The 114,659-nt window shown below is 72.7% G+C and carries 92 protein-coding genes and 4 pseudogenes (1 of these 96 cut by a window edge); 51 read left to right on the top strand and 45 right to left on the bottom strand.

The features are described 5' to 3' along the window. Positions 1–289: 289 nt before the first annotated feature. A complete protein-coding gene (locus tag CP982_RS00725; protein ID WP_170316306.1) occupies positions 290–910 on the bottom strand; it encodes a WD40 repeat domain-containing protein in 621 nt (206 codons plus the stop codon). A 480-nt stretch (positions 911–1,390) separates the two neighbouring features. After that, the gene (locus CP982_RS00720) at positions 1,391–1,774 is read right to left on the bottom strand and encodes a hypothetical protein (RefSeq protein ID WP_150508656.1); all 384 of its coding nucleotides are present in this window, start codon (positions 1,772–1,774) and stop codon (positions 1,391–1,393) included. Positions 1,775–2,382: 608 nt separating this feature from the next. Between CP982_RS00720 and CP982_RS43175 the strand changes: the two are divergent. After that, a pseudogene (locus tag CP982_RS43175) lies at positions 2,383–2,526 on the top strand (DUF3291 domain-containing protein); the annotation flags it as partial. A gap of 60 nt (positions 2,527–2,586) precedes the next feature. Beyond that, positions 2,587–3,035, top strand: a pseudogene (locus CP982_RS42320) (DDE-type integrase/transposase/recombinase); the annotation flags it as partial. 201 nt (positions 3,036–3,236) lie between these two features. Here CP982_RS42320 and CP982_RS00710 read toward each other — a convergent pair. The 3 genes from CP982_RS00710 to eno form a co-directional block, all read right to left on the bottom strand. After that, positions 3,237–3,614 (bottom strand): fic family toxin-antitoxin system, toxin component, encoded by a 378-nt coding sequence (locus CP982_RS00710; RefSeq protein ID WP_150508654.1) that lies wholly within the window; start codon positions 3,612–3,614, stop codon positions 3,237–3,239. Further along, the gene (locus tag CP982_RS00705) at positions 3,614–3,853 is read right to left on the bottom strand and encodes a hypothetical protein (RefSeq protein ID WP_144000743.1); all 240 of its coding nucleotides are present in this window, start codon (positions 3,851–3,853) and stop codon (positions 3,614–3,616) included. The genes CP982_RS00710 and CP982_RS00705 overlap by 1 nt, the downstream gene beginning before the upstream one ends. Positions 3,854–3,983: 130 nt before the next feature. Further along, on the bottom strand, positions 3,984–5,300 hold the full coding sequence (gene eno, locus CP982_RS00700) for a phosphopyruvate hydratase (RefSeq protein WP_150508653.1): 1,317 nt from the start codon (positions 5,298–5,300) through the stop codon (positions 3,984–3,986). A 178-nt stretch (positions 5,301–5,478) separates the two neighbouring features. On the opposite strand from eno, the gene CP982_RS00695 reads away from it, so the two are divergent. From CP982_RS00695 to CP982_RS00685, 3 genes are all read left to right on the top strand, one after another. Next, positions 5,479–5,901: a MarR family winged helix-turn-helix transcriptional regulator gene (locus CP982_RS00695; protein WP_144000741.1), complete on the top strand. Its 423-nt coding sequence runs from the start codon at positions 5,479–5,481 to the stop codon at positions 5,899–5,901. A gap of 99 nt (positions 5,902–6,000) precedes the next feature. Next, on the top strand, positions 6,001–6,909 hold the full coding sequence (locus CP982_RS43170) for an MFS transporter (RefSeq protein WP_229879682.1): 909 nt from the start codon (positions 6,001–6,003) through the stop codon (positions 6,907–6,909). A 390-nt stretch (positions 6,910–7,299) separates the two neighbouring features. Then, entirely contained in the window at positions 7,300–8,283 is a 984-nt protein-coding gene (locus tag CP982_RS00685; RefSeq protein ID WP_150508652.1) for a hypothetical protein, read from the top strand. Positions 8,284–8,305: 22 nt separating this feature from the next. On the opposite strand, the gene CP982_RS00680 is transcribed toward CP982_RS00685, so the two are convergent. After that, complete coding sequence (locus CP982_RS00680) at positions 8,306–9,712, bottom strand: MFS transporter (protein WP_229879684.1); 1,407 nt, start codon at positions 9,710–9,712, stop codon at positions 8,306–8,308. Positions 9,713–9,866: 154 nt separating this feature from the next. Between CP982_RS00680 and CP982_RS00675 the strand changes: the two genes are divergently transcribed. Beyond that, positions 9,867–10,745, top strand: coding sequence for a helix-turn-helix transcriptional regulator (locus CP982_RS00675; RefSeq protein ID WP_150508651.1), 879 nt, complete (start codon positions 9,867–9,869; stop codon positions 10,743–10,745). A 10-nt stretch (positions 10,746–10,755) separates the two neighbouring features. Here CP982_RS00675 and CP982_RS00670 read toward each other — a convergent pair whose 3' ends face one another. Then, entirely contained in the window at positions 10,756–11,916 is a 1,161-nt protein-coding gene (locus CP982_RS00670; RefSeq protein WP_150508650.1) for an amidohydrolase family protein, read from the bottom strand. Between the two features lie 254 nt (positions 11,917–12,170). Between CP982_RS00670 and CP982_RS00665 the strand changes: the two genes are divergently transcribed. Then, positions 12,171–13,112, top strand: a complete 942-nt coding sequence (locus CP982_RS00665; protein ID WP_150508649.1) for a sigma-70 family RNA polymerase sigma factor — start codon at positions 12,171–12,173, stop codon at positions 13,110–13,112. Positions 13,113–13,159: 47 nt separating this feature from the next. Here the strand turns inward: CP982_RS00665 and CP982_RS00660 are convergent, their stop codons facing one another. Together CP982_RS00660 and CP982_RS00655 are read right to left on the bottom strand one after the other, a co-directional pair. Continuing rightward, positions 13,160–14,143 (bottom strand): helix-turn-helix transcriptional regulator, encoded by a 984-nt coding sequence (locus CP982_RS00660; protein WP_150508648.1) that lies wholly within the window; start codon positions 14,141–14,143, stop codon positions 13,160–13,162. Positions 14,144–14,240: 97 nt separating this feature from the next. Continuing rightward, positions 14,241–15,167, bottom strand: a complete 927-nt coding sequence (locus CP982_RS00655) for an NADP-dependent oxidoreductase (protein WP_150508647.1) — start codon at positions 15,165–15,167, stop codon at positions 14,241–14,243. Positions 15,168–15,256: 89 nt separating this feature from the next. Between CP982_RS00655 and CP982_RS00650 the strand changes: the two genes are divergently transcribed. Continuing rightward, positions 15,257–15,646, top strand: a complete 390-nt coding sequence (locus tag CP982_RS00650) for a winged helix-turn-helix transcriptional regulator (RefSeq protein ID WP_150508646.1) — start codon at positions 15,257–15,259, stop codon at positions 15,644–15,646. Positions 15,647–15,689: 43 nt separating this feature from the next. Here the strand turns inward: CP982_RS00650 and CP982_RS00645 are convergent, their stop codons facing one another. Then, entirely contained in the window at positions 15,690–16,817 is a 1,128-nt protein-coding gene (locus tag CP982_RS00645; protein ID WP_221515792.1) for an FAD-dependent monooxygenase, read from the bottom strand. 286 nt (positions 16,818–17,103) lie between these two features. Here CP982_RS00645 and CP982_RS00640 point away from each other — a divergent pair, with 286 nt between their 5' ends. Beyond that, a complete protein-coding gene (locus CP982_RS00640) occupies positions 17,104–18,525 on the top strand; it encodes a DEAD/DEAH box helicase (RefSeq protein WP_150508645.1) in 1,422 nt (473 codons plus the stop codon). A gap of 36 nt (positions 18,526–18,561) precedes the next feature. Here the strand turns inward: CP982_RS00640 and CP982_RS00635 are convergent, their stop codons facing one another. From CP982_RS00635 to CP982_RS00625, 3 genes are all read right to left on the bottom strand, one after another. Further along, positions 18,562–19,116 carry an EF-hand domain-containing protein gene (locus CP982_RS00635; RefSeq protein ID WP_150508644.1) on the bottom strand — a complete coding sequence of 185 codons (555 nt, stop codon included), beginning with the start codon at positions 19,114–19,116 and terminating at the stop codon, positions 18,562–18,564. 163 nt (positions 19,117–19,279) lie between these two features. Beyond that, on the bottom strand, positions 19,280–19,897 hold the full coding sequence (locus CP982_RS00630; protein WP_184925728.1) for a hypothetical protein: 618 nt from the start codon (positions 19,895–19,897) through the stop codon (positions 19,280–19,282). A 181-nt stretch (positions 19,898–20,078) separates the two neighbouring features. After that, positions 20,079–20,756 (bottom strand): DUF6629 family protein, encoded by a 678-nt coding sequence (locus CP982_RS00625; protein ID WP_150508643.1) that lies wholly within the window; start codon positions 20,754–20,756, stop codon positions 20,079–20,081. A 148-nt stretch (positions 20,757–20,904) separates the two neighbouring features. Between CP982_RS00625 and CP982_RS00620 the strand changes: the two genes are divergently transcribed. After that, positions 20,905–21,492, top strand: coding sequence for a DUF2975 domain-containing protein (locus CP982_RS00620; RefSeq protein WP_221515793.1), 588 nt, complete (start codon positions 20,905–20,907; stop codon positions 21,490–21,492). Next, positions 21,492–21,725 (top strand): helix-turn-helix domain-containing protein, encoded by a 234-nt coding sequence (locus tag CP982_RS00615; protein WP_150508642.1) that lies wholly within the window; start codon positions 21,492–21,494, stop codon positions 21,723–21,725. Before CP982_RS00620 ends, CP982_RS00615 begins: the two co-directional genes overlap by 1 nt. Positions 21,726–21,844: 119 nt before the next feature. On the opposite strand, the gene CP982_RS00610 is transcribed toward CP982_RS00615, so the two are convergent. Continuing rightward, positions 21,845–22,282 carry a hypothetical protein gene (locus CP982_RS00610; RefSeq protein ID WP_150508641.1) on the bottom strand — a complete coding sequence of 146 codons (438 nt, stop codon included), beginning with the start codon at positions 22,280–22,282 and terminating at the stop codon, positions 21,845–21,847. 1,107 nt (positions 22,283–23,389) lie between these two features. Here CP982_RS00610 and CP982_RS00605 point away from each other — a divergent pair. Continuing rightward, on the top strand, positions 23,390–24,505 hold the full coding sequence (locus tag CP982_RS00605) for a serine hydrolase domain-containing protein (protein ID WP_184925731.1): 1,116 nt from the start codon (positions 23,390–23,392) through the stop codon (positions 24,503–24,505). A 64-nt stretch (positions 24,506–24,569) separates the two neighbouring features. On the opposite strand, the gene CP982_RS00600 is transcribed toward CP982_RS00605, so the two are convergent. Continuing rightward, complete coding sequence (locus CP982_RS00600; protein WP_150508640.1) at positions 24,570–25,523, bottom strand: LysR family transcriptional regulator; 954 nt, start codon at positions 25,521–25,523, stop codon at positions 24,570–24,572. An 89-nt stretch (positions 25,524–25,612) separates the two neighbouring features. Here CP982_RS00600 and CP982_RS00595 point away from each other — a divergent pair, with 89 nt between their 5' ends. The 9 genes from CP982_RS00595 (at position 25,613) to CP982_RS00555 (ending at position 35,298) form a co-directional block, all read left to right on the top strand. After that, positions 25,613–26,533 (top strand): zinc-binding dehydrogenase, encoded by a 921-nt coding sequence (locus CP982_RS00595; protein ID WP_150508639.1) that lies wholly within the window; start codon positions 25,613–25,615, stop codon positions 26,531–26,533. Next, positions 26,530–27,510, top strand: a complete 981-nt coding sequence (locus tag CP982_RS00590) for an alpha/beta hydrolase family protein (RefSeq protein ID WP_150508638.1) — start codon at positions 26,530–26,532, stop codon at positions 27,508–27,510. Before CP982_RS00595 ends, CP982_RS00590 begins: the two co-directional genes overlap by 4 nt. 564 nt (positions 27,511–28,074) lie before the next feature. Further along, positions 28,075–28,905, top strand: a complete 831-nt coding sequence (locus tag CP982_RS00585) for a hypothetical protein (protein WP_150508637.1) — start codon at positions 28,075–28,077, stop codon at positions 28,903–28,905. A 261-nt stretch (positions 28,906–29,166) separates the two neighbouring features. After that, positions 29,167–29,415 carry a hypothetical protein gene (locus CP982_RS00580; RefSeq protein ID WP_170316292.1) on the top strand — a complete coding sequence of 83 codons (249 nt, stop codon included), beginning with the start codon at positions 29,167–29,169 and terminating at the stop codon, positions 29,413–29,415. 511 nt (positions 29,416–29,926) lie between these two features. Beyond that, the gene (locus CP982_RS00575; RefSeq protein WP_150508635.1) at positions 29,927–31,300 is read left to right on the top strand and encodes an aminotransferase family protein; all 1,374 of its coding nucleotides are present in this window, start codon (positions 29,927–29,929) and stop codon (positions 31,298–31,300) included. Between the two features lie 105 nt (positions 31,301–31,405). Beyond that, a complete protein-coding gene (locus CP982_RS00570) occupies positions 31,406–32,050 on the top strand; it encodes a nitroreductase family protein (protein WP_150508634.1) in 645 nt (214 codons plus the stop codon). 12 nt (positions 32,051–32,062) lie between these two features. Next, positions 32,063–33,070, top strand: coding sequence for an aldo/keto reductase (locus tag CP982_RS00565; RefSeq protein WP_150508633.1), 1,008 nt, complete (start codon positions 32,063–32,065; stop codon positions 33,068–33,070). A 51-nt stretch (positions 33,071–33,121) separates the two neighbouring features. Further along, positions 33,122–34,261: an acyl-CoA dehydrogenase family protein gene (locus CP982_RS00560; protein ID WP_150508632.1), complete on the top strand. Its 1,140-nt coding sequence runs from the start codon at positions 33,122–33,124 to the stop codon at positions 34,259–34,261. Between the two features lie 77 nt (positions 34,262–34,338). Continuing rightward, entirely contained in the window at positions 34,339–35,298 is a 960-nt protein-coding gene (locus CP982_RS00555; RefSeq protein ID WP_150508631.1) for a 3-oxoacyl-ACP synthase III family protein, read from the top strand. Between the two features lie 58 nt (positions 35,299–35,356). On the opposite strand, the gene cs1 is transcribed toward CP982_RS00555, so the two are convergent. The 4 genes from cs1 to CP982_RS00535 all read right to left on the bottom strand — a co-directional run bounded on the left by cs1 (position 35,357) and on the right by CP982_RS00535 (position 40,628). Continuing rightward, the gene (gene cs1 / locus CP982_RS00550) at positions 35,357–36,331 is read right to left on the bottom strand and encodes a clavaminate synthase Cs1 (RefSeq protein WP_150508630.1); all 975 of its coding nucleotides are present in this window, start codon (positions 36,329–36,331) and stop codon (positions 35,357–35,359) included. Further along, positions 36,328–37,278, bottom strand: a complete 951-nt coding sequence (gene speB / locus CP982_RS00545; protein WP_150508629.1) for an agmatinase — start codon at positions 37,276–37,278, stop codon at positions 36,328–36,330. Before speB ends, cs1 begins: the two co-directional genes overlap by 4 nt. Positions 37,279–37,373: 95 nt before the next feature. Beyond that, complete coding sequence (locus CP982_RS00540) at positions 37,374–38,909, bottom strand: asparagine synthase-related protein (RefSeq protein WP_150508628.1); 1,536 nt, start codon at positions 38,907–38,909, stop codon at positions 37,374–37,376. Positions 38,910–38,912: 3 nt separating this feature from the next. Next, positions 38,913–40,628, bottom strand: a complete 1,716-nt coding sequence (locus tag CP982_RS00535; protein ID WP_150508627.1) for a thiamine pyrophosphate-binding protein — start codon at positions 40,626–40,628, stop codon at positions 38,913–38,915. A gap of 815 nt (positions 40,629–41,443) precedes the next feature. Between CP982_RS00535 and CP982_RS00530 the strand changes: the two genes are divergently transcribed. The 3 genes from CP982_RS00530 to CP982_RS00520 all read left to right on the top strand — a co-directional run bounded on the left by CP982_RS00530 (position 41,444) and on the right by CP982_RS00520 (position 45,519). Then, positions 41,444–43,588 (top strand): ATP-binding protein, encoded by a 2,145-nt coding sequence (locus CP982_RS00530; protein WP_150508626.1) that lies wholly within the window; start codon positions 41,444–41,446, stop codon positions 43,586–43,588. Positions 43,589–43,779: 191 nt separating this feature from the next. Then, positions 43,780–44,943: a bifunctional glutamate N-acetyltransferase/amino-acid acetyltransferase ArgJ gene (gene argJ / locus CP982_RS00525; protein WP_150508625.1), complete on the top strand. Its 1,164-nt coding sequence runs from the start codon at positions 43,780–43,782 to the stop codon at positions 44,941–44,943. A gap of 84 nt (positions 44,944–45,027) precedes the next feature. Beyond that, complete coding sequence (locus CP982_RS00520) at positions 45,028–45,519, top strand: flavin reductase family protein (RefSeq protein WP_229879687.1); 492 nt, start codon at positions 45,028–45,030, stop codon at positions 45,517–45,519. A gap of 268 nt (positions 45,520–45,787) precedes the next feature. On the opposite strand, the gene CP982_RS00510 is transcribed toward CP982_RS00520, so the two are convergent. Beyond that, positions 45,788–46,414 carry an HAD family hydrolase gene (locus tag CP982_RS00510; protein ID WP_229879688.1) on the bottom strand — a complete coding sequence of 209 codons (627 nt, stop codon included), beginning with the start codon at positions 46,412–46,414 and terminating at the stop codon, positions 45,788–45,790. A 179-nt stretch (positions 46,415–46,593) separates the two neighbouring features. On the opposite strand from CP982_RS00510, the gene CP982_RS00505 reads away from it, so the two are divergent. Then, a complete protein-coding gene (locus CP982_RS00505) occupies positions 46,594–46,950 on the top strand; it encodes a DoxX family protein (protein WP_150508622.1) in 357 nt (118 codons plus the stop codon). Positions 46,951–47,034: 84 nt separating this feature from the next. Here the strand turns inward: CP982_RS00505 and CP982_RS00500 are convergent, their stop codons facing one another. Further along, positions 47,035–47,616: a hypothetical protein gene (locus CP982_RS00500; RefSeq protein WP_229879690.1), complete on the bottom strand. Its 582-nt coding sequence runs from the start codon at positions 47,614–47,616 to the stop codon at positions 47,035–47,037. 428 nt (positions 47,617–48,044) lie between these two features. On the opposite strand from CP982_RS00500, the gene CP982_RS00495 reads away from it, so the two are divergent. Beyond that, positions 48,045–48,785 (top strand): GAF and ANTAR domain-containing protein, encoded by a 741-nt coding sequence (locus CP982_RS00495; protein WP_150508621.1) that lies wholly within the window; start codon positions 48,045–48,047, stop codon positions 48,783–48,785. A 583-nt stretch (positions 48,786–49,368) separates the two neighbouring features. Here CP982_RS00495 and CP982_RS42315 read toward each other — a convergent pair. Then, positions 49,369–49,659 (bottom strand): hypothetical protein, encoded by a 291-nt coding sequence (locus CP982_RS42315; RefSeq protein ID WP_229879691.1) that lies wholly within the window; start codon positions 49,657–49,659, stop codon positions 49,369–49,371. A gap of 308 nt (positions 49,660–49,967) precedes the next feature. After that, a complete protein-coding gene (locus CP982_RS00485; RefSeq protein ID WP_150508620.1) occupies positions 49,968–52,832 on the bottom strand; it encodes an AfsR/SARP family transcriptional regulator in 2,865 nt (954 codons plus the stop codon). 192 nt (positions 52,833–53,024) lie between these two features. On the opposite strand from CP982_RS00485, the gene CP982_RS00480 reads away from it, so the two are divergent. From CP982_RS00480 to CP982_RS00465, 3 genes are all read left to right on the top strand, one after another. Then, the gene (locus tag CP982_RS00480) at positions 53,025–53,819 is read left to right on the top strand and encodes a DeoR/GlpR family DNA-binding transcription regulator (RefSeq protein ID WP_150508619.1); all 795 of its coding nucleotides are present in this window, start codon (positions 53,025–53,027) and stop codon (positions 53,817–53,819) included. Positions 53,820–54,741: 922 nt separating this feature from the next. Then, complete coding sequence (locus tag CP982_RS00470; protein ID WP_150508618.1) at positions 54,742–55,539, top strand: hypothetical protein; 798 nt, start codon at positions 54,742–54,744, stop codon at positions 55,537–55,539. 830 nt (positions 55,540–56,369) lie between these two features. Beyond that, a complete protein-coding gene (locus CP982_RS00465) occupies positions 56,370–58,127 on the top strand; it encodes an acyl-CoA dehydrogenase (RefSeq protein ID WP_229879695.1) in 1,758 nt (585 codons plus the stop codon). 642 nt (positions 58,128–58,769) lie between these two features. On the opposite strand, the gene CP982_RS00460 is transcribed toward CP982_RS00465, so the two are convergent. Continuing rightward, on the bottom strand, positions 58,770–59,438 hold the full coding sequence (locus CP982_RS00460; RefSeq protein WP_170316305.1) for a GNAT family N-acetyltransferase: 669 nt from the start codon (positions 59,436–59,438) through the stop codon (positions 58,770–58,772). Positions 59,439–59,927: 489 nt separating this feature from the next. Between CP982_RS00460 and CP982_RS42920 the strand changes: the two genes are divergently transcribed. Further along, positions 59,928–60,059: a hypothetical protein gene (locus CP982_RS42920; protein WP_280528589.1), complete on the top strand. Its 132-nt coding sequence runs from the start codon at positions 59,928–59,930 to the stop codon at positions 60,057–60,059. 319 nt (positions 60,060–60,378) lie between these two features. Here CP982_RS42920 and CP982_RS42915 read toward each other — a convergent pair. Both CP982_RS42915 and CP982_RS43165 read right to left on the bottom strand, forming a co-directional pair. After that, positions 60,379–60,693, bottom strand: a pseudogene (locus CP982_RS42915) (ScbA/BarX family gamma-butyrolactone biosynthesis protein); the annotation flags it as partial. Between the two features lie 61 nt (positions 60,694–60,754). Next, positions 60,755–61,051 (bottom strand): annotated as a pseudogene (locus CP982_RS43165) (AfsA-related hotdog domain-containing protein); the annotation flags it as partial. Between the two features lie 3,085 nt (positions 61,052–64,136). On the opposite strand from CP982_RS43165, the gene CP982_RS00445 reads away from it, so the two are divergent. The 4 genes from CP982_RS00445 to CP982_RS00430 all read left to right on the top strand — a co-directional run bounded on the left by CP982_RS00445 (position 64,137) and on the right by CP982_RS00430 (position 70,603). Beyond that, complete coding sequence (locus CP982_RS00445) at positions 64,137–64,670, top strand: GNAT family N-acetyltransferase (protein ID WP_150508614.1); 534 nt, start codon at positions 64,137–64,139, stop codon at positions 64,668–64,670. Positions 64,671–66,487: 1,817 nt separating this feature from the next. Then, entirely contained in the window at positions 66,488–67,105 is a 618-nt protein-coding gene (locus CP982_RS00440; RefSeq protein ID WP_150508613.1) for a ScbR family autoregulator-binding transcription factor, read from the top strand. 1,595 nt (positions 67,106–68,700) lie between these two features. Continuing rightward, the gene (locus CP982_RS00435) at positions 68,701–69,429 is read left to right on the top strand and encodes an NAD(P)H-binding protein (protein ID WP_245004343.1); all 729 of its coding nucleotides are present in this window, start codon (positions 68,701–68,703) and stop codon (positions 69,427–69,429) included. A 439-nt stretch (positions 69,430–69,868) separates the two neighbouring features. Next, entirely contained in the window at positions 69,869–70,603 is a 735-nt protein-coding gene (locus CP982_RS00430) for an SDR family NAD(P)-dependent oxidoreductase (RefSeq protein ID WP_150508612.1), read from the top strand. 56 nt (positions 70,604–70,659) lie between these two features. On the opposite strand, the gene CP982_RS00425 is transcribed toward CP982_RS00430, so the two are convergent. Beyond that, entirely contained in the window at positions 70,660–71,847 is a 1,188-nt protein-coding gene (locus CP982_RS00425; protein WP_150508611.1) for an IS701 family transposase, read from the bottom strand. Between the two features lie 955 nt (positions 71,848–72,802). On the opposite strand from CP982_RS00425, the gene CP982_RS00420 reads away from it, so the two are divergent. The 4 genes from CP982_RS00420 (at position 72,803) to CP982_RS00405 (ending at position 77,080) form a co-directional block, all read left to right on the top strand. Then, a complete protein-coding gene (locus tag CP982_RS00420) occupies positions 72,803–73,405 on the top strand; it encodes a TetR/AcrR family transcriptional regulator (protein ID WP_229879765.1) in 603 nt (200 codons plus the stop codon). Positions 73,406–73,707: 302 nt separating this feature from the next. Further along, positions 73,708–75,126 carry an MFS transporter gene (locus tag CP982_RS00415; protein ID WP_150508608.1) on the top strand — a complete coding sequence of 473 codons (1,419 nt, stop codon included), beginning with the start codon at positions 73,708–73,710 and terminating at the stop codon, positions 75,124–75,126. After that, positions 75,123–76,364, top strand: coding sequence for an acyltransferase family protein (locus tag CP982_RS00410; RefSeq protein ID WP_245004342.1), 1,242 nt, complete (start codon positions 75,123–75,125; stop codon positions 76,362–76,364). Before CP982_RS00415 ends, CP982_RS00410 begins: the two co-directional genes overlap by 4 nt. Then, positions 76,361–77,080 (top strand): DsbA family oxidoreductase, encoded by a 720-nt coding sequence (locus CP982_RS00405; RefSeq protein WP_150508607.1) that lies wholly within the window; start codon positions 76,361–76,363, stop codon positions 77,078–77,080. Before CP982_RS00410 ends, CP982_RS00405 begins: the two co-directional genes overlap by 4 nt. Positions 77,081–77,257: 177 nt before the next feature. Here CP982_RS00405 and CP982_RS00400 read toward each other — a convergent pair whose 3' ends face one another. The 8 genes from CP982_RS00400 to CP982_RS00370 all read right to left on the bottom strand — a co-directional run bounded on the left by CP982_RS00400 (position 77,258) and on the right by CP982_RS00370 (position 85,928). Beyond that, positions 77,258–79,756: a sugar phosphate nucleotidyltransferase gene (locus CP982_RS00400; protein WP_150508606.1), complete on the bottom strand. Its 2,499-nt coding sequence runs from the start codon at positions 79,754–79,756 to the stop codon at positions 77,258–77,260. A 119-nt stretch (positions 79,757–79,875) separates the two neighbouring features. Next, on the bottom strand, positions 79,876–80,220 hold the full coding sequence (locus tag CP982_RS00395; RefSeq protein WP_150508604.1) for an STAS domain-containing protein: 345 nt from the start codon (positions 80,218–80,220) through the stop codon (positions 79,876–79,878). 135 nt (positions 80,221–80,355) lie between these two features. Continuing rightward, positions 80,356–82,188 carry an AGE family epimerase/isomerase gene (locus CP982_RS00390; RefSeq protein WP_150508603.1) on the bottom strand — a complete coding sequence of 611 codons (1,833 nt, stop codon included), beginning with the start codon at positions 82,186–82,188 and terminating at the stop codon, positions 80,356–80,358. After that, positions 82,185–82,796 (bottom strand): DJ-1/PfpI family protein, encoded by a 612-nt coding sequence (locus CP982_RS00385; RefSeq protein WP_150508602.1) that lies wholly within the window; start codon positions 82,794–82,796, stop codon positions 82,185–82,187. The genes CP982_RS00390 and CP982_RS00385 overlap by 4 nt, the downstream gene beginning before the upstream one ends. A 68-nt stretch (positions 82,797–82,864) precedes the next feature. Further along, complete coding sequence (locus CP982_RS00380) at positions 82,865–83,320, bottom strand: nuclear transport factor 2 family protein (protein WP_150508601.1); 456 nt, start codon at positions 83,318–83,320, stop codon at positions 82,865–82,867. A 101-nt stretch (positions 83,321–83,421) separates the two neighbouring features. Next, positions 83,422–83,961, bottom strand: coding sequence for a thiamine pyrophosphate-dependent enzyme (locus CP982_RS42295; RefSeq protein ID WP_245004341.1), 540 nt, complete (start codon positions 83,959–83,961; stop codon positions 83,422–83,424). Next, positions 83,961–85,052, bottom strand: coding sequence for a thiamine pyrophosphate-binding protein (locus tag CP982_RS00375; protein ID WP_245004340.1), 1,092 nt, complete (start codon positions 85,050–85,052; stop codon positions 83,961–83,963). The genes CP982_RS42295 and CP982_RS00375 overlap by 1 nt, the downstream gene beginning before the upstream one ends. 48 nt (positions 85,053–85,100) lie before the next feature. After that, positions 85,101–85,928: a type 1 glutamine amidotransferase domain-containing protein gene (locus tag CP982_RS00370; protein WP_150508600.1), complete on the bottom strand. Its 828-nt coding sequence runs from the start codon at positions 85,926–85,928 to the stop codon at positions 85,101–85,103. Between the two features lie 722 nt (positions 85,929–86,650). Between CP982_RS00370 and CP982_RS00365 the strand changes: the two genes are divergently transcribed. The 4 genes from CP982_RS00365 to CP982_RS00345 all read left to right on the top strand — a co-directional run bounded on the left by CP982_RS00365 (position 86,651) and on the right by CP982_RS00345 (position 91,187). After that, entirely contained in the window at positions 86,651–87,925 is a 1,275-nt protein-coding gene (locus tag CP982_RS00365; RefSeq protein ID WP_150508599.1) for an acyltransferase family protein, read from the top strand. Positions 87,926–88,292: 367 nt separating this feature from the next. Next, the gene (treS, locus tag CP982_RS00355; RefSeq protein ID WP_150515227.1) at positions 88,293–89,996 is read left to right on the top strand and encodes a maltose alpha-D-glucosyltransferase; all 1,704 of its coding nucleotides are present in this window, start codon (positions 88,293–88,295) and stop codon (positions 89,994–89,996) included. Next, positions 89,993–90,361 carry a hypothetical protein gene (locus CP982_RS00350; protein WP_150508597.1) on the top strand — a complete coding sequence of 123 codons (369 nt, stop codon included), beginning with the start codon at positions 89,993–89,995 and terminating at the stop codon, positions 90,359–90,361. Before treS ends, CP982_RS00350 begins: the two co-directional genes overlap by 4 nt. 217 nt (positions 90,362–90,578) lie before the next feature. Then, positions 90,579–91,187, top strand: coding sequence for a DsbA family oxidoreductase (locus CP982_RS00345; RefSeq protein WP_150508596.1), 609 nt, complete (start codon positions 90,579–90,581; stop codon positions 91,185–91,187). A gap of 15 nt (positions 91,188–91,202) precedes the next feature. Here the strand turns inward: CP982_RS00345 and CP982_RS00340 are convergent, their stop codons facing one another. Further along, positions 91,203–91,676, bottom strand: coding sequence for a MarR family winged helix-turn-helix transcriptional regulator (locus tag CP982_RS00340; protein ID WP_229879780.1), 474 nt, complete (start codon positions 91,674–91,676; stop codon positions 91,203–91,205). 194 nt (positions 91,677–91,870) lie between these two features. Here CP982_RS00340 and galU point away from each other — a divergent pair, with 194 nt between their 5' ends. From galU to CP982_RS00295, 9 genes are all read left to right on the top strand, one after another. Next, on the top strand, positions 91,871–92,785 hold the full coding sequence (gene galU / locus CP982_RS00335) for a UTP--glucose-1-phosphate uridylyltransferase GalU (protein WP_150508595.1): 915 nt from the start codon (positions 91,871–91,873) through the stop codon (positions 92,783–92,785). Positions 92,786–93,091: 306 nt separating this feature from the next. Next, complete coding sequence (locus CP982_RS00330; protein WP_150508594.1) at positions 93,092–94,210, top strand: ParB/RepB/Spo0J family partition protein; 1,119 nt, start codon at positions 93,092–93,094, stop codon at positions 94,208–94,210. 229 nt (positions 94,211–94,439) lie between these two features. Then, positions 94,440–95,177: a sigma-70 family RNA polymerase sigma factor gene (locus CP982_RS00325; RefSeq protein WP_150508593.1), complete on the top strand. Its 738-nt coding sequence runs from the start codon at positions 94,440–94,442 to the stop codon at positions 95,175–95,177. After that, complete coding sequence (locus tag CP982_RS00320; protein WP_150508592.1) at positions 95,178–96,431, top strand: MFS transporter; 1,254 nt, start codon at positions 95,178–95,180, stop codon at positions 96,429–96,431. Positions 96,432–96,566: 135 nt separating this feature from the next. Then, the gene (locus tag CP982_RS00315) at positions 96,567–98,249 is read left to right on the top strand and encodes an FAD-binding oxidoreductase (protein WP_150508591.1); all 1,683 of its coding nucleotides are present in this window, start codon (positions 96,567–96,569) and stop codon (positions 98,247–98,249) included. 236 nt (positions 98,250–98,485) lie between these two features. Continuing rightward, complete coding sequence (locus CP982_RS00310; RefSeq protein ID WP_150515225.1) at positions 98,486–99,865, top strand: phosphomannomutase/phosphoglucomutase; 1,380 nt, start codon at positions 98,486–98,488, stop codon at positions 99,863–99,865. A 396-nt stretch (positions 99,866–100,261) separates the two neighbouring features. Next, positions 100,262–101,458, top strand: coding sequence for a non-hydrolyzing UDP-N-acetylglucosamine 2-epimerase (gene wecB, locus CP982_RS00305; RefSeq protein WP_150508590.1), 1,197 nt, complete (start codon positions 100,262–100,264; stop codon positions 101,456–101,458). 53 nt (positions 101,459–101,511) lie between these two features. Then, positions 101,512–102,276: a hypothetical protein gene (locus tag CP982_RS00300; protein WP_150508589.1), complete on the top strand. Its 765-nt coding sequence runs from the start codon at positions 101,512–101,514 to the stop codon at positions 102,274–102,276. Between the two features lie 63 nt (positions 102,277–102,339). Further along, positions 102,340–103,593, top strand: a complete 1,254-nt coding sequence (locus tag CP982_RS00295; RefSeq protein ID WP_150508588.1) for an FG-GAP repeat domain-containing protein — start codon at positions 102,340–102,342, stop codon at positions 103,591–103,593. 366 nt (positions 103,594–103,959) lie between these two features. On the opposite strand, the gene CP982_RS00290 is transcribed toward CP982_RS00295, so the two are convergent. The 9 genes from CP982_RS00290 to pabB all read right to left on the bottom strand — a co-directional run. Then, complete coding sequence (locus tag CP982_RS00290) at positions 103,960–104,937, bottom strand: MsnO8 family LLM class oxidoreductase (RefSeq protein WP_150508587.1); 978 nt, start codon at positions 104,935–104,937, stop codon at positions 103,960–103,962. Continuing rightward, complete coding sequence (locus CP982_RS00285; RefSeq protein ID WP_150508586.1) at positions 104,937–105,473, bottom strand: hypothetical protein; 537 nt, start codon at positions 105,471–105,473, stop codon at positions 104,937–104,939. The genes CP982_RS00290 and CP982_RS00285 overlap by 1 nt, the downstream gene beginning before the upstream one ends. Positions 105,474–105,873: 400 nt before the next feature. Beyond that, on the bottom strand, positions 105,874–106,449 hold the full coding sequence (locus tag CP982_RS00280) for a MarR family winged helix-turn-helix transcriptional regulator (protein ID WP_150508585.1): 576 nt from the start codon (positions 106,447–106,449) through the stop codon (positions 105,874–105,876). Between the two features lie 97 nt (positions 106,450–106,546). Then, entirely contained in the window at positions 106,547–108,550 is a 2,004-nt protein-coding gene (locus tag CP982_RS00275) for an FAD/NAD(P)-binding protein (protein ID WP_150508584.1), read from the bottom strand. Positions 108,551–108,608: 58 nt separating this feature from the next. Beyond that, positions 108,609–109,439, bottom strand: a complete 831-nt coding sequence (locus CP982_RS00270) for an aminotransferase class IV (protein ID WP_229879726.1) — start codon at positions 109,437–109,439, stop codon at positions 108,609–108,611. Positions 109,440–109,445: 6 nt separating this feature from the next. Beyond that, positions 109,446–110,675, bottom strand: a complete 1,230-nt coding sequence (locus CP982_RS00265; protein WP_150508583.1) for an FAD-dependent oxidoreductase — start codon at positions 110,673–110,675, stop codon at positions 109,446–109,448. A 69-nt stretch (positions 110,676–110,744) separates the two neighbouring features. Beyond that, a complete protein-coding gene (locus CP982_RS00260) occupies positions 110,745–112,343 on the bottom strand; it encodes a class I adenylate-forming enzyme family protein (protein ID WP_150508582.1) in 1,599 nt (532 codons plus the stop codon). A 44-nt stretch (positions 112,344–112,387) separates the two neighbouring features. Then, a complete protein-coding gene (locus CP982_RS00255; protein WP_150508581.1) occupies positions 112,388–113,869 on the bottom strand; it encodes an AMP-binding protein in 1,482 nt (493 codons plus the stop codon). A 139-nt stretch (positions 113,870–114,008) separates the two neighbouring features. Continuing rightward, on the bottom strand, positions 114,009–114,659 hold the end of the coding sequence (gene pabB, locus CP982_RS00250; protein ID WP_150508580.1) for an aminodeoxychorismate synthase component I. The gene runs 1,572 nt beyond the window's last position; the window shows 651 of its 2,223 coding nt (coding positions 1,573–2,223); the start codon falls outside the window, past its right edge; it ends in the stop codon at positions 114,009–114,011.

Raw genomic sequence — 114,659 nt, 5'->3', positions numbered from 1 at the left:
TTGTAGGGTGAACGGGAGGCACCGGCCCGGGTCAGCTGATCGGGGAATCCCACAGTCCCTGGCCAGGGAACACTGCGACCCCTTGTGCGATCAAGAGCCTGCTGTGCGATCTTCCCACGCTCGCCCCCGCTGCCCGGCCCCCGCTCACCACCGCGCCCGTCATCGACTCCACCCATGATCACCGTCACCCACGTGCTGCTCTTGGACGTGCTGCTTCCCTGCCCCAGCTTCGCAAACGGGTCCGACCGTACACACCCTGAGATGGTCCCGCGGGCCCTGTCGGGGAGTCTCAGGGGTGCAACGTGTAGACGCAGAGGCCAGCCGTCGTGCCGACGGCTATGAGGCGCTCATCAGGGCTGTAGGCACAGGACAGCACACTGCCGTCCGTGCGCATCATGGTCACGGCCTCGCCGGTGGCCGGGTCATAGATCCGCACCGTCCTGTCGTCGCTGCCGATGGCCAGTTGGGTGCCGTCGGGGCTGAAGGCCAGCGTGCGCACCCGGCCGGAGTCGCACGTGAGGGTGCGCAGTGGCTCGCCGGTGCGTGCATTCCAGATCCGCGCTACTCCGCCTTGGCCGCCGGTGGCCAGCCGGGTGCTGTCCGGGCTGAACGCCACCGCACGCACCAAGCTGTCCATTTCTCCGAGACAATGGAGTATCCGGCCGGTGGCCGGATCCCGGAGGAACGCATCGATATAGTCGTCGCCACCCGTGGCCAGCAGAGTGCCGTCGGGGCTATATGCCACCGCGTGCACTCCTTCGGGCCCCCCGCCAAGGGGACCGTAGTCCCTTTCGTATTCGGTGCCGGGGAAGGTGCGGAGTATCTCGCCGGTAACAGGGTCCCAGATCCATACCTCGTCGGAGTCGATGGTGGCGAGGGCCAGGCAGGTGCCGTCCGGGCTGAACGCCACCGTTCCCATATGACTGCGGGGACCTGTGAGCGTGCGGAGCAGGCCGGGGTGGGGCAGGGCGGGAGACGGCCAGTGGTTCGTGAGGGCGGGGGTGCCGGGCGGAAGGGGGGGTGGTGGGCCAGTGCGGGGCGTTGATGCGGCTGCGCAGAATCGCGTCGAGGGCGTGCGGCTCAGTAGGAGTGAGCAGGTGTGCGGCCTGGGCAAGCTGGCTGGCCAGGTGGAAGACAGGGGTGCCGATGCGGTTGAGGTCGCTCTCGGGCGCGGTGGGTCCGCGTTGGTGCAGTCGGGCCCGCACCCACCAGAAGCTCTCTGCGAGATGGCGTGCCTGGGACGCCACGTCCGCAGAGCCGGTCTATGCCCAGCCGGTCGGTGCTTGTCCAGCGGTGCTGTGCCGACGTCGGCCTAAGGGGCACTCAGATGCCGGGCCCGGCTCGGTCCAGGCACCAGCACCCCCAACAGACAACCTCGGGGAGCGCCGATCTACCGCTTGTGGGCCGTGCCCGGCACGTGGCAGCCGTAGGCGCCGACGTAACCGTTGCCCATCCCCGCACTCGCGCACTCCGTCTGCAGGTTCTTGACGGTGTACGACTGGGTCTGCCCGCCCCCGGTGAACACGGTCGTTGTCGCCGTGTCGACGGTGAAGTGGTAGGGAGCGCCGTTGTCGACGAAGTCGCAGCCGGCTGCCGGCGCCCTCAGGTTGGGGAAGAGGTATCCCTGCCCGGTCGGCAGGAGGGCGAAGGATGTCGACGTGGAGCAATGGGTCGTGGTGGCCGCCTGCGCGGGCGGCGCTGTGGTGACGACCACGCTCGTGGCGGCAGCCAGGACGGCGCCCGTTGCCAGGACGTGGCGCGATCGATGCCTCATGTGTCCTCCCACCTCTTTCACCACTGGGGCCGTACGGGACGCGGTGGTGGCCGCACGGCCGACGGGCGTTCAGTCTTGCGGTGGCCGGTCTGTCGTGCACAGCCCGGAACCGGCCCGGCCGTATGCGCGCCCTGGTACACCTCGAAGGGTCCCTGCGGTCCGCTGTTCTTCGGGCCACCGCCCGAGCAGATGGGCGGCAGGGTACCCCCGCAGCTGTCCGACCACGTGGCTGCTGTCGCTGTCACGCCGAGACCGGCCAGGTGGACCTGCGCCCCGACTTCCCAGTCTTCGCCGCTCAGCAGTGCCTGCTCAGCGCCCGCACTGTCGCTGCGGTGCACAGGGCGGTCGGTGCCGACGTCGTGCGCGCCGTCCGGGTCTTGGCCATCGGCGCCGTCCCGGTCTCCCTGTACGGCGCGCAGCCGCTGGCTGGCCGCCGCGCCGGAGGCTCCGCAGATGCTGGTGACGACCCGTGAGTCTCGCGGCGGACGTGCCCTGCGCAGTGATCGCCCCTGTGTCGTCGTCGAGGTGGCGGTGCGCCGGGGAGGCGCCAGCGCACGACTTGGGTCTGATGGGCCCGGGTGCGTGCTTGGTTGCTACACCATCGGGTCATGACCGAGACGTGTCCCCAGTTGGCTTTGCTGAACGTCGCCTATCTGCGAGCCCCGCTGACCGATCCGGTGATAGGGGAGTTCGTCGCGCTGCTGAACCCGGTCAACCAACATGCCGGTGGAAGCGACGGGTTCGTGTGGCCCTCTACAGGCTGCGCATGGCCGGTGACGACCGGATCCTGGGCACCCTGTCGGTGTGGGAGTCGGTGGCGGCCGCGGAGGCGTTTGTCCTTGATGAGCGTCGCTCGTTGGACGGATACGGGCACGGTGCACCGGGTCCTGGTCCGCAACGGTCTGGTGAACCGCCAGGTCCAGGTCCATCGTCGCGTCTACGAGCGATGGCAGCGCGAAGCTCCCATGCAGTTGTGGCAGACCGACCTGATGGGTGGGGTGTTTCTCGCTGACGGGCGCGAGTACAAGCCCGTCACCGGGACCGACGACGACTCCCGCTTCATCGTGATCGCCTCGGTGCTGGTGCAGCCCACCGGCCGGGCTGTGTGCCAGGCGTTCATCGAAGCGATGCGGCGGTTCGGGGCCCCTCGGAGGTACTGACCGACAACGGCAAGCAGTTCACCGGCCGTTACGCCAAGCCCCTGCCGGTGGAGGTCATGTTCGAACGGGTCCGCCGCGAGAGCGGCATCAACCAGCGCCTGTTCATGAGGGCGGCTGCGATGGAGTAGCGAACGTGGTGGCCGGCTATGGCCGCTGCGATGCCCAGCGCGATGAAGCAGGTGGGACTCGAGGTGCAGGCTCCCCTGACCAGCGAGTATCCCTTGGCGATCCAGACGTAGGTGGCGAGGGCGCCGATTCGCTGCGCGGCGCCGCCGGATGTGCGAGGCCCGGTGCCGGGTGGGTCAAGTGGTGGTGGGCCAGGTCCGCAGCAGTGCGGCGATGTGGCCTGCGGTGCAGGTGGGGTCGAGGAGCAGGTCCTTGAGGGCGATGGCGTGGTCGCGGGTGGGCTTGACGGTGATCCCGGCCGCTTCGAGGTACATGACGCCCGTGGCGGCGGCGACCGCGAGATTGGAGCGCTCCAGCCAGCGGCACCGGCCCAGGGTGTGGACCAGGGCTGCGGCCTTGGCGTAAGGACCGTCGTAGACGGGCTGTTCGAACAGCTCGGCCCGGTGGCGGGCGACCGCCGCGAGGGGAACGCCGTAGTCGTCGGGTGCCGGGTCGTTGGCCCCGGCGACCTCGGTGACGTGCAGGATCCAGGAGACGTCGATGTGCAGCTCCATCAGGCCGCGTGCGCTCCCCGGGATGCCTGCTGGGCCTGCTCGGCCTCGTCGAAGACCGCCTGGTGGTCGGCCAGGAATCCGGCGGCGGCGCCCACCGCGCGTGCGCGCAGGCCGCTCGCGTCCTCCTGCACCAGCCTCGCCAGATAGTCCCCGACGCTCAAACCCAGGTCAGCGGCACGCTGCTTCGCCAGGTCCGCGACGTCCTGGTCCACGCGCGCGCCCAGTTGTGTCTTCGCCATACCCGGCATGGTAACAGCTGTTACCAGGGTGTCGAGGGGGTGGTCGCCAGGCGGCCCCGTCCAGGACGTCGCCTGCGTGCGGGCCACGATCGTGACCGGGGCCCGCACGATGTCTACCTACGCCGGCTCGTCACGCGCGCCGCAGCGCGTCGCGGCCCGCGTAGCGCGCGGAGTCACCCAACTCCTCTTCGATCCGGATGAGTTGGTTGTACTTCGCCGTGCGGTCGGAGCGGGAGAGGGAGCCGGTCTTGATCTGGCCGCAGCCGGTGGCCACCGCCAGGTCGGCGATGGTGGTGTCCTCCGTCTCGCCCGAGCGGTGCGACATGACGGCCGTCCAGCCCGCGCTGTGGGCCGTGGCCACGGTGGCAAGGGCCTCGGTCAGGGTCCCGATCTGGTTGACCTTGACCAGGACCGAGTTGCCGACGCCGGTGCGGATGCCCTCGCGCAGCAGCGTCTCGTTCGTGCAGAACACGTCGTCGCCGGTGAGCTGGCAGCGGTCACCGACACGGGCGGTCAGCTCGCGCCAGCCGTCCAGGTCGTCCTCCGCCATCGGGTCCTCGATGGAGACGATCGGGTACGCGTCGATGAGCTTGGCCAGGTAGTCGGCGTTCTCGGAGGGGGTGCGGCGCACTCCCTCGCCCGCGTAGTCGTACACCCCGTCCCGGAAGAACTCCGACGACGCCGGGTCCATGATCAGGCCGATGTCCGTGCCGGGGCGGTAGCCGGTGCGCTCGATGGCGGTCATCACGAAGTCGAGCGCCTCCTCGGCGGTCCGCAGCGCGGGCGCGAAGCCGCCCTCGTCGCCGACCCCGGTGGAGTGCCCCGCGGCCAGCAGGTCGCGGCGCAGGGTGTGGAAGACCTCGCTGCCCATGCGGACGGCTTCGGCGAAGGTGTCCGCGCCCACGGGCGCGATCATGAACTCTTGGAAGTCCAGCGGATTGTCGGCGTGGGCGCCGCCGTTGACGATGTTCATCATCGGCAGCGGCAGGAGGTGGGCGTCGGTGCCGCCGAGGTAGCGGTAGAGGGGCTGGCGGTGGGCCGCCGCGGCGGCCTTGGCGGCGGCGAGCGAGACGCCGAGGACCGCGTTGGCGCCGAGCCGGGACTTCGTGGCGGTGCCGTCGAGGGTGACGAGGGCGGCGTCGAGGCCCGCCTGGTCCGCCGCGTCCCGGCCGCGCACGGCCGCCGCGATCTCCCCGTTGACGTGGGCCACCGCGCGGTCGACGCCCTTGCCGTGCCATCGCGCGGCATCTCCGTCGCGCAGCTCCACGGCCTCCCGGGCGCCGGTGGAGGCACCAGAGGGGACGGCCGCGCGACCCAGGGACCCGTCCGTAAGGACGACGTCGACCTCGACCGTGGGGTTGCCCCGGCTGTCGATGATCCGGCGGGCGGTGACGGTCTCGATGGCGGCGTCGGTGTTCTTGGCGGGTTCGACTGCCTGTGCGGACATGGGAGGTCCTTCCCGTTGTCGTGTGTGCCGTGCCCCTGGCTGCGACAACGCTGGCGCTGAGCCCGACGAAGCAAAACCATACAGCAATGCTGCGCAGTTTTGCTGTTCAGGTTTGCTGTTCAGCATTGCTGTGCAGGTCAGGTGCGCAGCTTTGCTGACCAACGGGGTAAAGTGCCCTATGCCCACCCCGGAAGCCGCCGCCATCGCCGTCGAACTGCGTACCGCGATGGGCAAGCTCACGCGCCGCGTCAAGGACGAGGACCGCATCCCGCTGGGCCAGGCCGCCGTGCTCGGCGCGCTCGACCGCAACGGCGCCATGACCACCAGCGACCTCGCCGCCGATCAGCGCGTGCGCCCCCAGTCGATGGCCCGCGCGGTGGGGCTGCTCATGGAGCAGAACCTGATCACGCGCCGGGCGCACCCCACGGACGGCCGCAAGTCACTGGTCGAGCTGTCGGACGCGGGCCGAACCGCACTCGAAGCGGAGCGCGGCCGCAGGGCCGGCTGGCTCGCACAGGCCATCGAGGCCGAACTCACAGAGGAGGAGCGGGCCCTGCTGGCTCGCAGCACCACTCTGCTGGAGCGGCTCGCGGGGCGCTGACTTCCGCCCCGCCTTGCTGTGACGCCCGGCGCACTGGGTGCCGTACGGTCAGCAAATTCGACCAATGCCGGTGCGTGCCACCGCTGTTAGCCTGCGTCCATGGTCAACGGGAGACCACCCGGCCGGACATCTCGCATCGCCGGGAACAACCGGCCGGAGCGGGTACTGATCCTGGCCAGCTTCGTGAACCGTGTCAGCAATGGACTCTTCAACGCGGCGTCGGTGCTCTACTGCACGCTGGTCGTGGACCTTCCGGCAGCGCAGGTGGGCGCCGCTCTCACCGTCGCCGGGGCGATCGGTCTGCTCGTGGGGATTCCGGGAGGCCATCTTGCTGATCGGCGTGGGCGGCGTACGGTCATGGTGCTCGCTCTGGCGGTGCAAGCAGCGGCGATGTCCGCTCTTGCGCTGGTCGAGACCTGGGGCGCCCTCGCGGTCGTCGCCACCGTCGGTCAACTCGCCGCAGCCGTCGGCGGCGCGGCCTGGGGTGCCCTTGTGGCCCGGGTCGGTACCGACCATCCGGCGCTGTTCCGGGCAAAGCTCCGTACTTACGTCAATCTTGGCGTCGTCCTGGGAACCGTGGGTGCCGGGTTCGCGGTGACGGCGCATACGCGTACCGCCTACGTCGTGCTGATTCTCGGCAAACGCGGCCAGCTTTGCGCTGTGTGCCCTCCTCCGGCTCTTGCTCCCCGACTACAAGGCATGGGCGCCGCCTTCGCCGCAACGCCGCTGGACAGCCCTCGCCGACCGACCGTTCGTGACCTTCACCGTCCTCTACGGCGCGATGGGACTTGCAGTACCCGGCGGTATCCCTGCTTCTGCCGATATGGATCTCAGCACACACGGACGCGCCGCGCTGGACCGTCGCCGCGGTATTCGCGGTCAATGCCGGATTCTGCGTCCTCTTGCAGACCAGAATCGGATCCCGCGTCGAAACCCCTCGCGACGGCGGCACAGCGTTCCGCAGGGCAGGACTGCTCTTCCTCCTCAGCTGCCCGATGCTGGCCCTGACGGCGTACGTTCCCGTGTGGGCCGCCGCTGCCCTCCTGATCGTGGCGATCTTCGTCCACAGTCTCGGGGAGATGTGGGAGTCCTCTGCCGGTTTCGCCCTTGGCTTCGGTCTGGCACCGGACCATGCACAAGGCCAGTACCAGGGGCTCCTCGGGCTGGGCTTCGCAGGGAGCCGCAGCCGCGGGACCCAGCGGAGCGCCGGACGGGACGCATGCGTCGCCGCAAGGTGACGGGTGGCCCGGGACCTGTGACCCGCCCGTACAGCAGCCAATCGTGCCTGGTTTTGAGACTGCCCTGTGGAACGGCGTGTTCCGTGGCGTGCAGAGGGAACGAACTGGCTCCGAGTTGCCGCATGGGGCAGGGGGAGGCTTGGAGACTGATCTTGCGTCTGTGGCCGTCGGCGTGCTGGCCGCGGCGTTGACCGGAACCGCTACGAACGTCGGACAGGAAGCCGCGGCCGCCGTGGTGCGGACCGTGCGGGAGCGGCTGGACACGACGTCCCGGGGGCGGGCTGCCCTGGCCGGCCTTGCGGCCGCGCCGGACGACGCCGAAGCACGCCGCGAGGCGGAGACGATACTGCGGGAAGAGACGCAGACGGACCCGGCCCTGCGCGGCACACTGACGGCGCACCTGAGCACGTCGTCGAGCCAGACGGTCGGCAGTGTCGTCATCAACGGCAGCAAGATTCGCGGCAGTCAGATCACCCTCGGACCCGTCACCATCAACAAGCCGAGCTCGACAGGCGGACTGCTGAGCCTCATCGCCGCGCTCGCGGTCGTCATCGGTCTCCTCATCTACGGAGGGGTACGACTTGCTGTCGACACCTCACCCGGGACCGATGACGGCGATTCCGTGAAGGCGCGTGCATTGAGCGTGGCCGAGACCGAAAAGATGCTGCCCGCCCTGACGGACCTGCGGGGAACCTGGGGAACCCTCATGCCGCCGACGGCGGAAGGCGGTGGCGGAGGGCGGTGTCACGAAGGTGGAACGGATTACAGGACGGCGGAAGGCTCCGGCCCACACGATCTCAAGCTGCGATTCCGCGTGAACGCCTGCCCGAACACCACCCGCGCGACCAAGGGCTACGCCGAAATCGTCAAGCTGCGCCGGAACCCCGGAGGCCGCAAGGAGTACCCCTTCTCGGCACAGAAGTTCGGCGACGAGAGCACGACGACCAGGTATCGGGTCGAGGACGAGACGATGGCCGACCCTTCGCAGGTGGGGGAGCACCTGATGTCAAGGGCACGCGTCGGGACCGTCGTCATCGAGATGCACTACGGGCCGATCCGTGACGAGGCGGGTTCCGAACGTGAGGCAGCGGAACTCATGCGGATCATGTGCGACCGCGCACGAGAGATTCAGGGAGGCGGCTGACAGCCGAAGCGGGACGGCGGGCCTACCTGCCCTGGCGCCCCGGCAGCAGCGCGCCCGCCCCGAGAGCCACGGCAACCAGCACGCAGGCCGCGCTCAGCAGGCCCTCCCGCATCCCCGCGGTGAAGTCCCCGGCGAGGAGCGCCCCGAAGGCGGCGGTGCTCACCGCTCCGCCCGTCTGACGAGCGGTGTTGAGCAGCGCCGCCGCCGTACCGGCCCGCTCGGCGGCGACGCTGTCGAGCATCAGGGAGGTCAGCGCCGGCATGGCGAGGGAGCCGCCGACGCCCAGCGGGATCATCAGGAGCGCGGTCACCCAGGCGGGCGTGCCGGAGTCGACGGGCAGCAGCGCGCCGCAGCCCAGCGCGACGGTCAGCAGTCCGGCGACGACCACCGTCCGCCGTCCGAAGCGGGTGACAGCCCGCGGCGAGAGGTAGTTGACGTTGGCGGTGATCAGCGCCATTGGCACGAACATCAGCCCGGCCGAGAGTGCCGACTGCCCCCGCTGCTCCTGGAAGAAGAGACTCAGTACGAACACCCCTCCGTAGAAAGCCGCGTTGAGAGCGAAGCCCGAGAGGGCCGGCACGGTGACGCCGCGCAGCCGGAACAGCTCCAGCGGCAGCATCGGGTGGCGCCGCCGTGCCTCGACGGCCACGAAGCCGACCGCGCACCCCACCGCGACCACGACCGCCGTGAGAACGGCGCGGGTGAACCCGTCGTGCCCGCCCTCGATCACGGCGAAGGTGAGTGAGGCAAGGGCCAGCACCGCCGTCACCTGCCCCGGCAGGTCGAACGCGACGGAGCGGCGCGGGGAGCGCGCCGCCCGCATCAGGGCCAGGAGCCCGACGATCCCGGTCGGCACGTTGAGGCAGAACACGGCGCGCCAGCTCCACGCCGTGGTGAGCAGCCCGCCCAGGACGGGCCCTGCGGCGACAGCCACCGCGCCACCGACCGTCCACAGGGCGATGCCACGTGCCCGCTCGACCGGATCGGGGAACGCCTGCCGGATCAGCGCGAGGGACGCGGGCACCATCACAGCCGCCGCGCTGCCCTGCACCACGCGGGCCGCGATCAGCACCCCGAGCGTCGGCGCCGCCCCGCAGCCCAGCGAGGCGAGCGTGAAGACGCCGAGCCCCCAGCCGTACGCGCGCCGCGCGCCCACCGCGTCCGAGAGCGCACCGGCGGAGAGCATCAGGGCCGCGAACATCAACGTATAGCTGTCGACGACCCAGGGGAGACCGGACGACGAGCCGCCCAGGTCGTCCCGCATCGCGGGCAGCGCGACGTTGACGCCGGAGACATCGACCGTGATCACGAAGAAGCCGAGGACGGCGGCGACCAGCGCCGCGCGGGGGGAACCCGGCCGCCCCGGGCCGCCCCCGACGGACACGCCCGCTTCGACTGCCATGCCCGCACCGGATCGCGTCGTCCTCATGGTGCACCGCTCCTCACCGCGCTGTCGCTGTGGATACGACGAGCAGCGTGCCCCGCGCCCTGCGATCACCGGCAGGCCGAACTGCGAGGGGGAGTACCGTGCCTGGCCCTGATACGGCCTCCCTGCGCCCCACGCTCTTCGCGAGGATGAACGGATGAGCGAAGGCACGGAACTGGGCCGCTTCCTCCGCGCCCGCCGCGGACAACTCCGCCCGCAGGACGTGGGCCTGCGGGCCGGCACAGGCGTGCGCCGCACCCCGGGGCTGCGCCGCGAGGAACTGGCGACCCTCGCCGGGGTCAGCGTCGACTACTACACGCGCATCGAGCGCGGCCGCGAGACCCGGCCCTCACCCGCCGTCGTCGCCGCGCTCGGCGAGTCGCTCCAGCTCTCGGACGAAGCGCTGCACCGGCTGCACGAGTTGGTGTCGCTCGCCGCGGGCCGGCCACCGGCACAGTCACCGGGCCCGTCGCGCACGGTGCGGGACTCGGTGCGCCTCCTGCTGGAGACGGTGCGCCCCGCACCGGCGTACGTCGTCAGCCGCACCAACGACCTGCTGGCCGCCAACCGGCCCGGACTGCGCCTCTTCGCCGGCATCACGGACTGGCCGTGGGAGCACCGCAACATCACGCGCTACATGTTCCTGCACCCCATGAGCCGCAAGCTTTACCGCGACTGGGAGGAGATGGCGGCGCACAGCGCGGGCCATCTGCGCGCGGTGGCGGGCGCCGACCCGGACACGCCGGACCTCGCCCGGCTCGTCGGCGAACTCGTCCTGAAGAGCCCGGAGTTCGCCCGGCTGTGGGAGCGGTACGACGTACAGGAGCGCGGCGGCGGCCTGAAACACTTCCGGCACCCCGAGGTGGGCTCGCTCCGCCTCTCCTTCGAGGTCATGACGGTCTCCCGCACGGACGGCCAGCGCCTCGTCACCTACCAGGCACCGCCCGGCACCCCGGACCACGACGCGATGCTGCTCCTCGACATGGCGAGCCCCGAGGAGGCAGGGCTCCCCGAGGGGCGGGGGCGAGCCGGGTGACGTCCGGTTGTCAGTGGTCGTGCCGGACCCCGCGCCGCCAGACGCTGGTGAGCGAGCCGAGGGCGGAGACGTCCCGGGTGGCGTCGCCCTCGACCAGGAGCAGGTCCGCGCGGAGGCCGGGGGCGATGCGGCTCCGGTCCGTCAGGCCGAAGTGGCGGGCCGGGACGCCGGTCGCCGCGGCGAGCGCCTGCTCGGCCCCGAGCCCGGCCTCGGTGAGCAGCCGCAGCTCTCGGTGGAGGCCGACGCCGTGTGCGGGCGCGAACGGGGTGGCGTCGGTCCCGGCGAGGAGCGGAACGCCCGCCCGGTGCAGGACCCGTAGCGCGCCCACGGCGTTGGCGTAGTGGCCGGGGTGCGGGCACGCGGTGGCATCGGGCTGCTGTGCGGAGACGGCCTCGAAGTAGGCGAGGGTGGTCACGACGAAGACGCCCTGGGCCCGGACCCGCTCGGCGAGGCGCAGGGAGCCCTGGTCCCCGGCAGGGAGGTCGGCCCATACGTGCGCCAGGCCGTCCACACCGGCGTCGAGCGCGCTGTCCACCTGGGCCGCGGTGATCGCGTGGGCGATGACCAGCAGCCCGGCTTCGTGCGCGGCCGAGGTGAGGGCGGCGGCGAAAGGCGGTGTCAGGAGCGGAAGGTCGGTGCCGTGCGTGGTGCCGTCGTCGAGGACGAGCTTGAGGTAGTCGGCGCCCTCGGCAAGGCGGGCCTTGACGAAGGCGGGCGCCTGCGCGGGATCGGTGACATGGTCGATGGCCGTCACCTCGCTCGGGTCGAGGACGGTGCCGGTCAGGGCCGCGAGCAGCTGCGTGGGGTGCCCGCCGGGCGCGGTGGCGATCGTGCCCGCGCTGCGCAGGTCGGCCACGTCGTCGCGGTGGTCCGCCGACCACCGGTGCCGGGCGAGCGGCCGTGGCAGACAGAACATGTCGAGCTCGGTGGTCACTCCGTACCGCAGCGCCTCGGCCAAGCTGCCGTCGAACACATGCGTATGGGCGTCGATCAGCCCCGGCAGCAGCGTCCTGCCCCGCCCGTCGACCTCCATGTCGGCGGTGTCGCCCACGGCGTTGTCGCTTGCGGCGGCGCCGACCGCGGTGATGAGACCGTCCTCCAGCACTACGTCGGTGACGCCGAGGGCACGCTCACCGTCGAACACGTGGGCGCCGCGAATCGTTGTACGCATCGAAGTCCTCTCTGTGGCTGCCGAGGAGGCTCCTTCTCCCCGGCAGCCCCACAGAGCGGGGGCGGGTGTTCACTGTGACATCGCCGGGCGTCATCGTGTCGTGGCTCACATTCCGGCCCTGATGTCACACTCGCGGCGCGACGGCCCTCTTCGGTCCGACTGAGGAGTGGGGCAGAGGATCCCCGCAGCGGAATCCCGATAGATCCCGCCAGAGGAATCCCACACGAGAGCCCCGGCACAAGGAGAGGGAACACATGACGCCCACCCCACCGCCGCACCCGGCCGCCGATGCCGTCACCGACATCGACACCGTCACCGACCAGTTCCTCGGCCACCGCGAGCTGCTGTTCGCGGTGATCTACAACATGCTCGGCAGCGTCGCCGACACCGAGGACGCGCTCCAGGAGGTGTGGCTGGCCTGGTCCGCCCGGCACCGCAGACCGGACGCCGAACCCGTGGCGAACGCCCGGGCCTATCTCGTACGCGTCGCGGTCAACCACGCTCTCGCCCGCCGCGCGGAGCTGAGCCGCAGGCGAGAGACCTACCCCGGTCCTTGGCTGCCGGAACCGCTGGTGACGGACGAAGGCTCCGTCACGGACGGCGCCGAGCGCGCCGAGGCGCTGTCCATGGCCGTGCTGGTGGTGCTGGAGACCCTGTCGCCGCTGGAGCGTGCCGTGTTCGTGCTGTACGAGGTGTTCGGGTTCACCCATCCGGAGATCGCGCGCATGCTGAACCGCTCACCGACGGCCGTCCGCCAACTCGCCACGCGTGCGCGCCGACACGTCCACGCGCGCCGCCCCCGCCACCGGCCGGAGCCGGATCTGCACGCCCAGGTCACCGAGCGGTTCGCCGCGGCAGCGCTGGGCGGTGACCTTCGGGAGCTCATGGAGGTCCTGTCACCCGACGTGACGCTCTGGACCGACAGCGGAGGCAAGGGCCCCGCCGTCAGCCTGTCGCCCGTCCACGGCCGGGACCAGGTCGCAGCGGTGTTCATGGCGGTGGCCCGGGCAGCGCTCGCGGAGGGGCTGGACGTCCACTACCGGCTGGTGGCTACGGATCCCTGTGCGCTGGTCTTCTCCGGCGACTGCCCGCTCGCCGTCCTGGTGGTGGACCTCGCGCCCGAGGGGGACCGGATCGTCAGCGTCTTCTCGGTCACCAACCCGGACAAGCTCTCCGGCGTACGGCCTCCCCGTTGATGTCAGAGCGGACCTGGTCCCGGCAAGGGGGGGGGGAGGACGTCGGGTCACCTGCGGGCCGCGGTCTCCGAGGGCAGTTCGGCGAAGCGGTCGCGGTACTGGGCGGCGAAGCGGCCGAGGTGCGAGACGCCCCACCGGTAGGCGATCGTGCCGACGGGGTCGCTGGAGGCGAGGATGTCCTCACGGATCCGGTCGAGCCGCAGGTTGCGGACGTAGGACATGGGCGAGAGGCCCAGCCGATCGCGGAACGCGGAGCTGAGGGTCCGCGTGCCGCAGCCCGCGGCAACGGCGATGGCGCCGAGGCTGATGTGCTCGGTGAGGTTCGCTTCGATGAACGCGAGGGCGGCCCGCAGGGGGCGCGGGTGGCCGGGCCGCGGACCGTCGCACAGCTCGCCGGTGTGCGAGTGCGGCTGGGCAAGGAGCAGCGCGGTGACGAGACAACGCAGCTGGCTACGCCGCAGCTCCGGGTGCTGGAACAGGGGGTCTTCCGAGTCCAGCTGTTCGAGGAGGGAACGGACGAGGAGTCGCACCGCCCGGCCCTTGGGCCTGGCCAGGTCGAGGCGGAAGTCGAAGCGCACGGTCGCCACCGGCGGGCGCCCGGTCAGCGCGGCGAACTCCTGGTCGACCAGGGCGGCGTCGATCCGCAGGCCGAGGAACCGCGTGGTGCGGCCGCGCAGCGGCCGTAGTTCCTGGGTGTCTCCGGGGTTGGCGATCCCCGCCGTCACCTCGTCGAGGGTCGCCCGCAGGCCGCCGCACGATGCCGAGATGGCGCCGGAGACACCGATGTTGACGAAGTAGGAGCCGCGCACACGGCCCTCGGTCGAGGCGACGCGCACGTCGAGCGGCGAGACGAAGTAGCCCACCGCGAAGTCGTGCGCGGCGACCCCGCGCAGTTCGTGATCGCCGCCGCGCAGCTCGGCCAGGGGCGACGCGGCGATCGAGCCGCCGAACAGGCGGGTGGCGCCGTTGAGCAGGTCGGCGGGGTTCTGGGATCGGGTGATGAGGTGGTTGCGCAGCGGTGTCGTCGGCACGATGGCGGGGTCACCTCCCTAGAGGCTCATTGTCAGGCATGACGGTCGGCCTTCCTGATTCGGCGGTGCCGCGTCCGCGCGAGGCCCCACGACGGGATCAGACGGTGAGGACGAGCTTGCCCTGGAGGTGCCCCCCGTCGAGCAGCCGGTGCGCGTCCGCGACGCGCTCGAAAGGGAACGTCTCCTGTACGTGGACCCGCAGCCTGCCCTGTTCGACGAGTTCGACGAGACCTCGCAGGGCGCCCGGATCGGGGTCGACCGCGATGCCGCTGAAGCGCATGCCGGCCGCCGCGTACCGGGCGATCAGCTCCGCGTCCTCTTCGGCGACAGCCGTCACCAAGTGACCGCCCGGGCGGAGCACTTCGAGCGACCGCTCGGCGGTGTCGCCGCCGATCGTGTCGAGGACGACGTCGATGTCGCGGACCGCGTCGGTGAAGTCGACGGCCTTGTAGTCGATCACCTCGTCGGCCCCGAACCCCTCGACGAATCCCCGCTTGCTTCCGCTCGCGGTCGCGATCACGTGCGCGCCGAACGCTTTCGCGATCTGGATCGCGACGTGGCCGACCCCGCCACCGCCGCCGTGGACCAGGACGCGGTCGCCCTCGCTCACGCCGCCGAGGTCGACGAGACCCTGCCACGCCGTCAGCCCGACGACCGGCAGCGCCGACGCCTCGACGTGCGAGAGCGCCGCCGGTTTGCGTTCCAGGTGTAACGCCGGAGCCGACACGACCTCGGCATACGCGCTCACCGCCCGCGGGAACAGGGGCATCCCGAACACCTCGTCGCCGGGCCTGAACCGCCACGTCTGCGCCTCCTCGACCACACCGCTGACGTCCCAGCCGAGGACGAAGGGCGGCTGGCCGAGCAGCGGGAACTCACCGGCACGCAGGCGCGCTTCCAGCGGGTTGAGCCCGATCGCCTTGACGCGGACGAGAACCTCGGTCGGGAGGGGCCGGGGCTCGGGCGCGTCCACGATGGTGAGGACTTCGGGACCGCCGAGCGTCTGCTGGGTGATGACACGCATGTCTCTCCTGAGCTTTAGGGGGGAGGGATCCCAGGTTAGGTTTCTGACAGGAACCAGCAGGTGCCTGTGGCGCGGGTACCTTGGGCGCCATGAGCGGCTTCGGTCGCGGTGATCGCGGTGATCCCTTCCTCGCCGACTGTCCAGCGCGTCTGGCGGTCGAGCTGATCGCCGACAAGTGGACGGTCGTCGTGCTCTACGGCCTCAGCAAGGGCCCGGTGCGCCACGGCGAGCTGATCGAGCTGATCGGGGGCATCTCCCGCAAGATGCTCACCCAGACGCTCCGACGGCTTCAGGCGCACGGACTCATCCGCCGCCACGCCTACGCCGAGGTGCCGCCCCGCGTCGAGTACGAGCTCAGCCCGCTCGGGGCGACGCTGATCGATCCGATCCACGCGCTGACCGAGTGGGCGAGGGCGAACGGCGACGCGGTGCTCGACGCACTCGACGCCCGTCCCGAGCCGGTCGCCCCCAGCGACTGAGGCCCCGGCCGCACTCGCTCTGCGGGCTCGCGTCGCCGGACGGTCAGGCGGGCTCGGCCATGAGCCGATGGCAGGAATCAACCAGCGGATACGCCTCGTGATGGCGCCGCGCCTGCTCCAGGCCGATGATCGCCACCGAGGTCTCCACGAGCGCCCGGCACCGCTGCGCGCGCCGCCTGACGAAGGCCTGGAGCCCCGCGCCGACAGATTCGTACCGCTCCAGTTCCTGAGCCAGTACGAGCCCGTCCTCGATGGCCAGGGCGGCGCCACTGGCCATCTGCGGTGCGGGAGCATGCGCGGCGTCACCGATGACCACGCCGCTGCCCCGGTTCCAGGCACCCTCTAGGAGCGCGGTACGGACGGGACGACGTACCACCCATGCCGACGCCGATACCAGGGAGCGGATCTCCTCCACCTGGCCAGGGAAGGGCTCAAGGAGCCGCCGCAGGCGCGGGGCGAGGTCGGCATCGGGCAGGACGCTCCGCTCCGCGCCGTTCTCCGTCAGGAACACGTACGCCTGCCCGGCCGAGAGAGGCACGAGGCCCGCCGTGTCGGTCTTCCCGGCGAACTGGTGGATCCCGGTGGCCCACGGCGGGCGGGGCACCAGAGCCCGCCACACCATCTGCCCGTGGAAGTCGAGTGAGGCCCCGAGCCCCAGCAGGCGCCGCGTCGACGAACGGATCCCGTCCGCGCCCACCACCAGTGCGACCCTGCGGACCACCCCGTCCGACAACCGCATACGGACCAGCTCCCCCTCCTGATCCACCGCCGCGACGGTCACTCCGTGGCGTACGACCACACCGCTACGCTCGGCTTCCGTGCGCAGGATGCGGTGCAGTACGGGGCGTGCGATGCCGACCATCGCGGGCCGCCGCGCACCGAGCAGGCGCGGCGGCCGGACCTCTCCCGCGGGCTCACCGCCCACGTCCACATGCGTGATCGTGCTCATGCCGTAGCCCTCGGCCAGACACGTGTCCGCAAGGCCCAGCCCGTCCAGCGCGCGCAGCGACGGGCCGGTCAGGCACAGCCCCCAACCGGCGGTCGCCTCCGGCGGGCCGATCTCGACGATCTCCACCTGCCATCCGCCGCGTGCCAGGGCAGTGGCCGCCGTCAGACCAGCCACGCCCGCACCCACGATCACGGCCGTCCGCACACCGCGACAGCTCTCCATGTACGCCTCCAGTGCGCCGATTTCCTCGGAACCGTAGGGCGCGGCGGCGCTCCGCCGTGTCCGAATCGGGCGGCGGCCATCCGCTGTCGGCAAGCGATGGCCATCCGAGCGGAACGCCGGAGCCGGGGGCCCTGCGGCACGGCCGCGAGAGGCCCGGGCAGGGTGCCCCGTGCTAACGTTGGGTGTTTGCAGTGTCGCTGTGCTGGTGCTCCGATCGGTGCCCCTGGCCGGTGGCCGCGTCCCCGCCGCGCCTTCCTCGGTACGGTCCCTTCGAGGAAGGCTTTCTGTGAGCGAATCAGCACGTGTCGACGCCGGGCAGCACGACGGCGCGCCGGAGGCGTCGGGCGGCACCGAGGCGCTGCCCACGGCGGCGTCCTTCGCGGAGCTGGGGCTGCCGAGCGCGGTGCTGCGGACGCTCGACGAGCACGGTGTGACGGTGCCCTTCCCCATCCAGGCGGCGGCGCTGCCGAACGCGCTCGCGGGACGGGACGTCCTGGGCCGGGGCCGCACGGGCTCCGGCAAGACGCTCGCCTTCGGCCTGGGGATGCTCGCCCGGACCGCCGGGCGGCGCGCCCAGCCCAAGGAGCCGCTCGCGCTCGTCCTCGTACCCACCAGGGAGCTGGCACAGCAGGTCGGCGAGGCGCTCACCCCGTACGCCGAGGCGCTGCGGCTGCGCCTTGCGACCGTGGTGGGCGGAGTGTCCATCGGACGGCAGGCCGCCGCGCTGCGGGACGGCGCCGAGATCGTCGTCGCCACGCCCGGCCGGCTGCACGACCTCGTCGAGCGCAAGGACTGCCGACTGGGACGGGTGCGCGTCGCGGTCCTGGACGAGGCCGACCAGATGTGCGACATGGGATTCATGCCGCAGGTCACCGAGCTCCTGGACCAGGTGCGTCCCGACGGGCAGCGGATGCTGTTCTCCGCCACCCTCGACCGCGACGTCGACCAGCTGGTGCGGCAGTATCTGCGCGACCCCGCCGTCCACTCTGTGGACCCCTCGTCCAGCGCGGTCACCGCGATCGAGCACCATGTCTTCGTCGTACACGGTCCTGACCGGTACGCCGTGGCCACGGAGATCGCCGCCCGGGACGGTCGCGTCCTGCTGTTCCTGGACACCAAGCACGGTGTCGACCAGCTCACGCGGCATCTGCGGGCCAGCGGTGTGGCCGCCGCCGCCCTGCACAGCGGGAAGTCCCAGCCGCAGCGCTCCCGCACCCTGGCCCAGTTCAAGGACGGCCAGGTCACCGCGCTCGTGGCGACGAACGTCGCCGCACGAGGCCTGCACGTCGACGACCTCGACCTCGTGGTCAACGTCGACCCGGCCACCGACCCGAAGGACTATCTGCACCGCGCGGGCCGCACGGCCCGGGCCGGTCGCTCCGGCACCGCCGTGACCCTCGTCCTGTCGGGCCAGCGCCGTGAGACGAGCCAGGTCATGTCTGACGCCGGCGTCGCCCCCAAGGTCACCAAGGTGCGGTCCGGCGAGGCGGAGCTGAGCCGGATCACCGGTGCCAAGGCCCCCTCCGGACAGCCCCTCGACGGCGGGCCCGCCGCACCGCGCCCCAAGAACCACAACGCCCCGTTCCGCGGCCTGGGCAGCACCAAGGACGCGAAGAGCGGCTCCGGCGGCAGGTCGGCGCGCAAGAGCAGCGAGGCCCGCAAGCTCGCCGAGGCCCGCAAGGCGGCCCGGGTACGGCGCGGCGGCTGAGCCCGGCGGCTCCCCGGGCCGCCGGGCGGGACCGGGTCAGGTGGGTTCGTCGATGGGGCCCAGGAGCTGGTTCCCGGGAGCCTTGGGGTCGGTGCTGAGGTAGAACTCGGTGATGGCGGTCCTGAATTCGCTGTGGCTGAGCGAGCCGTCGCCGTCGCTGTCCAGGAGGCGGAACGCCGCTTCGGAGTGTGTGGGCGGGATCCCGAGGGCGTCGTACATGCGGACGTACTCTTCCTGGCTCAGCGTTCCGTCCTGGTTGGTGTCCAGCGCGCGCATCAAGGCGTCGACGATGGCCAGCACGGCTTGTTCGAAGTGCTGGGGGTCGGTGACCTCGGCCTTCATGACGGTGATGAACTCCTGCGGGGAGATCCGCCCGTCTCCGTCGCTGTCGCCGTGGGTGAGCAGCAATTGCCACCATGTCTCGAAGGCGTCTCGCATGGCTGTGGCGTTGGCCGTGTCGTCCTCGCGTGCGAGCGCGGCGAACCGCTCGGCCATGGCGTGCAGGTCGTCGTGGGTGAGCAGGCCGTCCCCGTTCTGGTCGAACCAGCGGAAGACGGTGTTGAACTTCTGCGCCTTCACGTCGTCCGTCATGTGTGCTCCCTTCGCGTCCCGTCACATCCGGTGACGGGCGTGACGTAGCTGCCGGAGCGGATGGCCGCGCCGCCCTGCAGACGGTAGGAGCAAGGGCGTTGGGGGACCAGGGCTGTTGAGGCCGTTCCTGCGGCAGCGCTTCCGCTGGGCCTCGGGGGCCGGCCTAGAGGTACGGGAGGACGAAGTCGTACCCGGCCTTGCGGTGGGCGGCACCGGCCGGGCAGACGCCGTCGGTGGGGTAGCCGTAGAAGAACAACCCGTAACACTTGTCGCAGAAGCGCCAGTTGCGCTGCGACTTGCCGTTCTCGGGGATGTCGTGCGGCAGGACGAAGTCGTACCCCGCCATGCGGTGCGCGCCGCCGGTGGGGCAGCGGCCGTTGGTCGGGTAGCCGTAGAAGAACAGGCCGTAGCACTTGTCGCAGAAGCGCCAGTTGCGCTGGGCGGTCGGTGTCTCCGGCACGCCGTGCGGCAGGTTGAAGTTGAACCCGGCCGAGTCGTGCCCGCCGCCCGCCGGGCACGCGCCGTCGGACGGGTAGCCGCGGAAGAAGAGGCCGTAGCACTTCGTGCAGAACCGCCAGTCCGCCTGGTTCGCCCGGGCCGAGGCGGGGCCGCGTCGGGGTCCTGCCGCCGCGGCGGGGCCGGCGAGTGCCCCGGCCGTCGCGGCGGTGGCCGCCGCGCCCGCCGTCGCCTTGAGCACGGTGATGAGCATGGCGCGCCGGTCCGGGTTCTCGGTGTCTCCGCCGCCTTTCGGCGACCCGGGCTTCGGCTGTCTCAGGTCCATGAGGAACTCCTTCGCTCCGACGGCCCCCGCCACCACGGATCACGGCAACGGGCGTCCGCAGTACGGGATTTCAAAGGCTCGGCCCCGGCACCAGGCCTCCCAGGACCTCCGGTTCGCCGAGGCGCCCTCACCCTGCCCCAAGGCTCCGTCTGCTGCCAGTACGGTTCCGGTCAGTGGAACTTCACGGCTTTCGGAGGTGGCGAGAGCGGCGATCGCGCACCCGCGATGCCGCCGTTTCCGGGGCGGCGGCGTGGCGTTGTCTGGCCCAGTGGTACAGCACCACCGAAGCCACCGCGGCGCTTGCGCACCAGGTGGAGATGAACTCCCGCTGCCACAGGACGAAGGACACCGCAGCCCCGATGGCGGCCAGGATCCCGAGGAGGGTGAGGACGCGGTCACCGGAGAGGAGCAGGGAGCCGACGGTGGCGAGCAGGTAGCCCGTGACGGTCAGCCCTGTGTGTGAAAGGCCGAGGGTGTAGCCGACCGTGTGTTCGCGGATCTCGGCGGTCACGGTACGAGTGACCAGCGCGTACGCGAGTGCTGCCGACGTCGCGATACCCGCGGCGAGGGGGATGAGCAGGCGCCTGCGAGCGTGGGGCGGAGCGGCGCACAGGACGGCTGCGGGTACCCACAGCGGGAGCAGGGGGAGAGCGATGACGGCCCAGGCCGTGGTGGCGGGTCCGCTGCCGCCGTTGTGGTGCCAGACGGCGGCTTCGATGAGCTGGTGGGCCCCGAGGAGGAGCGGGAGCGCGGCCAGGGGCAGGTCACGGGGGCGTCGGGCCGCCCTGGCCACGGTGGCGATTCCTACGGCCGTGATGCCCGTGCCCGCGATGAGGTCGGCTGTCGCGCTCCAGCACATGGGAGCAACGGTACGGGTGCCCCCGTGCCGGAGCGCGGCAGGTGTCCCTTGCGATCCGTGCGCGACGGCCGCCTCGTACTCCAGGACTTGTCGTTTTTCGATATGTTCACCTAGGCTGGAACATATCGAAAGTCGATAGGGGAGGTTGATGGTGAACACGCGTCTGACCCGGACCGTGGGCTCGGTGTCCATGCTGCTGGCTGTGGTGCTCGGGCTGGCTTTTCTGGGACAGAGCACCTTGCGCCTGTTCGACGACGGGACGGTGTGCGCGAAGACAGGGTTCTGGGTCAACGCCAAACTGGATGGTGGCCTGCCGGTCGTGGCGGGCGTGGAGGCGTCCAGCAGCCAGGCGAATCTGTGCCAGCAGGATCCCTCGTTCGCCCAGCGCGCGGCCGGCGTGGGGGACGAGCTGACCTGGGGACTGTTCGCGGCCGTGGCGCTGGTGATGTTCGCCCTGCTGCTGAGGGCGATCGTCGATAACGGGCCGTTCACCGACACCGCGGCCCGGCACCTGACACGGCTGGGCTGGGCCGTGACCCTGGGCGCGCCGGTGGCCTCGCTGCTCACCGGCTGGTCCCATGCGTGGCTGGTGCAGAGCATGGCGCCGACGGTGGGGACCGACGTACAGATGGACGGACCGCTGGAACTGATAGTGCCGGGTCTGGCAGCCTTGATCCTCGGTAAGATCATGCGTCAGGGCGTGGCCATGCGGGAGGACCTCGAAGGGACGGTGTGATGGCCGACGAGGAACTCCACACCATCGACATCCACCTGGACCGGCTCCTGGCCGAACGCGGCATGACCCTCACCGAACTCTCCGCGCAGGTGGGCATCACCGTGGTGAACCTGTCCATCCTCAAGAACGGCCGCGCCAAAGCGATCCGCTTCTCCACCCTGTCGAAGATCTGCGATGCCCTGCACTGCCAGCCGGGAGATCTGATCACCCATCACTCGGCCGACTCGGCCTGAACCCCGCGCCGGGCGGCGATTTCCCGCCCCGGGCGCGAGGGCCGGGTGTACGGGAAAATGACGGAAGGCCCGGGGACACCAGCCTGCGCTGGTCCGTCCCACCTTCGAAGGCCCGGATGTCACCTTCCCTTGAGCGACCACAGAGAGGGGACGAGGGTGTCCAGCTCCCGTCCTTCCGCGCGGCGGCCGTACCGGGCGCGCAGTACCAGCAGGACGACGCCGCCCACGGCGCCCGCACCGGCGTACCCGACGACCATGTCCTTCTCGACGGGCGACTCGCTGATGTGGGCAACACCGCTCCGCGACACCCAGACGCGGTCACCGGTGATGTCGCTGGTCCCCTCGCCCTCCTCGTCCCACACGCCGTCCTCGGGCACGCCCTCGATGGCGCCGCGGACCGTCCGGCCTGCCGGGTCCCTCCAGGCGAAGTCGCCCAGCTCGCGCCCGTCGGTGACCGTCGCCCAGTAACCGGCCCGGTAGGCCTGCGTGGCGACGAGCGCGTGCCGCAGCGGGACGGCGAAGGCGACCAGCGCGGCTGCCCACAGCACGACCGCCACGACTACGGCGAACCGACTCCGGCTGCCCTTCGCACCCCGAACGTCCCTCACACCGCCCCCCCGCACGTAACTCGTTCGAGCTGCCACCTTAAGGTCCGCGCTGGTCGAGGCACTTCGGGAAGGTGGTCGGGTGGCGGGGCGTGGGTGCTTCTTCGGTGTCACCGGCGGAGGCTCACCCGGTCCCGCCCCGCCTCCTTCGTCACTTCCTCGGGGCTGCGATCTCGGGCCTGGCGGCGCCCTGGATGCCGTCCAGGTCGAAGGTGACCTCCGCCGTACCCAAGGGGGCGTCGGCGGCCACCGCGATCCGCTCCTGTTGGGGTTCCAGCTGTACGGCTGCGTGTGTCCTCGTTCGCGGCCTGTGGCCGGACAAGGAGCTGGTGGTAGCCCGGCTTGTCGCCGAAACCGTCCGGCCGGACCGGCAGGGCGAAGGTCTGTCCGCCGTCCTGGTGGATGCCTTACGCGCCAACGGCGCCCGCCGGGGCTTCGGCGACCCCGGTTGTTGCCTCCGACCAGCTGGGCCCGGTCGAGAACCCGCACGCCTTGGCGGGCGCGGGCCGGGGTGAGTCGGCGGGCTGCGCCGGTCACCCTCACGCCGAACCGAACGGCCACTTGAGGGGGTCGAGAGTTGGCCGTGGCCGCCGGAGAAGCGGCTCAGGACGTCCGCGAGGTCGCGGCGTGGGCGCGCGTCGTCGGCCGGCATTTCCAGGAGCAGGCTTACGGCGGTGATCGCCTCGCCCAGCGTCGTGCTGCGCGGGGCGAGGCGGTGCCATGCCAGGAGCGGCAGAAGGAAGAGGTCGTGGCGCTGGCGCAGAGGTGTTCCTGGTCCTCGTGGTCACCCCGGCCCTCCTGGCGAGGCTCGGTGAGCGTGCCTGGTCACCGCGCATGCGCCGTCAGTGCGCGGAGAGGGGAGTGCGTCGCCTGTCTGTCTGAGGATGGCGACCGTCTCTCGGGGAGGGCGGGTGGCGGCTGCCCGTGCTGGTGGGGGTAACCCCCGGACGGATACGGCGACGGGCCCCATCGTGGCTGAGTGGCCGCTCCAGCAAGCTCATTGCCTACGGGGCCGAGCGTACGGCGGGCGCTGTGGCGAGTGCTGATGGGGAGGCCGGGATGAAGTGCGTACATCGGGTGCTGGTGACGGTGACGACGGCGGTCGCGGTGCTCGCGGCGCCAACCGCCGCGCTCGCCGGGGCGGGGGAGCCGGATCGTTCCGGGCTGCAGAGAGGACTTGACGCGATCATCGCCGAGAGCGCTGTGGGCGCGCTGATGGAGGTGCGTGACGAAGACGGCGTATGGCGGGGCACCAGCGGGGTCTCCGAGTTGGGTACGACGCGGGCGGTCCCGGCACACGGCCGCTTCCGGATGGGCAGCATCACGAAGACGTTCCTGGCCACCGTCACCCTGCAACTCGTGGCCGAGGGCCGCCTGCGGTTGCACGACAAGGTCGGAACGTGGCTGCCCGGTGCCGTCCCCAACGGCCACCGGATCACCGTGCGGCAGCTGCTCAACCACACGAGCGGGGTGCCGGACTACCGTCGCCTGCTGCCGATGCCGCCGACGCCGGAGTTTCTGGACAACCGCCTGCGGACCTGGCCCGCAGCCGAGTTGGTGCGGCGGGCGGTGGCCAACCCGCCGACGTTCGAACCCCCGGGCTCCGACTACGCGTACTCCAACACCGGCTACCTCCTGCTCGGCCAGATCATCGAGAAGGCGACCGGCCGACCGTACGGCAAGGAGATCGAACGCCGGATCATCCGACCCCTGCGGCTGCACGGCACCTCGGCGCCAGGGACATCCCCGCGCATTCGAGGTCCGCACCCGCACGGCTACGTACCGATAGAGCTGGCCACCGGAAGGCGTCTCGTCGACCTCACCGTGATGAATCCGTCGCTGCTCGGCGCCGGCGGCGAGATGATCTCCACGACGAGCGATCTCAACCGGTTCATGGCCGCGCTGCTCGATGGGCGCCTCCTGCCGGGCCACTTGCTCGACGAGATGCGGACACCAGGTGTCAAGGAAAAGCAGTACGGCCTTGGGCTGCGGTGGCAGGACACCTCGTGCGGGGTTCGCCTGTACGGCAACGACGGCGACGCCCTGGCCTATCAGGCCTGGTCGTTCACCACGGAAGACCGGCGCCGCCAGGTCACCCTCGCGCTCACGCCCGACTTCCGCGGCGATCCGGACGACGCCGTCGACGCGCTCCTCGACAAGGCGTTCTGCGACTGACCCGCACCCGGCGGATCGAGGAGGCGGCTCTGCAGCCGGTCCGGCGCAGTACGCGTCGACGAGGTCATGCCGGTCGGGATCCGGAGCCACTCGCGGGTGGCCCGGGTGGTTCGGGCAGCCAGTCGCGGGTCGGGTCGTACTCCAGCCACCGGCTCCGCTTCGCCTCCTCCGCGCAGGCGGTGGCGAGGCGGTTCAGCCCCGGGTGTCCGTTGCCGGTGCGCCACAGCAGCGACCAGGCGTACAGCGGCGTGGGAGCGACGAGGGGGACGGAGCGCAGTCCGGGGACCTCCGGCAGTGGTACGTCGGCGGGGACCAGCGAGAAGCGCCGTGGCTCGGCCGCCACCTCGGCGAGGAAGTGGGCGAGCCCCAGGTTGACGCTCGGGGCCGTCGCCCGGATGGCGAAACGGTCGGCGAACCGGTGGAGGAAGTCGAGCCGGTCCAGCGCGCCGGGTGCCCACAGCACGCTGTCGCGCAGTTGGTCCGGTCGCAGCGCCGGTTCTGCTGCGAGCGGGTGGCGGGTGCTCAGCACGGCGTCCACTGGTTCGAGGCGGACGAGGCGGTGCGCGAGGCCCGCGGGCAGCGGAGGGTGGACGCGGCCGAAAGCCGCGTCGATGTCACCGTGGAGCAGCGCCGTCGTCACCGACGGCAGATCGCGCCCGTGCCCCAACGCCAGTTCCCCGGCTCGCCCGGCGACCTGGGCCAGCGTCCGCATCGGCGCGTAGAGGTGTCCCCAGACGTCGACGCGCAGCGGGCGTTCCTTGCCGACCGCCGCCGCGACGGCGGCGTCGGCCGCGGCCACGGTCTGCCGGGCCGGCGGGAGGAAGCGCCGTCCGACCTCGGTGAGGCGCACGCCGTTCGCGCCGCGGTGGAACAGGTCGGTGCCGAGCAGCGATTCCAGGCGCGCGATCCTCTTGGACAGGGCCTGCTGGGAGATGGCGAGCGTCCCGGCCGCCCGCCCGAAGTGCAGTTCGTCGGCGGTGCGCACGAAGGCACGTACCTGCGCCACGTCGAGATCCATGGCTCTCACCATAGGTGACAACCGATGGTTGTCGGCCTTCCCCGTTCGTTGTTGGATCTCGGTACGGCCGCGGGGGTTGCATCGTCGGCATGCAAAGACTGATCCCTACGGGGGAGGCGGCGCGCCCTGTCGCCTTCGCCGAGTTCCCCCAGCCCGTGCCGGAGCCCGGTGAAGCACTGGTCAAGGTCGAGGCGTTCGCGCCGAACCGGGGCGAAACCTTCCTTCTCGAACGGCCCCAGCCGGAGCTGCTGCCCGGCAAGGACATCGCAGGGCTCGTCGTCCAGGCGGCGGCCGATGGCTCAGGCCCCGGCATCGGCACCCGCGTGGTCGGGCACCCGGCGCAGGGCGGCTGGGCCGAGTACGCCGCCGTGCCCACGCACTCGCTCGCGGTGCTCCCGGACAGCATCGACAGCGCCAGGGCGGCGGCCCTTCCGCTGGCCGGGATCACCGCTCTGCGGCTGCTGCGTACGGCCGGTTCCCTGGCGGGCCGAAGGGTGCTGCTGACCGGCGCCTCGGGCGGCGTCGGCCACTACGTCACCGAACTGGCTGTCGGGGCCGGAGCCGAGCTGACCGCGGTGACGGCCACGCCGGTGCGCGGCGAGCGGCTGGCGCGGCTCGGCGCGACGCTGGTGCACGAGGTCGCCGCGGCGCGGGGACCGTTCGACATCGTGCTGGAGTCCACGGGCGGGCCGGACCTGCCGCTTGCCCTGTCGAAGATGCGCCCGGGCGGCACGCTCGTCTGGTTCGGCCAGGCGAGCCGCACCCCGGTGACCCTCGACTTCTTCCACCTCCTCGGCGGGCCCGAGCACGCCACGATCCATCACTTCCACTACGCGGGCGCTCCGTACGCCCCCGATCTCGCCGCACTGGTACGCCTCGTGGAACAGGGCCGACTGCACCCGGAGATCGGCCGCACCGCCGACTGGGCGCACACCGCCGACACACTGGTCGACCTACGAGAGCGCCGGATACGCGGCAAGGCCGTCCTGCTGATCGGAGGAGCACGATGAGTACCACCGAGTTCGCCGCCGCCCAGTGGACCCGTGCCACCGGTGCGGGCGTGGACCCGCACGAGTACCGGCGCGTCACGGAGGGCCTCACCTCCGTCGCCGACTGGGGGCCGTCCTTCCTGCACTGCGGACACACCTACCTCCGGCGTGCGGACGACGCCGGATCGTCCCTCTCGGCGGGGGAGTACCTGCTGACGGCGGCCCGGTGGTTCCATCTGGCCACCCTGGCGCCGTACGCGGAAGCGCATCGGGCAGCCGCCGAGGCGGATCGCGCGCTGGGCAGAGCACTCACGGTGCTGGAGCCCGATGCGCGGCGGGTGAGCGGCGAGGGCTTCACCGGCTGGCTGCGCGGCCCCGCCGACGCACCGGGGACGGTGGTCGTCGTCCCCGGCCTCGACTCGGCCAAGGAGGAGTTCCTCGATCTGGCGTCCGCGCTGCTGGCCAGGGGGCTCGCGGTGTTCGCGATGGACGGCCCCGGACAGGGCGTGCTCGCGGCCACCACGACCCTCGAGCCGGACTACGAGCAAGTCGTGGGCCGGGTCATCGACGCCCTCGGCGTCCCACGCATCGGACTCGTCGGTCTCAGCCTGGGCGGCTACTTCGCGGCCCGGACCGCGGCTCTCGAACCACGCGTGGCAGCCGTCGCCACCGTCAGCGGTCCCTTCCGCCTCGACTGGAAGGAACTGCCCCCGCCGGTACGGGACATCATGGCCCGGCGCGCCGGAGGCGCCGACGCCGCCCACGAGTTCGTACGCCACGTGGATCTCGCCGCGCTGGCGCCCCGCATCGCGGCCCCGCTGCTGGTCGTGGACGGCGGCCAGGACGTGATCCCCGGCGTGACGAACGGTGAGCCCCTGGCCCGCCTGGCGCCGGGCGCCAGTTACCTGTCCGTCCCGCACGGCGACCACCTTCTGGGCAACGCGCGGCCCGACTGGCTGCCGCACGTCAGTGATCACATGGCCCACGCGTTGAGCTGAACACCAGCGTGGACAGCCGCACAGGGAGGATCGTCGTCATCATCTGTGCGGCTGCGGGCGCGCCCGGCCCCTCGCCTGCGGGCCGGGCGCGATCCGGTTACGTGGTGAGTGGGTCCGGCTGGGCCGCCGTGGCGGGGGTGGTGCGCGGGTCCTGGGCGGTCTAGCTCAAGAAGGTCGCCCATTCTCCGGGCGGAGCAGTTCCGGATGGTGGCCTTCATGAACGCCTTCCGCGGGTCCCGTGCACGATTACCTCGCAAGTAATCGATCTTGATGTCGTCGGTGTCCATGCTGATCACCCCGAGCGGTGCTGGGCCGCATCGGATGAACAGGAAGGGGACGCGCATGGTCGCGAACCGACGGGGTGTCTTGGCGGTGGCGTTGGCGAGCACTGTTTTGGGTCTTACGACGTCGGCTGCCGCACTGCCAGGTGACGGATCGGCCGATGGCGGTGCAGCTGCCGGGCGAAAGGTGTGCCCGGCAGCTCAGGCCAAGGTGGAACGGCTGGAGGGTCGCGTCACCCCCAACGTCTGTGCGTTCTTGCAGCGTCAGATCAGGTTCGGTGAGATGCCGACGGGTCCGGCACCGGAGCCGGGTGAGAGCGGCTTCGAGCACCCTCGGGTCAAGGCGTACCTCGACATCTTCGACACGGATGCCACTTTGTGGGAGGCGGGCAGCAAGGCCAGGCGTGGTCGTGACGAAATCGGCCCGTCGATCATCAACTCCCTGGGGCTGGTGAAGGATCTGCGCTACCGGGGCACGGACGTGGTGGCCGAAGGGAGCACCGTGGTCTTCGGCCAGTGGAACGAGGCCACGGTCAAGGGCCACAAGATCGCCTTCCCGCAGATAGCGCGCAACGTGCTCGGGGACGACGGCAAGTCCCTCCAGGCCCGCCGCTACTACGACCGTCACGTGCTCCTGCGCGACACCCTGCCCGACGCTCCTTCCGGCCTGTTCGAGGGCATCGCGGACAGCGGTCCCGCGCCTGCCAAGACACCGGCGTCTCGCGGCCGCGCGGACGCCGAGCTCCCCCGGCGTCTCGCGGCATGGAACAGCGAGGACATCGACACCTTGCTGGCGCGCACGGGCAACATGCGCCTGTCAGGGCCGGGCCTGGATGCACCGCTGTCGACCGCGGCGGCGAAGAAGTCCTACCTCCAGAGGTTCTTCGACAAGGCGAACGTCGAGCTCAAGGCGGGGCAGGTCGCCGTCGGCAAGACCACGACGTACGTCGAGTGGCACGGTACGGTCACACGCCCCCAAGGCGAGCCCGTCCCGTTCGGAATCATGGAACGCTTCGGCCCGGGCGGCGAATGGGAGCTGTACTTCGACACTCTCCCCCTGCTCGCCGACCAGAAGACCATCGACGACCTCTTCGCGAAACTGGCGAGATCCTAGCCGCGAGGCGAGGCCCCAGGGCGAGCGCGGTCGACTCGCCCTGGGGCCCCGCTGATCGCATTCGAGCTCGGGTCCGGACTGCTCCAAGTCCCGAGCGCGGCCACGCGGGCAGCAGGTCCCGGAGCATGCCCAAGACGCCGACGATGTGCGAGGTGGGGGCAGCCGCCGGTTATGAGGACATGTATCGGAAGTGGATGGAGCCGAGGGCATGTCCTCAGGCACCTCACTGACAACGCCCGTGCCTTCGAACGGCAGGCTCTGGTGGCTCTGCGGGGCGAGGCCGTTGAGCTCTATCTTGCTGATTACCGCGCCGAGGCGATTATCGGCAGCAGCATCGGCTTTCATCGCGTGGCCGCGGCAGCCCGCTACGCCGAGGGAGGCTTCATGCGTACGAGCCCGGAAGCGCTCGTCCATGGGGGCTTCGCGGACGCGTCGGGCCGGCCGAAAGGGGACATCCACAAGCAGGCCGGGTACGACGTGAGCGTCGTCCAGAATCGACGCTGTCCCTGACTGGGAACGTCGCCGCGATGCGGCTGTTCCCGGACGCACAGGACGGTGCGATCTGCCTTGCGAGCAGGCGGCATTCCTGGCCGACTCCCAGGTGCCACGGGGTGTCGAGGCTCTTTCCGGGGGCCGTGGTGGAGTCGGCCGGGCAGGAGGTACCTCCTCGCGACCGAGGGCCATGTTCCCGCGGACGGCCCAGCTCCGCATGGCCGAGGTCGCTGCCAGCCACGTCGTCCACGTGTCGGTTTTCCACGGCGGGGACGGAGTGCGCGGGTCGGCGAGGTGCTGACACCGCGCGTACGCCCCGCCTTGCACCCCGCTTGACGTTCCGCTCGCGTCCCCTGCCAGTGGAATGCAACCCCCGGCGGTGACACTGCTCGTCATGCGGCAGCCGTTCACCGTCGCCGCGTCCACCCGCGCATCGCCCGACGGGGGGCGCCCTCGCGCATGCGTCGACGGGCCGCGCACACCAGAGTGCCGACGGGCCATCCGCACCACCCGCGAAGGAGCTTGCCCCATGTCCACATCCTCGGCGGTACCGACGCCCGGTCCTGACAGGACGGCCCAGTGGGTCCGGTCCGACCGTGATCGGCTCATCCACCCCAATCTCCCCAGCAGCCGCACGGACCGCACCGTCATGGTCGAGGGCCGTGGGTGCTACGTCCGCGACAGTGAGGGAAACCGATACCTGGACGCCGCGGCCGCGCTCGGCATGGTGCAGGTCGGGCACGGACGTGGCGAGATCGTGGAGGCGGCCGCCGCTCAGATGGGGTCCCTGGAGTGCTTCCACCTCTGGGAGACCATGAGCAACGACAAGGCCATCGAGCTGGCCGTGCGGCTGACCGATCTCGCACCCACCGGCCTGGACCGGGTGTTCTTCACCAGCGGAGGCGCGGAGGGCAACGAGATCGCCCTGCGCATGGCCCGGTTCTTCCACTACCGCAGGCAACAGCCCGAACGGACGTGGATCCTGTCGCGCAGGACGGCCTACCACGGCATCGCGTACGGAGCCGGAAGCGTCTCGGGGCTTCCCGTGTACCACGAGGGCTTCGGCCCTGTGCTTCCGCACGTACACCACCTCACGGCCCCCGATCCGTACCAGACCGCCGCGTACGACGGCGAGGACGTCACCGACTTCTGCCTGCGGGAGCTGCGGGAGACCATCGAGCGGATAGGGCCGGACCGGATCGCGGCGATGATCGGCGAGCCGGTCATGAGCGTCGGGGGCACGGTCGTCCCGCCGCCGGACTACTGGCCCCGGGTCGCCGAACTCCTGCGCTCCCACGGCATCCTGCTGATCTTCGACGAGGTGGTCACGGGCTACGGCCGGATCGGACACTGGTTCGCCGCCGAACACTTCGGGGTGCGGCCGGACCTCCTGGTCACCGCGAAGGGCATCACATCCGGGTACGTCCCGCACGGCGCGGTGCTCGTCACCGAGGAGGTCGCGGCCGCGGTGACCGGCTCCACCGGCTTCCCCATCGGGTTCACCTACACCGGGCACCCCACCGCCTGCGCGGTCGCGCTCGCCAACCTGGACCTCATCGAGCGGGAGAAGCTGCTCGACAACGCGACGGCGGTGGGCGGCTACCTGGCCGACCGACTGGCGGCGCTCCGCGATCTGCCCGTCGTGGGCGACGTACGACAGCTCGGCCTGATGCTGGGCATCGAACTCGTCGCGGACAAGACGGCGCGGACCCCACTGCCCACCGGCACGGCCCCGGTGGCGCAGGCACTGCGGGAGGACGCCGGGATCATCCTGCGCGGCAACCCGCGCTCTCTCCTGATCAACCCCCCGCTTGTACTGGACCGCGCCACGGCGGACGAACTGGCCGACGGACTGCTCGCGGTCCTCACCCGCGTCGAGCCCGACGGCCGGGTCCGGCCGTAGAGCCGGAGCGCAAGCGCGCTCACGGCCAGAGCCGACGCCCGAAAGCAGCCGCAGCCCATGACGGCCGACGTCGCATCCACCGCCCGCAGATCGAAGGACCACCTGATGGCGCTCTTGGACCTCACCCCGGACCAACTCCTCACCACGACCCGCTCCGTGCGCAAGAGGCTCGACCTCACGCGGCCCGTGCCGCTGGCACTGGTCAAGGAATGCATTGAGATCGCCTTGCAGGCACCGTCGGGAAGCAACCGGCAGACCTGGCACTGGATGGTCGTGACGGACACGGCGCGGCGCGCCGAGATCGGCCGCTACTACCAGCGCGCGGTGCGGACGTATCTGGCGTCGGAAGGGACGTGCGGATCGCTGTTCCCCGAGGACCCGGAACGCCACGCGGTGCAGCAGCGCGTGGGCGACAGCGTGGCCTACTTGGGCGACCACTTGGGCGATGTGCCCGTGCTCGTGATCCCCTGCCTCGACGCGAACGAGGCTCCCGAGTACAACGAAGCGGGCAAGTGGGGGTCGATCATCCAGGCCGCGTGGAGCTACATGCTCGCCGCCAGGGCCCGCCGCCTCGGCACCGCCTGGACCACCTTGCACCTGATGTACGAGAAGGAGATCGCGGAACTCCTCGGCCTGCCGAGCGGTGTCGACCAAGCGGCGCTGATCCCGACGGCGTACTCGCTCGGCACGGAGTTCAGGCCCGCCGCACGCCAACCGCTGGAGCAGGTGCTCCACCTCGACACCTGGTGAGGAGGCAGCCGCATGAAGGCGGACGACGGCACACCGCTTCCGGTGCGCAGACTCGGTGACCTGCGGCTCCCCGCCCAGGGGCTCGGCTGCCTGAGCATGACGTCGTTCTACGCGCGCGCCGACCCCGCCGAGGCCCGTGCCACCGTGCGCCGGGCGATCGACCGGGGCGTCACGCTCCTGGACACGGCGGACGTCCAGGGCCTCGGCGAAGGGGAGCGACTGCTCGGCGAGGCCGTGGCCGGCCGACGCGATCGCGTACTGATCTCCACGAAGGTCGGCCTGGAGCGGGACCAGGAAGGGGAATTCCTGGGCGTACGGGGTGACCGGGGCTACATCAGGCAGCGCTGCCACGCTTCGCTGCGCCGCCTCGGCGTCGACCACCTCGACTTCTATGTGAAGCACTGGGCGGCGCCCGGCGAGCGGATCGAGGAAGCCTTCGGCGCCCTGGCGGAACTCGTCACCGAGGGAAAGGTGCGCCATCTGTGCCTGTCGGAGGTCTCCGCCGCCACCATCCGGCGCGCTCACGCGGTGCACCCCGTCACCGCCGTCCAGAGCGAGTGGTCACTGTGGAGCCGGGGCATCGAGGCGGAAGTGGTGCCGGTCTGCCGGGAGCTGGGCATCGGCATCATCGCCTCGTGCCCACTGGGACGGGGCTTTCTGACGGGGAGCATCGGCTCGGCCGCCGACCTCGGCCCCGCGCAGGACTTCCGGCACGGGCTACCGCGCTTCGGCCATGCCAACCTCGCCCGCAACCAGGCCGTCCTGGCGGCCCTGAGGCACCTGGCCGCGAGCCGTGACCTGACGGTCGCCCAGCTCGCCCTGGCCTGGCTCCACCAGCAGGGCGACGACGTCGTGCCCATTCCCGGCACCGCCCGCCGCGACCACCTGGAGGAGAACCTGGCAGCCGCGCTCGTCGAACTGACCCCCGACGAGCGGCAGGCCGTGGCGGCCGCGGTGCCTCCCGAGGCCGTCCACGGCGACCGGTACCCGCCCTTCCTGATGCGGCTGGTCGACAACTGAGCCGCCCCACCGGCACCGGACAGCCTCGGCACGAGCAGTAGGGACGAGACCGTGAGATTTCTGCAACGCGACCACGACACCTGTGAAGCGCTCCTGCCCGGACTTGCCGACCGCTTGGCCGACGTGCCGTTCGACCAGTTGGAGTCGCCGAAGAGTCCGGCCGTCGCGCTCTTCAAGGAGTACGGCGGCACCAATCTGCTCGTCCCCGGTGACTACGGGGGAATCGGTGCCTCCGCGCTCGAAGCGGTCAGAGTGATCCGCGCTCTGGCGTCGCTCGCCCCATCTCTGGCAGTGGCGACCGCCATGCACCACTTCTCGGTCGGCATGCTCTTCTCGCTGGGCCCGCTCTACGAGAGCGGCCCTTCCTTCCGCACCTCCGTGCTCGAGGCGGTCGCGAAGAACCGGTCGCTGATCGCGTCGGGATACGCAGAGGGACGTTCGGGGCACGGCATCCTCACCCCCACCGTCGAGGCCCGCGAAACACCCGGCGGCTACCTCGTCAGCGGCTCCAAGAAGCCCTGCAGCCTGTCGCGTTCGATGGACCTCCTGACCGCGAGCGTCGCGCTGCGCGGGCACGACGGCGCCACCGAGATGGGCCTGCTGGTGCTGCCCGCCGACACGCCGGGCATCTCCGTCCATGACTTCTGGTCGACGTTCCCGCTGGTCGCCGCGGAGAGCCACGAGGTGCGCCTCACCGACGTGTTCGCCGGAGCCGAGCACGTGCTGCGCGCGCCTGCGAGCGCGGGCGAACGGCTGGACGCGCTCAACGAGGCCGGTGTGATCTGGTTCCAGATGATCGTCGCCGCCACGTACACCGGGGTGGCCAGCGCACTCGTCGATCAGGTCCTGCGCGACAAGCGAGGACCGGTCGAGGAACGTGCCGGCCTGTGCCTTCTCATCGAATCGGCGGCGTCCCTGGTGGAGGGCCTCGCCCGCAGGATCATGGACGACGACCTCGGCAACGACTGCGCGGCGGCCTCGCTGTTCACCCGCTTCACGGTGCAGCCCATCGTCACCAGGGCCGTCGCCCAAGCGGTGGAGATGCTGGGTGGGATGGCCTTCATCACTTCACCGAAGATCGCCTACTTGGCTTCTGCCGCGCAGGCCGTGGTCTTCCACCCCCCGTCCCGGACGAGCATGAGTCAAGCGGTCGTCGACTACTACACCGGCAAGCCTCTGTTCTTCTCCTAGACGGCCGCCGCCCCGCGCCCGGGAGAACTCCACGGAAAGAGCCACGGACAGCCGAAGAGACGAAGGAGAGGTGGGCAGTGGCTGGGATCGTCGATTTCGACGTCGTGTTGCCGTCGGCCCGAATCACCGTCACAGAGATGGCCGCGAAGTCCGGCCTGCCGGAGGAGGACGTCCGCGCGATCACCACGTGCGACAGCATCCCGGTGCTCGCGGCGGGCGAACAGGAGTGGGAACTCGCCCTGCGGGCCGCCCGGACGGTGCTGGGACGGACCGGTGTTCCGCCCTCGGCCATCAGCACGGTGATCTACGCCGGCTCGGGCACATGGGGGACACCGTTCTGGTCTCCGGCAGCCAAGGTGGCCCAGGAACTCGGGATCGAGCGGGCGTTCTGCTTCGAGATGGCGAACTACTGCAACGCCGTGACGGCCGCGGTGCAGTACGCCTGCGACACGATCGGGTCGAGACCCGACGCCTACGCTCTCGTCCTGATCGGCGACCGGGTCAGCACGCTGCTGGACCACGGCGAACCCGGGGCGAAGGAGCTGTTCAACAACGGCGACGCCGCAGGCGCGATCCTCCTGGCGGCGTCCGCCCCGCTGGCCGAGGTCCTCGGCTCGCGCATGGTCACCGACCCGAGCTGGTGCGACTACTACACGGGCGTCCAAGAAGGCGACAAGGTGGTCGTACGGCGCCACGGCCACCGGGACGGCCTCGGCGACGCCTACATGAAGAACTTCGGTCAGCTCACCGCCGACGTGCTCGACGCGCTCGACAAGAAGATCACCGATGTCGACCACATACTGGTCACTCACGGCAACCGGCACATCCACGAAGGCCTGCTGCGGCAGTTGGACGTTCCCCGGAGCAAGAGCGTCTTCCTGTACGACAGGCTGGGCCACATGGGCAACGCGGACACCTTCATCGCGATGCGGGACCTGATCACCCGCGACGGGCTGACCCGTGGCGACCTGGTCCTGCACGCCACCAGCGCGCTCGGCTTCAGCTGGGGGATCATGGCCATGGAGTACCGCGGCTGAGTGCGGGCGTGGGGGTGGGGCCCGCCGACACCGGCGGGCCCCACCCCCACGCCCGCACTCAGTGGCGCGGCACGAAGCCCACCACGTCACCGGCCCGCTCTCCGCCGGAGAGCTGCCCGTTGCGGTCGGTGCGGATGTAGACCCGGTGCAGCCACCGGTCCTTGCCGTCCCAGCGGGGCGCGAAGGGCGTACGGGCGTGCGTCGTCCGGAAGTTGTCCACGATCAGTACGTCGCCGGGGACCAGGTACACGGCCTCGCGCACCTCGTCGAGCGCCTTGGACAGGACGGCGACGGCTTCGACGTCGGCGGCGTTCCGGGGGGCGAGGAGTTCGCGGTCGTACCCGAGGAACGGGTCCTGGACGTCCCCGTAGAGGGCCGTGACGTCGGCGATGGCCCCGGGATCGTCGACGCCGCCGCGGAAGGCGACGTCCACGCAGCAGGGCAGGGGCCTTTCGAAGAGGTGGGCGCGGACGCCGTCCGGCAGCAGGGGCAGTGCCTTGCGGACCGAACTGACCAGGGTGGCCGCCCGGCGTTCGTGGTCCGCCCGGGAGCAGGCCAGCATCACGTAGTTCGGCTGGCGCACGTGGTAGGCCATCTCCGTGTGGAACTCGAGGAGGGTCTCGGAGGTCTCGGAGGAGAGGTAGTGCGCGCCGGGCGACGGATAGACGTCGTGGTACACGCTGCCCGCGCGCAGTTCGCGGTAGCCGGTGTGCAGGCCGAGGCGGCGGCCGACGATCGCGAGCATGGCCTCCTGGTTGAGCAGCGGCCGCTCCACGGGCGCCGGTGTGCTGTCGGGGGTGCGCGGCAGGGCGTCGTCCTCCTCCACCGGCAGACGGCGAAGGAGCAGGTATCCGTCGTCGTTGCCGCGGGCGTTGAAGTCGTCCAGTGCCTTCGCCAGCGGCGCGGGCAGCGCGCGGGCGGCCGTCGCCGCCGCGTCCAGGAACCCGTACAGGTCCTCGCGGGGGACGCGCGGCAGCCCCGCGGCCAGGGTCAGGAGCCGCGCGGAGTACGCGGAGCAGTCGAGCGTGGTCATGGAGACGTCCTCTCTCGGGTGTGTGCGCAGGCGTACTGGTGGAGCAGCTCCGCGCCGATCTCGGTGGCCAGGACGGACGTGATGCCGCCGTGGTCGTACAGCGGCGAGACCTCCATGACGTCGAGGCCCACCGGGTGCAGGCCCCCGACGCAGCGCAGCAGGGCGAGCACCTCGCGCGAGGTGGGACCGCCCGGTGCGGGGGTGCCGGTGCCGGGGGCGAACGCCGGGTCCACGACGTCGATGTCCACCGACACATAGAGGGGCGCGTCGCCGACGCGCGCGCGGACCAGCTGCCGGGTACTCGCGGGACCCAGCGCGCAGAACTCGTCGGCGGTGACGATCCGCACCCCGTGGCCCCGGGCGAAGTCCAGGGAGTCGGGCCGCGGATTGTGGCCGCGGATGCCGATCTGCACCATGCGCTGCGGGTCGACGAGCTTCTCCTCGATCGCGTGCCGGAAGGGCGTGCCGTGGTGGTACTCGCCGCCGTAGAAGGCGGGGTTGGTGTCGGAGTGCGCGTCCAGGTGCAGGACGGCTACCGGTCCGTGCCGGGAGGCGACGGCGCGCAGGGCGGCAAGGGTGAGCGAGTGGTCACCTCCGATCATGAGGAAGGCGGCGTTGTCGGAGAGCAGGCCGCTGAGCCTCTCCTGCGCGGTGGCCATGGCGATGTGCATGTTGAACGGGGTCAGGTCGATGTCGCCGGCGTCGACGCAGTCGATGAGGTCGAAGGTGCCGGGCCCGCGGTCGATCCCCACACCGTGGATGAGCCCGGACTCGCTGCGCACGGCGCGCGGGCCGAACCGCGCGCCGGGCCGGTAGCTGGTACCGCCGTCGTAGGGGGCGCCGATGACCACGACGTCCTTTCCGCGCGGCGCCGGGTCGTACGGCAGACGCATGAACGTGGGGATCTGGGCGTAACGCGGCGAGACGGTGATGTCGATGCGTTCCACGGTGCGGTCCCTCCCTCGCTGTGCGGACCGTCGGGCGGCCCCGGAGCGTCGTGTGGCGGTCGTAGACGCGGGCGTGCGGGCGGCCGGATGCCGGGTCATCGCGGGACCGGCCGGGTGCCGGGCACCACGTGGCCGGCCACCCGCTCGACCACCGCGCCGGTCGCCACCTCGTCCGGATGCCGCCCCTCGACGACGACGCGGTCGAAGATGGCCTGCACGACCAGGCCTTTGACCCGGTGTACGAGGTCCCGGGGGACACCGGCGTCCCGCACGAGCCGGGAGAAGGACGAGGTGGTGCCCGACCCTTCGTGCACGCCGAGCTTGGGGCGGACCACGACCTCGTGCGGCAGCACGTCGTCCATGGCGGCGCGCAGCACCCACTTGTCCCGTCCGTGCCGCCGCTTGAGCCCGGCCTCCAGGGACACCAGGACGTCGAGGACGTCGCGGTCCCAGTAGGGGTGGGTCGACCAGTGGCCCGCCACCCCGGACAGCGCGGGCGCCATCTCGTTGAGTCCGTCGAACGTGTCCATGTCGTGGCAGACGGCCGTGTCCAGCTGCGGCAGCCGGCTCTCGCGGTGCATGCCGCCGAGCGGGATGTCGGCCCCGTAACCGGTGAGGATCCGGCGGCCGCCGTCGCCGCCACGGCCGAGGCGCAGATAGAGCGCGGTCAGCGGCAGCAGGTACTCGACGATGTCCGGGTCGAGGCACTCGGACGCCCAGACCGTGTGCGGCAGCCGGCTCAGCAACTCGTCCGCGGGGATGGTGACGTCACGGTGTGTGGAGCCGACGTGCCGGGCCACGACGCGGGCCTGCGGGAACTCGTCGGCCTCGTCCGTGCCCATGGACACCGTGTCGATCGGCCCGGTCGACCGGCGGGCGGCCAGTGCCGCGACCGTGGAGGAGTCGATGCCGCCCGAGAGCACCACCAGCGGGGTGCCGCGGCCCGTGCGGGCCGCCACCGCACGCTCCAGCGTCCGGCGGACGGCGTCGACCGCCTCTTCCTCCGGCATGACCCGGCGGGCGAGCGGTGGCGTCCAGGTCCGGTGGGGGAGGCACGAAGCGGTGGCCACCGCGATGTCCAGGACGGTCCCGGCCGGGACCTGGTGCGTGCCGGGCAGGCGGCGTACCGGCCGGGCGGGCAGGGGCCGCCCCCGAGGGGCGGTGCGCAGCGCCTTCGCCTCGGTCGCCGCCAGGACGCGCCCGGGGGCGACGGACGCGTACAGCGGCACCGAACCGGCGTGGTCCGTGGCGAGCACCGCGCGCCCGGAGTCGGCGATGAGTGCCGCGAACCGTCCGTTGAGGAGCCGGAAGGCATGGACGTCGTAGACGGCGAAGAGGGCCGCGACGAGCGTGGCGTCGCTGTCCGGTGACGCGCCACCGGGCAGGAGCCCGACCAGTTCGTCCCGGTTGTACAGCTCTCCGGCGAACACCAGCGCGCCGCCCCGGGTGCGGGCGCGGGCCCCGGCGGGCGTCCCGGAGTGCACGAGGTCGGCGTGCAGGACCGCGTCGCCGGTCCGCTCCTGCCACCGGTCCCGGGCGCCGAGCGCCGCGAAGACCGGTGCGAGGGTGCGGCCGCCGTCCTGGCGGACGTCGGCAAGGAAGCCGGTGGCGGCGGGCAGGTTCGGCTCCATGGCTCAGATGCTCAGGGCGGCGAAACCGCCGGCCTGGAAGTCGTAGGTCACCGGCACCTCGATCAGGAACGGCCGTCCCAGGCCCGCGCCCTTGCGCAGCGCCGCGAGCAGCTCCTCACGGCTGGTGGCCCGGACGGCCTCCACGCCGTTGGCGCGGGCGAGCGCGGTGAAGTCGACCCCGGTGAACTTCACCGCGGGGTCGTGGGAACGGTGGTGGCCGATGTTCTGGTACAGCTCGATCAGACCGTTGGCGTCGTTGTTGACCACGACCGTGACGATGGGCAGGTTGAGCCGGGCGATGGTCTCCAGGTCGGCGCTGTTGGAGTGGAAGCCGCCGTCGCCCGCGATGAGGAAGGTCGGCTGTCCTGGCCGGGCGAGCTGGGCGCCCATCGCCGCCGGGATGCCGTAGCCGAAGCTGGAGCACCCCGCGGAGGTGAGGAAGCCGTAGGGCTGGTCGGCGCGGGCGAAGAGCACGCCGTAGTGGCGGAAGAACCCGATGTCGGACACGATCGTGCCCTCGCCCGCCTCGGCGGTCTCCGCCATGACGGTGTTCATGGAGTCCATCACCTGGTGCACGCGCAGGCCGTCGTCATAGTGGTGCGGATCGGCAAGGAACTCGGCGATCCGCGCGCGCAGCGGCGTGATGTCGTGCGGGGTCCTCGGGGCGAGGTCGGCGGTGTGCTCGTCGAGGTGGTCCACGAAGGCCCGTACGTCGGTGACGATGTCCAGGTCCGGACGGTAGACCCGGGGCACGGGGTTGACGGTGGGCGCGACCCTGATGGTGGTCTTGTCCGCGCCGCGCTGCCACATGGAGGGGCGCAGGTCCTCGGCGTAGTCGTAGCCGAGGGTGAGGATGAGGTCGGCGGGACCGAAGAGGGTGTCCAGGGCGGGGAACGACAGGATGCCGTCCATGTATCCGGTGACCGCCCCGTAGTTGAGGTCGTGCCCGTGCGGCAGCACGCCCTTGGCGATGTACGTCGTGATGACCGGCAGCCGCAGCCGCTCGGCCAGTGCGCGGATCGCGGGCACGGCCCCGGACCGGATCGCGGCGGCGCCGACGACCAGGACGGGATGGCGCGCCGATGCCAGCAGCTCAGCGGCCTTCAGCGCACCCTCCTGCCAGCCCTCCTCGACCGTGCTGACCGGTTTCGCCGGGATCCTGACCGGGGGGCGTGGCCGTGAGGAGTCGACCTCGCTGCCGAGCAGGTCGACGGGGAGGGAGATGAAGCTGGGGCCGACGGGTTCGGTCATGGCCGCCCCCATCGCGCTGTCCACCAGGTCCGTGATGTCGTCGGGACGCCGGAGCTCGGTCGCGTACTTGGTCATCGGCCGCATGACCGACACCGAGTCGAGGCACTGGTGCGTGTCGTTGGGAAAGATGTCGTGCGACTCGGACTGGGCCGAGAGCGCGACGACCGGCGACCGGTCCAGGGCGGACGTGGCGACTCCGGTGGCCAGATTGGTCATGCCGGGGCCGAGCGTGGCCCAGCACGCCTGCGGTCGGCCGCTGATCCTGGCCAGGACGTCAGCGGCGACTCCGGCCGTGAACTCGTGCCGGGTCAGCACGAATTCCACGCCTTCCGCCTCGTCGAACAGGATCGAGGCGGCCTCGCGGCCCACCACCCCGAACACGGTGCGCACCCCGTGGTCGTGGAGCCGTCGCAGCAGGGCGTGGGCGGTGGTCGGTTCGGTGCTGGGGCCGGTGGAGACACGAGACATGGCGGATCCTCCTGAGTCGGAACGGTGAGGGCTGCGCCCGGCGTGGTTTCGGCACACGAGGGGCATGGAGCCGAAGGCGCTCTTCAGTGCCACTCGTCACTGTGCAGACCGTGTCTTGCAGCACGGTGGGCCGCCCCCTTGCACGGTCCCTGTGGATGACTGGGGCACCTCGTCACGGCGTGGACGGGAAGCCGGTGCAACCCAACCGCTCTAGAGATACGGACAGTTACTGGGCTGACGGAAGGTTCGCGTCGGCGGGCGCGGCGCGCTTGTGTCCGGCGTGCAGACGGGCAGCGACCGGGCGGCGTCACCCCGTACTTCGGTCAGGCCGCGCGACCGTCCATCGCGGGGGTGCCGCGAAGACGGACGCCGGAGCCGTCACGGCGGGCAACCGGATCCCCGCATTCAGGCAAAGGCAGGCACAATCCGCCGCGCTGCGGGCAAGGGTCGCGCGCTCCCGGCGGGGGACGCTTGGTGCACGACGGGGGAACGGGGCCGGCAAGCCGCTCCCGGACAGGCGGGAGCGCCAGCCGCCACTGGCCGGTCCCGCCCGTGGCCCGGTCCGCCGGGGAACCCTGGAAGCCCGGGCCACGTTCATCCCCCGTCGCGAGTGCTGTTGGCGCCACGGGGCGGTTGAGGCGCGGCCTCCTCGCGGAGAGCGCTCACGCGAAGCACTGCGCCGCCGCCGAGGCGCGCATCCGGCGAAGGGGCACAGCGTCCTCCCGGTGACGCGGGTGGAGCGACCCGCATCGGAGCAGGCTCGCTACCGCGCGGCAGGGCAGTCACGCGCCACTGAGAGAGAATGAGGTGGGGCAGTGGAGTTGACGAGCGGCGAGAGCCGTGCCGACGCGCCTGAACCGAGCGGACCGCCGCCCATCAGCGCACTGGGTTGTCTGTCCGTACGCAGCGACGGCCGGTCCCTGGAACTGGGCCCGCCCCGCCAGCGAGCCGTCCTCGCCCTGCTGCTGATCGGCGCGGGCAGCGTGGTGTCGGTCGACTCGATCGTCTCCCGGATCTGGGGGGACACCCCGCCCGCGACGGCCCACGCGACCTTGCAGTCGTACGTGTCGCGCCTGCGCAGGCTCCTCGCCGACTGTGTGCTCCCCGACGACTCGCGTCCCCAACTGCTGTACCGACAACCGGGATACGTGCTGGTCATCGCCCCCGAGCAGGTGGACGTCCACCGCTTCGAGCGCGCCGTGCGGACCGGGTCCGGCCTTGCCCGGCGGGGGCGGGTCGAGGAGGCCCACGCCGTGCTCGCCGCCGCTCTGGAGTGGTGGGTCGGCGCGCCGTACGAGGAGCTGAACGCGTACGACTTCGCCGTGCAGGAGGCCGCCCGGCTGGATCAGCTCCGGCTGAGCGCCGTCGAGTCCTGGGCACAGTGCGTGATCCAGTTGGGGCGGGAGGAGGACGCCCTGCACACCCTGGCCGTGGAGGCGAGGCGCAACCCCCTGCGTGAACGGCTGACCGGCCTGTTCATGCACGTCCAGTACCGGCTGGGCCGACAGGCGGACGCCCTGCGGACGTACGACGACACGCGCCGCGCCCTCGCCGACGAGATCGGCGCGGCGCCCGGCAAGGAACTGGCGGCGCTGCACGCGGCGATCCTGCGGCAGGACGGTTCCCTGGACCGGACGCACGAGGCCACACTCCCCGCCACGGCGCCCACCGGGGCCGACGGCCACCTCACGGCGGACCGCACGGACATCCTCCACCTCGTGACCGCATCCGCGACCGACCGGGTCACCATCCCGGCACCCCGGTCGTACACCGCGCGCGGCCGCGACACGGGCACGCAGCAGTGCCATGAGGAAGCCGCACCACCCTTGTTCGTCGGGCGCGACGAGGAGCTGCGTGCTCTGCGGGAGTCCGCCAAGGGGGCGTTCGGCACCTCGGGCCGGGTGGCGTTCGTGGTCGGGGAAGCGGGCAGCGGCAAGACCCGTCTGGTGTCCGAGCTCACCCATGCGCTCCCGGGCAGCGTGCACACCCTCTGGACCTCCTGCTCGGAGAACGAGGACAAGCCCGACTACTGGCCGTGGACGACGCTCTTGCGCGGGCTGAACGCGCTCTGGCACGAACGGATGGCGCGATTACCCGGCTGGGTGCGGCACAGCCTCGCCCATCTCGTTCCCGAGGTGTCCCCGGACACCTGCCGGGCACCGCGGCACGAGCCGAGCGCGCGGGCGGCGACGGTGCGGCTGTACGGCGACGACCGGTTCACGTTGCACGACGCGGTCTGCCAGACACTGCTGCGCACCGTCCGGGAGCCGACGGTCCTCGTCGTGGAGGACGTCGACCGTGCCGACGCACCGTCCCTGGCCCTGCTGCGGCTGCTCGTGGAGCAGCTGCGCGCGGTCCCGGTCCTCCTGGTGGTCACCACCCGTACCTTCCAACTGGCCCACGACCCGGAGCTGCGCCGCGCCGCGGCCGTCATCCTCCAGTCACTCGACGCCCGGCGCATCCCGCTCGACCCGCTGGACCTCGCGGCCACCGCGACGCTGGTGGAACGCACCCTGGGACAGGCCCCGGAGCCTCACCTCCTCCACCGGCTCCACCGGCGCACCGCAGGCAACCCCTACTTCCTGGGCTACTTGCTGCACACGCGCAAGCAGGGACTCTGCGCGGACCTGGACGCGGCGATCCCCCACGAACTGGCCGGAGTCGTGCTGCAACGGCTGTCGGGGCTCCCCGTCGGTGTCCGCCGGGTGCTCGAACTGTGCGCGGTGATGGAGGACGGCTGCGAGCAGCGCGTCGTCGAGGCGATGCTGCGCCACGAGGGAATCGCCGCGGACAACGTGCTCATGGCTCTGCACGGCGGCCTGCTGGAGCCCGACCCCGACGGCACCGACCGCGTGCGCTTCGTCCACGCGCTGGTGCGGGAGGCGGTCCGCCACGACCTGGAGAACACCCTCGGCGCGCCGTCCGCCACCACCGGGGCGAGGGCGCTGTCGGCCGGTTAGCGCCTCCGAGCGTTCCACGACGCCGCGGCCGAGCGACTCCTCCCGAGGGCCCCAAGGGCGCGTCCCTCGTTCCAGGGAGTTCCAGCGAACCGGGCAGCGATCCGCAAGCGAGGCGTGCCACCGTGGATCACGGCCACCGCCGGCGGCCGCGATGGCCGGCACCAGCGATTCGGGAAGGAACCTCCGGTCCGATGGACGCAGCTTCTCCTCAAGGTTTCCTCGTTCACCACGGCCGAGCCGGCGTCAAGGAGGCCGACGCGGACTTCGCCGTGATCGCTTCGGAAGTGCCCGCCGCCGCGAGCGCGGTGTTCACCCGCTCCCGCTTCGCGGGGCCGAGCGTCCTGCTCAGCAGGGAAGCGGTCGCCGACCGGATCGCCCGCGGAGTCGTCGTCGTGTCCGGCAACGCCAATGTCGCCACCGGGGCGGACGGCCGCCAGGACGCCGAAGAACTCCGCCGCCGTGTCGCCGACCTGATCGAGGCGGACGAGAACGACCTGCTGATCGCCTCGACCGGGCTGATCGGCCGTCGCTACCCCATGCCCAGCCTGCGCACGCATGTCGCATCCGTGCGCTGGCCGTTCCCCGGCGCCGACTTCGACGCGGCGGCGACGGCCATCATGACCACCGACACCCACCCGAAGATCCGCCGCGCACGGTGCGGAGACGCGACCTTGGTCGGCATCGCCAAGGGGGTGGGGATGATGGAGCCCGACATGGCGACGCTGCTCACCTTCTTCTGCACCGACGCCCACGTGGGGCCGGTCGTGCTCGACGACGTCTTCCGCCGCGTCATGGACCGTACGTTCAACGCGCTGAGCATCGACACCGACACGTCCACCAGCGACACTGCGGCCGTCTTCGCCAACGGCATCGCGGGCCCCGTGGACCTGGTGGAGTTCGAGAGGGCCCTCGGCGGTGTCGCCCTGGAGCTGGTCAAGGACATCGCCAGGGACGGCGAGGGCGCGACCAAGCTCATCGAGGCGCACGTCACCGGTGCCCGGGACCGGGCCCAGGCCAAGCGCGTGGCCAAAGCCGTGGTGAACTCACCGCTGGTGAAGACCGCCGTGCACGGCGCCGACCCCAACTGGGGGCGGGTCGCCATGGCGGTGGGAAAGTGCCAGGACGACCTCGACATCGTCCCCGAGCGGGTCACGATCCGCTTCGGGACCCAGGAGGTGTACCCGGCGGGCCCGGAGCCCGAGAAGCTGGAGCGCGTCGGGGAGTACCTCAAGAGCGACGAGGTCACCCTGCACGTCGACCTCGGTGTCACCGCGCACTCCACAGGCGAGTTCACGGCCTACGGCTGCGACCTCACCGAGGGGTACGTGCGGCTCAACGCCGACTACGCGACCTGAAGCCCGCGGCCCGGAGACGCCATGACGCACATCGCCACCAGGAGCTCCCAAGACGCCGTCCGCGTGGAGAACTACCGTACGATATTGGGGCGTTGGCCCACCGGTGTCGCCCTGGTCACCGCGCCTGCGAGCCGTCCCGGGGCGCCGCCGCCCGGGATGGTGGTCGGCTCCTTCACCTCGGTGTCCCTGGACCCGCCCCTGGTCGGCTTCCTGCCGGCGCGCACCTCGACGACCTGGCCGCAGATCAGGGCGGTCGGTGTGTTCTGCGTCAATGTGCTGAGCGCCGGACAGCGGCCCGTGTGCGAGGCGTTCGTCGCGCGCTCACCCCGCCGCTGGGACGTTCCCCACCACTGGTCCCCGTCCGGCTGCCCCGTCCTGTCCGATGCCCAGGCGTGGGTCGAATGCGTGCTGCACGCCCAGATCGAGGCGGGCGACCACTGGTTCGTGACGGGTGTGGTGCGGTCGCTGGGGGCCGGGAGGCAGGGGCACCCGCTGGTCTTCCTGGGCGGCCGGTACGGCACGTACGCGCCGACTCCCGTTCCGGGGGGACGGACGCTGGACCCCGTCACTGCCTGAGCTCCCGACGGTCACCGCGCCGCGGCGCGATGGCGTGGACGAGGTGCGGCGGGGGCGACCGTGGAGCCTGCCCCTGGAAGAGCCCCGCGGCGCCGGTTCGGCTACGCGCCGGGGAGTCGGCAGCCTCATGGCCCCATCCCTCTCCCGCTCCGTAAGACGACACAGTCATCCAGCAGAGTGCGCGGCGCCCTGAGGAAGAGACAGGGCCGCCCAGTGCGTAGCCGGGCTGTGTGCCCTGGTCAGCTCCAGAAATCTGAACGCATCGGGCTCAGGCCGCGGCATCCCCGTGGTCGTCGGACGCGAAGGCCAGGATGTGCGGGACTGCCTCGCGCAGAGTGACGAAGTGGCGGTGCACGCCCTCCACCGCAACAGCCGCGTTCACCCCCCACACCGTCATTCCGGCACGCAGCCCGGCTTGCACGCCGGAGGGAGCATCCTCAATGACCAGGCACTCTTCCGGTACGGCACCCAGCTGCGCGGCGGCCCGCAGATAGGGAACGGGAGAGGGCTTGCCCTCCTCGACCGCGGCCGCGTCCACGATGACGCCCGGCACCGGCAAACCCGTCCGCAGGAAACGGCCGCGCACCCGGTGCTCGTAGTTCGAGGTCACCAGCGCCCATGCCCGGGACGGAAGGCCGTGCAGCAGCTGCGACGCACCGTCGAAGGCCGCATAGACGCCGGTCCGGACGTCGTCGTCCTCCAGCTCGTGCAACATGGCCAGGCACGCGCGCGGATCGCGGTCCGCGGCAACCTGCGTGAACGTCTCCATCGGCCGGGTCCGCAGTGCCACCCGGTAGACCTCCTCCGCATCGAGTCCGTACCGCTCCGCCCAGGTCCCCCAGACCCGGCGCTGGTTGCTCACCGCGTCGATCAACGTGCCATCGACGTCGAACAAGACGTACTTACCGCGGTCGGTTCCCTCGCCGTCCGGGAACGGCTGAAGTGGCGCTTTGTCCACAGGGACGGGCGAAGCTGGATCGCCAGGCCCATGTCGCATCTGGGGTGCGCATCTCGTCTCAGGAGGGGTACTCCAGCTGCGTACTCGTTACTCGTTCCGAGGGTAAGGAGCACATCATGCTTCCCGCCTACCTCACGGTCACCTTCGTCGCTGCGGCTGCCAACGGCTCGGCCGCCATCGCCAACCTCATCGGCCACGACTATCCCAAGAGCCAGGCTGATCGGTTGCGCCTGTCCCATTCCTGGATACGTCCGCTGGGCATGCTCCTGGCCTTGGGGGCGCTGGGCCTGATGGCCGGCATCGTCGTACCGGTGCTGGGAACGGTGGCAGGCGTCGGCCTGGTGCTGTACTTCCTCGGCGCGCTCTTCGCTCATCTGCGGGTGCGCGACCGTCAACTGACCGCCTGGGCCGTGTACTTCTGCCTGTCCGCGGCAGCTCTGGCGGTGAATGTGGCCCATCACGGCGCTTGGTGATCCGGCTCCGGCCGTCCCTCGGGAGGAGCCATACCCGCCACGGGTTCCGGGGGTGCGCGTGGCCAACTACCGCTGGGGCCTGCCTCAGTACAGGTTGTACTTGTGCAGGCGTGCGCGGGAATGTGCCTCGGTCAGGCCGAGTTTCGTGGCGATCGCGTCCCAGTCCTGCTCGTCCTGCCATGCTCCGAAAGCGGCCCTCTGTCCCGTCTCGGCGAGGGTGTGTTCCAGGGCTCCAACGGCTCGCAGAGCGGCCAAGGGCGCGTCCTCGGCCAGCACGGTCAGGCGTTCATGCAGCTGTTCCAGAAGGTGTTGTACGTCGGCCGGTAGGGACACCGTTCGCCGCTCGACCTCGCCGACGTGCCGCTTCCAGGCACGGTACGGACCCGTCAGATCGTAGGCATCAGGGGCATCGGGGTCAACGCGCTCCCAGTCGATGGCGAACCGCTCTTCTCCGCGCCAGCCGCATGCACACGCTCCCCGCACCGCGCGGGCCCGCGGTGTCCCGAGGGTACCGTCGTAGACCCACCAGTCGCTGGTCTCGTACACCTCCGCAGAACTGCCCGCGTCGAAGAGCGCGGGCTTCGGCTCACTGCCGTCGGCCAGGACTGCCGCCGCCCTGCCCTCGTGCGAGGGCCCGAACTCCGTCGCCCACATCATCATGGTCATCACACCCCGCCTTCCCTCCCACGGACCGCGGTTCGGTCTCGACGACCATCGTGACGCCCGTCGCAAGCTCGCGTACGCCGCTTCGACGAAGAGCCCGTTGCCGGACGAAGACTGAGGGGGCGCCCGTCCGAAGCAGTACCCACTCGACGCGCCCCTAGGAACTGTCCGGGTCGCTCCCAGGGCAGGTGAATGGCCTCTGGGGTCTGGAGCGGCGGCCCTGGCTGACTTGCGGTGATGGGGTGGGGTTGCGGTGGGTGCGGACATGGGAGGAGGGTGGGCAGGCGGTGCATTTCCCCAGGCCGCCTACGGAGGCCGGGTGTTGACCGCCTGCCGGGACGCTTCCCCTGCGGCGTGGGAGTCCGTGGACCTCGGTGACCGTTCACCCTTCCCCGGCCAGCGGGCGGCGCCGCCCGCGGAACGGACCTCCCATGACTCCCGCCGATGGCGGGCCCGTCGACCCCTCCTCAGTGGTCGACCTGCTGCTGGACACCGAGACCCTCGACGACTTCCTGAACGCCCTGGCCGAGCAGGCCATGCAGCACGCGCCCCGGGCCGACGGCTGCGGCATCACCGTGCAGCGCGCGGGCCGCTTCCTGACGGTGACCAGCGCGGGCACCAGCGCGTCCCAGCTGGACGAGAAGCAGTACGGCCTGAACGACGGGCCCTGTCTGCAAGCCCTGCGCACTGCGAAGGAAGTCCACGTCAGTGACCTGATGGAAGAACAGCGCTGGAGCTCCTACCCCGCCCACGCGATAGCCGCCGGAACCCGCTCCTCGCTCTCGTTCCCCATCGCGGCCCGCAGTGACACGGCCGGGGCTCTGAACCTGTACTCACCGGTCCCGCGCGGCTTCGACGACGCCGACCTGCACACCCTGCGAGCCCTGGCCGCGCAGGCCACCGGCGCCATAGAACTGGCCCAGCGCATGGCCCTGTCCCGTCAGTTCACCCACGACGTGCAGCAGGCCCTGCGCTCACGCGGCATCATCGACCAGGCCGTCGGCATCATCATGGCCCAGCAGCGCTGCCCCAGCGAAAGGGCGTTCGCGATCCTGCGCGCCGCCTCCCAGAACCGCAACGTCAAACTCCGTGAGCTGTGCCGGAACCTGATCACCAACCTCACCGGCCAGCCCCCGCACGACCCGCCCGGCCTCCAGCCGCCTGCCCCATGACCCCCACCGCACGCCGCACGCATCTCCGCGTCCACGCGCGGAGGACCCGGCTCGTGCGTGCCCGCTGCCCGGAGGGAAGAGGAAAGGCCAGGTCGGAGCCTATTCCGATCAAGGAAGTCGGTCGTTATCCTCGCTGTCAGGAGTTGGGATGAAGCTCCGTGACGACACCGGCATCCCTACCGCCTTCCATTGCGCATGTACGGCAGTGTGGGTGTCCCGCGGGGGCTGGAGCCGCGTCGCCCATACCACGGCTCCAGCCCTGGCCCTCCGGGGGAACACTCCCGCGCCCCTTACGGAGGGCCCCGGTGTGAGGAGTCGGCGAGAGCAGCGCCGCGCCTCACACCCGGCGGCCGCCGCGACCCGAACATGCGGCGGCCGCCAACCACGAACGCTCACAGCAACTACCCACCAAGCTACGCCCCTCAAGCCCGACCGCCGCCCTGCCGGTGGAAGAATCTCCACTTCCAGACAGCCCCCCCGCATGTGGTCGAGCGCGTCGTGAATCCTGCCCCATCGGACAGCCCCTAGGGTCCAGCGGAGGCCATCAGGTCCTCCCACCCCCGCAGTGGGGGGCGCAGGCGGTCTACGAGGTCGCCGGGTAGGGAGTGAGGGCGTAGTCGGCGAGCGGAGCGGTGTGCAAACCGAAGCGGCGAGCCGGGCGAGGCGGCAAGGCCCGGCAGGCGTTATCGGCGGCGTGGAAGGCGGCGGTGAAGTCTTCGGCATCGCTGTCAGCGGCGGCAGCGCGGGCGGACTGGGCGTGGAGGCGCACGGTCGGCGGATGCTGGGCCGGTGCTTCGCTGAGGCCCTGAAGGGCGGCTTCGCGGGCCTTGACGGGCCGTGGTTCATAGAAGTTGATCGACGCGGCGGCGTCCATCGCCCACGCGCACAGCTGGCGCTATGTCCGGCCTGTTGGCCCTGGACGAACGCGTCGGTGGCGAACGCGAGGCCGGTACCCATCGTCCCCGAGGTCGTGGGCGAGCCACGCCAGGAGTTCGGACAGCCACCCGGCGAACGCCCGCAGGTCGCGTTCCTGCCGATGGGTGTGGTCACCCTTGAGGAACCGGTCGACCTTGCGCCGGTAGTCCAGTACGGCCTTGAAGGCCTTGTCCGGGGGCTTGAGGGAGTACGCGCGGTTGAACTCGGTGACCAAGGCAGACCCACGTGTTCCCGACGGTCACCCGGTCAGGGAGGATCCGCCGCGGTGCCGTGCAGCTTGTCCAGCAACTGCCAGCTGTCGGGATGCCCCAACTCGGAGAGGATGGCCGCGGCCCGCCCCCAACTGGCCAGTGCGGAAGGCCGGTTGCCCAAGGCGTGCTGGGTGTCACCGATGTGGCTGAGGGTTTCGGCTTCCAAGGTGCGGTCGCCGACTTCCCGGTAGACCGCGAGGGCATGGCGGTAGCAGCTCAGGGCGTGCGTGTACTGCTCCAGATGGTGGTGGGCGTAGCCGAGGCTGTCCCAGGCCGCCGCCTCGCCGTTGGCGTCGCCGGTCTCCTGGTGGAGGGCGACCGCGGTGGCGCACTGGGTGAGGGCTTCGTGGTGTTCGCCGCGCAGGATGTGGGTCCAGCCGATCTCGTTGAGGACGGTCGCCCTGCCGCGGGGGTTGTCCGCCGCACGATGAAGGGCGAGTGCGCGGCCGTAGTGGTCCAGGGCGTCCTGATGGCGGGCGCGGGAGTTGGCCAGGAAGGCGAGGCTGCGCAAGGTGCGGGCCTGGCCGTCGGGGTGGTCGAGGGAGGTGAAGAGGTCCAGGGCGCGGTCGAGATGGGCGAGGGCCTCCTCGTTCGCGCCGACGCGGTGCAGGGCGAAGCCGAGCGTGCGGTGGATGTGGGGAAGACCGAGTGGGTCGCCGTGCTGCTCCGCGGCCGCCAGCGCCGTTCGCTGCACGGCGATCTGCTCCTCCCTGCGCCCCCGCCGGTCCAGTGGGAGCTCCACGGCCAGCGCCAACTGCCAGGCGTGTACCGGGAATCCGCCCTGCGCGGCGCTCTCGACCAGGGCGATAAGGCCGGGAATCTCGGTGCTGAGCCAGGTGGCTGCCGCCTCCCGGCCCGAGAGGGGCTCGACGGCGGTGCCGAGGCGGGGCGGAGGAGGCGTCTCTCGCGCGCTGCGGTGCGGCAGGAGCAGGTCGACCGCCGCCCGTACGGTGCCCAGGGCGTGATCGAGAAGCCGGCCGAGAGCGCCGTGACGACCGGCCTCGGTCTCTTCGGTGCGCAGGCGCTCACCCGCGTAGGCGCGGAGCAGGTCGTGGCACGTGTAGCGGCCGGGGACGGGTTCGGTCAGGAGGTGGGAGCGGGCCAGTGAGGCGAGGGTCGTACGCGCCTCGCGCAGGCCGAGCCCGGCCAGGCTTGCCGCGGCGTGCTGGGAGACGTCGGGGCCGGGGTGCAGGGCCAGGAGGCGGAACAGACGGGCGGCCTCGGGGCTCAGCGCCCGGTAGGACCAGGAGAAGACGGCCCGGGCGTCGGCCTCGTCACCGGAGAGGGCGTCCAGGCTGCCGTGTCCCGCGCGCAGTTCGGCGGCGATCGACGACAGCGGAATTCCCGGCTCGGCGGCGCGCGCGGCCAGGATGGCGAGGGCCAGGGGCAATCGCCCGCAGAGGGCGATGACGGCCTCGACGGCGGCGGCCTCGGCGGCCATCCGTCGCGCGCCGAGGCGCCGGGTCAGCACCTCGCGGGCCCCGGCGTCGTGCAACGGCCTCAGGGTGAACGAATGGGCGCCGACGGCGGCGACCAGGCCTTGGAGCCGGGTGCGGCTGGTGACGAGGACGAGGCAGCCGGGTGCGCCGGGCAGCAGGGGGCGTACCTGGGCGGAGTCCCGGGCGTTGTCGAGGAGAACGAGCACGCGCCGTCCCGACAACAGGCTCCGATACAGGGAGGATTGTGCGTCCGCCCCGACCGGCATGTCCTGCGGGTGCACCCCCAGGGCGAACAGGAAGGCGCGCAGGGTGTCCTGCGGGTCGACGGCTACTGAGAGCGGGTCGAAGCCCCTGAGGTCCGCGTAGAGCTGGCCGTCGGGGAAGCGGTGGGCGACGCGGTGGGCCCAGTGCACGGCCAAGGACGTCTTGCCGACCCCGGCCATCCCCTCGATCGTGATGACCACCGTCGCCGGGGGCGTGCTGTCCGCGGCCCGCGGCTTCGGCAACAGGGCGTCGACATAGGCCAGTTCGGTGCCCCTCCCCGCGAACACCGGAAGGTCGCCGGGGAGCTGCGCGGGGCGGACCAACGGGCCCGCCCGCGGTCTGAGCCGACCGAGCGGCGCGTCGTCGCTCTCCGGGCCGGACGAGACGGCAGGAGGCCGCACGGCGGCCGTGTGCCCTTCGAGGACCCGCTGGTGGGCTGCGACCAGCTCCCGCCCGGGCGCGACGCCCAACTCCTCGGCCAACCTGACCCGCACGGTGTGGTACGCGGCCAGCGCCTCGGCCCGGCGTCCGGCACCCGCGAGAGCGAGAACCAGGTGGGCCTGGAGGGGCTCGTCCAGCGGATGCGCGGCGGTGGCCTGCCGCAGCGGGGCGAGGGCACGTTCCGGCACTCCGGCGGCCAGGGCCTCGACGGCCGCACCCCGCACGGCGTCGAGGCATTCCTCGTCCACGGCGCCGAACGCCGGGTGCGCGCGCACGTCCGGGGGAATGCCGTGGGCGACCGGCCCGCGCCACAGTTCGAGCGCCTCGGCGTACAGGTCGGTGGCAGTCCGGGGCGAACCGTCGCGCGCGGCCTGTCGGGCACGCTCCGCCAGCTGGCGAAAGGCCAGCAGGTCCACGTCGTCGGCGTGGACGTCGAGACGGTAGCCACCGGACCCGCGCACCACGGGCCCGGCCGCCCGGGCCCCGCCGTCCGGTCCCAGAAGGCGCCGCAGCGACCCCACGTGATGGCGCACCACGTTCGGCGCGCTTCTCGGCGGACCCTGCGGCCACAGCACGTCGACCATGTCGCTCAGGCTGACGGGAGCGCCGAGCCGTACCAACAGGAGTGCCAGCAGAGCCCGTTGCTTAGGAGGTCCCAGGGCCAGCTCGGCCCCGTCACGCCATGCCCTGACCGGCCCGAGCACCGTGAACCGCATAGTCGCAGACTTTAGCCGGGCCCGTGAGGACTGTCCGGCGGCGGTGCCGGTCCGATCCGCCGCGGCGAGCCGTTTTCCACACCTTTTCGACACGCCACCTCCTCTACGCTCACGGCGACACGGCCACCGGTACGGAGGCCGGGCCCGCATGGGCAGGCCGTCAGCGGGAGTTGACACGGGGGAGGGCCGCACATGACGAACACGGAGACAGGGAGCGCGTTCCTGTCGGAGGGTGAGGAACGTCGCCGCCGCATCGTGAGCGCCGCCCGACGGGCGGGCTCGGTGAGCGTCACCGCGATCGCAGCCGACCTCGGGGTGTCCAGGGAGACGGTGCGGCGCGATCTGGGCACGCTGGAGCGGCGCGGCCTGGTGCGTCGCACGCACGGCGGTGCGTTTCCGGTGGAGAGCGCGGGTTACGAGACGACGCTGGCATTCCGTACCGGCATGCACGTTCCGGAGAAGACCCGCATCGCGGCGGCCGCCGCGGAACTGCTCGGAGACGCCGAGACCGTCTTCGTGGACGAGGGCTACACCCCACAGCTGATCGCGGAGGCCCTGCCGGACGGCCGCCCGCTGACGGTTATCACGGCATCGCTCACCGCCGCGCAGGGCCTGGCGGCCCGGCCCGGGATGACCGTGCTGCTGCTCGGCGGCCGGGTCCGTGGCGGCACGATGTCCACCGCCGACCACTGGGCGGCCCGGATGCTGTCCGGCTTCGTCATCGACCTGGCCTACGTGGGTGCCAGCGGCATCTCCCGCGAGTACGGCCTCACCACACCCGACCCGACGGCCGGCGAAGTCAAGCGCCAGGCCGTGCGCGTCTCACGGCGACGGGTCTTCACGGGGGTGTACTCGAAGTTCGGCGCGGTGAGCTTCTGCCGGTTCGCCGACGCGCGCGCCTTCGACACGATCATCACCGACAGCCGACTCCCACAGAGCGAGGCCCGCCGCTACGCGCTGTTCGGACCGGAGGTGTTGCGGGTGTGACTGTCGCTGTCGAGGAATTTGGACGACCACCACGTGCCAGCCATTGATCTCGGATCGATGAGGTTGAGGACGGGTCTGGGGTACGCGGTCCGAGGCGGCGGCGCCGGTGTTCGGTGGCCTGTCGCGGCACGGCTGCTGGAGATGTTCGAGGAGCCTGTGCCCTTGCTGGAGGTCCTGCACGGGCTGCCGCCCACCGCCGAGCCGGCGAAACGTCCACGGCCCGGGGTAGGGACCGGACCGCTCGCTGACGGCCCGGCAGCGGGCCAAGGCCGCCGAGCTGACCGCATCAGGGGCACGAGGTGCCTGCTCAGGCGGTCGCGAACTACCGGCGTCGCCACCAGGCCAACGGGGCCGTCGGGCTCGCGGATCACCGTCCGGTCCGCAAGAAGCGTGAGTTCGGGCTGGTGGCCGACGCTGTGAGCGCGACCCTCAAGCAGACGCCCGCTGGCCAGGAGGCCAAGATGCCGTCCGAGTGGACTCCCTACCGGCTGCTGGACAAGCTCACCCGCAACACGCACACCTTCGGCTCGGCCACGACCCGCAGGCCACGGGCTCACGGCGCCAGTGGCGAGTTCGACGAGCCGGGGGTGCTCGCACCGGGCGAGGTCATGCAGATCGACTCCAACCCTGCTCGACGTCCTGGTCCTCCTGGACAACGGGGTGGTGGGCAAGGTCCAGCTCACGGCCATGATCGACGTCGCGAAGAGGGCTCTGACCGAGGCCGGGCTGCGTCCCACGACGAAGTCGGCCTTCCGGTGTGCCGGTCATCCGTCTGGCGCCGCACCCCGTGCACCACGGCGACGGTCATGTGACCGTTCCCCATGGGACTGCCGACCATCGGCGCCCCGCCTGGAAGCGGAACGCAGCGCGTCCGGGGCACAGGCCCCGCGTGCGCGGCACCTCCCTCGAAACGGAGCGCATCATGTCTCGCACGCTCGTCACATCCTTGGCCATGTCGGCGGCGGCCTTGGGGACCGTGACCACCCTCGCGATCGGCGCGGCCGGGCCCGCAGCGGCCCTCTCGAAGACGGAGCCGTGGCAACTGAGTACGGCCTTCAGCACGGCGGTCGGCGCTGCGCACGTACGTCTGGGGCAGCCCACCGGGACGCGGCCTGTGTTCGGCCCGACGGCCGGGGCAGAACGGCAGCGCTCCGTGGCCGGTCTCCCGATCGGGAATGCGGTCCTCGCGATCACCAACCTGGCTCTGCCAGAGAGGGTCCCCGATGAGTTCAAGGACCTCCTGCCCCCCGAGGTGACCGATTTCTATAACGGTCTCAGCGAAGAAGAGAAGACCATCATCAAGGAAATCGCGGCAAAGCACGATACATTCCAGACGGAGGACCAGGCCCTCGACTACCTCAAGGCCCAGTCCGAGAAGCTCTACAACAAGGCTGTCGAGCTCAGGAATCTCCTGAAGTCCAAACTGGATGCTCTCACCCCAGCGGCGAAGGCGTTCGTCGACTCGGTCGTGGAGGAGCTCAAGCATCTCGGGAGCGGCACAAACGGAACGGTCTCCCCAACTGAACTCCAGGTGAAAGCAACTGTCATCGTTGTGAAGTACAAGTCTCTTCCCGAAGGCGCGAAGGAAAGCCTCAAGACCAACTTCCCCAAGATGGCATCGATCCTGCAAAGCGAGACGGCTCAGCAACTGGCCGGAGCCTTTCGTCCCGTCCTCGAGTTCGTAGACAGCGTGTTGGAGTGGGGAACGATGAACGGCTGACGGCATCGAGAGCCGCGAAGGCTCTGGTCGTCGGGACGCTGGCGCATCGTCAGCACGGCAACGGTCCAGTGGGAGGCCCGCATTCCGCGCCGGGCGCCCCGTGGCAATCCGATGCCGGTGGAGGAGACACGTCCGCCCGACGACGTCGACGGCACCAGGGCGCATGAGGAACCGGATCCCCCCCCGGAGCGGGGCAGTGGCGATTGACGCGTCACGTCTCACGCTCATGCCCCTTCGGGAGACCGCCGCGCAGCGCCCTCCCGGCACACACCGACACCCTCAACGGCTGACCTGGCTCTCGCCGTCGCCCTACGGCCTGACCACCTCCAACCTCTACCACTCCCAGCCACTGCTGCCCCACCGGCTGCCTCATGGGGTCCACGAGGTGGTGGCCGGGCAGCCCTCGGTCAGGCTGGCCGTTGTAGGTGATGGGGTAGTCGATGTCATCGGGGTAGTACTGGCCGCGGGGGCAGTGGAGGTCGCTGTGAGCCGCCGCAGACGAGGGCGCGGCGGCAAGGACAGTTCCGACGGCAAGCACAGAGGGTGAGGAAGCCAGGCGGTGGAAGGGGTGCCGCCAGTGCTCCAAGCGGATCTGGAAGTTGGCTGCGTCACGTACTACGTAGGCCGCACCGCAGGTCTGTCCGGGCCGTGTGGATGAAGGACGACGGGGGCGTCGCCGAAGGCGTCACGCATCGCGGCCCCGGTTCGCCGATCATGCCGTTCACCTGCGCTTTCCAGCCATGACCGCAGTCGCGGATGGCGGGGAACCGACGTACCAGGAACAGCGGAGGCTCGTTGGTGATGATGTGTCAAACCTACTTTCCCCAACCTTGCCCGCGCCCGACCTGAGCACCCTGCGCGGGATTCTTTTCGACGATGGCCATGACGACGCGCACGGGCACTGGCGCAAGGCCGTCTCCACCGATGTGTTCCGGTATCGGCCCGGCAGCGACAGGGAACGCTGGGAGCTCGCTTATGCGCGATTGCGTGCCCTGAACGCCGAGTTGGCCGCGCCGCACCTCCTGCCCGCCGACCCACGAGGCCTGGCCGCACTGCACGAGTGGGCCGCCGTCGTGGACGGCGCCACGGCAACCGTCGCGGGGATTCACTACAACTTCTTCCTCGGCAGCCTGCACGACGACACCGTGTCGGTGCCGCGCGACCTCTCCGCGTTCCACGCGATGAGACGCATCGGGGTGTTCCTGTGCACCGAGCGCGCCCACGGCAACGATGTCGCCGCCCTGGAAACCACCGCGAGCTACGACCGGGACAGCCAGACGTTCGTCCTGCACACCCCGAACCCGGGGGCGGCCAAGTTCATGCCCAACACCAGCCCGGCGGGTGGACCCAAGAGCGCCGTAGTCGCCGCCAGGCTCGTCGTCGAGGAGCAGGACCACGGGGTCTTCCTCTTCCTGGCGCCGCTGACCGACACCGACGGACCCTTGCCCGGTGTCACCGTCACCGCGCTGCCCGCCCGCACCGGAAGCCCGGTGGATCACTGCGTCACCTCCTTCGACCACGTGCAGCTGCCGCGCACCGCGCTGCTCCAGGGCCCACACGGCCGTCTCACCCAGGACGGCCGCGTCATCAGCGACGTACGCGCCACGCGCAAGCGCGTCGGGCACGCCATCGGCCGGGTCACCGTCGGCAAGCTGTGCATGAGCGCCGCCACTCTGGGCGGCTCACGCGCCGCCCTCGCCATCGCCGTCCGCTACGCCCACCGCCGCACCATCTCCGCGCCGGTCGCCGGACAGCGCGTTCCGCTCGTCGCACACCGCAGCCACCACGCCCCGCTGCTGCACGGCGCCGCCACCGCGTACGCCATGACGTTCCTGCACCGCGCGACCGTCCAGCGGTGGATCGCCCACGAGCCCGACGAACGCGCGAGCGCCGAGCGTGAAGTAGCCGTCGCCAAGGGATGGATCACCTGGCAAGCCCGCGCGCTCACCATCGAAGCCCGGGAGCGATGCGGTGCCCGCGGCCTCTTCCCCGAGAACGGGCTCGCCGAATACCCCGCCAACGCCGACGGCGCCATCACCGCCGAGGGCGACAACCTCGCCATCTGGTGCAAGGCGGGCGCCGAGATGATCTTCGGGCAGGAACCCGCTCCGCAGGTGCCTCCGGCCACGGGCAACGAGGACAACACCGACCCCCGGTTTCTCGTACGGCTACTCAGCGCGGCAGAACGCCGCTCGCACCTCCTGGCCCGCACCCGCCTGCGGGGTGCTCCCGCTGGGGACACGCTCGGTCGCTGGAACAACGCCTGCGCCCCCGCCCTCGACATGGTCGACGCACACGTCGTGAAGACGGCCGCGAACGCCTTCCTCGCCGCCTGCGCACGGGTCGACCACGCACCGACCCGCGATGTCCTGACCGACCTGTGCGCCCTGTTCCTCCTCGAGCGGTTGCACCCCCGCAGCGGCATGCTTCTCGCGCAGGGCGCCATGACAGCCGCACAGGTCGAGGCCCTGCCCGATGCCGTCCATACATTGGTCACGCGCCTGTCCTCGCACCTGCTGAAGCTGACCGATGCCTTCGGTGTCCCCGAGGAACACCTGATGTCCCTGCCCCTGCTCAAGGCCATCTGAGCGACCTGGACAGAATCTGGTGCTGCTGACTGGCGGTCGCGGTCACGCTGTCGTGTCATCGCGGGACCGACGGCCGCGCCCAAGGATTCGGCGCAAGGGAGCGTGCTCCAAGCGCCGTCGAGGGCTGACTGGATGAGCAGCCCGTCAGCGCCGACTCGTCACCGCCCGGCGTGACCTTTTCGCACTGGGCGGTGGACCTGTTCTTTCACGATGGGCCTGAGTTACTGCCCTCGGCTAGGGATACTCCGACTCGATGGGGCCCTTCTCCCGGATGGCCTGCTCTCATGGCGTCGTACCAGCAGTACGTGCCGCCTCGAACCTCAGCTCCGTCGCGCGCGGGCCACATCACGCCCGTTCAAGCAGGCCGACGCTGTGGAGGCGCGCAGGAGCAGGCCAGCGGCAGGTGCTCGAGAGTGGCTCGCTCCAGGTCGAGGACCTGGAATTGCGGGTAGCCCGGGCGAGAGCTGCGTAGGCGGCGAAGGAGGGGCTCACCGAGCCCGGTGGTCTGCATGTGGCGGCGAGTTCGTCGCCCCGTTCGGCCGACGGATAGTGCAGGTCGGTGAGTTCGGCTTCGGGCCGTGGACGGGAGCCTGGGCTGGGCTCTCCGTGCTGAAGCTCTGAACTGCGCCAGCGGGCGCGGTATCAAGCAGTGACGGGCTCGAGGGCCAGCGGCTGTTGCTCCTGTTGTCGAAGGAGAGCAATGGCCTCGCGCAGGGTGAGGTGCGCCCGGGCTCGCCATTCGTGTTCGAGGATGGTGAACATGTAGCAGTCCCACCAGCGGCCGTCACGGAAGTAGAGCTCCCGGACCTTTCCGTCCTGTGTGCTCCCGGAGGCGAGGAAGAGCCGCTGGGCGGCGAGGTTGTCGACCGCTGTCATGAACCACAGGCGGTGGACGCCGAGTTCGTCGAATGCGAGGCCCGCAACGAGTTGGCTGGCTTCGTAGCCGGCCGAGAGGTTCGCCAGGTGGGGCCGCAGGATGATCGAGTGGCTGTAGACGCTTGAGTACCGTTCGCGTTCCACCGTCACCGTGCCCACGAGGGCGCCGCCCTCACGCTGGACGATGGCGAGTCGGTGCCGGGTCCGAGCGGGATCCGCCTGGTCAGCCTCGGCCTCGCGCACCAGGTCGACGACGTCCTCGTACGACATCGCGCCGGATGAAGTATGGCGCATGACATGAGGGTCGCCGAGGATCTCGGCCAGCGCCTCGGCATCGGACGACGCGAACTCCCGCAGCGACAGCGCGGTGCCCTCGCGCACGACACGGGTGGTGGGCGGAAGGTAGGCGGCCGAGGAGAGGGAGGCTGTACTCACGGTGATGTTGATGATCCTCTGTATGTGAGTGAGGCGGGTCGGCGAGGTCTCCCCACAGGCTTCTGGCGGATGGGGCTCTGCGACCCTCTCGGGTGTTTGACGTGGTCGTGGTCATTGTCTGGGGGGAGACCCAGCGTGTCGGTCACCGCCTGCGGCGGTGGAGTTTTTCGTGTGGTGCACAAGACACCGGCAGCGTGGGTGACAGAGGGGGGCGGCCGCCGCGCCCCACTGCCACACGCTTGATCACGAAAATCCTCCAAGGTCCCGGACGGGCCAACGCAGACAGTGAACCGACTGCCGATCAACAACCGATCAACACCAGCGTGACGACGCGTCTCTGGAGGCGCGCGGCGGTGGCCAGGATCGTGGGTCCAAGTGCGACCCCTTCGTTCTGATGAGCCCGTTACTGCGGATATGACGCGGTCACCTGTTGGGTGTCGTCCGGCTGCCCAGCAGGTGGGTTGGCCTGGTGTGGGTTAGGGGTGGGGTGTGGTGGTGATGGTGCTGGTGAAGGCGGTGTGGTTGTTCTGGGTGGCGGTGATGTGGGTGGTGGTGGGGGTGTCTGGGCTGGTGGTGGCGTTGGTGTGTGTGTTGGTGGGGTGGTTTGGGTGGTGGTGGTGATGTGGGTGGGGGTGGTGTATTCGAGGAATTGGAGGAAGGTGGCGTGGATGTGGGTGGGGTAGGGGGGTGGTCCGGGTGGGGTGGCGGGTGTGGCGGTGCGGGGGTGGGGGTGGGTGCGGGTGGTGTGGGTGCGGGTGAGGGTGGCGGTTCGGGTGTGGGTGGTGCGGGTGAGTGTGTCTGTTCCCATGCCCGCGCCCATGCCGGTGTCCGTGTCCGTACTCGTGCGGGTGCCGGTGCCGGTGCGGGTGTCTGTGGTGTGGGTGGTGGTGTGGTGGGTGGCGTGGGTGGCTTGGCGGGCGGCTTCGAGGAGGAGCATGCCGGGGGTGTGGTCGACGGGGTGGTCGAAGAGGGTGGGGTGGGTGGTGTCGTTGCGCAGGAGCCAGTGGTGGGGGTGGGGGGTGGGGGCGAGGACGACGTCGTGGGGGTGGTGGCGGTTTACGTGGGTGGGGTGGGTGGGGGTGGTGGGGTGGTGGGGGTGTTGGGGTGGGTGCCGCGGATGCGTTGGTAGATGGTGGGGGAGTGGGCGGAGAAGCGGGTTTGTGCGGTGCCGAGGTGGGTGCCGTTTCTGAGGGCGATGGCGTGGAGGGTGAGGGCGGTGAGGTGGCCGCCTGGGCGTCGGCGGATGTCGGAGCAGGTGATGTGGAGGGTGAGGTGGGCGGGGTGGTGGGGGTGTGGTGCATGGCGTGGGGGTTGATGTCGGCGGTGAGGTATTGCCAGATGAGGTGGTGGCCGTGGGGGAGGTGGTAGGCGTGGTGGGCGAGGAGGGGGAAGCACTGGCGGATGGTTTCGATGAAGATCAGTGGGTCGTTGAGGTGGGGGGTGGGGGTGTAGAAGGGGTGGTGTGTCGGCCACCTGGCGGTGACGGTGAAGGTGTCGGTGCGCAGGGTGTCGAGGCCGGTGAGGAGGACTTCGGCGGGGTTGTGTTTGTGCACGTGGTGGGGTGCGAGGGTGTTCCGGGCGGGTGTGCGGGTGAGGTGCTGGGTGACAGGCATGGTGAGCCCCCGTTGAGTGGTTGCGAGTGACCGCTTGCACTTGTGCTCGGTTGGCGCTGTCTCGCCGTCCAGCAACATAACGAGTGTTCTTTTTGTTGTCGAGGGGTGTCCGGATCCTGTCCCTGGCACCGGGTGCCGGGGCGGCGGGCCGTGGTGGGGGGTACGGGGGAAGCCGGGCTCGTCGGGCGGGTGCACGCGGGGCGGGGCGGGGGCGGGCGGGGGGTGGTGCGGGGGCGGGCGGGGTGGTGGAGTTGACCGGAACTGTTCGGCGGGGGGCGGGAGTTGGGGCCGCGGGGCGGGGTCGCGGGGGCTGCGGGTGGCTGAAAGTGGAAGGTAGTCATCCGTCGCGGCGCGGGTGGCCGTTTCCCGCCCCCCGGGGGGCTCCGCCCCCGCGCGGGCTGCGGTGCCCCCGGCCCCCGGGCTGTCTCCGCCGCCCCCCGGGGGGGGCGCCCCCCGGGGGGCGGTGTCCCCGGCCCTCGGGCTGTCTGGCCCCCGGGTCCGTCTGTGTCTTCAGGTTTGACGCCGCGTCGGCGCCCGTCCCCGGCGCCTCCCTGTCCCCGGGCGTCTCCGCTCCCCTCCCTTCCCCGGGGGCGGCCGTCCCCCCTCGGCTGCCCCTGCGCTCGGGCTGACGATGCCCGGCGCTTCAGTGCCGGGCACCCTCCCGCCTTCCCGCCTTCCCGGCCTCCGGGCTTCCCGGCCTCCGGGCTTCCCGGCCTCCGGGGCTTCCCGGCCTCCGGGGCTTCCCGGCCTCCGGGCTTCCCGGCCTCCGGGCCTCCTGGGCGTCGTCGGCCCTTCGGGCGTCTGTGTTCTCCGGGTTGACGGTGTGTTAGTGCTTGGTGCCCGGCGTCTCCCCGGGGGGGGCTTCGGCCCGGCTGTTTCCTCTTCGGGGTCTTCGCCTCCGGGCTGGCGGTGCCTCTGGCTCTGCGGCCGTTTCTGTCTTCAGGGCTGACGGTGTCCGGTGCCCGGCGTCTTCCCATCCCGGGCCGGCTCCGCCCTCCGGGCCGGCTCCGCCCCTCCGGGGGTCTCCGGCTCTCTGGCCGTCTCCGCTTCCCGGCTGTCTCCGGTTCTCCGGGCTGGCGGTGCCCAGTGCTTCGGTGGCCGGTGTCTCGGGGGCTGTCTCTGTCTTCCGGGCGGGCTGATGGTGCCCGGCCTCTCTCCGGCCTCTCTCCGGCATCTCTCCGGCGTCTTCGGCTCTCAGGGCTGATGCTGCGTTGGTGCCCGGTGTCTCCTTGTCCCCGGCTGTGTTCGCTTCCTGCTGCCTGTGTTCTTCCGGGTTGGCGGTGCCCGGGTCTTGGGTGGTCGGTGGTTCTCTGGTCTCTGGGTGTCTGCGGAGCCGCCCCGTGTTCTCCGGGGCGCCGCCCTGTCGTTCGGGTCTGTGCCGTTCGGGCTGATGTGGTCTGGTGTCCCTGGCCGTTCTTGTTCCCCGGGTCTTGGGGCGGGTGCAGTGTTTGGTGCCCGGTATCTCCTCGCTGCCTGGGGGTCTTTGCCTCGGCCGTTCGCCTCGGGGAGGTGTGTCTGCGTCTCTGGGCTGGCTGCCGGTGTTCCCGGCTCTCAGGCCGTTTCTGTCTTGAGGGCTGACGCTGTGCCGGCTCCCGGCTCCCGGCTTCCGGCTTCCGGCTTCCGGCTTCTGGCTTCTGGCTTCTGGTGTCTTCCCGTCGGCGGGCCGGCTCGGCTCCTGGCCGGTCCGGGTCTGTGGGTGTCTGTGGTTGCTCCGGGTGGTTTCGTTCTGCGGGGTGGTGTGGGTGTGGGGTGGGTGGGGTGGTCTGGTTTCTGGTGTGGGTGGTGGGTCGGGTCTGGTGCTTGGGTCGGGGGCGGTGTGCGGGAGGGGTTGGTGGGGGTGTTCAGGTGGTGTGGTGTGGGGTGAGGGGGTGATGCCGAGGTCTTTGCGCATGAGTGTGCGCATGTGGGCGGCTGCTGTGGCGCGTGTTTGCCAGTGTGTGTGGTCTTCGGGGCTGCTGACGGGGGTGCCGTTGATGTAGCTGTCGCGGATGTTTCGCAGGCAGTGGAAGACGGTGTCGGCGGCGTGGATGACGGGTTCGGGTGCGGTGAGCCAGAGGCGTTCGGATGCGGTGGCGATGTCGGAGGTGCGGAAGGCTTCGTTGAGGGCGTGTGCCCGGTGGCCGGGGGAGGGGTGTTCTTGTGCGGCCAGGGCGCGCAGGGTTTCGCCGAGGACTTTGACGGTGGTGGTGTACTGCGTGTAGGTGTCGAGCCGTAGCCGGAGGGCGTCTTTGGCGTCTTCGTGTTTCCAGCGGCTGCGCTCGGCGAGGAGGGTGGCGATGATGCCGATCGCGGCTCCGGTCAGGGTGGAGAGCAGGGGCAGCCAGTCCATGCGGGTCAGCTTGCGCGCTGTTGTGGCGGGTGCGCCAGAGGGGCTTCGGGGCGGGAGGGGTGCGGGCGGGCCAACGTTCTTGTCGGTGCGGGCGGCCGGCTGGGGGTGAAGGGCGCGGCCCCGGCCCTGTCCAGGGGGCCGGGCCGGGGTGGTGCGGAGGGCCGTGGTGCCGGGGCGGGCTGCCGTGGCCCCGGTCTCGTTGCCCGGCCGTGCTGCCCCAGCGGTCTCGTGGCCCGGTGGTGCTGCCGGTGCCTGCGCCGGTGGTCGGGCTGTCGGCCTGGCCGTGTCTGGTGGTTGGTGTGCCGCGCGTGCTGCGGGTGGTGTGGCGTCCGGGCGGCTTCGTTGGGGCCGGCTGGCTGCCGGTCCGGGTGTGTTGCCGGCGGATGCGTGGCGGGCGGGCGGGTGGGTGGCGGGTGCGGAGACGGGCCGTTGCTCCCGGGCCGGGCGCCGGTGCGCGGTGGCCGGTGGCGTGGCTGCCGCGGGGTGAGCGGCGCGGTTGCGTCCGGGTTCCGGGCCGGAGGGCCGTGGCTCTGTGTGCCGGAGGGGTACGGCACCGGGCGGGGCGTCTGGAGCCGGCTGCGGAGACGGGGCGCCGAGGGTGCCTGGGGCGGGTGTTCACCGTGCTGGTGCGGACGGGGCCTGAACGGGGGTGTCGCGGTGGACTCCACGCGGGTGCGGGTGCGGGTGCGGGTGCGGGTGGGGTGGAGGTGGGGTCTGGATTGGTGGTGGGGGTGTTGGGTTGGGCAGGATGGGGGGATGACTGAGATCCGTACTCCCCGTCTCCTGCTGCGTGGCTGGCAGGACGATGACCTTGTGCCGATGGCGGACATTCATGCGGACCTGCGGGTCATGCGCTGGATCGGGGACGGTTCGGTGCGGGACCTGGAGCGTACGGCCGAGGACATCGAGCGGTGGGAGCAGGAGTGGGACGAGGAGGGTTTCGGGCTCTTCGCCGTCGAGCTGCTGGCCTCGGGTGAGCTGATCGGTTTTGCGGGGCTGTCCGTGCCCGAGGCGCTGGCGCAGGTGCTGCCCGGGGTGGCGGTGGGCTGGCGGATCGGCTCGCAGTTCTGGGGGCAGGGGTATGCCTCCGAGGCCGCCCATGCCACGCTGGAGTTCGCCCTGCAGGACCGGGGTCTGGACCGTGTGATCAGTGTCAGCCGGGTGGGGGACAGCGCTTCGGAGAACGTCATCCGCAAGCTCGGGATGGTGCCCGAGCGGGAGATGGCGCACCCGGTGTACGGCTATCCGGTGCGGGTGCACGGCATCGACCTCACCGAGTTCCAGGCGTGAGCCGGCCCGGCCGCCGGCCGCCACAAGACCCCTGACCCCTGCCCCTGGCTTCTGGCTCCTGTTCCTGCGTCCCCCGGGGGGCGTCGGCCGCGGCACCATCCGCCGCCTGCGGGCGGCGGATGGTGCCTTTTCCCTGACGGGCCGACGGGCTGGCGGGCTGGCGGGCTGTCGCCGGTCTTCGCTTTCGCGGGACTGCGGCCGCTGCCGGGGTGCGGGGCGCTCCTGTCGGGGCCGGTACCGAGCGGGCGCGCGGGGCGGGGCGTGCGGTGATTCGGTGCGGCGGAAGTCCTCGGGGCCGTGGCTGTGTGGTTCGGCGGGAGGGGTGTTCTCTTTCCGGTTCCGGTTTTTCCGGGGTGCGGTCACCGTCCACCGGGTGCGGCGGTGTGCCGGTGGTCCGCCGCGGGCCGGGCGTGGGTCCGGGTCCGTCGGTGAGCGGGGGCCGGTGGCCAACTGCCGGGCCGGGGCGTGAGGGGAAACCGGCGGAATGCCCCGGGCTCGCTCGGGTTCCCCATTCGGTTGCTGTCGAACAACGAGGAACGGGGCCGCCCGCTCATGCAGGGCGCGGGCCGTGCCGGGGGGCCAGGGGCGCCTGCGGCGGCGCTGCGCGCTGAGCTTCGCTCACCCTGGACAACTCGCCCCGCCCTATCGGGCGGCCGCTCCGCTGCGGCACTCCACCACGGGCCGGCTGGCTCAGGGCGGGGAACCCAGATGAGCAGGTCTGACCTACCCCTTAGCAGGGGGTGGGGATTTCAGGGATTCCCGTCGTGCCGGGGACGGGCGGCGTTCCGGCAGGCCGGGTCGCCCCCCCCGGGGGGGAGGTTGCTGGAGTCCGGGCGGGTCTGGTTCCGGTTCTGTCCGGCTCGCGGGGGCGGGGGCGGGGGCGGGGGCGGGGGTGTCGGTGGCCGGGTGTTGCTGTGGCTGCGGGCGGTGGGTCGGCGTCCGGGTGCGGTGTCCGTGCCGGTGTCTTCGGGCGGGTGGCCGGTTTGCGCAGTACGGGGCGGCGGGGCCCGGGTCGGGCCGGGTCCGGCGGCGGGTTCCAGGGGCGCGGGGCCGGATGCCGGTGGCTCGTGGCGGTGTGCCGGCTGCGGCCGCGGGGCCGGTGGCCCGGCGGAGGCGTACGGCAGCGGCCTGAAGATGCTGCCCGTCCCGGCGCACGGCCCGCTCATACTGCCCCCGCATCCGGCCGCTCACCGGGGAAAGCAGCCATCGCACCGGGCTGCTCACCCGGGGAGGCCGCCGCCGCGTCCGGTCGCTTGCCCGGGAAGGCTGCTGGCTGTGTCCCGGCCGCTCCCCGGGGGAGGCGGTGGCCGTGTCCGGTGCTGTGCCCGTCAGCGCATGTGCCTGTCCGGGCAGGCCTGTTGCGGGTTCTTCGGGGTGCGGGCGGTGGCCTGCTCTGCCCGGACCGGTCCTGGCGGGGCCGGTGGTGCCGCCGCGCGCGGCTGCCTGCGGGGCTTGGGGGATGCGCTGGCGCGGGCCGCGGGCTGTGCTGTGCGGGTCCGGCCGGGCGCGGCCTGTTGTCTGCAACTGTGCGGCCTGGCCCGCCTGTTGTGCCGGTGGTCTCGTCGTGCCGGACTGCTGTTCCGTGGAGTCGGCCCGCCCGGTGCCGGGGGGCGGGGTGTGGGCCGTCCGGGGGTGTCTGGGGGGGTGTTGATCGTGCCGGGGGTGTTGGCGTGATCCGGCGGGGGCCGGGTGGCGGGGCCGGGGGGTAGGTGTCCGGGGGTGGGTTTGGGTGGGGTTGGCGGCCTGGTGCGGGGGCGGGGCGGGGCGTAAAATAACGGCCGTTCGTTTTTGTGGCGAGGAAGGGCAGGGGACGCTCGATGGTGGAGCCCAAGCAGGAGCGTGCTGTGAAGACCCGGGATGACATTCTGCGGGCGGCGGCGCTGGCTTTCGACGAGCTGGGGTACCGGGGGGCGAGTATGCGGGAGATCATGCGGCGGGCGGGGGTGACGCTGGGGGCCGTCTACTTCCATTTCGAGAACAAGGAGGCGCTGGCGCGTGCGGTGATCCGCGCGCAGCCGGAGGTGATGGTGCCGCGGGTGCATTCGCAGGGGCTGCAGCGGCTGGTGGACCTGTCGCTGGTGTGGGCGCATCAGTTGAATGTGAATCCGCTGCTGCGGGCGGGTGTGCGGCTGGCGGTGGAGCAGCGCAGCCACGGGATCGAGGACGACACGTCGTTCTACGAGTGGGAGAAGATTTTCCAGGGCTGGCTGGAAGTGGCGCGCGAGCAGGGGGAGCTGGCGCCGGGGGTGGAGCCCGAGGTGGTGGCGGAGTTCGTGGTCGGGGCGATGACGGGGACGCAGCAGCACGCGCATCTGACCGGGACGACGGCGTCGCTGCCGCAGCGGATCGTGCACATGTGGCAGCTGCTGCTGCCGGGCATCGCGTGCGCGCAGGCCGCGGCCGCGATCGATCTGGATCCCGGCCGGGGCCAGTAGCCGACAAAAGAGGGGGCGGGGGTGTCGTTACCGGCAGGGGCGTTCACAGCCCGGGGCGAGACGGACGACAAGACGGACGGGCCGGGCCGCGCGGGCCGGGCCGGTCGTGCCCAGCGCGCGGGCCAGGCGGATGCCGTGGGCGGTGCGGGCCGTGAGGGGAGTACGGACCGTGCCGCCCGCGCGGACCTCGGTGCCCGCGCGGACCTCGCCGGCCGTAGAGGCGGCCGTGCGGGCGGTGCCGGTGGCGGCGACCGCGTGGGTGGTACGGGGGGTGCCGAGGGGGTGAGCGGCGCGTTCGGCCCGGCCAGTGCGGCCAGTGCGGCCAGTGCGGCCAGTGCGGCCAGCGCGGCCAGTGCGGCCAGTGCGGGTGGCGTGCGCGGTGCGGCCGGTGCGGGCGGGGCGGGCGGGGCCGGGGGAGTTGACGGGGTATCGGGTGCGGGTGGTCCGGAGGGTGCAGGTGGCTGGCCGGGCGGTGCTGGTGGTGCGTGCGGGGCTGGCAGTGCGGGCCGTGCGGGTGGCGGGCGTGGTGGAGCTGGTACAGGCGGTGCGGGGGCTGTCGGTGCCGTCGCCCGTACGGGGAGTGCGGTCACTGCCGGCCGCGAGGTCGGGCGGGACGGTCCGGGTGGTGTGGACAGTAGCTGCGGCACCGGCCCTGCGGGTGGGGCGGCCGGCGCGGGATGTGTGCGTGGCGGGGCCGGCGGAGGCGGCAGCGGCCGTACCGGTGGCGGGGGCGGTACTGGTGGTGCGGGGGAGACGGGCAGCGGGTGTGGTGCGGGCGGCGCGGATGCCTCATGTGATGTGGGGAGTACGGGTGTTGCGGGCGGTGCGGGGGGCGGGTGTGGTGATGGCGGTGCGTGTGCGGCAGCCGGTGCGGGTGGCCCGCGCGGCGAGGACGGCGGGGCCGGTACCGGCTGCGCGGTCGGTGCATGCGGTGCGGGCGGCGGGGCTTCGGGCGGCGCGCCGTACCCGGACTTGAGGGGCCGGGGCCCCCACAGCGCCCATGTCGGCGTCCGCGCGGGGGGCCCGGAGCGCGGCGCGGGTGCCCCGGGCGGTGGCGGGGGCACGGGCCGTAGGCGTACGGCAGTTGGCGCGGCGGGCGAGGGCGGTGCCGGGGGCGGGGGCAGTTGGGGCGGTGCGGGGGATACGGGCCGTATGTGTGCGGCAGCCGGTGCGGGCGCCAGGGGCGGCGCCGGTGGCGCGGGCGCCAGGGGAAGTGCTGGTAGTGCAGGTGGTGGGGGAGGTGTTGGTGGTGCGGGTGGCGGGAGCAGTGCAGGTGATGCAGGTGATGCAGGTGATGCGGGGGGTGTGGGCGGGATACGTGGAGCGGGCAGTGTGACCGCCTCCGACCCTGGCACCGCCTCCGGCACCGGCCCCGCCTCCAGCACTGGCCCTGGCCTCGGCACTGGCTCCGGCTCCCGTGCCGGAGGCGGAGGCGGGCGTGGGCGTGGGCGTGGTGGTGGGGGCGGTTCGGGTGGTGTGCGGGTGGTGGTGGCGGGGGCTTCGGGGACGGTGGGGCGGCTGGTGGTGGAGATGCTGGAGGCGCGGTATGAGGTGCGGGCGCTGACGCGTGATCCGCGGGCGGCGGCGCGGGCGGGGTGGGGGGCGAGAAGGTACGGGCCGATTTCGCCGACCGGCGCTCGCTGGAGCGGGCGCTGGCGGGCGGGGACGCGCTGCTGCTGATCACCAGTGACCCGCTGCGCCCCGATCACGATGAGCGGGTGCTCCGGGCGGCGGTGCGGGCGGGGGTGGGGCATGTGGTGAAGCTGTCCGCGCTCGCGGTGACGGATCCCGGCGCGGGGGATGTGATCACGTGCTGGCAGCGGGCGTGCGAGGAGCGGCTGCGGGCGTGCGGTCTGCCGTGGACGCTGCTGCGGCCGCGGGCGTTCATGTCCAAGGCGCTTGGCTGGGCGCCGTCGGTCAGGCGCCAGGGGGTGGTGCGCGCGGTGTACGGGGCGTCGGTGAACGCGTGCGTGGATCCCGCGGATGTGGCGGCGGTGGCCGCGCGGGTGCTGACCGCGCCGGGCCATGCGGGGCGCTGTTACGAGCTGACCGGGCCGGGGCCGGTGTGCGCGCGGGAGCAGACGGCCGTGCTGGCGCGGGTGCTGGGGCGGCCGCTGCGGTTCGAGGAACTGGACGTGCAGGAAGCGTGGCGGCTGTGGCGCGCGCGGTATCCCGAACCGTATGCGCGGGCCCTGCTGGAGAGCGCCGAACGCCAGCGGGCCGGGGCGAAGGCGGGCGTGAGCCAGGCGGTGCGGCAGGTGACGGGCCGCGCACCGGCCGACTTCGCCGACTGGGCCCGGCGCCATGCCCGCTTCTTCCGCTAGCCCGGCCCCGGGCAGGGGGCCGGGCGCCCGCGCCCCGCCGCCCGGCGGGCACCGCTTCCCCTTCCGGGCCCGGGGACAGGGGCTTGCGGCCTGTGGCCTGTGGGGTCCGGGGGCGGGGAAAGGTTTCTGCTGCCGGTGTGCGGGATCCGCCCGCCCGGGGCGTCTGCGGCCGCCGGGCCCGGGTGCGCAGACACCCCGGCAGGCCGGCACACCAGTACGCCGGTGCACCAGCACGTCGGCACATCCGTACGTCGGCACGTCAGCAAGTCGGTACACCGGCACCGGCGTACCGGCACATCAGCACGCCGGTACGCCGGTGTGTCCGTGGGCCGGGGGGCCGGTGCGGGTGCGGGACTCATACGGGATCGGATCGGGGAGGGGTTTGCTGGTGAGGGATGTTCTGGGAGCGGGGCGGGGTCTGCTGGGCGGGGCGACGGTGATGATTACGGGTGCCTCGAGCGGGATCGGTGCGGCCGCGGCGCGGCTGTTCGCGGCGGAGGGGGCGGCGGTGGTGCTGATGGCGCGGCGTCAGGAGCGGCTGCGGGCGCTGGCCGGGGAGATCGAGGCGGGCGGCGGGCGGGCGCTGGCGGTGGCGGGGGACGTCACGGTCGCCGAGGACGCGGTGCGGGTGGTGAAGGAGGCGGTCAATGTCTTCGGGGGGCTGGACGCGGCGTTCAACAACGCGGGCTGGGCGACCGCGGGCACGCGGCTGCACGAGACGGACGACGAGGTGTTCGACCGGATCGTGGAGGTGAATCTGCGCGGGGCCTGGAACTGTCTGAAGGCGCAGGTCACGCAGATGCTCGCGGGCGGGCGCGGCGGTGCGATCGTCAATACCGCCAGTGTCGCGGGGGTGGTGGCCACCGGCGCGGCGGCGCCGTATGTGGCGGCCAAGCACGGGGTGATCGGCCTGACGCGGGCCGCGGCCGAGGAGTACGGGGGCCGGGGCATCCGGGTCAACGCGCTGGTGGTGGGCAGTACCCGTACCGAGCTGATGGACGATGTCCTGGCCCAGGCGCCCGCCCTGGAGGAGTCCTTCGTGGCCCGCTCCGCGCAGAAGCGCATGGCCCGCCCCGAGGAGGTGGCGCAGGCCGCGGCCTGGCTGTGCAGCGGCCGGGCCTCGTTCGTCACCGGGGCCGCGATGGCCGTCGACGGCGGCTGGACCGCCGCCTGACCCCACCCCCCGGCCCCCGCCCGGAGTGCCGCCCCCCGGGCGGGGGCCGGGGAGGGTCAGGCGGTGCGGGGCAGGGGCGGGGCGGCGGCGCTAGCCGGGGCGCACAGGCGGCTGTAGGCGTAGGCGGCCGAGACCAGGGTCATGTGGTGGTGCCAGCCGGGGTAGGAGCGGCCCTCGAAGTCCAGCAGCCCGCACTCGTCCTCCAGATGGGTCATGGTGGCGCGGGTGCGGGTGTGCAGCTGGGCCAGGGCCATGAGTTCGTCCAGGCGCGCGTCCAAGAGGTTGGAGACCCACACCCGGGCCGGGCGCTGCAGGCTGGGCCGCCACTGGGTGAAGATCCGCAGGGTGTGGGCGGTGCCGGGCAGGCGGATCAGGCCGGACAGGATCCGGATGTGGCGCTGGCCGTGCTCGGGCGTGGTGACGGTGACCACGTGCGGGTGGCGGGTGCTGTGCTGGTAGAGGAACTGCCGCGCCCCGCCGGGGCTGTGGGCGCCCAGGTGCGCGGCGGTGGTGCGGGCGGTGGCCGGGCACACCCCCATGCCCGGCGGCACCGAGACCACCATGGCGCGCCCCTGGCGGTGCAGCTGCTCGATGAGCTGCGCGACGTCCGTGTGGTCGCTCATGTCGGCCACCACCGGCGCCGGGGTGTGCCGGGTGCGCCGGGCCAGGGTGGCCGCCAGGTCCGCGGCGTGCGCCCACAGCGGCCGGTGCCGGGCCAGGGCCGGGATCCGGGCGCGCTCGCGCAGCCGCTCGTCGGCGTTCCACTGCTCGGGCAGCATCAGCCGCCAGTCCACCGGCAGCTGCAGCTCGCCCAGGGACAGGAACACCCCGATGCCCAGCTGGCAGTTGATGGTGCGCCCGGCCTCGGGCACGAAGCGGCGGTGCACCCCGCAGGAGTGCCCGCCGCGCTTGGGCAGCACCGCGGTGGCGATGATCCACGCCCGCGGGGCGCCCCGCTGCTCCACATACCGGGTCAGCTCCTTGCGGGCCGGGTCCCACTCCCAGGGACTGGCGTTGATGAACTGCTGCAGCGACTGCGAGGCGGTGGGCGAATCGGAGATCGCCGCCGCCAGGCGCCGCACCGACTTCTTGCCCGGCGTCGAGAGCAGTCCCTGCAGATACCCCTGCGCCCAGCGCCGCTGATCGGCGCGCGGCAGATGCCCGAAGAGCGCCGCGGCGAACGCCGGCAGCGGATCACTGCCCCCCGCCGCTGACGCCACCCCCACCTGCTGCTGTCCGGCCATGGTCGTTCCCCTCCGTGACGTGTCCGACCCAAAAAGCGTAGCGAACGTTCGCTTTGTTTTCGAGAGCGGGGAGCGCACCGGTGCGACTTGGTGAACTCCGGCGCCCGGCACGGGACTTCACGCCCGCGCGGGCACCCCCCGGCCCCGCGCGCCGCCGCCCGCGCCCCGCCCCGCGGGCCCCTGCACGCCGCCCCGGCACCCTGCCCGCACCGCCCCCTCCCGCCCCGCCGCCCGGTGGGCCGTGCGGTCCCGGCGGGTGGGGGTGGTGTGGGGCTTCGGGGGATTCGCGGGAGAGTCCGGGCCTTCGGTGTCCGGTCGGACGAAAGGGCGAAAAACTGTGGAAAGAGGGGGAGTGGGGAGGGAAAAAGAACCCTGCGGCTTTCCCACGTTGGCGTTGTGGTGGCTCTCTTCGCGTCGGAGGCTCAAAGTCCGGTACGTCGGTCGCGGGGAAGGGAGGCTTCGGTGGCGCACAGGCGGGTGCACACGGCGCCCGGGCCCGCACCGGCGGTGCCCGCCGCCCCGGGCCGGACCGGCAGCCCCCCGCTCCCGCCCCCGTACCCGGCCCGCCCGCCGCATCCGCCGCATCCGCTGCATCCGGCGTGTCCGCCGCATCTGCCGCACCCGCCGCATCCGCCGCACCCGGCGTGTCCGGCGCCTTCGCCGTGTCCGGCGGGGCCGGCGGCCGGACACGCCGGCCCGCCCGCGGCGCCCGCGGCTCCGCCCGGACCGCCCGCGGCCCCGCGCGGGCGCCCCGCGGGGCGCCGGTCCCCGGCCCGCGGCGGGCGGGCACCGGGGCCCGCGGCGGCGGGGCGCGGGCCGGGCCCGCCGCCCGGCCGCGCGGGCCCGCCGTCCGCGCCGGCCGTGCGCCCCGCTCCGACCGCTCATGTACCGCCTTCACCCCCCTGCGCCGGTCTGTGGTGCGCGGGGGTGTCCCACGTCCCCAAGGGAGTCGACAGTGAAACAGGAACGCGCCGCACGCACCCGCGAGGCTCTGGTGCAGGCCGCCGCCGAGGCCTTTGACCGGGCCGGTTTCCACGGCACCTCCCTGGGCCGGATCAGCAAGGCGGCGGGCATCTCCATGGGCGCGCTGACCTTCCACTTCCCCACCAAGGACGAGCTGGCCGACACCGTGCAGCTGCGCGGGCTCACCGTCACCCGCGACGCCGTCCAGCGGCTGCTGACGGGCCGTGAGGCGGCCCTGGAGACGGTCGTGGACCTCACCCTGGAGCTGGCCGCGCTGCTCCAGGAGGAAGCGGTGGTGCGCGCCGCCGCCCGCCTGACCCGCGAGCGCGAGAGCGCACCGCAGGGCGCGCCGTGGCCCTCCTCCTGGCTGCCGGCCGTGGAGGGGCTGCTGGAGGCCATGCCCGCGGGCCAGCTGCGCGCGGGCTGCGACCCGCGCACCGTCCTGGCCCTGGTCGGGCACCTGGTGGCCGGGGTGGAGTCCTACCTGCGCAGCTGCGCCGCCCAGGGCTGCGACACCTGCAAGAGCGCCCCCGAACAGCTGGCGCGGATCTGGGAGCTGGCCCTGTACGGCATCCGGTGCGGGCGCCAGGGGTAGGCGGCTGCGTCTTGCGCAAGTCGGCGTTGCCGCACCGCCCGTGGCCGCCGAGGGTGGGAAGCACCCCCTGCTGCCGGTGTCTTTGCAAGGAGCTGCCCCGTGGCGGACACAGACGTCGTCGCCCCCGCCGAGCCCGAGCCCCCCGCACCCCCGCCCCCGCCCCCGCCGCCCCGCCCGCGGCCGCCGGCCCCCACCCGGAGACGGACCCGGAGACGGCGACGGACCCGGCCCCGGAGAGGGAGGCGGGCACGGGCACTGATGCGGGGGCACGGCGGCGGGACGGGCTGCTGCTGGTGGTGGTGATGGGCGGCACCTTCCTGGCGGTCATGGACGGGTTCATCGTCAACGTGGCGCTGCCGGCCGTGCGCGCGGGGGTGGGCGCCAGCTTCGCCCAGGCCGAACTGACCGTCTCCGGCTATCTGCTGGCCTACGGCCTGTTCCTGGTCGCCGGCGGCCGCCTGGGCGACCTGTGGGGCCCCCGGCGGCTGTTCCTGGCGGGCCTGGCCCTGTTCACCGCCGCCTCCCTGGCCTGCGGCCTGGCCGCCTCGGCGCCCGCGCTGATCGCCTTCCGCGCCGTGCAGGCCCTGGGCGCCGCCCTGTTCTACCCCCAGGTCCTGTCCGTGCTGCAGACCGCGTTCACCGGCCGCCGCCAGGTGCGCGCCTTCGCTATGTTCGGCGCCACCATCGGCGGCGCCTCGGTGGCCGGCCAGCTCCTGGGCGGCCTGCTCCTGCACGCCGACCTGTTCGGCCTGTCCTGGCGCCCCGTCTTCCTGCTCAACGTGCCGCTGGGGCTGCTGCTGTTGCTGGGCGCCGCCCTGACCCTGCCCCCCGCCCGCCGCCCGCCGCACAGCACCGGCCGCCGCGGCCGGCGCGGCGGGCGGGGCGGGCGGGGCGCGGCACTGGACGGGACGGGCACGCTGCTGCTGGCCGGGACCCTGGTGTCGCTGCTGGTGCCGCTCACGCTCGGGCACGGGGCCGGCTGGCCGGTGTGGAGCCTGGTGCTGCCGGCGGCCGCGCTGCCGGGGGCCGCCCTGTTCTGGCGCCACGAGCGGGCGCTGGCCCGCCGGGGCGGGCAGGCGGTGGTGGACCCGGGCCTGTTCAGCGGGGGCCGCTTCGGCGCGGGCAGCGCGCTTGCCGTCGCCTTCTTCGCCGGGAACGCGGGCCTGTTCTTCCTGCTCACCCTGCACCTGCAGACCGTCCTGGGCTACGGCGCGCTGCGCGCGGGACTGTGCTTCATGCCGCTGGCGGTGATGTTCGTGCTGGCCTCACTGGGGGCCCCGCGGCTGCAGGAACGTATCGGCCCCCGGCTGCTCGTGGCCGGCTACGCCCTCAACGCCGCGGGCACGCTGGCGCTGCTGGCCGCCGCGGTGGCGGACCGGACCCACACCGCGGTGCTGCCGGCCTGCCTGGCCGTGATCGGCTTCGGGCAGGGCCTGGGGGTCAGCCCGCTGTTCGCCGCCGCCCTGGAGCAGGTGCCCGCCCGGCTCGCGGGCGCGGCCTCGGGGGTGCTGGAGACCGCCGCCCAGCTCGGCATGGCACTCGGCGTCACCCTGACCGGCCTGGCCTTCGCCGCCCGCGGCGGCGGACACCCGGCGGACCCGGCGGCGTTCGGGGCCGGCCTGGCGGTGGCCGCGCTGCTGGCCCTGACCGCGCTGGCCCTGGCGCCCCGCCTGCTGCACCCCGCCCCCGGCCCGGCCCGCGCGCCCGGCCCGCACCGGTGAACGGCCCCGCCCCGCCGCCCGCCCCGCGGCCCGCGGCGCGGCCTGCCGTGCGCGGCGGGCGGCTGCCGTCGCTGACCGGGATGCGGTTCGCCGCGGCGCTGCTGGTGTTCTGCTTCCACGCCTCCTACGAGAACCTCTTCGCCGACCGGCGGGTCAACGACGCCTTCGCCGAGGCGGTCAGCCAGGCCGGCTGGACGGGGGTGTCGTTCTTCTTCGTGCTGAGCGGCTTCGTGCTGGCCTTCTCCGCCCGCCCCCGCGACACCTGGCGGGCCTTCTGGCGGCGCAGGCTGTGGAAGATCTACCCCAGTCATCTGCTGACCCTGGCCGCCGCCGTGGTGCTGCTGGCCGCCGCCGGCCTGCCCCGGCCCGGGCTGCTGCCCAACCTGCTGCTGGTGCAGGCCTGGTGGCCGGATGCCGACGTCATCCTCAGCGCCAACCCGGTCAGCTGGTCACTGAGCGCGGAAGCCCTGTTCTACCTGGCCTTTCCCGCCCTGTGGGCGGGCGTGCGCCGCATCCGCCCCGAACATCTGTGGCGGTGGGCCGCCGCCCTGGCGGCGGCCGTGGCCCTCATGCCGCTCGCGGCCGCCGCGCTGTGGCCGGCCGGGCCGCACCTGCACTGGCTGGCCATCAGCGAGGAGCACTACTGGTTCCTGCTCGCCTTCCCGCCGGTACGCGCCGCGGAGTTCGTCCTGGGCATGCTGATGGCCCGCCTGGTGAGCACCGGCCGCCTGCCCCACGCCGGGCTGTGGCCCCCGCTGCTGGCCCTGGCCTGCGCCTACACCGCGGCCCTGGCCGCCCCGGTGGCCTACGGCATCGCCGCCCTCGGCGTGCTCCCGCTGGCCTGGCTGGTCGCCGCCGGCGCCCAGGCCGATCTGCGCGGCCGCCCCAGCCCGTTCGCCGCCCGCCCCCTGGTCTGGCTGGGACAGGTGTCCTTCGCCTTCTACCTGCTGCACCGCCTGGTGCAGTTCCACGGCCACCGCGCGCTGGGCGAGCACCGCGCCTTCTCCACCCCGGCGGCGGCCGGGCTGCTGATGGCCGCCGCCGCCCTGACCCTGGTGCTGGCCTGGGCGATGCACACCGCCGTCGAGCAGCCCCTGCTGCGCCGCTTCGGCCACCCCCGCCCCCGCCCCCGCCCGCGCCCGTCTGCCCGCGGCCCGCTGCCCCGGGCCCGCGGGGCGAAAGGCCCCGCGCCCGCTGCCCGTCCGGTTCTTCCGCCCGCGTCCGAAGAGGCCCGATGACCGTCACGATCGACGTCTGGTTCGACTTCATCTGTCCCTACAGCCTGATCACCCGGCATGTGCTGGCCAGGGCGCTGGACGGCAAGGACGCCGCCCCCGCCTTCCATCCCTTCGAGGTCAACCCCAACTGCGTGGAGGAGGCCGGGGAGTACCCGCGCGGGGTGTGGGAGAACTCGGTGCGCCCGCTGGGCGCCGAACGCGGCGTGCATCTGGCCGGGCCGCCGGGCACCCCGCTGCGCCGGGCCCGGATGGCGCTGCTGGGCTACCGCTACGCGGCCGAGCACGGCGCCGGGGCCCGCTACACCGACCTGGTCTTCGGCGCCTACTTCCACCACTGGCAGGACATCTCCGATCCCACGGTCCTGGCCGCGCTCGCGGTGGAGGCGGGCCTGGACCGGGCGGGGTTCCGCGCGGCCATCATGTCGGCCCGCTACGCCCGCGCCCACCAGCAGGGCCTGGCGCACGCGCGCGGCCAGGCACAGGTGTCGATGGTGCCGGTGATCGTGGCCGGGCAGCGGCGCATCGACGGGGTGCCCACGGCCGCCGAGCTGGCGGGGGCCGTGGACGAGGCGATCGCCGCCGGCACGGCACCCGCCGCGCCGGCCCCGGCGGGGGTGTGGGACATGACCACCCAGGCCCCGCCCGGGATGCCGCTTCCCGCGCCGGTGCCCAAGGCCCGCCCGCAGGCGGGCCCGGCCCGCCTGCACGGCACCTGACCCCCGCCCCGCCCCGCCCCGCCCCGGCCCGGCCCGGCCCGGCCGGGGCGGGGCGGGGCGGGCAGGGGGAAGCGGCGCGGCCGGCGCCCGCGCACCAGGTGCCTCCTGGTGGTGCGGGCGCCGGCCGCGCCGCTGCTGTCTCCGGTCCGGCGGGCCCCGAAAAAGGGGGGCGCGGGTTCAGGCGGCGGCCGAGCCGCGCACGGCGGCGCTCCATTCGTCGAGGAGCGCGTCGGCGGCGGCCGGGTCGGGGCCCTCGGCCCACAGCCGGGTGATGGGCGCGGCCGCGTCGGGAAGGACCAGGGCCCAGCGGCCGTCGTCCTCGGTGACGCGCACCCCGTCGGTGGTGTCGATCTGCCGTCCGCTGGCGGCCTCCACGACGGTGCGCATGACCTGGCCCTTGATGCGCCAGGCGGTGGGCAGGTCGCGGCGGCGCACGTGCACGGCGGGCAGCGGGGCGATGAGCTCGCTCAGGCTGGTGTGGTCCGCGGCGAGCAGGGCGGCGAGTTTGACGAAGGCCGCCACCCCGTCGGCGTAGATGCTGAACTCGGGCAGCACGAAGGCGCCTTCGCCGTCGGCGGCCAGGATGAAGCCGCCGCCGGCGGCCGCCCGGTTGAGGTCGCCGGGGGCGGTGGCCACCCAGCGGACCTGGCCGCCGTGGGCGCGGGCGGTGTGCTCCACGGCGCGGCTGACGGTGACCGGCACCGCGGTGCGCCCGCCGCCGGCCTCGCAGGTCAGCAGCCGTACCAGCAGCAGCAGGATGCGGTCGTCGGCGACGATGTGGCCGCGTTCGTCGACCAGGGACAGGCGCTCCCCGGTGGGGTCGAAGCGCACCCCGAAGTCGGCGCCGGAGGTGGCCACGAAGTGGCCCAGGGTGTGCAGGGCGGCCCGCCGTTCGGCGGCGGTCTCCGTGCTGGAGGCGGGCACCAGGGCGTTGTTGACGGTCAGCGCCTCGATGCTCAGCCGTCCCAGGACGGCGGGCAGGGTCAGCGCGGTGCTGCCGCAGGCGGCGTCGATGACGACCTTCAGGCGGCGGTGGCCGCCGAGGGTGCCCAGCTGCCCGGTGAGGGTGTCGGCGTACTCCTCGATGCTGGTGGGGGCCGTGTGCAGGCGGCCCATCTCGCCCGACAGCACCCGCCGGTACTCGCGCCGGCTGAAGACCCGCTCCAGGCCGCGCTGGGCGGTGGGGGACAGGTCGATGCCGTGCGCGTCCAGGAAGACGATGTCGACGCTCTCCTCGCTGCCGGGGGTGGTGGTGACCACGATGCCGCCGTGGCTGTCGTCGGCGGCGGTGTGCCGGCGGGCCAGCGGCAGCGGCACGTGCCCCAGGTCGCGCACGCCCACCCCGGCCGCGCGCAGCGCGGAGACCATGGCGGGCAGCAGCACCTGGGCGGCCACCCCGTGGTCGCGGGCCACGGCGACCTGGCCCTCGCGCGGCAGGGTGGTGGCGAACGCGCTGGCCAGGCGCACCGCGAGGTCGGGGGTGACCTGGCTGTTGAGGACCCCGCGCACCCCGCGCGGGGTGAACAGGGACTTGGTGGCGCGCGCCTCCCAGACCAGGCTGTCGTTGACGGTGGTGCCCGCCTCGATGGTCTTGCCCGGGTAGACCAGCACGTCGGCGGCGACCGAGGCCTCCTCCTCCACCACGCAGCCCGCCCCCAGCACGCTGCCCTCCTCGATGCGCACCTCGCGGCGCAGGCTGGCGTTGCGGCCGATCACACAGCCGCGCAGGCGGGCGCCGGGGCCGAGGTAGGCGTGCGGGTGCACCACCACCCGGTGCAGCCGGGCGCCCTGGTCGACGACCGCGTGCGCGCCCACCACGGTGTGCTCGCCGATCCGTGCGCCCGCCCCGATCTGGGCGTGCGGGCCCACATACACCGGCCCGGTCAGCTGGGCGGTGGGGTGGATGCGGGCGGTGGCGTCGACCCGCACGGTGGGGGACAGCTCCACCCCGGCCCGCTCCACGCCCACCCGCCCGCCCAGCACGTCGGCCTGGGCGCGCAGATAGCTGGTGTGGGTGCCCACGTCCTCCCAGTAGCCCTCGGCGACGTACCCGTAGACGGGCCGGCCCTCTTCGAGCAGGCGGGGGAAGACGTCGCTGGACCAGTCCACGTTCTCGCCCGGGGCGACGTAGTCCAGGACTTCCGGCTCCATGACATAGATGCCGGTGTTGACGGTGTCGGAGAACACCTGGCCCCAGGTGGGCTTCTCCAAAAAGCGCTCGACGCGGCCCTGGCCGTCGACGACGGTGATGCCGAACTCCACCGGCTCGGGCACCCGGGTCAGGCACACGGTCACCAGCGCGCCCTTGGCACGGTGGAAGGCGATCAGGTCGGTGAGGTCGATGTCGGTCAGCGCGTCACCGGAGATCACCACGAACGGCTCGTCGCCCAGCAGGTCGGCGGCGTTCTTCACGCTGCCCGCGGTGCCCAGCGCATACGGTTCGGTGGCGTAGCTCAGGCGCATGCCCAGCTGGCTGCCGTCCCCGAACTGCTCGCGGATGAGGGAGGCCAGGAACTGCACGGTGACGACGGTGTCGTCCAGGCGGTGGCGCTTGAGCAGGCGCAGCACGTGCTCCATGATCGGCCGGTCGGCGACCGGCAGCAGCGGCTTGGGCAGGTCCGAGGTCATCGGCCTCAGCCGTGAGCCCTCGCCGCCGGCCATCACAACAGCCTTCATGTCGAAACAATCTCCCTTGGGGTGGCGCGGGTGCCGCGCGGTGTGCGGACGTACGGGGGTGTGCGGGGTGCAGCGGTAGGCGGGGGGGGGTGCCGGGTCCGGGAAATGAGGGGTGGGGGTCAGGCGGCGGCGGGCTCGTCGGGCAGGCTCAGGGAGCCCTCGATCAGCGTGACGGCCTGGGCGAAGCCGCTGGCCTGCAGCACGCGGCGGACGCTGTCGCAGGCGCCGTCCACCACGATCTGCGCGCCCGCGGGCAGCTGCTGCTGGGTGCAGCACAGGCAGCGCACCCCGGCCGCGGACAGCGAGGTCAGCCCGTGCATGCGCAGCACCAGCCGGTTCACCGGGCGCGACAGGGCCTGCTCGATCAGGGTGCGTACGGCGGGCACCCGTTTGTCGGTCAGGTCCCCGCTGAGGTAGATCGTGGCGGTGTCACCGGTGAAGCCGAAGTAGGCCTCGAAACTCATCACGTCATCCCTTTGAGGTCGTCAAGTGCGATACGGACGTCAGCAACGAAAAGGCGGCGGAACACACAGAGGAGAGAAAGAGGGAGAGGAGGGAGAGGAGGGAGAGGAGGGAGAAGGGGGAAGAGGGGGAGGGGGTCAGGGGCCGGGGGCGGTGGGGCGCAGGCGGACCTGGACGGTCATGCGCCGTTCGCGCTCGGGCAGGCGCACGGTCATCGCGGCGGCGTCGAAGTCGTCGTGGGGCGCGCCGTCGATCAGGACGTACTCGAGTTCGACGCGGCCGGGCGGCAGCAGGTCGGGGGCCACCCGCAGCAGCCCGCCCGGAAAGCCTTGGCCGCCGTGCGGTTTGAACCACAGGTTCAGCGGCTCGCGCCGGATCAGCAGACGGGTGTAGACCTCGGCGAGGTAGCACAGTTCGGCCTTGTGGTACATGGCCATCGCGTGGCTGCCCTTGAGCCGTTCGTTGCCCAGCAGGTAGGGGATGCCGCTGGCCAGGACGGTGAAGTGGACGCCGCCCTCGTCGTGGTCGAGGAAGAAGGCGTTGTAGAAGGCGGCCGCCTCGTCCGCGTGCCGGGTGTAGCCGTCCTGGCCGGTGGACCCGGCCAGGATGAGGTAGGCCAGGACGGCCTGCTCCTGCTGCCACCAGGTCTTGCGGTCGTGCCAGGCGAACGCGTGCCGGCCGTCCTCGGCCTCGCGCTCCAGGACGTCGTACCAGCCGCCGCGCTGCCCGTCGCGGCCCGCCGCGGGCAGGGCTGCGGCCAGCTGCTCGGCCAGCTGGCGGTACTCGCGCTTGGGCAGCACGGCGTGCATCCGCATCAGGTTCCACACGATCTTCAGGTTGTGGCCGACGACCGCGCGGTTCTGCTGCCAGCCCCAGTCGTGGTCGGGGGTCCAGTCGGCGTGGAAGCGCTCGTTGACGAAGACGCCCGCGCCGCGGGAGCGGTCGGGCAGATGGGTGACGATCATGTCGAAGGTGTGCTCCAGCATGCGCCGGTAGCGGTCCTCGCCGGTGGCCAGGTACAGGTTGATCAGATAGGCGGGGGCGTGGTCGCCCACCGAGTTCCAGTTCTTGCGCGAGCGGTTGGGGCCCAGGCTGTCGTGGTGGGGGCTGAGGGTGACCGGGTCGATGTGGGAGAAGTAGCCGCCCAGGCGCGGGTCGTGGAAGGCGGTCTCGAAGAGCCTGACGGTCGCCTCCAGGTCCTGGCGGATGACCGGATCGCCGGTGATCCGGTAGGTCTGGGCCAGGCCGACCAGCGCGTAGATCTGCTCGTAGGCGGGGATGGCGCGGTAGTCGTCGCCGAACTCCGAGGCGAACAGCTTGCGCTCCACCGGACCCGAGACGTCCACACCGTGGTACCAGTACACGGTGGACTCCTCCGGGTCCTCGAAGCGCAGGTGCTCGTGCAGATAGCGCGCGCCGCGCTCGGCGACGTCGAGGAAGTCCTCGTTGCCGGTGAGCGTGTAGGCGGACGCCATGCCGTAGACCAGGCGGGAGAGGGTGTCGGTCTCCTGGATGTGCTGGGCCGTCTTGTGGCCGCTGCCGTGGATCTCGGTGCGGTACTCGGCGAAGTCCACCGCCCCGGCGCCGAACTGTGAGCGCCGGTAGAAGCAGGCCAGCTCCGTGAGCTGGCGCGTCCACCAGCCCGGCTGCTGCCAGGGCGGCACACCGCCCGCGCCGGAGGCGATGACCACCCGGTCGGCCTGGAAGAACAGGCCCGTCCCGCTGGGGTAGATGGGCCCGTAGACGAACACCTGCGTGCCCGGGGTGAGCAGGTCGGCCAGCTGCCCGCTCACGTCCTGGTAGGGCTCGCCGAGGTTGCGCAGCCGCTGGCCGGTGGTGGCCGCGCTCAGATGGATCAGCACCTCGCGGCCGTCCAGGGTGGTGAGCGTGAAGCGGCTGCCCAGCCGCCCGGTGACATAACCGGCCGTCAGGTCGGAGAAGGAGAAGGGCAGCTGGGCGGGCGCGCTCATGCGGCCGCCCGGGCGGGGATGTCCAGGCGCTCGATGACGGTGCGGGCCAGCAGATGGCAGTGCTCCACGGTCCGCGAGGTGATCAGGTCACGGTCGACGACCAGGTCCTGGTTGAGGTAGACCGCGCCCATGTTGCGCACATCGCCGGCCACGTTGTTGTGGCAGGTCACCGGCCGGTCCCGGAGCAGCTCGGGGGCGGCGGACAGCAGCTGCAGGCCGTGGCAGGAGAACGCCTTGAGGACACTGGGCACCCTGAAGGCGCGGCGCAGCAGTTCCAGGGCGGGGGAGATCTGCTCCACGTCCTCGCTGTAGCGCAGCCGCTCGGCGACCTGCCCGGAGGGCACGATCAGCGCCGAGTACTGCAGCAGTTCGTGGAAGTCGACCGCCTCCAGGTCGCCCTCGACGGTGAGCGGGGCCTGGTGGCCCTGGCCGGTGAAGGTGATCGACGACAGCCCCCACAGCCGGGTCAGCAGCGTGACCTCGGCCCCGTCCTCGGCGAAGCGGCGCTGGTAGTAGGCGATCTCCTCCTCGACGTAGCCGCTTTCCAGCAGGATGCCGAGGCGCTTGCCGGCGAGCCGGCCGGTGGGCAGGGGTTTGACGATTGCCATGTGGACGATCCCGGAGTCAGTGGTGTGGGAGACAGGCGAGCGGGGCCGCGAGGCCGCAGAAGAAGGGTTCAGAGCGGGGGCGAGCCGGGCATCGGGGCCAGCGCGGTGACGGTGTAGGTGCGGATGCGCCAGCGGCCGTCACCGCCCTGGGCCACGGTCCAGCGCTGGTGGGCGTCGAAGCCCAGCCAGGTGCTGCGCGCGCCCGGCGGGTCCCACACCTTGGTCTGCCAGTTGACGACGAGGTCCACCTCCGCGCAGGGCCCCTGGGCCAGGCGCACCTCCAGCGAGGTGAGGGTGTGCTGCTCGTCGAAGAAGCGGTGGGTGACGTCCCGGTACCACCGGGCCAGGCCGTCGTGGCCGTGCACCGCGCCCTCGGGCAGGTGCAGCACCACGTCGTCGGTGACCATCGGCGTGATCTCGTGCAGCGGATCGTGCCGGTCCAGCGCCCGGTACCAGCCGGTGACCAGGCGGCGGATCGCGGCCGTGGTGATGTGCGGGGCGGGCGGGGTCTGCACGTGCGGCATGGGCGGGCTCCTTGGCTCCACGGGGAGGCACCCGCCCCCGGCCCCGCCCTCCCTCCCGCGAGGGGGAGGGAGGAGCGGGCCCGGCGGCGGGGGCCAGGGGGCTAGGCGGTGTCGAGGTCCACCAGGTAGGGGCCCTGGTGGCCGAGCAGGGCACGGACGGCGCCGGGGACCTGGCCGGGCTTGTCCACCCGCCGCCCCGGCACGCCCAGGGCGGCGGCCAGGGCGGTGAAGTCGATGTCCGGGCGGGAGAGGTCGAAGGCCTCGGGGTGGGCGCGCGGGGCGATGCCCAGCTGCGCCCAGTAGCGCTCGATGTTGTCGTCCAGCAGCCGGTAGCGGCGGTTGTTGCAGATCACGAAGGCGGCCCCGATGCCGTAGCGGGCCGCCGTCCACAGCGCCTGGAGGGTGTACATGCTGGCGCCGTCGCCGGTGAAGGCCACCACCGGCAGCTCGGGGCGGGCCAGTTTGACGCCCAGCGCGCCGGGGATGCCCACCCCCAGCGAACCGCCGCGGGTCTGGAAGTAGCTGCCCGCCCGCCGCGGCGGCAGATGGCGCAGCAGCGGCCCGCAGGCGGTCAGCGCCTCGTCGAACACCACCAGGTCGGGCGGGGCCTGGGCGGCAAGGACCCGCACGAAACAGTCCATCAGCGAACCGTCCCCGGCCGGCGGCCGGGCGGGCGCCGCCGCGGCCGGCCGGGCGGCGGCTGCCCGGCCGCCGCCCGCTGCGGCAAGCCCGTCTGGCGCTCCAGGTGGTCGGCCAGGCCCTCCAGGGTCAGGGCGGGGTCCGCGGCCAGGCCGAGATCGACGGGGAAGTTCTTGGCGATCTCATAGGCGTCGGCGTCGATGTGCACGATCGCCGCGCCCTGCTGGAACGGGCTGTCCAGCTCGGGGAAGACCTCGGGGAACACATAGGTGCCCACGATCAGCACCGCGTCCGCCCCGGCCACCACCCGCGCACTGTCGGCGCCGAACATGTGCCCCAGCGTGCCGGCGAACAGCGGGTGCCCGGCATCGAAGTTGACCTCGGAGGAGTTCACCCCCCACACCGGGGCGCACAGCTTCTCCGCGACCCGGGCCAGGGCCTGCTGGGCGCCGCTGGCGGCGACGCCGTCACCCATCAGGATCAGCGGCCGGCGCCCGGCCGCCAGCAGCCGCGCGGCCCGGGCCAGGGCGGCCGGCTCCGGGGCGCTGCGGGTGTGCGGCAGCGAGGCGGGCACCACCGGCTCCCCGGTCTCCTGCTCCAGGACGTCGGCCGGCAGCACCACCAGGACCGGGCCGCGCGGCGGCGTCATCGCGATCTTCACCGCGCGGCGCAGCTCCCGCAGCACCGAGGAGGCGTCCAGGACCCGGGCGGCGTACTTGGTGACCGGCCCGGCCATGGCCACCAGATCGGCGGCCATCTGCGCGTCCAGGGCCGCATAGCGCACCCCGGCCTCCCCGGCCAGCACCACCAGCGGAGAGGAGCCGCGCCTGGCCTGGTACAGCATGCCGATCGCGTTGCCCAGGCCCACCGCGCTGTGCAGCTGGACCACGCCGGGGCGCTGCGCGGCCCGCGCGTAGCCGTCGGCCATGGCCACCGCCACGCTCTCGTGCAGGGCCAGCACATAGCCGACCGCGCTGTCCGCGGCCACGTCCAGCAGACCCTGCTCGACCGTGCCGGGATTGCCGAACAGATGCCGCACACCGTCGGCGGCCAGCTGCTCGAACACCGCGGCCTTCGCGGGCCTGGCGGGCATGGGCGTCTCCTCTCCTTGGCCGGGCATGTCGGACGGGGCGGCGGCCGCTCACCAGCCGTAGCGGCGCAGCCCGTTCTCCAGGACCTCGATGAGCATCTCCCCGGCCGTCACCGAGTCCGGCGTGGAGCGCGCGGTGATGAACGGGAAGTCCACGACGACCGAGACCTCCTTGCCGACGTTGCCGTGGAAGGCGCCGTCGGGGCCGGTGGCATCGCGCAGGATGTACTCCAGCGGGTAGGGCGGCGGCCCCATGTTGAAGTCCACCCCCACGAACCCGGTGCCGTCCTTGTAGTCGTACTCCTTGGGATGGCCGGTGACGTGCTTGCCGCGCAGCAGGCTGGCGCGCGCGTCCCAGTCCCGGGCGAAGGCGAGCGCCGCCACGCCGTAGCACTCGGCCAGGATCGGCTTGTCCGCGCGCGCGAACGCCAGGATCAGCTCGTGCAGCCGCTCGTTGTTGGCCAGGTCCACGATCGGGCCGCTGCCGCCGACGATGACCAGCGCGTCGAAGCCGCCGAGCAGCTCCTGCGCGGCCGCCGCCAGGTTGCTGTGGTAACTCTCCAGTTCCCGCAGGTGGTTCAGAGCGCTGTAGTACGGGCGCTCGGGGATCATCTCCGCCAGGCTCAGGGGATTGTCCAGACGGCTGGAGTCATCCAGCGCCCTCGCCCGGCGGGCCATGTCCCGCGAGGTGACCGCACGGCCCAGCGGCGGGTCGATGTACTCGGAATCGAGGCTGGGCGGCAGGGCCTGGGCCCGCTTGCCGTGCGGAGTCATGAACGTGGTGCGATACCCGCGTGCGTCGAATGCCTCGATTGGGCCCACGAGTTCCTCGCCCCAGTAGCCGTATTCGGAAAGCACGACCAGGATGCGTTTGGACACGAGGTCTCCCTGTCATCAGATGAGATCCGTCCCCGCGAGAGAAGAAATAGCACGGCCGATGGCCGAAATTCAGGGACATTCGGAGTCAACCCGCTGCTCGCGCAAGGCGGCAATAAACAGCGGCCCGGGACGGGAGACTCGTCCAACTTGCCCCAGTCGCAGCAGAGTCCGCGAATCCGTACGGGTGTGCGGCGTATTCACTGGTCACCTGTGAAGAGAGCACCACCCCCTTCCGCACCCCCCTGCGCCCCCTCCCGCAACCCCGCCCCGTGCCCGCTGCCCCCCATCCCGCGCCCCGCTCCGCCCCGCACCCTGCCGAGCCTCATCCCGCGCCGCGCGCCGCACCCCGCCGAGCCCCGCCCCGTGCCCCGCCGAGCACCGTCCCGAACCCCGCCCCGTGCGCCGCCGGGCGCCATCCCGAGCCCTCTCGCGCATCCCGGCCCACGCCCCATCCCGCGCTCCGCCGAGCGCTGTTCCGCGTCCCGCCCCGCCCCGCGCCCCGCCCCGCGTCCCGCCGCGCACCCCGCCCCGTACGCCACCGAGCCGTTCGCGCCTCCCTCGCCCCCTACCCCGCGCCGAGCACCTCGCGCCCCTCGCCCCGCGCACCGCCCCGGACCGGGCCCGCCCCGCACCCGCTGCGCTTTCGCCCGCCCGCCCCGGCCGCCCGCCCCGGCGGCGGGCGGGGCGGGCCGGGTGCCGTGATCGCCCAGGAGTGTTTCCGCATGGCCGCCGCCGCAGTCGCCGCCGTCCGTCCGCACCGCCTGCCCTCCCTGACCGGCATGCGCTTCGCCGCCGCCGCCTCGGTGTTCGCCTTCCACGCCTCCTTCGCGGGCTTCCTCGCCGACACCACCGCCCAGCGCCAGCTCGCCGACGCCCTGTCCAAGGCCGGCTGGGTGGGGGTGTCGTTCTTCTTCGTGCTCAGCGGCTTCGTGCTGACCTGGTCGGCACGGCCCGCCGACAGCGCCCGCCGGTTCTGGCGCCGCCGCCTGGCCAAGATCTACCCCAGCCACCTGGTGACCGCGCTGGCCGCCTTCGCCCTGCTCGCGGCCACCGGAACGGCGCTGCGGCCCGGCGAGGTGACGGCCAACGCCCTGCTCCTCCAGTCGTTCTTCCCGCAGCCGGACATATACGTCAGCGGCAACCCGGTCAGCTGGTCGCTCTCCTGCGAGCTGCTGTTCTACCTGGCCTTCCCGCTGCTGTGGCGGGCCCTGCGCGCGCTGCCCGCGCGCGGCCTGTGGCCGCTGGCCGCCGCCCTGGCCGCGGCCGTGGCGGCCCTGCCGGCGGCCGTCGCCCTGCTGCCCGCCACCCCGGCCCTGGCCCTGCCCGACGGCACCACCGGCCAGTGGCAGTACTGGCTGCTGTACGTCTTCCCGCCGGTGCGCGCCGCGGAGTTCGTCCTGGGCATGACCCTGGCCCGGATCGTGCGCGAGGGCCACTGGCGCGGCCCGCGCCCGCTGCCCGCCGCCGCCCTGCTGGGCGCCGGCTACGTCCTGGCCACCCAACTGCCCTACCTGGCCGGCCTGGTGGCCGCGACCATCGTGCCGATCGCCCTGCTGATCGGCGCCCTGGCCCACGCCGATGCCACCGGCCGCCCCACCCGGCTCGCCGCGCCCCTCCTGGTCCGCCTCGGCGAGGTCTCCTTCGCCCTGTACCTGGTGCACCGCCTGGTCCTCATCCACGGCCACCGGGCGCTGGGGCAGCGCACGTTCGCCACCCCGGCGGCGCTGCTCCTGCTCGCCGCGGCCTTCGCGGCCAGCCTGCTGCTCGCCGCCCTGCTTCACCACGCGGTGGAAAAACCGGCGATGCGATTCCTCGCGGCCCCCGCGAAACACCGCGCGAAAACACCGCGGGCCCGCGCACGGCATTCCTCAGGACAATCCGCGACTCGGGCAACTTGCCGGGATGAAACACCATTCCTTGCCCGCGCCGACCGGTCTCAGAATCCTGAAATCCTTGCCGGCTCAACGGCTGAAGGCCCACAGGGGGGTGAACGATGAGCGGCCCTTCGGCCCATAACCGCGCACCCCGCGCACCCCGCGCACCCCGCGCGGCCGGCCCCGCACCGCCCCTTTAGGCACGGCCCCCACGCCGTCCGGCCCCCGCCCCCCCGCGGCCCCGGCGCCCGCACCCCCGGCCCCGGCCGCCACGGCCCCGGCGGGCCGCCCGCACCACCCCCGCCCCCGCCCCTGCCGCCCACCCCCACCCGCCCCGCACCGCGCCCCGCACGGTGACCGGCGGGCGCGCGCGGCGCACCCCGCTCAGCGACGTCCACGTCAGCCCGGAGCACTCCGGGACCCGCACCGTCACCGGGAGGAACCCTTGAGCACCGACCAGGCCGAAGCCACCGCCGCCCGGCGCGCGCCCGTGCCCGTCACCCCGTCCACCCGCGCGGTGACCGACACCCCCGACTGGTACAAGCGGGCCGTCTTCTACGAGGTCCTGGTCCGCTCCTTCAAGGACAGCGACGGCGACGGCGTCGGCGACCTGAAGGGCCTGACCTCCAAACTGGACTACCTGCAGTGGCTGGGCGTGGACTGCCTGTGGCTGCCGCCCTTCTTCCAGTCCCCGCTGCGCGACGGCGGCTACGACGTGTCCGACTACCGCCAGGTGCAGCCCGAGTTCGGCACCCTGGACGACTTCCGCGACCTGCTCAAGGCCGCCCACCAGCGCGGCATCCGCATCATCACCGACTTCGTGATGAACCACACCAGCGACCAGCACGCCTGGTTCAAGGCCTCGCGCGCCGACCCCGAAGGCCCCTACGGCGACTACTACGTCTGGGCCGACGACGACGAGAAGTACCCCGACGCCCGCATCATCTTCGTCGACACCGAGACCTCCAACTGGACCTTCGACCCGGTGCGCAAGCAGTACTACTGGCACCGCTTCTTCTCCCACCAGCCCGACCTGAACTTCGACAACCCGGCCGTCCAGGACGAGATCGTCTCCGCCCTCAGGTTCTGGCTCGACATGGGCATCGACGGCTTCCGCCTGGACGCCGTGCCCTACCTGTACGCGGCCGAGGGCACCAACTGCGAGAACCTGCCCGAGACCCACGCCTTCCTCAAGCGCGTGCGCGAGGTCATCGACACCCACTACCCGGGCCGCATCCTGCTGGCCGAGGCCAACCAGTGGCCCGAGGACGTCGTGGACTACTTCGGCGACTACGAACGCGGCGGCGACGAATGCCACATGGCCTTCCACTTCCCGCTCATGCCGCGCCTGTTCATGGCCGTGCGCAAGGAATCGAAGTTCCCCGTCTCCGAGATCCTCGCCAAGACCCCCAAGCTGCCCGCCGCCTGCCAGTGGGGCCTGTTCCTGCGCAACCACGACGAACTGACCCTGGAGACGGTCACCGACGAAGAACGCGACTACATGTACGCGGAGTACGCCAGGGACCCGCGGATGCGCGCCAACATCGGCATCCGCCGGCGCCTGGCCCCGCTGCTGGAGAACGACCGCGACCAGATCGAGCTGTTCACCGCCCTGCTGCTGTCCCTGCCCGGCTCGCCGATCCTCTACTACGGCGACGAGATCGGCATGGGCGACAACATCTGGCTCGGCGACCGCGACGCGGTGCGCACCCCCATGCAGTGGACCCCGGACCGCAACGCCGGCTTCTCCGAGGGCGACCCGGCCAGCCTGACCCTGCCCACCAACCTGGGCCCCGTCTACGGCTACCCGGCCGTCAACGTGGAGAGCCAGCGCGACAACCGCGCCTCCCTGCTGCGCTGGACGCGGCGCATGCTGGCCGCGCGCCGCCGCCACCACAAGGCCTTCGGCCTGGGCGACTTCGAGGAGATCCCCACCTCCAACGCCGCCGTCCTTGCCTATGTGCGCCGCCACTTCGACGAGGACGGCCACCCCACCGAGATGCTGTGCGTCAACAACCTCTCGCGCCACCCCCAGCCGGTCGAACTCGACCTGCGCGCCTACAGCGGCGTCGTCCCGGTGGAGGTCACCGGCCAGACCACCTTCCCGCCGATCGGCCCGCGCCCCTACCAGCTGAGCCTGACCGGACACAGCTTCTACTGGTTCTGCGTCTGCCGCCACGGAGCGCCCCAGTGACCCCCACCGCCCTGGCCATCCCCTTCGACCGCCTGGAACGCGCCCTGGCCGCCTGGCTGCCCGCCCGCCCGGGCCGCGCGCCGGTGCGGCGCGTGACGATCGAGGAGCTCGGCCTGGCCGCCGAAGGCCCCCGGCCCACCGGCACGGCCCTGGTCCTGATCCTGGGCCTGCGCACCCACCATGGCGACGCCCCCACCGGCACGCGCCGCCTGGCCATCGCCATCCACCCCCTCACCGACCTCCCCGGCCCCGGCCCCGGCCCCGGCCCCGGGCCCGGTGCGGGGGAGGCGCCGCGCCTCATCGCGGTCCTCGACGACGTCGTCATCTGCCAGAGCCCGGCCCCCGCCGGGGACACCCCCGCCTGACCCCACCCCACCCCACCCACCCATCCACCGGACCCCGCCCCCAACCCCCTGTGTGACAACAGCCTCCCGCCACACCGCCTCTGTGTCGCCCCGCCCCCGCTCCACCCGGCCCCGCCCCGGCGGCGCCGGGCCGCAGGGGGCGGGGCACCGGCACCCGGCCCCGCCCCGGGCAGGCCGCGGCGCCCCTCCTGCTTGTGTTTTTGTGTAAGGAGCCCTGATGTCCCTCACCATCGACGTCTGGTTCGACTATCTGTGCCCCTTCTCCGTCATGACGGGCAAAGTGATCGACGACACCGGCCTCGCCCAGGACCACGCCGTGCGCTGGCGCCCCTACGAACTGCACCCCGAGGGCATACCGGCCAGCGGCAAGAAGGACTATCCGCAAGGCGTCTGGGAGAACTCCGTGGTGCCCATGGCCGACCGGCTCGGCGTGCCGTTCGGCAAGGCCCCCGCCGGACCGCTGCCGCGCACCCACCTGGCCATGTACGGGCACGCCTTCGCCTGGCGCCACGGCGCCGGACACGCCTATGACACGGCCGTCTTCGACGCCTACTTCCACCACGGCCAGAACATCGCCGACCTGGACACCCTGGCCGCGCTCGCCGCCGACACGGGCCTGGACCCCTGGCACTTCCGGTCCTGGACCGACTCCCCGGAGGCGGCCGCGCACCACCAGGCCACCCAGGACCAGGCCCGGCGCACCCACCGCATCCACACCGTGCCCACCCTGGTCATCGGCTCCTGGCGCACCGAGGGCGTGCCCGACGCCGCCCGGCTGCGCCGCGCGGTCAACACCCTGCACGCCCGCAGCCGCGTCCCGGCCTGAGGCCCGCGGGCGCGGCTACTCGGGGGCTTCCAGGACGTCGGCGGCCTGGGCGAGCAGCGCCGAGAGCGCGTCCACCGCACCCGGCGGCAGCAGCGCAAGCCGGCGCTCCTGCACGGCCGCGACCGCGTCCTGGATCCGCGTGGTGACCAGCAGCCCCTCCTCGGTCAGCTGCGCCCAGGCACTGCGCCCGTCGGCCAGGTCCGCCTCGCGCACCACATAGCCCGACTCCGACATCCGGCGCAGCACATTGCTGGTGCCGCCCGAGGAGAGCCGGCAGCGGGCGGCCAGCTCGGTGGGCTTGAGCCGCAGCTCGCCGCCCGCCGAGCGCAGCGCGGCCAGCACGTCGTAGTCGGCACGGGTCAGCCCGTACCGCGCCACCCTGCTGTTGGTGGTGGCATCCAGCGCGGCACACAGCCGCCCCGCGAGCTGCGCCAGCTCCATGGAGGGCACCTGCTGCCCGCCGCGCCGCCCGGCCGCTTCAGCCCTCACGTCGTACCCGCTCCCGCGCTCGCCTGCCGTCCGCCCTGCCGGCGGCCGCCGTCGAAAAACCCCTGGAGCAGCGCAGTCTAGACGGGCGGCGAGAACTCCCACCACAACAGCACCCGGCACGCAATTGCCGAAGTCGCCGCCCCGCGCCGCCCATTGCTTCCACGCCGCCGCGACACGCCCATAGCGTGAATCCCATGAATGTCGCGTCTGTCGGTATTACCAAGGCAGTTGTTCCCGTCGCAGGCCTGGGCACCCGATTCCTCCCGGCGACCAAGGCCACGCCCAAGGAAATGCTTCCGGTCGTGGACAAACCCGCTATCCAATACGTCGTCGAGGAAGCGGTGTCCGCCGGAATGTCCGACATCCTCATGGTGACCGGGCGCAACAAGCGGCCCCTGGAGGACCATTTCGACCGCAACCACGAGCTGGAGGAAGCCCTGCGCCGCAAGGGCGACACCGACCGGCTCCAGCGGGTCAGCCGGCCCAGCACCCTCGCCGACATCCACTACATCCGCCAGGGCGACCCGCGCGGCCTGGGCCACGCCGTGCTGTGCGCGGCCCGGCACGTGGGCGACGACCCCTTCGCGGTGCTCCTGGGCGACGACCTCATCGACCCGCGCGACCCGCTGCTCGCCCAGATGGCCCAGGTCCACGCCCAGCACGGCGGCAGCGTGGTGGCCCTGATGGAGGTCGACCCCGCCCAGGCCCACCTGTACGGCTGCGCCCGCCTGCACCCCGGCGCCGGCGGCGACGTCGTGGCCATCGCCGACCTGGTGGAGAAGCCGGAGCCGGGCACCGCGCCCAGCAACTACGCGGTCATCGGCCGCTACGTCCTGGCCCCGGAGATCTTCCAGGCGCTGCGCGCCACCGAGCCGGGCCGCGGCGGCGAGATCCAGCTCACCGACGCGCTGCGCACCCTGGCCGCGACCGGGTCGGCCGGCCCGGTGCACGGCGTGGTCTTCCGCGGCCGGCGCTACGACACCGGCGACCGCTCCGACTACCTGCGCGCCACCGTGCGCCTGGCCTGGGAGCGCGAGGACCTCGGCCCCGAATTCCGTTCCTGGCTACGCGACTTCGTGGCGCAGCACTCCCTGGCCTCCGCGGCCTGACCCCGCCCCGGGCAGCCGGGCCCCGGCCGCACACCGGGGGCTGCCCCGCACGGGTGTGCAACCGCGGAAACTCCGCGGTTGCACACCCCCTGCCCCGCCCGCGCCGGGCGCCCCCGGCAGCGGGGCCGCGGACGACTTGCCCAGGTCGCGCCGCCGGGCCCGCCGGGCACGGAAGAACCGGACAACAGCTCTGTACGGTCGGGGAGTTGCCGGACGGGGCCACCCCCCCCGCGCCGGCCGGCGGGCCGCGGCGCACCCCCCGCCGACGCCGGTTTCGACCCCCCTTGTGGAGGAGGTGCACCGAGCATGGGCGTCACCCCCCTGGACCACCCGGACACCCCGCACCACCCGCCCACCCCGCACACCCCGGCCACCCCGGAGTCCGCGGAGTCCGCGGGCTCCGCGGCGGCCCTGGACGAGGCCGTGCACCAGGTGCCCATCGGCATCCTGCGGCCGGCCGACTCACCGCGCATCGGGGAGAACCTCCAGCACGCGCGGACCCTGGGCGCCTGCGGCGCGGTGCTGCCGCCGATCCTGGTGCACCGCGAGACGATGCGGGTCATCGACGGCATGCACCGGCTGCGCGCGGCGCTGATGCAGCAGCGCGAACTGGTGGAGGTCACCTACTTCGACGGCAGCACCGAGGACGCCTTCGTCGTCGCGGTGCAGACCAACATCGCCCACGGCATGCCGCTGACGCTGGCCGAACGCGCCGCGGCCGCCGCCCGCATCATCATCACGCACGCGCAGTGGTCGGACCGGGCGATCGCCGCCGTCGCGGGCCTGGACCCCAAGACGGTCGCCGCCCTGCGCCGGCGCGGCCTGCCGCCCGGCCAGGCGCCCGCCGTCCGGGTGGGCCAGGACGGCAAGTTCCGCCCCGTGGACCCGGCGGCGGGACGCCAGGCGGCCAGCCGGCTCATCAGCCAGGAGCCGCAGGCCTCGCTGCGGCACATCGCGCGCCGCGCGGGCGTCTCCCCGGGCACCGTGCGCGATGTCCGCGCCCGCCTCGAGCGCGGCGAGGACCCCCTGCCCCCGGCCCTGCGGGCGCCCGCCCCGCAGGGCCGGCCCGAGCCCGGCCCCGGCCCGGGCCCGGCCCGCCCGCCCGCCGGCGGGCAGGAGCGGGCCGCGCAGGAGGCCCGGGCGGCGCCCGCCGCCCGGGCGGCAGCGGGCCCAGGCCCAGGCCCAGGCCCGGGCCCGGGCCTGGAGCGGGTCTTCGCCAGCCTGTGCAAGGACCCCTCGCTGCGGCAGAGCGAGACGGGACGGCTGCTGCTGCGCCTGCTGGAAATGCACCTGCCCGCCCAGTTCAGACGCATCACCGCCGCCGTGCCCCCCTACCGGGCGGGCATGGTCGCGGCCGCCGCCACCGAATGCGCCAGAGCGTGGCAGCACCTCGCCGACACCATCCAGCACAGCCACCCCGAATAACCCTCTCCACTCCCGGCTTTCCCGGCTTTCCCGGACGCGGGGGAGCCGGGGGAGCGCGGCGGCTGTGCCCGCCGCCCGCGCAGAGACCGGCGGTGCGTCCGGAGTCTCCCCCGTCGCGGACGCACCGCCCCCCTTTCCCGCCCGCCGCCCCGGGCCGGGAAGTCCCGCACCGCCCCCGGGCACCGAAGCCCCGCAGTCGCCCTTACCCCCGTACCGAAGGAAACGCACCATGGATCCGCAGCCCGCGTCCGCCGCGGCCCGCAGCGGCACCAGCACCCTCCCCGGCCCGAGCGGCCCCGCGCGGCCGCCGGGTCCTTGGTATGCGGGGCGGGCGGCGAAGGCGCCGCCCGCCCCGGGCCCCGCCGCGCCGGGGCCGGAGACGGCCGAGCAGCGCACGGCCCGTTTCGAACGCGACGCGCTGGCCCACCGGGCCCGCCTGTACGCGTACGCGCTGCGGCTGACCCGCCACCGGGCCGATGCCGAGGACCTGGTGCAGGAGACCTACGCCCGCGCCTACCGCGGGTTCCACCAGTTCCGCCCCGGCACGAGTCTGGGGGCCTGGCTGTCGCGCATCCTGACCAACGCCTTCCTCACCTCCTACCGGCGCCAGAAGAGCAGGCCGCACTTCGCGCCGGTGCCCGACATCGAGGACTGGCAGCAGGCGTGCGCCGCCTCCCACACCTCCGCGGGCCTGGCCTCGGTGGAGGCCCAGGTCGTCGACCGCATCCCGGACGCGGCGATCAGCCAGGCGATGCGCTCGCTGCCCGCCGCCCTGCGGATCGTGGTCTACCTCGCCGACGTCGAGGGCCTGCGCTACGAGGAGATCGCCGCGGCCGTCGGCATCCCCTCCGGCACGGTCAACTCCCGGCTGCACCGCGGCCGCAGACGGCTGCGGGCCCTGCTGGAGGACCACCCGGGACGCGGTGTGCGCGCCCACACCTGGCACCACCACAACAAGGAGAATTAGATGCCCATCGCCCTTCTGGCGCTGGCCCTAGGCGCCTTCGGCATCGGCACCACGGAGTTCGTGATCGTGGGCCTGCTGGAGGAGGTGGCCGACGACCTCAGCGTCTCGATCCCCTCCGCCGGCCTGCTGGTGACCGGCTACGCGCTCGGCGTGGTCGTCGGGGCCCCGCTGATGACCGCCGCCGGGACCCGGCTGCCGCGCAAGACCATGCTGGCCGTGCTGATGGCCGTGTTCATCCTCGGCAACCTGCTGTGCGCGGTCGCCGGCAGCTACGCCCTGCTGATGACGGGCCGTCTGGTGGCGGCCCTGACGCACGGCGCGTTCTTCGGCATCGGCTCGGTGGTCGCCGCCAACCTGGTGGCGCCCGAACGCAAGGCCCGCGCGATCTCACTGATGTTCATCGGCCTGACGGTGGCCAACGTCCTGGGGGTGCCGATGGGCACCTTCCTGGGCCAGCACTTCGGCTGGCGCTCCACCTTCTGGGTGGTCACCGGGCTCGGCGTGGTGGGCCTGCTGGGCATCCTGGCCCTGGTGCCGCCCCAGCCGCGGGAGGACTCCGGCGGCCTGCGCAGCGAGATCGCCGTCTTCCGCCGCGGCCAGGTGTGGCTGGCGCTCGCGGTGACCGCGCTGGGCTTCGGCGCGGTCTTCGCCTCCTTCACCTACATCGCCCCGATGATGACCAAGGTCGCCGGGTTCTCCGACGGCGCGGTCAGCTGGCTGCTGGTCATCTTCGGCGTCGGCCTGTGCCTGGGCAACGTGGTCGGCGGCCGGCTCGCGGACCGCGCGCTGATGCGCACCCTGTCGATCGCCCTTGCCGCGCTCAGCGTCGTCCTGGTGATCTTCGTGTTCACCGCGCACGCGCAGGTGCCCGCGGCCATCACCCTGGGCCTGTTCGGCGCCGCCGGCTTCGCCACCGTGCCCGCGATGCAGATGCGGGTGCTGCAGAAGGCCGACGGCGCCCCGGCCCTCGCCTCGGCGGCCAACATCGCCGCGTTCAACCTGGGCAACGCCGTGGGCGCCTGGCTGGGCGGCTTCGCCATCGACCACGACCTGGGCTACACCGCGCCGAACTGGATCGGCGCCCTCCTGGCGGGCGGCGCCCTGGCGGTGGCCGTGTACTCGGTGCGCCTGGACCGCCGCGGCCGCCCCGCCCCCCAGGACCAGGACCGGGACCAGGACCGGGACCGGGCGTCCGGGCCCGGTGCGGAGCAGCCGCAGGACACCGGCGCCCCGGCCGCCCAGGCCCACGCCTGACCCCGCCCCCCTTCTCCGGCCCCTTCTCATGCGAGGTGCTCCGGCCCGGCATCCGCCGGGCCGGTCCGCTCCCGGGCCCGCGCCCGCCGGGGCGCGGGCCCGGGAACGAGCTGTCGAAAGACGAGGTAGCTGACGATGAACGATGTCGATCGCCGCACGCTCATAGGGCGCGGCGCCGCGGTCGCGGGGGCCGCGGTCGCCGCCACCGCCGTGGCCCCCGCCCTGCTGGCCGCCCCGGCCGCCGCCGCCCCGGCCGCCCGCACCCCGCGGGCGGCCGGGGCGACCATAGGCCCCGACGACGCCCGCTATCCGCTGCTGACCACCGGCAACAACCAGCGGTTCGTGGCCAGACCCGACTACATCAAGATGATCACGTCGGCCGCGGACGCCGAAGCGGCCCTGGAGCAGGCCTTCAAGGACCGCAAGCGGATCTCGGTGCGCAGCGGCGGCCACTGCTTCGCCGACTTCGCCGCCCACGCGGACACCGAGGTCCTCCTGGACTTCTCCCCGATGACGGCCGTCGGCTACGACGAGCGGATGCGGGCCTTCACCGTCGAGCCCGGCGCCCGCCTGCTCAACGTCTACGAAACCCTCTACAAGGGCTGGGGCGTGGCCGTGCCCGGCGGCATCTGCTACAGCGTCGGCGCCGGCGGGCACGTCAGCGGCGGCGGCTACGGCCTGCTCTCACGCGCCCACGGCCTGGTCTCCGACCACCTGTACGCGGTCGAGGTCGTGGTCATCGACGCCCAGGGCAAGGCCCGCACCCTGGTGGCCACCCGGGAGCAGGACGACCCCCACCGCGAGCTGTGGTGGGCCCACACCGGGGGCGGCGGCGGCAACTTCGGCCTGATCACCCGCTTCTTCTTCCGCTCTCCGGGCGCGCGCGGCACCGAGCCCGCCGACCAGCTGATCAAGCCGCCCTCCACCGTCCTGGTCAGCGCCCTCGACCTGCCCTGGGAGGAGCTGAACGAGACCCGCTTCACCCGGCTGCTGAAGAACTGGGGCGCCTGGCACGAGGAGCACAGCGCCCCCGCCTCCCCCTACCGCCATCTGAGCAGCCTGTTCAACGTCAGCGCCAAGGCGCACGGCAGCCTGGGCATGTTCACCCAGGTCGACGCCGGCGTGGAGAACGCCGAAGGCCTCCTGGACGCCTTCCTGGCCGCGGTCCTGGCGGGCACCGGACTCAAGCCCCGGGCGCTGGCCCGGCCCAACGGCGAACTGCCCGCCATGCCCGGCCTGCACACCCCGCGCCGCATGCCCTGGCTGCAGGCCACCCGCCTGGTCGGCACCGACAACCCCACCATCACCAACCCCACCTCGCGCGGCGCCCACAAGTCCGGCTACATGCGCAAGAACTTCACCGACCACCAGGTCGCCGCCCTCTACAAGCACATGACCCGGGCCGACTTCCACAACCCCGACACCATGCTGGTGCTGTTCTCCTTCGGCGGCCAGGTCAACGCCCTGGCCCCGGACGCCACCGCCAACGCCCAGCGCAGCTCCGCCTTCAAGATGTGCTTCCAGACCTTCTGGTCCGAGCAGAAGGACGACGACTTCTACCTGGGCTGGGCGCGCGGGCTGTACGAGGACTTCTTCGCCCGGACCGGGGGAGTGCCCGTCCTGGACGAGCGCACCGACGGCTGCTACATCAACTACCCCGACCGGGACGTGGCCGACCCCGAGCGCAACACCTCCGGCGTGCCGTGGCAAAAGCTCTACTACAAGGACAACTACCCGCGCCTGCAGCAGGTCAAGAAGCGCTACGACCCCACCGACTTCTTCCGCCACTCCCTGTCGGTGGAACTGCCCCGCCGCTAGCAGCCCCGCCCCGCCCGGCCCGCCGCCGGGCCCGCAGGGCCTCGCGCCGCCCCGCCCGGCCCCTGCCCGGGCGGGCACGCCCCTTCGCCCGCCGCCGGGCGCGCAGCCGCACCCCCCGCGGACCGCGCGCCCGGCTTCCTGCGTCACACCCCGCCCCGCCGACACCGGAAGGCACCGCCTTGTCCCTCACCTCCACCCCCTCCACCCCCTCCGGCAGTCCCGCCGCCTCCGCCGCCGTGCGCGCGGCCGCCGCGGGCGCCGATCTGTCGGGCCTGGTCAAGGCCTACGACATCCGCGGAACCGTGCCCGAGCAGTGGGACGAGTCCCTGGCCGAGCTGTTCGGCGCCGCCTTCGTGCGGGTGACGGGCGCGTCCGCGCTCGTGGTCGGGCACGACATGCGGCCCACCTCACCCGCGCTCAGCCTGGCCTTCTCCCAGGGCGCGGCCCTGGGCGGCTGCGCGGTCACCCAGATCGGCCTGTGCTCCACCGACCAGCTGTACTACGCCTCGGGCGCGCTGGACCTGCCGGGCGCGATGTTCACGGCCTCGCACAACCCGGCGCAGTACAACGGCATCAAGATGTGCCGCGCGGGCGCCGCCCCGGTCGGGCAGGACACCGGCCTGGCCGACATCCGCGCCCTGGTGGAGCGCTGGCTGCGCGAGGGCGCGCCGCCCTCGCTCACCGCGGCCGGCGCCATCACCCGCCGCGACACGCTCAAGGACTACGCGGCCCATCTGCGGTCCCTGGTCGACCTGTCGGTGATCCGGCCGCTGAAGGTGGTGGTGGACGCGGGCAACGGGATGGGCGGGCACACGGTGCCGACCGTCTTCGAGGGGCTGCCGCTGACGCTGGTGCCGATGTACTTCGAGCTGGACGGCACCTTCCCCAACCACGAGGCGAACCCGCTGGATCCGGCGAACATCGTGGACCTGCAGCAGCGCGTGCGCGAGGAGGGCGCCGACCTCGGCATCGCCTTCGACGGCGACGCCGACCGCTGCTTCGTCGTCGACGAGAGGGGCGACCCGGTCTCCCCGTCGGCGGTCACCGCCCTGGTCGCCGCCCGCGAACTCGCCCGCAACGGCGGTTCCGGCACGGTCATCCACAACCTCATCACCTCCTGGACCGTCCCCGAGGTCGTGCGGGAGAACGGCGGCACCCCCGTGCGCACCCGGGTCGGCCACTCCTTCATCAAGCAGGAAATGGCCGCCACCGGCGCCATCTTCGGCGGCGAGCACTCCGCGCACTACTACTTCCGCGACTTCTGGAACGCCGACACCGGCATGCTGGCCGCCCTGCACGTCCTGGCCGCCCTCGGCGGCCAGGACGGCCCCCTGTCGGCCCTCGTGGCCGCCTACGACCGCTATGCGGGCTCCGGCGAGATCAACTCCACCGTCACCGACCAGCAGGGCCGCCTGGACGCCCTGCGCGCCGCCTACCGGGGCGTCGCGGGAGTGAGCGTGGACGAACTCGACGGACTGACCGTCAGCGGCACCCACTGGTGGTTCAACGTCCGCGCCTCCAACACCGAACCCGTGCTGCGCCTGAACGTCGAGGCCCGCGACCAGGACGTGATGGCCCGCGTCCGCGACGAGGTCCTGGCCATCGTCCGCGCCTGAACACCGCGCGCAGGCCGCGCGCCAGGCGCCGCAGGCGCCCCAGAAGCCGGGGAGAACCCCCGTGCCCGCCCCGCGGGCACGGGGGTTCTCGCATGTCCGCGCCCCTTTTCCCGCACAAAGGAGCGCCGACGCGTACGGCCGGTGTCCAACTCCCGTGCAACCGCCGGGACAAAGCTCAATTGACGCAGAACTAGCTCACAGGAAAGATATCTAGTGCCGGAAGGGACACCGAAAGGAATCCCGGAGGCAAGAGAAACAACAAGAGCCGCCCCGCATTCAACGGGCCGGCCGCCCTAAGCCCGGCGCGATGGGCATCCGCCTTTCGGAACCGATGCCGCGCCTTCTGACAAAAACCCTTCATCCGCTCTCCCTTGACACAGAAGAGGAATAAAAGCCATGCGTTCCGTAGCCGTTGTCCTCGGTACCCGCCCCGAAGCCATCAAGTTCGCCCCGGTCATCCGCGCCCTGAAGGACGACCCGCGCTTCGCCCCGACCGTCATCTCCACCGGCCAGCACCGCCAGATGCTCGACGAGACCCTGGAGGCCTTCGGCCTCAGGCCCGACATCGACCTGGAGATCATGGCCCCCCGCCAGACCCTGTCCCAGGTGACCTCCCGCTCCCTGCAGGGCCTGGGCGAGGTGTTCAAGGAGCTCAGGACCGAAGCGGTCCTCGTGCACGGCGACACCGCCACCACCCTGGCCGGCGCCCTGTCCGGCTTCCACCACCAGATCCCCGTCATCCACGTCGAGGCCGGCCTGCGCAGCGGCCACCTCAACTCCCCCTTCCCCGAGGAGGGCAACCGCCGCCTGGTCGCCCAGGTCTCCGCCCTGCACCTGGCCCCCACCCCGGGCAACCGCGCCAACCTGCTGCGCGAGGGCATCGCCGACGACACCATCGTCGTCACCGGCAACACCGTCATCGACGCCCTGCGCTGGGCCAGCGACCGCGCCCAGGACTACGGCTCCGACGCCATCGAGGACCTCGACAGCGACAACCGGCGCGTCGTCCTGGCCTCCGCCCACCGCCGCGAGGCCTGGCCGGACCTGCCGCAGATCGCCGAGGCCTTCGCCAGCATCGCCGACGAGCCCGACGTCCGCGTGGTCATCCCGCTGCACCGCAACCCCGTCGTGCGCGACGCCCTCCTGCCCCGCATCGGCAACCACCCCAACATCACCATCGTCGACCCGCTGTCCTACCTCTGCTTCAGCAAGCTCATGCGCCGCGCCGACCTCATCGTCTCCGACAGCAGCGGCGCCCAGGAGGAAGGCCCCGCCCTCGGCAAGCCCACCCTGGTGCTCGGCAGCGTCACCGAGCGCTCCGAGGCCGTCGTCGCCGGCACCGCCCGCCTGGTCGGCACCAAGACCGGCGGCATCGTCCAGGCCGCCTGCGAACTCCTGCGCGACCCCGGCGCCTACGACCGCATGGCCAACGCCACCAACCCCTACGGCGACGGCCGCGCCACCGAGCGCACCGTCGACGCCATCGCCCACTACTTCGGCGACAGCCCCGCCCCCGACCAGTTCGTCCCGGCCACCCCCATCGACGAGCTGTCCGCGGAACTGGCCCGCACCGCCGCCTTCGCCCGCGCCTGAGACCCCCACCCCGCACCGACCCGGCCAGCCCGACCCGGCAGGAGGCACCCGCCATGACCACCACCCACCGCCACGAGAGCGCCCCCAACACCGCCACCGCCCTCAACTTCTCCGGACCGCACGTCCAGGCCACCCTCGTGACCAACGCCCGCCACTACGCCGTCGACGGCACGGCCATCGTCGTCAACCCCCAGCCCCGCCGGGTCACCCTCAGCGAAAGCCCCCGCACCGGCATACCGCCCCTGTCCTCCACCATCCTGCGCGACACCCGCATCGAGGAGGCCGACACCCTCATCCTGCTGCGCACCGACCCCGACGCCCCCATCGGCGCCATCACCGACGAACCCGGCTGGCAGCTCCTCGCCGACCTGCTGCCCCCCGACACCCCCACCCCCGCCGGCACCGCGCCCTTCCCCCGCGACACCCCCCTCCACAAGAGCCCCCAGGACCACGCCGGCACCGTCCGCTTCGACCCCGCCCACCTGCTCAAGGAGACCGAACACCCCACCCGCCCCCAGGAGTTCCAGGTCAAGGCCAACCTCTGGTACGCCCCGGCCGGCACCCACTGCCACATCCACAACAGCCACGACTTCATCGAAGTCCACACCCAAGTCCACGGCCTGGGCCGCATGCAGAAGTTCACCGCACAGGACCGCACCCGCCTCTACGAGGACCTGCGCATGGCCCCCGGCTACACCACCCCCGACCCGTTCTGCGCCACCCGCCCCGACGGCTCCTACCACTACCCCTGGCACCAGTACTACGCCGACACCGACTGCGTCTGGCTCGCCGTCGAATACCACCGCCTCACCCCCTGACCCCCGCCCCCTTCCCACCCCCACCGGCCGCCGCGCCCCACCGACACCCCAAGGAGAACGACCATGACCGCCGACTCGCTGTCCGCCTTCCGCGCCCCGAAGTTCACCCCCGAGCTCGTCGCCGACCAGCTGCGCGACGGCTACTGGCTGGAGGCCCCGGACCTCAACAACGACAACAAGCCCGACCTGTTCGGCTACGGCCTGCGCCTGGGCGAGGTCTACTGGTACCAGAACGACGAGAAGTGGACCCGCCGCCTGGTCGCCGACAAGATCAAGATGCCGGTCGGCGCCGACTACGCCGACGTCAGCGGCAACGGCCACCCCGACATCATCCTCTGCTACGACCTCTACGGCCCCATCGGCACCATCCAGGACGCCAACACCCAGGGCGGCAAGATCGACTGGCTGGAGAACCCGGGCAGCCCCGACAAGGACGAGTCCCGCTGGAAGAGGCACTACGTGGGCCGCGCCACCGGCATGCACCGCCTGCGGGCCGGCTACTTCACCCAGACCGAGCGCCTGGAGATCATCGGCCTGCCGATCGTCGCCAAGGAAGACGTCCACGCCGTCCTGCCGGTCGTGCTGTTCACCCAGCCCGACGACGTGCACACGGCCGAGGAGTGGCCGATGACGGTCATCGACGACTGCCACTTCCGCATGATCCACGGCGCCGAGAAGAAGCAGGGCCTCATCCCCGGCTCCGACCGCGAGTCCCTCCTGCTGGCCTCCGACGAGGGCGTCACCTGGATGTTCTACGACGAGAACAAGAAGGAGTGGATCCGCAAGCTCATCGGCACCGGCGAGGTCACCCAGTTCGAGCAGACCGGCTTCCGCGGCAGCGGCGACCTCAACGTCGGCCGCATGGGCGAGGACGCCATGGGCTACGTCGCCGCCGTCGAGCCCTTCCACGGCAACACCGTCGCCGTCTACACCAAGGCAGGCGACGGCCGCCCCGAGGACGTCGAGTGGAACCGCGTCCTGCTGGACGTCTACGGCGACCCGAACGAGAACGGCGAGGGCCCCGGCCACCAGATCGTCACCGCCGACTTCGACGGCGACGGCGAGGACGAGTTCCTGGTCGCCCTGCGCGGCCCGTGGCCCTGGCAGGGCGTCATGTACTACAAGGCCATCGACCTGAAGAACGGCGTCTGGGCCAAGTGGCGGGTCTCCGACGAGTCCGTGGCCCGCATCGCCACCGCCGACTTCAACGGCGACGGCCGCCTGGACTTCGCCACCATCGCCTACTCGGTCCAGAACTACTACGTGGCCAAGGACGCCAAGCTCATGGTCTACCGCAACGAGACCGACGCCCAGTAACCCCCAACCCCCAACCCCCAACCCCCGACCGCCCCCGACCCCCGACCCCCGCCCCTTCGACCCCGCCCCCGACCGCCCCCGACCCCCGACAGAGCCCCCGACCGAAGAACGACGAAGAAGAAGCAAGAAGAAGAAGGAGGAGCACATGACCACCCCCGGCGAGAGGAGCACGCGATAGCCGCACGCCGGAGCAGACGCCACCACCGCAGAACCGACCACAACCGCAGACAGGAGGACCCAGACCCCCCGGGGCGGCCGTACACCAACGGCCGCCCCGCTCTTCTGTGCCCGCCCCCGGGCACCGGCACAACGCAGAGGCGGGAGAGCCCGGTGAGGGCTCTCCCGCCTCTGTCCCGCCCGCGGTTCCTACACGGGTACGGCGTCGGGCGCGGGCGCCTTCAGCTCGAAGGCCTCGGCGAGCAGCCGGTAGGAGCGCACCCGGTCGGCGGGGTCGGCGGTCAGGGTGTTCACCAGGATCTCGCCGACGCCGTGTTCGGCGGCCAGCTGTGTCAGCCGCGCGCGCACCTGCTCGGGGGTGCCCGCCACCAGGGTGCGGCGCAGCGCGGCGGCCCGCTCCGCCTCCAGCGCGCTCCACCGGTGGCCGCGCACGCCGTGCACCGACGGCAGCGGCAGGTCCTGGCCCAGGTCCTTGCGGCTGCGCCACAGCAGCACGCTCTGCGCGAGCTCCTCGGCCCTGGCCTCGGTGTCGGCGCTCACCACGCGCACGGCCACCACGCCGCGCTGCGGCGGGTGCCCGGCGGCGTCCAGGGCGCCGCGGTAGGCGTCCATCACGGCCCGGCCCGGCTTGTGGGTCAGGAAGTAGGCGTAGGCGAAGGAGGCGCCCAGCTTTCCGGCGTGGCGGGCGGAGTTGGTGCCCGCGCCCAGCAGCCACAGCCGCGGCGGCACGGGTGCGCTCTGGTCGGTCTCGGGGCGGCGGCCCGGGATCAGGCCCAGGCGCAGCCGCACCTCTTCGACCTGGGCGGGGAAGCGGTCGGCGGGGCCGCCCGCGCGCCCCACCCCGAGGTCGACCCGGCCCGGATGCAGCGCGGCCAGCACGTTGAAGACCTCGGCGACCTTGGCCGCCCGGTAGCGGGGCAGCAGGACGCCGCCGGTGCCGATGCGCAGGTGGCGGGTGCGGGCCAGGAGGTGTCCGGCCAGGATCTCGGGTGCGGTCCCGGCGAACCCGGGGGAGTCGTGGTGTTCGGCCACCCAGTAGCGGGTGTAGCCCAGGCCGTCCACGGCCTGGGCGAGATCGGCGGAGGCGCGCAGTGCCTCGGCGGCCGTCTGGCCCTCGCCGACGGGGGTCTGGTCCAGGACCGAAAGACGCAGCGGTGTCTGCTCCATCAGGCCTCCTCGGGCGCGGCGGGGGTGCTGTGCGGGTCGGTGATGGCGGGCACGATGCGGAAGTCGCGCTGGAAGACCAGGTTGTGCAGGTCGGCGGTGGCGATCGCGCGCAGGGTGGGCACCTCGGCGGCGGCCTGCTCGTCGGTGAAGACGTTCAGCGGCCATTCGGCGACGGTGGCGCCGCGCAGGTGCGGGTGGTGGAATCCCCGGCCGTAGTGCGCCACCAGGCTGATCGGGTCGATGCCCTCGGCGCGCTGCCGGGGCCAGGTCAGCGCCCAGGTGGCCACCAGGCCGCCGTCTCCCGCGCGGGTGGATCCGCCGGCGTCCACCCGGCCCGCCCCGTTGAGCAGATGGGTGTTGAACTCTGCGAGCACCTGGCGGGCGTAGGGGTCAAGGAGCGCGACGGCCTGCCGGAACAGCTCCTCCTTGGCCGCGCGCGAGACGGCTCCGTCGCCGTGGGTGCCATCACGCAGATCTGCGAAGTGCCGCAGCAGCGCCCCGATAGGGGCGGTGGGGCGCGTCACGCTGGTGTTCATCCTGTGCCTCCTGGGCGGTGCGGAAAGGGTGTGCCGGGGCGCGGCCGGGGGCGCCTGCGGGGTGCCACATGGCCGCGCATCACCGGGCCCAACGCCCGTGCCTCCACCGGCCCCTCCCGCCGCGGCCCGCCCGGCACCCACTTGGCCAAGTCGCCCACCGGGAACCGCCCTTGGGGCCGCCCCCCGGGCCGGGGGGCGGGCGGGGCATGTTGCCGAAGTAGCGCCCGGGCCTTTGCGGCCCGCCGCCGGGCCGCGTCACCATGGGAGACAGGAAGCCGGGCACACACCGGTACGCCCCGCCGCTCAGGCGCCCGGCTTCCTTTCCCCCTCTGTCTTCCCCCCTCTTCGGCCTTCCGTGCTGGCCGCCCGCCCCCCCCGTGGCGGCCCGAAGAGGGGGGTTTCAGCGTTTGGGCGCGGGCCGCGGGGCGCGCACGATCCTGCGCCCCCGCCCCGGCGCCCCGGCCGCCGCCCCGTCTCCCGCCGCCCCGTCTGCCGCCGTGAACGCCCCGGCGCCGGGGGCCTGTTCGAGGGCGGCGGCCACCAGGGAGATCAGTCCGGACAGCGCGTCCGCCGCGCCGGCGGGCAGCGGCCCCAGCAGCCGCTCGTAGACGGCGTCCGCGGCCCGGCGCACCGCGTCCACCACACGGCGTCCCTCCTCGGTCAGCTGCGCCCAGGAGCCGCGCCCGTCGTGCAGGTCGGCCTCGCGGACCACGTAGCCGGACTCGGCCATCCTGCGGATGATGTTGCTGGTGCCGCCCGAGGACAGGCGGCAGCGCCCGGCGAGTTCACCGGTGCGCAGCCGGTAGCCGCGCTCGGCGCCCGCGCCGCGCAGGGCGGCCAGGACCTCGAAGTCGGCGCGGGTCAGGCCCCGCCGGGCGGCTTCGGTGTCGGTGACGGCGTCCATGGCGGCCGCCAGGCGGGTGGCCTGGGCGGCGAGGTGCGCCGGGGTGCAGCGTGCCGTGGGTGTCTGGGCCATCAGTACCTCTTCCTGGGCCGGCCGCTTCGTGGTGCACGGGCGCGCGTCACGAAGCGGCAGCGCAGTGTGGACAACGGGGGCAGGACCGGGCACGCGGCTACTCGCGGCCGGTGGCGGCGGCCATGAGGGGCGGGACGGCGTCGGGCAGGGGGCGGGCGGCGTCCACCGCGAGGGCCGTGCCGTGGGCGGGGGGTGTGCTGTGCGCGGGCAGGGCCAGCAGGCTGTGGGCGATGGCGTCGGCGTCGCCCAGGATGACGGAGTCCACGCCGGGGCGTATGCCCGCCGCGGTCGCCCAGTGCACCGCCTCGGTCGGCACGCCGTAGGCGAAGCGCCGCGGGTGGGCGCGGCCGCGGCTGTCCACCAGGTGGTAGGGGCGGGCGGTGACGGCCAGGCCCCCGGTCTCGTAGTCGCCGCGCGGGCCGGTGAGGGTGTGCAGCCGGGCCTGTCCGCTGCCCAGCAGGTGGCGCAGCAGCGGGTCGGTGGTGCGGTGCAGGTCGGTCTCGGGAAGGCGGGCCTCGATGAGGGTCCGCGCGGTGACGGGCGGCCCGGCCACGGCCGCGGAGGTGGCCGCGAACACCGGCCCGTCGGGGCCCTGGGCGGGGCGCACGCTCAGTTCGGGGCCGGCCACTTCCAGGACGCCGGCTTCGATCAGCGCGGTCATCTCCTCGATGCGCGAGGCGGGCGGGCCGATGGACAGGTAGGCGTTCAGCGGGGTGTACCAGCGCTCCAGGTCCTCGCGGTGGGAGTCGGCGCTCAGCCCGCCGTGGTCGACGACCTGGCGGATCTCGTTGCGCAGGTCGCGCAGCACGTCCAGGGCGGCCTTCACCGGACCGCTGAGGTTGCCCTGGCGGGCCTGGTCCAGATCGCGCCGCAGATGGGCCAGGAGCCAGGCGGTGAAGTCGCCGGGCCCGCTGAAGGCGGTCTCCTTGTAGGGCTTGGCGACCTGCTCCCAGTCCCAGCGCTCGTCGGCGGCCACGCGGTGGGTGTCGAGCAGGGAGGCGCGGGCCTGGGCGGAGGGCGCGGCCAGGTAGCGCTCGGCCAGTTCCCGGCCCTCGCCGGTGCGGCCGTGGGCGGCCAGCAGGGTGCGGTAGTAGACGGCCTCCACCTCGGTGGCGATCAGCGGCCACAGCCGGGCGGCGAAGTCCAGCGGGCGCTGCTGTCGCAGCAGGGCGATGCGCTCGGCGGTGAGCAGGCGGGGGGTGTGGCGGCCGAAGGCGCCCTTCTCGTTCTCGCCGCGCGCGTGGTAGGGCACGCCGCGCCGTGAGCCGGCCACCAGGTGCGGTTCGCGGCCCGAGGGCCGGTAGGTGAGTACGCCGTCCTGGCGGTGGAAGGTGCCGCCGCGGCCGAGGGTGAACAGGGCCATGTGGTCGAAGAAGTTCAGGCCCAGGCCGCGCAGCAGCACCGTCTCGCCGGGGGCGATGGCGGACAGGTCCAGGTCGGCGGGGTTGGCGGGGGGCAGGTAGCGCAGCTGGTGGCGGGCGGCGTAGCCGGCCAGGTCCGCTTCGGCGGCCGTCGGCCGGACCGGGGTGTGCCCCTGGGCCAGGACCACCGCGTCCAGACCCGTCAGGACGGTGCCGTCGGCCAGGCGCAGGGTCTGCGGGCTGTGCGGGTGCCTCCCGGCGTCGTCCAGGGCGGTGGCGCGGGTGGCGTGGGTGCGCACCCGGGTGTGGGAGGGGGCGCGGGAGACGATGTGGGCGAACGCCCAGCGCAGGTAGTGGCCGTAGAAGGCGCGGGTGGGGTAGGCGTCGGGGCCCAGGGCGCTGGCCTGCTCGAGCACCCACGCCGGCTGGGCGGCGGCGGTGCGGGAGCGGGCCAGGGAGCGGGCCCACTGGTACAGGCTCGGGCCGCGCACCAGCGGGCCCTGCATGCGCACGGAGGCGTCGGTGAACACGGTCACCTGGGAGGCGACGGTGTTCATCAGCAGGTGGGCGGGCTGGTCGGTGCGCCACACGGCGCCCGCGCCGGGCGGGAAGGGGTCGATGACGTGCACGGTCAGCGGGCGGGTGGGCAGGGTGCGGGCGCCGGCGAGGGTCCGCTCCAGGACGGACAGGCCTCGGGGGCCGGCGCCGACGATGGCCAGGGTCAGGGGGCGGCTGTTCATGACGGGAAGCTCTCCTTGGGCGGGCGGGCGGGGCAACGGGCCGGGTGGCGGGGGCGGTTCAGGGGCGGGCGGCCTGCCGTGCGGACGGACGCGGGACGCGCGGGGCGGGCAGGGGGCGGGCGGCGTCCTGCCAGGCGCGCTGCCAGTCCGCGGCGCGCTCGGCGGGCCCGGCCCGGTAGGGGGTGTGGGGCCAGGCGGTCACGGGCCGGATGCCGTGCAGGGCGTTGACCAGCCACACCTCGTGGCCGCTGAGGTCGGCCGGGCGGACGTCGCGGGGGGTGAGGGGGATGCCCAGGCGGGTGGCGCGGGCGGTGATCCAGGCGGCGGTGATGCCGGGCAGGACGGGCAGGCCGGGCGCGGGCAGGCACAGCCGCCCGTCCTGCCACCACAGCAGGGTGGCCGAGGTGGCCTCGCTGGCCCGCCCGTCGGGGGTGGTCAGCAGGTAGTCGTCGGCGCCCCGGCCCCGGGCGTGGGCGCGCAAGCCGGCGAGCGCGGCCAGGTCGGGGCCCTTGCGGGTGGGGCAGGTGCGCGGGTCGGGCCCGTACCAGCAGCTCAGGCGCGCCTGGCCGGTGCGCTCGGGGCAGGGCCGAAGGCGCAGGCCGAGCACCGGCCGGGCGCCGCCGAGCAGTTCCACGCGCGGGAACCAGGCGCCGGTGCGCGGCAGCCGGGCCAGCGCCTGGGTGAAGAAGCCGTCCGCGTCCAGGCCGCGGCCGGCGCCCGCGGCCCGGCAGGCGGCCAGGAACCGGGCCCGGTGCCCGGCGGTGAACCTTGCCCGGCCGTCCTGGACGAGCCAGGAGTCGGCGGCCAGGACCGGGGCGTCGGGCGGGCGGGCGGGGGCCAGGTGGGAGCCGGGCCGCCAGGCGAACCACGCCGTGTGCCGGGGGGACACGGCCGGTCAGTACTTTCCGTGCACGGCGGTGGCCGGTGCGGTGCGCGGCCCGTAGGGGGCGCGCTCCAGCCATTCGCCCCAGGCGGGCACCAGCGGGGCCAGGCGGGCGGAGAAGGCCTGCAGCAGCCGGGTCCTGCGGTGGCGGGGGCGCAGGTGGGCCAGGGCGGTGCCGGCCGCGCGGGAGTTGAACAGGGCGGCCTCGCGGCGGGCGTGGGCGAACGCGCCGACGGCCGCGGTGCGTTCGCCGCCGGCCAGGGCCTGGGCGATGGCGTCGGCGGCGGCCACCGCGTCGGCGATGCCGCTGTTCATGCCGCGCGCCCCGAACGGCGGGAACAGGTGCGAGGCCTCGCCCACCAGCAGGACCCGGTGGGCGGGGTCGGTGAAGGCGTCGGCCACGACCTGCAGGAAGTGGTAGCGCGAGACCCACAGCAGCCGGTCGGCGTAGGCGGGGGGCACCACGCGGGCCACCCAGGCGCGGGCGGCCTCCTCGGTGGCCCACTGCTCGGGGTCGTCGCCGTCCTTGCACTGCAGGTCGAGCTGGAAGCCGCCGGCGAAGGGCACCCGCATCACGCTGCGCCCGCCGAGCGCGGGGTGTTCGTAGGTGAACACGCGCTCCAGGGGCAGCGGGTGGCCGGGGTCCTCGGCGATGTCGACCACGACGTGGAAGGCCTGGGAGCGGGTGCCGCTCATGGGGATGCCCAGGGCGTGGCGCACGGTGGAGCGGGCGCCGTCGGCGGCGATGACGAAGCGGGCGTGGTGGACGGTGCCGTCGGCGGTGTACACCCGTACGCCGTCGGGGCCGGGTTCGGTGCCGGTGACGGGGGCGTCCCACACGAAGCGGACGCCGGCGTCCTGGCAGGCGCGCAGCAGGTGCTTTTCGGTCTCGACCTGGCGCAGGCTGGTGAAGGGCGGGGTGGCGGCGCCGGTGTGCTGGACGGGGTAGGTGCGGGAGAAGACCTCGCGGTCGCGGTAGACGGTGCGGCGGGTGGGCCAGATGACGCCGTGGTCGATGAGGGTCTTGTCCAGGCCGGGGCTGATGGTGCCGAGCAGGTCCAGGGAGTCGCGGTGGACGAACAGGGCGCGGCTGCCGGGCCGCCGGCGCTCGGCGGGGTCGGCTTCCAGGACGGTGACGGGGATCTGGTGGTGGCGCAGGGCCAGGGCGGCGGTGAGCCCGACCGGGCCCGCGCCGACGACGAGGACGGGGTGGGTCGGTGCCTGGGGCGAGGGGGGTGCCATGGTCTGGTCAGTCCTTCCGGCAGGTGCGGCTGGTGCGGCAAGAGGCGGCACGCGTAAGGGAGTTGGGGGTCAGGCGGTGGGGGCGGTGGCGGGGGCGGTGGGGGTCTGGCCGTCGCGGAGCATGCGGGTGATCTCCACGCGGCGGACCTTCCAGGTGGAGGTGCGCGGCACGTCGGCGAAGGGCCAGTGCAGGGGGGCGGCCAGGGCGGGCAGTCCGGCGGTGGCCTGTCGCCAGCGGTCCTCGTCGAGGGGGGCGTCGCGGCGGGTGCAGATCACGGGCACGGGGGTGTCGTCGGCGCCGGGCACGATGATGACTTCGAGGAGTTCGTCCAGGCGGGACATCAGGACGTCCTCGAGTTCGAGGTTGCTGTCGATGGTGTCGATCTGGTCGATCTCGCGGTCGATGAGGCGGAGTCTGCCGCCGCGGTGCAGGGAGCCCATGTCGCCCAGGCGCCACCAGCCGTCGTGGCGCTGCTTTTGGTAGCGCTCGTCCTCGCCGAGGTAGGTCATGATCGTGCCGCGGCCGCGCAGTTCGAGGTGGCCGGCCCGGCCGCGCGGGACGGGGCGGCCGTTGTCGTCGACGGCGCGCAGCTTGATGAAGCCGGGCAGGACGAAGCCGACGTCGCGGCCGTCGTTCTTCTCGGCGCTCTTGCGGGTGTACCAGGCGCCGGAGATGGGGCCGGTCTCGCTCTGTCCGTAGAGCTGGACCAGCAGGGGGCGGCGGCGGTGGGAGGCGGCGAGCAGGCGCTGGATGGTGCGGGGGTGGATGGCGTCGAAGGTGCTGCTGTAGTAGCGGACGCTGGAGAGCGGGGCGCCGGGGGCGTCGGCGAGGTCTTCCCACTGGATGAAGTTGTTGGGGTGGGTCTCCACCAGGCCGGGGCGGGTGCGGGTGAAGATCGGGCCGACCGTGTCGGGGTCGGGGTCGGTGAGGATGACCAGCGGGTTGCCGTAGTTCAGGAACACGCCCAGCGAGTGGTAGAAGCGGGAGTGGACGTAGCTCATGGCGAGCGCGACGGTCTCCTTCCTTCGGATGGGCCAGGCGATGAGCTGCTGGGGCAGCAGCCGGTGGAAGAGGGCGCGGGCGTTGTGGACCATGAGCTTGTTGACGCCGGTGGTGCCGGAGCTGTGGGTGATCAGGGCGGTCTGGCGGCGGTGCAGGCGCACCGGCTCGCGGCGGGGGGCGTCGGTGATGTCGGCGAGCAGGCGCAGCCGGCCGTGGGCGGCGGTGCCGGCCAGGACGGTGTCGCGCACCAGCGCGCTCAGGTCGGTGCCGCTGAGGGGGCCGGAGAGTTTGGCGGCGTCGCTGACCAGCCAGGGCTGCTCCAGGCGGTGCAGGAGCTGGGCGGTGACGTCGCCGCTCAGGGCGGCGGACAGGACGACGGGGACGGCGCCGATGCGGGCGGTGGCGGCGGCCAGCAGGGCGATGTCGAAGTTGTCGTCCTTGTGGATGGCGACGCGTTCGGTGGGGCGGATGCCCACGTGCCACAGCCGGGCGGCGAGGTCGTCGACGAGGTCGGCCAGGGAGCGGTAGGTCAGGTCGGTGCCGGCGTGGGGGAAGGTGGCCAGGGGCTGGTCGAGGGTGACGGGCACGGGCCCGTGCTTCTCGGCGGCCTTCTCCCACAGCAGGCCGAGGTAGAAGGCCTTTTCGGGCAGGGCGAGCCTGGGCATGAGGGGTGTCCTTTCGTGGCGGCCGGGGGCGGCCGGGGGGTCGGTCAGCGGGCGGTGGCGGCGGTGGTGGTGCGGATCAAAAAGCGCTGGAGCTTGCCGGTGGCGGTGCGCGGCAGGGAGTCGACGAACTGCACGCTGCGCGGCACTTTGAAGGGGGCCAGGCGGGTGCGGGCCAGGGCGGTCAGTTCGGCTTCCAGGCCGTCGGCGTGTTGGGGGTGGTGGGGGACGACGAAGGCGCGGAGTTTGGTGGCGCCGTCGGCGTTGGGCAGGGAGGCGACGGCGACGTCGCGCACGGCCGGGTGGGCGGCGAGGACTTCTTCGACCTCGGTGGGGGAGATGGTGATGCCGCCGACCATCTCCAGGTCGTCGGCGCGGCCGCGGTGGGTGTAGGTGCCGTCGGGGTTGCGTACGGCGCGGTCGCGGGTGGCCAGCCAGCCGTCGACGAGGGTGCGGGCGGTTTCCTCGGGCCGGTTGAGGTAGTGGGGCATGAGGGTGGGGCCGCGGACCCACAGGTCGCCTTCGGTGCCGTCGGGTACCGGGGTGTGGTGGCGGTCGCGCAGCTGGAGTTCGAAGCCGGGCACGGGGGTGCCGACGGTGCCGGGGGTGTGGCGGGTGAGGCTGTTGGAGCTGAAGGCGTGGCCGGCTTCGGTGGAGCCGAGCTGGTCCAGGACGGGGGCCTCCAGGTGGGCGGTGATGCGGGCGGCCAGGGCGGGGCTGAGGCGTTCGCCGGCGGAGACGGCGGCGCGCAGGCGGCTGAAGGCGGCCGCATCGCCGTGGCTGAGCAGGGCGGCGTAGGCGGAGGGGACCGCGTGCAGGTGGGTGACGTGGTGGCGGGCGGCCAGGGCGGCGATGGCCGCGGGGCGGGGCGGGGCGGGCAGCAGGACGGCGGAGCCGCCCGAGTACAGGGGGAAGGCCAGGGAGTTGCCCAGGCCGTAGGCGAAGAACAGTTTGGAGACGGACAGGTTGACGTCGCTCTCGCCGATGTCCAGGAGCTGGGCGCCGGCGCCGGTGTAGTAGCGCTCGGGGTCGCTCTGGCGGTGGATGACGCCTTTGGGGGCGCCGGTGGTGCCGGAGGTGTACTGGATGTAGAGGGCGTGGCCGGGGTCGAGGTCGGCGGGCCGGGCGGGCGGTGCGGCGGCGGCCCGGTGCAGGAGTTCCTCGCCGGTGAGGTGGGCCAGGGCGGTGAAGCGGGGGGCGAGGGGGGCGTCGGTGAGGGCCAGGCGGGGGCGGGCGTCGGCCACGATGTGGGCGTGTTCGCCTGCGGCCAGGTGGGGGTTGGCCAGGACGGCGACGCCGCCGAGGCGGGCGGTGGCCAGGAACGCGGTGATCCAGGCGACGGTGTCGGGCAGGGCGATCAGGACGCGGGTGCCGGGGCCGATGCCGGCGCCGGCCAGGACGGTGGCGGCCTGGGCGGCCAGGCGGTGCAGGCGGCCGTGGGTGAGGGTGTGGCCGTCCTCGTGGTAGGCGGGCCGCTGGAGCCACCTGTTGCGGGCGGCCCGGCGGGCCAGGTCTGCGGCCATGTTCATGGCGGGTGGGGTTCCTGTTCTGGGTGTGCGCCGCGCCCCTTCGGGGGGCGGGCCGGGGGCGGCGCGGGGGTGGCGGGGGCGGGGGCCAGGGCGGGTGCTGCCGGGGGGCCTTGGCCCCGGGCGGGGGGCGGGGCGGGGCTCAGACCGCGGCCGGCACGTCGGGCACCTCCGCGGGCTCGGGCGCCGCGTCCGGCCCGGCCGTGCCGGGGGTGTGCGGGGCGGGGGCGGTGTGGTGCAGGGCGCGCAGCGGGGCGGCGGCCTTCAGGAGCATTTCCTGGTACTCGTCCTCGGCGTCGGAGTCCAGGACGATGGCGCCGCCGGCGCCGATGCGCCACTGGTCGCCGATGCGCACGGCGGTGCGGATGACGATGTTCAGGTCGGCGGTGCCGTTGGTGGACAGCCAGCCGATGGAGCCGGAGTAGACGCCGCGGGCCTCGGTCTCCAGGGACTCGATGATCTCCATGGTGCGGCGCTTGGGGGCGCCGGTCATGGAGCCGCCGGGGAAGCAGGCGCGCACGGCGTCGATGGCGTCGGTGTCCTCGCGCAGGGTGCCGCGGATGGTGGAGACGAGCTGGTGGACGGTGCGGTAGCTCTCGGTGGCCATCAGGCGGGGCACGTGCACGGATCCGACCTTGCTGACGCGGCCGAGGTCGTTGCGGAGCAGGTCGACGATCATGAGGTTCTCGGCGCGGGTCTTGGCGCTGTCGGTCAGGGAGTCGCGCAGCCGGCGGTCCTCGCGGGGGTCGTCGCTGCGCGGGACGGTGCCCTTGATCGGTTTGGTTTCGACGGT

The sequence above is a fragment of the Streptomyces spectabilis genome, assembly GCF_008704795.1.
In the GTDB taxonomy this organism is placed as follows: Bacteria; Actinomycetota; Actinomycetes; order Streptomycetales; family Streptomycetaceae; genus Streptomyces; species Streptomyces spectabilis.
This window is presented reverse-complemented; position numbering and strand designations above follow the sequence as displayed.

What these genes read in the sequence shown, in the direction of transcription:
- CP982_RS00720 (WP_150508656.1), bottom strand. Translation starts at nt 1,774, where the DNA reads ATGAGGCATCGATCGCGCCACGTCCTGGCAACGGGCGCCGTCCTGGCT.
- CP982_RS00710 (WP_150508654.1), bottom strand. Translation starts at nt 3,614, where the DNA reads ATGGAGCTGCACATCGACGTCTCCTGGATCCTGCACGTCACCGAGGTC.
- CP982_RS00705 (WP_144000743.1), bottom strand. Translation starts at nt 3,853, where the DNA reads ATGGCGAAGACACAACTGGGCGCGCGCGTGGACCAGGACGTCGCGGAC.
- eno (WP_150508653.1), bottom strand. Translation starts at nt 5,300, where the DNA reads ATGTCCGCACAGGCAGTCGAACCCGCCAAGAACACCGACGCCGCCATC.
- CP982_RS00695 (WP_144000741.1), top strand. Translation starts at nt 5,479, where the DNA reads ATGCCCACCCCGGAAGCCGCCGCCATCGCCGTCGAACTGCGTACCGCG.
- CP982_RS43170 (WP_229879682.1), top strand. Translation starts at nt 6,001, where the DNA reads ATGGTCAACGGGAGACCACCCGGCCGGACATCTCGCATCGCCGGGAAC.
- CP982_RS00680 (WP_229879684.1), bottom strand. Translation starts at nt 9,712, where the DNA reads ATGAGGACGACGCGATCCGGTGCGGGCATGGCAGTCGAAGCGGGCGTG.
- CP982_RS00675 (WP_150508651.1), top strand. Translation starts at nt 9,867, where the DNA reads ATGAGCGAAGGCACGGAACTGGGCCGCTTCCTCCGCGCCCGCCGCGGA.
- CP982_RS00670 (WP_150508650.1), bottom strand. Translation starts at nt 11,916, where the DNA reads ATGCGTACAACGATTCGCGGCGCCCACGTGTTCGACGGTGAGCGTGCC.
- CP982_RS00665 (WP_150508649.1), top strand. Translation starts at nt 12,171, where the DNA reads ATGACGCCCACCCCACCGCCGCACCCGGCCGCCGATGCCGTCACCGAC.
- CP982_RS00655 (WP_150508647.1), bottom strand. Translation starts at nt 15,167, where the DNA reads ATGCGTGTCATCACCCAGCAGACGCTCGGCGGTCCCGAAGTCCTCACC.
- CP982_RS00650 (WP_150508646.1), top strand. Translation starts at nt 15,257, where the DNA reads ATGAGCGGCTTCGGTCGCGGTGATCGCGGTGATCCCTTCCTCGCCGAC.
- CP982_RS00645 (WP_221515792.1), bottom strand. Translation starts at nt 16,817, where the DNA reads ATGGAGAGCTGTCGCGGTGTGCGGACGGCCGTGATCGTGGGTGCGGGC.
- CP982_RS00635 (WP_150508644.1), bottom strand. Translation starts at nt 19,116, where the DNA reads ATGACGGACGACGTGAAGGCGCAGAAGTTCAACACCGTCTTCCGCTGG.
- CP982_RS00630 (WP_184925728.1), bottom strand. Translation starts at nt 19,897, where the DNA reads ATGGACCTGAGACAGCCGAAGCCCGGGTCGCCGAAAGGCGGCGGAGAC.
- CP982_RS00625 (WP_150508643.1), bottom strand. Translation starts at nt 20,756, where the DNA reads ATGTGCTGGAGCGCGACAGCCGACCTCATCGCGGGCACGGGCATCACG.
- CP982_RS00620 (WP_221515793.1), top strand. Translation starts at nt 20,905, where the DNA reads ATGGTGAACACGCGTCTGACCCGGACCGTGGGCTCGGTGTCCATGCTG.
- CP982_RS00615 (WP_150508642.1), top strand. Translation starts at nt 21,492, where the DNA reads ATGGCCGACGAGGAACTCCACACCATCGACATCCACCTGGACCGGCTC.
- CP982_RS00605 (WP_184925731.1), top strand. Translation starts at nt 23,390, where the DNA reads ATGAAGTGCGTACATCGGGTGCTGGTGACGGTGACGACGGCGGTCGCG.
- CP982_RS00600 (WP_150508640.1), bottom strand. Translation starts at nt 25,523, where the DNA reads ATGGATCTCGACGTGGCGCAGGTACGTGCCTTCGTGCGCACCGCCGAC.
- CP982_RS00595 (WP_150508639.1), top strand. Translation starts at nt 25,613, where the DNA reads ATGCAAAGACTGATCCCTACGGGGGAGGCGGCGCGCCCTGTCGCCTTC.
- CP982_RS00590 (WP_150508638.1), top strand. Translation starts at nt 26,530, where the DNA reads ATGAGTACCACCGAGTTCGCCGCCGCCCAGTGGACCCGTGCCACCGGT.
- CP982_RS00585 (WP_150508637.1), top strand. Translation starts at nt 28,075, where the DNA reads ATGCCGACGGGTCCGGCACCGGAGCCGGGTGAGAGCGGCTTCGAGCAC.
- CP982_RS00575 (WP_150508635.1), top strand. Translation starts at nt 29,927, where the DNA reads ATGTCCACATCCTCGGCGGTACCGACGCCCGGTCCTGACAGGACGGCC.
- CP982_RS00570 (WP_150508634.1), top strand. Translation starts at nt 31,406, where the DNA reads ATGGCGCTCTTGGACCTCACCCCGGACCAACTCCTCACCACGACCCGC.
- CP982_RS00565 (WP_150508633.1), top strand. Translation starts at nt 32,063, where the DNA reads ATGAAGGCGGACGACGGCACACCGCTTCCGGTGCGCAGACTCGGTGAC.
- cs1 (WP_150508630.1), bottom strand. Translation starts at nt 36,331, where the DNA reads ATGACCACGCTCGACTGCTCCGCGTACTCCGCGCGGCTCCTGACCCTG.
- CP982_RS00540 (WP_150508628.1), bottom strand. Translation starts at nt 38,909, where the DNA reads ATGGAGCCGAACCTGCCCGCCGCCACCGGCTTCCTTGCCGACGTCCGC.
- CP982_RS00535 (WP_150508627.1), bottom strand. Translation starts at nt 40,628, where the DNA reads ATGTCTCGTGTCTCCACCGGCCCCAGCACCGAACCGACCACCGCCCAC.
- argJ (WP_150508625.1), top strand. Translation starts at nt 43,780, where the DNA reads ATGGACGCAGCTTCTCCTCAAGGTTTCCTCGTTCACCACGGCCGAGCC.
- CP982_RS00505 (WP_150508622.1), top strand. Translation starts at nt 46,594, where the DNA reads ATGCTTCCCGCCTACCTCACGGTCACCTTCGTCGCTGCGGCTGCCAAC.
- CP982_RS00500 (WP_229879690.1), bottom strand. Translation starts at nt 47,616, where the DNA reads ATGACCATGATGATGTGGGCGACGGAGTTCGGGCCCTCGCACGAGGGC.
- CP982_RS00495 (WP_150508621.1), top strand. Translation starts at nt 48,045, where the DNA reads ATGACTCCCGCCGATGGCGGGCCCGTCGACCCCTCCTCAGTGGTCGAC.
- CP982_RS42315 (WP_229879691.1), bottom strand. Translation starts at nt 49,659, where the DNA reads ATGGACGCCGCCGCGTCGATCAACTTCTATGAACCACGGCCCGTCAAG.
- CP982_RS00485 (WP_150508620.1), bottom strand. Translation starts at nt 52,832, where the DNA reads ATGCGGTTCACGGTGCTCGGGCCGGTCAGGGCATGGCGTGACGGGGCC.
- CP982_RS00480 (WP_150508619.1), top strand. Translation starts at nt 53,025, where the DNA reads ATGACGAACACGGAGACAGGGAGCGCGTTCCTGTCGGAGGGTGAGGAA.
- CP982_RS00470 (WP_150508618.1), top strand. Translation starts at nt 54,742, where the DNA reads ATGTCTCGCACGCTCGTCACATCCTTGGCCATGTCGGCGGCGGCCTTG.
- CP982_RS00445 (WP_150508614.1), top strand. Translation starts at nt 64,137, where the DNA reads ATGACTGAGATCCGTACTCCCCGTCTCCTGCTGCGTGGCTGGCAGGAC.
- CP982_RS00440 (WP_150508613.1), top strand. Translation starts at nt 66,488, where the DNA reads ATGGTGGAGCCCAAGCAGGAGCGTGCTGTGAAGACCCGGGATGACATT.
- CP982_RS00430 (WP_150508612.1), top strand. Translation starts at nt 69,869, where the DNA reads ATGATTACGGGTGCCTCGAGCGGGATCGGTGCGGCCGCGGCGCGGCTG.
- CP982_RS00425 (WP_150508611.1), bottom strand. Translation starts at nt 71,847, where the DNA reads ATGGCCGGACAGCAGCAGGTGGGGGTGGCGTCAGCGGCGGGGGGCAGT.
- CP982_RS00415 (WP_150508608.1), top strand. Translation starts at nt 73,708, where the DNA reads ATGGGCGGCACCTTCCTGGCGGTCATGGACGGGTTCATCGTCAACGTG.
- CP982_RS00405 (WP_150508607.1), top strand. Translation starts at nt 76,361, where the DNA reads ATGACCGTCACGATCGACGTCTGGTTCGACTTCATCTGTCCCTACAGC.
- CP982_RS00400 (WP_150508606.1), bottom strand. Translation starts at nt 79,756, where the DNA reads ATGAAGGCTGTTGTGATGGCCGGCGGCGAGGGCTCACGGCTGAGGCCG.
- CP982_RS00395 (WP_150508604.1), bottom strand. Translation starts at nt 80,220, where the DNA reads ATGAGTTTCGAGGCCTACTTCGGCTTCACCGGTGACACCGCCACGATC.
- CP982_RS00390 (WP_150508603.1), bottom strand. Translation starts at nt 82,188, where the DNA reads ATGAGCGCGCCCGCCCAGCTGCCCTTCTCCTTCTCCGACCTGACGGCC.
- CP982_RS00385 (WP_150508602.1), bottom strand. Translation starts at nt 82,796, where the DNA reads ATGGCAATCGTCAAACCCCTGCCCACCGGCCGGCTCGCCGGCAAGCGC.
- CP982_RS00380 (WP_150508601.1), bottom strand. Translation starts at nt 83,320, where the DNA reads ATGCCGCACGTGCAGACCCCGCCCGCCCCGCACATCACCACGGCCGCG.
- CP982_RS42295 (WP_245004341.1), bottom strand. Translation starts at nt 83,961, where the DNA reads ATGGACTGTTTCGTGCGGGTCCTTGCCGCCCAGGCCCCGCCCGACCTG.
- CP982_RS00375 (WP_245004340.1), bottom strand. Translation starts at nt 85,052, where the DNA reads ATGCCCGCCAGGCCCGCGAAGGCCGCGGTGTTCGAGCAGCTGGCCGCC.
- CP982_RS00365 (WP_150508599.1), top strand. Translation starts at nt 86,651, where the DNA reads ATGGCCGCCGCCGCAGTCGCCGCCGTCCGTCCGCACCGCCTGCCCTCC.
- CP982_RS00345 (WP_150508596.1), top strand. Translation starts at nt 90,579, where the DNA reads ATGTCCCTCACCATCGACGTCTGGTTCGACTATCTGTGCCCCTTCTCC.
- galU (WP_150508595.1), top strand. Translation starts at nt 91,871, where the DNA reads ATGAATGTCGCGTCTGTCGGTATTACCAAGGCAGTTGTTCCCGTCGCA.
- CP982_RS00330 (WP_150508594.1), top strand. Translation starts at nt 93,092, where the DNA reads ATGGGCGTCACCCCCCTGGACCACCCGGACACCCCGCACCACCCGCCC.
- CP982_RS00325 (WP_150508593.1), top strand. Translation starts at nt 94,440, where the DNA reads ATGGATCCGCAGCCCGCGTCCGCCGCGGCCCGCAGCGGCACCAGCACC.
- CP982_RS00320 (WP_150508592.1), top strand. Translation starts at nt 95,178, where the DNA reads ATGCCCATCGCCCTTCTGGCGCTGGCCCTAGGCGCCTTCGGCATCGGC.
- CP982_RS00315 (WP_150508591.1), top strand. Translation starts at nt 96,567, where the DNA reads ATGAACGATGTCGATCGCCGCACGCTCATAGGGCGCGGCGCCGCGGTC.
- wecB (WP_150508590.1), top strand. Translation starts at nt 100,262, where the DNA reads ATGCGTTCCGTAGCCGTTGTCCTCGGTACCCGCCCCGAAGCCATCAAG.
- CP982_RS00300 (WP_150508589.1), top strand. Translation starts at nt 101,512, where the DNA reads ATGACCACCACCCACCGCCACGAGAGCGCCCCCAACACCGCCACCGCC.
- CP982_RS00295 (WP_150508588.1), top strand. Translation starts at nt 102,340, where the DNA reads ATGACCGCCGACTCGCTGTCCGCCTTCCGCGCCCCGAAGTTCACCCCC.
- CP982_RS00290 (WP_150508587.1), bottom strand. Translation starts at nt 104,937, where the DNA reads ATGGAGCAGACACCGCTGCGTCTTTCGGTCCTGGACCAGACCCCCGTC.
- CP982_RS00285 (WP_150508586.1), bottom strand. Translation starts at nt 105,473, where the DNA reads ATGAACACCAGCGTGACGCGCCCCACCGCCCCTATCGGGGCGCTGCTG.
- CP982_RS00280 (WP_150508585.1), bottom strand. Translation starts at nt 106,449, where the DNA reads ATGGCCCAGACACCCACGGCACGCTGCACCCCGGCGCACCTCGCCGCC.
- CP982_RS00275 (WP_150508584.1), bottom strand. Translation starts at nt 108,550, where the DNA reads ATGAACAGCCGCCCCCTGACCCTGGCCATCGTCGGCGCCGGCCCCCGA.
- CP982_RS00265 (WP_150508583.1), bottom strand. Translation starts at nt 110,675, where the DNA reads ATGGCACCCCCCTCGCCCCAGGCACCGACCCACCCCGTCCTCGTCGTC.
- CP982_RS00260 (WP_150508582.1), bottom strand. Translation starts at nt 112,343, where the DNA reads ATGCCCAGGCTCGCCCTGCCCGAAAAGGCCTTCTACCTCGGCCTGCTG.
- CP982_RS00255 (WP_150508581.1), bottom strand. Translation starts at nt 113,869, where the DNA reads ATGAACATGGCCGCAGACCTGGCCCGCCGGGCCGCCCGCAACAGGTGG.